Source organism: Chelonobacter oris (assembly GCF_000772535.1).
In the GTDB taxonomy this organism is placed as follows: Bacteria; Pseudomonadota; Gammaproteobacteria; order Enterobacterales; family Pasteurellaceae; genus Chelonobacter; species Chelonobacter oris.
This window is the reverse complement of the sequence record NZ_JSUM01000006.1, coordinates 57672-173014: the sequence shown is the minus strand read 5'-3', so window position 1 is coordinate 173014 and position 115343 is coordinate 57672. Positions and strand designations below refer to the sequence as shown.

Here is a 115343-nt window from a genome sequence, read left to right as displayed (position 1 = left end):
TTAAACGAATAACCTTCGTGTTGCCCGATATGCCGAACGGATTACGGCAAGCGTTTGTTTTCATCGACTTTTTTATCGTATTCGGCTTCAAATACAGTGCCGTCTTCTGTGTTTGCTTGAGATTGACGACGCCCAAAGCCGCTGACAAAGGCAAACGATTTTATTTTATTGGCGAGCACTTTTTCCAGAAAGCGAGCGGTAATCGGTAGTAAGAGGATAATCGCCAACAGATCACTCACTAATCCCGGAATCACGAACAGTATACCGGCAAGCAGCCAAAGTGCGGCTTGAAACAGGCTGTGTGTCGGCATTTCGCCTTTGGCAAGTTGCTGTTGAATCCGAATCATGGTGTACCAGCCGCGCAGACGTATCAATATGATGCCGATAAGTGAGGAGAGAATCAGCAGCAAAATCAGCGGGAAAACGCCGACGGCACTGCCGATCGTCACCAAGAGCGAGAGTTCCAGATAAACATAGATGCCGAAAACGGCAAATAGAATCAATAGCGGCACGGTCGTTACCTCGTCATTATTATCCAAACACAAAACTTAATCCTTATATTGGGGATTAAACCGCACTTTTCAAGGTGTGGGTGATCCTATTCGGATTAGAAAAAGTAATGTATGCAATCAATTTATATCCAATGATCAAAATTTTTAAAGGGCTAGAATGGTGGGTAACAGGTGCTGAATGCACAGAATAAAAAACCAAATCTCAAATACAAGAGGAGAAAAACAAATGACAGCAACCCGATTAGAAAAAGATTTACTAGGCGAAAGAGCGGTTCCGGCAGACGTTTATTGGGGCATTCACACCTTAAGAGCGGTGGAGAATTTTAAGATTTCCGGTGCAACGATTTCCGATATTCCTGAATTTGTGCGCGGCATGGTGATGGTGAAAAAAGCGGCGGCAATGGCAAACGGCGAATTAAAAGTGATCCCGAAAAAAATTGCACAAGCGATTATTGCGGCTTGCGATACGATTTTGCAAGAAGGAAAATGTTTGGATCAATTTCCGTCCGATGTATTTCAAGGCGGAGCGGGAACCTCGGTCAACATGAACACCAATGAAGTTGTGGCGAATCTGGCACTGGAGCTGATGGGACACCAAAAAGGCGAATATCAATATTTGGATCCGATGGATCATGTCAATGCAAGCCAGTCGACTAACGATTCCTATCCGAGCGGCTTCCGTATTGCGGTATATAACAGTTTGTTACAGCTGATCGAAAAATTGCGTTATCTACAACAAGGTTTTGAAGCCAAAGCGGCGGCATTTTCCGATATTCTGAAAATGGGACGTACGCAGCTGCAAGATGCGGTGCCGATGACGGTCGGTCAGGAATTTACCGCATTTTCGGTGTTGATGGAAGAAGAGATTTTGAATCTCAGCCGCGCTGCCGAATTGCTACTGGAAGTCAATCTGGGCGCAACGGCAATCGGCACCGGTGTGAACACACCGGCAGGTTATCCGGCATTGGCGACCCGCTATTTGGGCGAAGTCAGCGGATTGCGCTGTGTCTTGTCGAAAAACCTGATTGAGGCGACTTCCGATTGCGGTGCTTATGTGATGGTGCATGGCGCATTGAAACGCACGGCGGTAAAAATGTCGAAAGTATGTAACGATTTGCGTCTGCTGTCTTCCGGCCCGCGTGCCGGTTTGAATGAAATCAACTTGCCGGAATTGCAGGCCGGTTCATCGATTATGCCGGCAAAAGTCAACCCGGTGATCCCGGAGGTGGTGAACCAAGTCTGTTTCAAAGTTTTCGGCAATGATTTAACGATTACCTTCGCCGCCGAAGCAGGGCAGTTGCAGTTGAACGTGATGGAGCCGGTTATCGGGCAAGCCATGTTTGAAAGTATCGCTTTGTTGGGCAATGCGTGCGTTAATTTGCGTGACAAATGTATTGACGGCATCACGGTCAATAAAGCGGTTTGTGAAAGTTATGTCTTTAATTCAATTGGCATTATTACCTATTTGAATCCGTTCATCGGACACCATAACGGCGATGTGATCGGCAAAATTTGTGCCGCCACAGGGCGCAGTGTCAAAGAGGTGGTATTGGAAAAAGGTCTGCTGACCGAAGAACAACTGGACGATATTTTATCGCCTGAAAACCTGATGAATCCTATCTACAAAGCCAAAATATTTGAGGATTAACCATCAAATGGTTTGATATCAAAAGCCGTGCCGTGGAGGCGCGGCTTTTTTGTGACCGCACTTTTGTCAGCGCATTGGGGAAATTAATGGCATAATCGTCGTCACGATTTTTTATACAGGATTTATTATGCGCTTTTATCGTCAATTACAGCCGTTCAAAATCATCAGTTTTGATTTGGACGATACCTTATATGATAATCGCACGGTGATTGCCGAGGCGGAAAAGCAGTTTCTGGCTGAATTGCAGCGTTTGGCGAATTTACCGCACTTGACAGCCGAAACGTGGCATCGGGTAAAAAGTGCGGTCGCACAATCGGAGCCGTTGTTGAGTGAAGACGTGGTGCAGTGGCGTATTCACGCGCTTGCGGTATTGTTACGGCAGTATGCGGTTTCAGCGGCGAATATTCGCGCGATCAGCACGCACGTGATGCGCCATTTTACCCATTGGCGCCACCAAATCGACGTGCCGCCGCACAGTTTTGAAGTATTGAACCAATTGGCACAACGCTATCCGTTGGCGGCGATTACCAACGGGAATGTTGAGCCTGAAAAAATCGGTTTTAATCAATTCAGCTTATGTCTGCGCGGCGGCGAACACGGCAGGGCAAAACCGCACGTTGAGTTGTTTATTCAGGCGGCGGCGCATTTTCAAGTGCGGTCAGCGGAGATTTTACACATCGGCGACAATCTGCAAACCGATGTGCAGGGCGCCGTACAGGCAGGGTGTCAGGCGGTATGGCTGAATCTGAATGCCGATAAATTACGGTTTCAGCGAGAAAGCCGTAATTTACCTACGCTGGAATTAACCGAGCTAAATCAGTTACTGTTGTTGGCGTGACCGCACTTTGCGGTTACATAACAGCAAACCGGCGATAATCAACAAGCTGCTGATCAGGTGATACGGGCGGATCGGTTCACGTAATACGACAATGCTTAATATGGCGGCAAACAGCGGTACGGCATTGGTAAAACTGGCGCCTTTGGCGGAGCCGACGATGGTGATACCGTAATTCCAGAAGACATAGGATAAAATTGACGGAAAAACAACCAGATATAACATAATCCACCATTGGTAGCCATCGAGTTTCGCATAAACCGCACCTTCGCCTTGTATCACGGCATATAAATACAACGGCGTAAACAGAATCACGCCGATAGTAACTAACGAAGTGACAAACACGCTGTTTGTCAATTGCGGCGGCTTGAGGCGCACAATCGAGCAGTATACCGCCCAACTCAGCGCAGAGCCGATCGCCCACATATCCCCGTTGTTGATATTCAGATGCAAAATATTGCCAAATTCGCCTTGTACCAGCAGATACAGCACACCGATAAAGCTCAATATCGCACCGAACAGCATCGGCGGCCGCACGGCATCGTGAAACAGCAGGCGATTAATCAACAAGGTTGCCATCGGTACCGCCGCCAGATAAATACTGGCGTTCAGTGCCGTCGTTGTTTGCAGCCCCTGATATAAAAAGACGGGAAAGAAAATAATCCCCAGAATGCCAAGTGCGGTCAACAGCCGCCAATATTTGCGAATTAACGGCAATGCGGGTTTTAGCCGACGGTGAAACAGCAACAGCAATATGATTGCTGCCGGAAACCAACGGCTGAAATTCAGCATAATCGGCGAAATATCACTGCTGATGATTTTCCCGAACATAAAATTGCCGCCCCAAAACAGGGCGGCAAAAATCAGCCCCAGATAACCGTAAAGTGCGGTCGGCATCAACGTTGCCCTCGCTCGATCACAATACCGACGGCGGAGGCTTGAGCAACCGCACTTGGCTTGCTGAGTTTCAGGCGCAACCACGGAATGGCAAAACGTTGCTGCAACTGTTCTGCAACCTGATGGGCAACGGTTTCGATCAACAAAAACGGTTTGGCGGCGACATAATCAATAATAAATTGACTTACATCGGCATAATTCAGGCAATACCGCACATCGTCTTCGGCCGCTGCACGGCGACCGTCCCATGCCATTTCAATATCAAACACCAGTTTTTGCTTAATTTGCTGCTCCCAATCGTAAACCCCGATAGTGGCGAACACCGTTAATTTTTCAATAAAAATCGTATCGTACATCTTTTTATCCTTTATCGAACATTTAGCGCAGATTATGCCATTGATTTTCGGTACAATGAACGATATTCTCAAATTTTATTGCCAATCCCCGAGGTCGTCATGAGCCTGTTTGCCGTTTTTTATATGATCTTCGCTTATCTGATCGGATCAATTTCCAGTGCGATTCTGATTTCACGTCTGGCGGGATTGCCTGATCCGCGCACGGCCGGTTCCGGCAATCCGGGGGCGACCAACGTGCTGCGCAACGGCGGCAAATGGGCGGCACTGGCGGTATTGTTATTTGATATGCTGAAAGGCATGTTGCCGGTGTGGGCGGGCTATTATTTGAATTTAACCCAGTTCGAACTGGGAATGGTTGCCTTAGCCGCCTGTCTGGGGCATTGCTTTCCGCTGTATTTCGGTTTCAAAGGCGGCAAAGGCGTTGCCACCGCTTTCGGCGCAATCGCCCCGATTGCCTGGGGCGTGGCAGCCAGTATGTTCGGCACTTGGTTACTGGTATTTTTGGTTAGCGGTTACTCTTCACTCAGTGCCGTTCTGACCGCACTTTTAGTGCCGTTGTATGTCTATTTGTTCAAACCCGAATTCACCTTCCCCGTCGCATTGGTCTGCTGTCTTTTGATCTACCGCCACCATGAAAATATCCAACGCCTGTGGCGCGGGCAAGAAGATAAAATGTGGAGTAAGTTTAAGCGCAAATAGGCGTGTTAAACCGCACGTTTATCCGTTCAACAAATGATAAATCGGTAAACAGGCGGCGGCGGGCGAGATACTTTCGATGGTGTTGTCGGCGCAGTGCAGAATCGGTTTCGGTTTGTTTGACGGTTCTTGATAAATTGCGGATTGGGTTACATTTGTAATGATTTTTCGGGTCAACGCAGGCGGTAACAGTCCGGTGAGGACGATGGCTTCGGGGTCGAGCCAGTAAAGGGCGGACTGGATAACACTTTGTAATTGACGGTTGACACGATTGAGCCATTGTTCAATGAGCGGGTGATTGTCTGCAATAAGACGGTCTATTTGTTCGAGTGGCAAATCGGCGGTTTTGAGTGTTTTTTTCAAATCTTTCCATGTCGGACGCTGTTCGCCGCTTGGAAAAAATGCGCCGATTTCGCCGGCATTACCAAATCCGCCTTTGGTGAGTTTGCCTTCTGTGATAATGCCTGCGCCCAGACCGTAATCAATGCTGATGACTATCATATCTTTGATTTTATTCCAGTTGCCGGAATAAAATTCGCCTAAGGCGCTGACATTGGTATTATTTTCCACCCACGCCGGTAAACCGAGTTGTTGTTCGAAAATTTCCGATAAATTCGGCTTGTGCTGCAACACCGGCAGCCACGGCGCCGAGCGCGAACCGTCCGCCAGCAGATAGCCGGGCACAGCGTAACCGATGCCGAGAATTCGGGCTGTGGTCAGAAATTTCTTTTCCAGCAGGGCGGAAACCGCACTTTTGATTTGTTGCACGATTTGTTCGAAGTTATCGGCATTGGCGTATTTTTTGCGGCAGGTTGCCAGTTTTTTACCACTTAAATCGACAACGGAAACGTCAAAATCTTCTTCTGCGAACGATACGCCGACGGCACAACAACCGTTCGGATTCAGTTCCAGGCGATAAGACGGCAGACCGCGTTTGCCGACGATTTTATCGCCTTCTTTGATCAAGCCTAAAAACAATAATTCACGGCAATATTGAGTCACGGCGCCGGGCGTCAAGCCGGAAAGATGACTTAATTCCGCACGTGACGGCGAATGTTGGCGGATTAAATTCAGCAATAATTTTTGGCTGGGACGCAGATCAAAGCTGAAATAGTCGGTTTTAGGCATGGTAATCCAAATTATCGGGGTTAAAAAAGGGGATAACGCATTATCCCCTATTCCGCTTCGGGATTCTAGTGAGAAACTACTTCTTTGGTGAAGCCCAACACCTGAGCTTTTGCCCAGCCGTTAGCGAAACCGACAATGTCTTTTTTGCCGGATTCACTATCCAGCGGACGAACACCGAAATGGGCGTTCAGTTTTTGTTGGGTTTCCGGCGATGTCAGCCAATGGGCGAACAGCAATGAAGCGGCAGGGTGAGGGGAATTTTTCGCCACGACAACCGCATTGCCACCGCCCAGCATACCGAATTCAGGCACATAGAATTGCAGCCGTTTGGTGATCGCACCTTGCTGTTGCAGGCTGAACAGATGATCTTGCCAAGCGGCAACCAAATTCAGCTCCCCGTCATTGAGGCGGGTTAGGCTGTCGGCGTTGGACGAAGTGCGGGTCATATTGGCGGCGTTATCTCTGAACCATTGCCAGGCGGGTTGCCATTTCTTGACTTGTTCTTGGTCGACGGTCGGTTGTTGGTAATCATAGTCGCCGGCGGTATAAACAATGGCGCGCTGAATAAAGGCATTGCCGGTTCCGCCGCCGTTCGGATCGGAATAGCCGAATTTTTTCGGATTATTTTGGATATACGCCTCCAATTGTTGCCAGGTTTGCGGCAGTTCCTCCGGCTTTATCCGCATCGGGTCATAAGCCAATCCGGTTTGGTTGCCCCAGAAACCAACGGCATTTTCGCCGAGTTCAACGCCTTGCAAGTTGTGGTTGAGTTTATCAAAGTGCGGTAAGCCGCTTAAATTTTTTGCTGCGGCGAAGTTATTGACGATATTGACACGATCCGCACTGATGGCGATCACGTCCATTTTACCCGGTGCCAGATTCTTTTCGGCAAGCAGTTTGTTGACATTGCCGTCAAGCGTTCCCTCCGGAATCCGCACTTTAACGCCGTACTGGTTTTCAAAATTTTTTACGAAAGTACGCCAAGCAGGTTGCAGATACCAGACGCTGAACGTTACTTGCCCTTCTTGTTTAGCGAGGGCTTCGATTTCCGCCCAGGATTTGCCTTCAAGGGTGTCGGCGTGAGAAAAGGCGGATAAAGCCAAGGCCGAGACAGCCAAGCTCAGTCGGGACAGTGTTTTGAAATAACGCATATAGTGCTCCTTTTATCAAGAAAGTTGGGGTTATGCTTTGCCTGTAGATTGAGAAAGATAATTTCCTTTCAGTAATTTTTCGATAATCATCAATAAGATAATATTCGGAATTAAGAGAATCAGGGATACCACCGCCGCATTCGGACGGACAAACGAGTAACCCAGAAACGAATACAGAATGGTCGGTACGGTGATAAAATCCGGCGATCCAATGACGAACGAAATTGAAAATTCTTCGATACTTTTTACCAGACAGAAAATAATCGAGGCGAGAAAACTCGGTTTTAACATCGGTAAATACACATCTTTAAAGGTGGTGAAGCGAGAAGCGCCCAAATCACGACTGGCATCAATCAGATCTTGTGGAACCGAAGAAAAACCGGCGGAGAGAATGCGAATCGCATAGGGCAGAGTCATCACGGTATGCCCGATCACAATGCCGATAAACGGACTGCGAATGTCTAAATCGATCAATACCGCACTGAAAAACAGCGCAATGATCATACCGGGGATCACCAATGGAATTAAGGTCAGCATTTCGGCGATCTTCTTGCCGCGAAATTCCATGCGCCCGAAGGCATAAGCCGTCGGCAGTGCCAGCGCGATCGCCAGTGCGGAAACGGCCGGCGCAATGGTGTAGCTGTTGAGCATGGCTTCGGGAAGTGCGGTATTTTCCCAGACATCAAACCAACGGGCAAACGACAGCGACTGCGGGAACAGATCCGGGTAGCTCCACGGCTGTTCGGGATCGACCAGCGACCATAAACCTGCCATCAACAGCGGAATAACCAGCCAGACGACATTGACGAGAATAAAAAAGATGAAGGAAATTTTGGCAATCAGTCTGCCGTTTTGGGTTTTTACCGAACTCATTTGATATCTCCTCGTTTCGTGGCTAACGGGCGGATAACGACGGAGATCAAGACGGTGAAAAATGCCGAAGTCAGCATAATCATCATCGCAACGACCGCACTTTGATTCCATTCTTCAAATTGGTAAGCCGTCATTTGCATTAAACGCGCTAATGAGTAGGTGCTGCGCGGACCGGCAATGGTGTAGAAGGCGAAATCGCCGAGCGCACCGATAAAAATCAGAATAAACGCCACCTGTACCGCGCCGAGCGTCATCGGAAAGATCACATAGCGGAAGCGCTGCCATGCATTTGAACCGAGATTAGCGGCGGCATCGAGCAGATCGCTTTTTAAGCCGTTGACCGCCCCGCCGATCAAAATCAGCGCAAACGGAATATTTTTCCACATTTGCAAAATCACGACGCCCCAACCAAACTCATCATTTTGCAGGGTTTTCGGTTCCGACCAGATCCCGAGCCAAACCAGCGATTCGTTTAAAATTCCGTGATAAGAGATGACGTTGATAAACAGAAATGCCGCGACCAGACCGGGCACCAGCATCGGCGCACGCAAAATCGTGATGATGCCCACTTTGCCGGGTATCGGTTTGCGCAGCCACATGGCGATCGGGTAAGAAACGATAATCGAGAAAATCGCACCGAGCAGAGAGACTTTAATGGAATAAAACAGCGACTTTTGGAAGGTGGTGTCTGCCAGTACGATTTCCCAAAATTCGAGCGTAAAGTGCGGTTCGGTATTGTTGATGTTATGCAGCCCGAAACTTTGTGCGATGACGATATAAAACGTTGAGCCCATTAACAGTAAGATTGTGCCCAGTCCGCTGCCGAGCAGTAGCCAGGCGGTGAGGTCGTTTTTGATTTGTTTCATCAGACGGCCTCCAAAAAATGAATCGCCGTGCGCGGTAAGGTAAATGCCAAACGGCTTTTCCCCTGAATTTGTAAAAAATTTTTCACTTGTAACCGCACTTTTCGGCGGTGGTTTTCACGTTCTACTTGAGCTTGAATTTCGGTTAAATTGCCCATGAAGGCGGTTTGCAGAATCGCAACCTCAAAGCGGTTTTCTGCTGTTGGTTGTTGGCAAATTTCAGCATCTTCGGGGCGGAAACAGATATAGATATGTTCGGCTTGCGGCTGAATTTCCGATTCCACCACAAAATCGCCAAATACCGAACTGACCTGATACAGATTGTTGCCGCAAGACCGCACTTTGGCTTCGGTGATGTTGGCAACGCCGATAAAATCGGCAACAAATCGATTTTTCGGCCGGTAATAAATCTCTTCCGGTGTGCCGATTTGCTCGATATTGCCTTTGTTGAGCACGATAATTTTATCTGACATCGCCAGCGCTTCCGCTTGATCATGGGTTACATAAATACTTGTCAGGTTATATTGGTGGGAAAGTTGTTTAATTTCAAAACGTACGCTTTCACGCAATTTGGCATCGAGATTTGACAACGGTTCATCGAATAAAATCACATCCGGCCGCGTGACCATAGCTCTGGCGAGTGCAACCCGCTGTTGTTGTCCGCCCGAGAGCTGCCCCGGCAATTTCAAGCGGTGTAATTCCAAATCCATTTGCTTTAAGGCGACATCCAAACGTGCTTTTTGTTCAAGCGGCACAATTTTGCGCTGTTGCAAGCCGTAGCAAATGTTGTGTGCGACATTCAGGTGCGGAAAGAGTGCGTAAGACTGAAAACACATGGCGGTGTTGCGTTTTTCCGGCGGGACGTGATTGACGTTTTTGCCGTCTATTAAAATTTCACCGTTGTCGGGCGCATGAAAACCGGCAATCAGTTTCAACAGTGACGTTTTGCCGCAGCCGCTTGGCCCGAGCAGGGTGACAAACTCACCCTCTTCCGCAGTGAATGAAATATTGTTTGCCGCATAATAATCACCGAATTTTTTGGTGATGTTTTTGATCGCCAAAGTCGCCATAAACTCCTCCGTTAACGAAATAATAAGCCTTGAGGCTTTGCTTGCGGAGATAATACAGCACAACTATGACAGTTTCATTACAATTTAAAAAATAAATTCAAAATATTATTTGAAGTGTGAATTAGATCACTTTTATCTTATTTAATGCTGTTAAATTATTTTTATTTGTTTGATAATTAAATTCAATTTTTAATCAACTTTCACTGTGAGGAAAAAATGGGTTTTAATTTTGTTGTTGCCGGGCAAGGCATGGTTTTAGCAAACAGTCATCGTGGGTATAGCCACTGTTATCCTGAGAATACGATGCCTGCATTTGAGGCGGCGTTGGCGGCGGGCACGCATTCGATTGAGTTGGACATTCATATGACCAAAGACGAGAAATTGGTGGTGCATCATGATTTTACCATTGATAGGGTGTCGACCGGTACGGGTTATGTCGAGCAGATGACGTTGGCGGAATTGCGGCAGTATGATTACGGCATAAAATTTGATCCGAAATTTGCCGGTACGCCGATTCCCGAATTGCGCGAGGTTTTGTTGTGGGCGGTAGCGAATCATGTCGGCGTGGTGCTGGAAGTGAAGCAAAAGCTGAACCATCAACGTTGTGCCGAAGTATTGGCGGATACGCTGTTAGAAACCAACGCGGTTGATAACGTATTATTGTTGGCATTTGATCACGTGTTGATTAATCGGGTAAAAACGATTTTGCCGCAAGTCAAACTGCAAGTGGTGACACTGGCGCGTTATAACAAACAGCTGGAGGCAACGCTGGGTTCAAATGCAGCCAGTGCCTGTGTGGAGTATCATTATGTTCATCGTGACGATTTGTCGGCGTATAAAAAAGCCGGCTTATCGGTGCGTTTATATTTACATGAATCACCGCCGGGGCGTGAGATTACGCAAGTGTATAACGAAAAATACGGGATTGATGCAGAAAGCGAAATTATCGAGTGGTTGCGTGAGGGGCTAATCGATATGTTGAGCCATGATGATATTCCTTATCTGTGTAAATTGATTGAAAAAGCAGGTAAAAAACCGTATTAAGGGGGGTATCAAAGCGAAGTGCGGTGATGAACCGCACTTTTGTGAACATTATTTCCGTTCCAGTTTTTTAATGATCACGGCATAAGTCAGCAAGGAAATACCGTTGGAAATCAGTTCAATCGCCAATAATAAGCCGAGCAGGGTTGCGGCGGCATCGGGCAGGTTGGCAAAAATAACAATGGAAAGCAGTACCGACAGTAGCCCGGAAAACATCACAAAACCGAAAAACGGCGTGGTGCGTAATTTCCATGAGGCCAGCAATTTGGCGCCGCCGATAAACAGCAACAGCATTGAGATTAACGTGGTTAAAGAGAGCAATGCACCAAGCGGATTGGTGAGCATGACTAAACCGACCAACAAACCGATGACGCCGGACAGCATCACCCAAGAAAAACGTTGGGTTTTCCATGCGGAATAAATTTGAATTAAGCCGACGAGAATAAAAATCCATGAAATCAGTTGTTCTACCGCAATACTGGCGGCAAACGGATTTAAAATCGCAAAAAGCCCGAAAAGAATTGAAACGGTGCCGATAATCAGCCAAGTATGCCAGTTTTTCATATAAAATCCTGTGAATTAAATCGATGTTAAAGGGGGAAGTTCGGTCATATTCCAACGCGGCCTGACTTCAATAGCCAGGTCGGATGTTTGCCCGTGTTTCAGCCGCAAAAAGCCGGCATAAGCGATCATGGCGCCGTTATCGGTGCAGAATTGCGGTTGAGGGTAAAATACCTCGCCGCCCAGTTGTTGCATTAATTGCGCCAAACCGTGACGAAGTGCGGTATTGGCGCTGACACCGCCGGCGATGACCAACCGTTTCAAGCCGGTTTGTTTTAAGGCGCGGCGGCATTTGATTATCAGCGTATCCACCACCGCGTCTTGAAATGCAAAAGCAATATCGGCGCGGGTTTGCCCGTCATCGGGATTCGCAGCGATAGTATTGGCGGCAAAGGTTTTCAAGCCGGAAAAGCTGAAATCCAAGCCGGGGCGATCAGTCATCGGGCGCGGGAATGTAAAGTGCGGTTTGCCTTGCATTGCCAATTTTGCCAATGCGGCACCGCCCGGATAGTCCAGCCCGAGCAGTTTGGCGGTTTTGTCAAACGCTTCGCCGGCGGCATCGTCAATTGATTCACCGAGTAATTGATATTGCCCTACGTCGTCAACTTGTACCAATTGGGTGTGCCCGCCGGAAACCAGTAGGGCGATAAACGGAAATGCAGGCGGATTCTCTTCCAGCATCGGCGCCAGTAGATGGCCTTCCATATGGTGAACCCCCAAAGCAGGCACGTTCCAAGCATACGCCAACGAACGGGCAACGGTTGCGCCGACCAGTAATGCTCCGACCAGCCCCGGCCCTGAGGTATAGGCAACGCCGTCAATATCGGCGGCGCTCAGGCCGGCTTGTTGCAATGCGGCTTGAATTAACGGCGCAATTTTGCGGATATGATCACGCGACGCCAGTTCAGGCACTACGCCGCCGTAATCGGCGTGCAAGGCGATTTGCGAGTATAATTGATTGGCGATGAGGCCGTTTTGTTCGTCATAAACGGCAACGCCGGTTTCATCACATGAGGTTTCAATGCCCAAAATCCGCATTTTGTTTTCCTACTTAGTTTTATTATCGGAATGAAAGGCTATTCTACTATGCCGCGATTTCTATGCAACTCTGTTTTTCCATGCCGTCTGAGGAAAATACGCTCGGTTTTTTAGCAAAAAGCGCAAACTTTGCTTTGACTTTTACCCGCTTTTTGCATTAGAATTGCAAACCTTTATATAGCCCTGTCGCCATATGTGCGGCAATTTAGTTTAAAATAACAAAATTCCTTTGAGGTGAATGGCACATGCCTGTAATTAAAGTACGTGAAAACGAATCCTTCGACGTAGCATTGCGTCGTTTCAAACGTTCATGCGAAAAAGCCGGTATTCTGGCAGAAGTTCGTAGCCGTGAATTCTATGAAAAGCCAACCACAATCCGTAAACGTGAAAAGGCTTCCGCACAGAAACGCCACGCTAAAAAATTGGCTCGTGAGAACGCACGTCACACCCGTTTATACTGATTTTCAGCTGTTTGACCGCACTTTGTCGTTGTCTAATTTGACGGTCGGGTGCTAAAATTCGATAAAACCGTGATTCCCTTCCTAGGTTTCACGGTTTTATTATACAAAAAATCCTTCCGTGCCTAGAAGAGAGATTGCCATCGCACAGACGGCAGAATTCATAAACGGAGTCATCACACAGATGAAAGGACAAATCCCTAGAACTTTTATTGACGATCTTTTAGCGCGTACCGATATTGTCGAATTGATCAACGGACGGGTGAAGTTAAAAAAAGCCGGCCGTGATTATCAGGCCTGTTGCCCTTTTCATCATGAGAAAACCCCCTCTTTTACCGTCAGTCAAAACAAGCAGTTTTACCACTGTTTCGGTTGTGGTGCGCACGGTAACGCCATTGGTTTTTTAATGGAATATGACAAACTGGAGTTTGTTGAAGCCGTTGAAGAGTTGGCTGCGATGCACGGCTTGGAAGTGCCGCGCGAACAGGGGAAATTCGATCAGGACGGCGGTTCACGCCTGAGTTACCGGAGCAAACGGGATTTGCATCAGTTGCTGCAGGAGATCGCCGTTTTTTATCAACAGAACTTGCAACAGGATATTCCGGCGCAGGCGTATGTAGAAAAACGCGGTTTGTCGGCGGAAGTGGTACAACGTTATCAAATCGGTTTTGTACCGAATCGCATGGACAGTGTGCTGAAAAAATTCGGCAACAGTAGTGCGTTACAGCAGCAGTTGTTGGATACCGGCATGTTGTCTAAAAATGATCGCGGTAATATTTATGATCGTTTTCGTCACCGTTTAATGTTTCCGATTCGGGATCGTCGCGGGCGGGTGATTGCCTTCGGCGGACGTGTCTTGGGCGATGAAAAACCGAAATATCTTAATTCGCCCGAAACGGCGGTATACCATAAAGGCAATGAATTATACGGTTTGTATGAAGCGCTGCAAGATAATGCCGAGCCGGAATTTTTACTGGTTGTGGAAGGCTATATGGATGTGGTCGCCTTGGCACAATTCGGGGTGACAAATGTGGTGGCGGCATTGGGAACCGCCACCACACCGGAGCAGATTTATCAACTGTTCCGCAGTTGCGAACAGATTATTTGTTGCTATGACGGTGACCGCGCCGGGCGTGATGCGGCATGGCGGGCGTTAGAAAATGCGTTACCGCACTTGCACGACGGACGTCAGTTGAAATTCGTGTTTTTACCGGACGGGGAAGATCCGGATTCTTATATCCGCCAAGTCGGAAAAACGGGTTTTTTACAATTTGTCGCACAGGCGAAAACGCTGAATGAATTTTTATTCGAACATTTACTGACACAAGTGGATTTGAGCAGTAAAGAAGGCAAAGCGAAACTGGCCGCTTTGAGTGAGCCGTTAATTCAAAAAATTCCGGGCAAATTGCTGCGTACCTATTTGGTTGAAATGCTGGGCAGTAAATTGGGTATTATGAATCCGAATCAACTGCAACAGCTGTTGTCTTTGCCTGCGGTAAATGAAGAAAAATCCCATTTCAGCCAACCAAAGATTAAGCAAACGCCGATGCGGCTGTTGATCGCCCTGCTGCTGCAGCACCCGAAACTGGTCGAGAATATTCCGGATCTGGATTCGTTGCACGAACTGCAAGATCCGGGGTTTAAACTGTTTTACGAATTGGCGCAGCTATGTCGTGAACGATTGGGATTGACCACCGGGCAAATTTTGGAATATTGGCGCGGAAAAGAAAACAGTAAACACCTTGAAATTCTAGCGGTTTGGGATCATTTAATCAGTGACGAAAATGTCGAAAAAACATTTGCGGATAATTTAAGTTATCTCTACAACCAGTTAATTGAAAAACGTATGGAACTGCTAATTGCCAAAGATCGGAATCAAAGTCTGAGTCTCGACGAGAAAAAAGAATTGGCGCAATTGCTGATGGCAAGTAAATAAATCCATTGGGTAACGTCAGGCGGTTATGTTATAATAGCCAGCTGTAATTTGCCTTTTAACCTCAATAATCAATAAGTGCGGATATCTAATTTATGGAGCAAACCTCTAAATCTCAATTAAAATTGCTAATTGCTCAGGGAAAAGAACAAGGTTATTTGACTTTTGCCGAGGTGAACGATCACCTGCCTGAGGAATTGGTCGATGCCGAGCAGATTGAAGATATTATTCAGATGATCAACGATATGGGGATCCAGGTGCTGGAAAGTGCGCCGGACGCCGACGATTTGATGTTGACTGAAAATATCGCCGATGAAGATGCGGTGGAAGAAGCGACACAGGTTTTATCCAGTGTTGAAGCCGAATTGGGCCGCACAACCGATCCTGTTCGCATGTATATGCGCGAAATGGGAAGTGTCGAGCTGTTGACGCGCGAAGGTGAAATCGATATTGCCAAACGAATTGAGGAAGGCATTAACGAAGTACAAAGTGCGGTGGCGGAATATCCGGAAGCGATCACCTCATTGTTGGAACAATATGATCAAGTGGAAGCCGGTACGATTCGTTTAACCGATTTGATCACCGGATTTGTCGATTTGAACGACGTGGTTGCCGAAGAGACCACAGAACTGGACGAATTCGCTGAAGATGACAGCGGCGATGCCGAAGTTGCTGCGGATTTGGACGATGAAGAAGAGAGTGAGGATGAAGAATCCGGCGACACCGATGATTCCGACAACAGCATTGATCCGGAATTTGCCCGTCAAAAATTCACGGAATTGAAAGAGCATTACAGTGTGACGTTGGAAGTGATCAGAAAACATGGTCGCACCAGTAAAAAAGCCAAAGAACATATTGCCGTGTTGTCCGAAGTGTTTCAACAATTCCGTCTGGTGCCGAAACAATTCGATAATTTAGTACTGTTGATGCGCGGCATGTTAAAACGGATTCGTACCGAAGAAAGACAGCTGCGCCGTTTAGTCAACGATTACAGTAAAGTGCCGAGCAGCCACTTCCCGAAAGGCTTTATCGGAAATGAAACCAGTGATGTCTGGTTGGTGAAAGCCTTGAATGCCGGCAAGCCGTGGTCTGAAAAATTGCAGAACTACGAATCGGAAATCCGTATGATCATCAGCCGTTTTGAAGTGATTGAAAAAGACAGCAGTCTATCGGTTTCGCAGATTCGGGAAATCGGCGAACGGATTTCACAAGGTGAGCTGAAAGCCCGCAGAGCCAAAAAAGAGATGGTGGAAGCCAACTTGCGATTGGTGATCTCGATTGCTAAAAAATATACCAATCGGGGCTTGCAGTTCTTGGATCTTATTCAGGAAGGCAATATCGGCTTGATGAAGGCTGTAGACAAGTTTGAATATCGTCGCGGCTACAAATTTTCAACATATGCAACTTGGTGGATTCGCCAAGCGATCACCCGTTCAATCGCCGATCAGGCGAGAACGATTCGAATTCCGGTGCATATGATCGAAACGATCAATAAATTAAACCGTATTTCGCGCCAAATGTTGCAGGAAATGGGGCGTGATGCCACGCCGGAAGAGTTGGCGGAGCGCATGAACATGCCGGAAGACAAAATCCGCAAAGTGCTGAAAATTGCCAAAGAACCGATCTCTATGGAAACGCCGATTGGGGACGATGACGATTCGCATTTAGGTGATTTTATCGAAGACAGCACGTTGGAACTGCCGTTGGATTCAGCTACGGCGGAAAGCTTGAAAATGGCAACACAGGAAGTGTTGGACGGCTTGACCCCGCGCGAAGCAAAAGTATTGAGAATGCGCTTCGGGATTGATATGAATACTGATCATACCTTGGAAGAAGTCGGTAAACAGTTTGATGTGACCCGTGAGCGTATTCGTCAAATCGAAGCGAAAGCGCTACGCAAACTGCGCCACCCAAGCCGATCTGAAAATCTGAAGAGCTTCTTGGACGAGTAATCATCTATTCGGCAAGAGACAAAAAGTGCGGTGATTTTAAAAATATCACCGCACTTTTGTTGTTTTTGAGTTAAGTCTGTTTTTTCGCCAACCATTTTCCAGCTTATAGACTTAACTCTGCGATTCCTCTATAATCTCAGCTCTTTATGCAATTCGCATACCGCACTTTGCCCCCATAGCTCAGTCGGTCAGAGCAGTCGACTCATAATCGATTGGTCACAGGTTCAAGTCCTGTTGGGGGCACCAATTCTATTCTATAGCCCGAATGAAAAGCCTTTGCTGTTCCATTTTGTTTCTGATTTTTCGACAGTTTTGGTCTGTTTTTCGTTAGGCGTATTTTTCAATATTTCCGTTGTGCTGTGGCTGGTGGTGGTGCTGTGTGTTGTGCCTTGACTATAAACCGGTTGTTTGTATTGCGGCAGGTTTTTCAGGATTGTCGCTTGGCGAATCTGTTGTGGGGTATTGAGTGTAGGTTTGGCTTGATAATCACTGGCATCCAATACAATTCCGTCATGTGCTGCGGTTGATGGGGCTGTATTGCCGTGTCTCACTTGCTTGTGGTATTCCTCGACCGTTTTCATGTCGAACGTTTGTTGTTTGCCGTTTTGGTGGTGGGCAGGTTGTTGCACACAGGCGAGTAATGTCGCCGATAAGCTTAAAGCAAGGTAATTTTTCATTTTCATGGGTTATTTCCGTAAAAAAGAAACCGCACTTTTGAAGGCAAAGTGCGGTATGTGAATTAAAACAGGCAGCTAATCTACAGCGTTTTCATTTCATCTGCAATCATTTCCGCTTCAGGTCCTAAAATAACTTGTAAGGCGTTGTCGCCCAGTTTGACGTTACCTTTCGAACCCAAGGCTTTCAGTTGGTTTTCATTGATTTTACTACGGTCGACCAATACTAAACGTAAACGGGTGATACAGGCATCGATATTGCTGATATTGTCCTTCCCACCTAAGGCGGCAATAAATTGCTGCGCTTTTTCGCGTTTGCTGCCGGTTGTGACGGCGGCTGTTACCGGAGCTATGTCGTCTTCCGCAATATCTTCACGTCCCGGCGTTTTTAATCGGAACATTTTAATGCAGGCGGTAAAGATGACGTAGTAGATAACGGAGAAGATAAGGCCTTGGATAATCAGCATATACCAGTTTTGAGCCAGTGGGTTCTGCGATGATAACACCATGTCCACTAAACCGGCACTGAAGCCGAAGCCGGCAATCCATTGCATTGAAGCGGCGAAGAAGACGGAAATACCGGTCAGTAAAGCATGAATGACATACAACACCGGGGCGACGAACATGAAGGAGAATTCCAGCGGTTCGGTGATTCCGGTGAAGAATGATGCCAGTGCCGCGGCAATCATCAAAGAAGCGACTTTGGTTTTGTTTTCCGGTTTTGCCATATGATATATTGCCAATGCCGCACCCGGCAAGCCGAACATCATAATCGGGAAGAAGCCGGCTTGATACATACCGGTCACACCCAGTACCGCCCTGCCTTCAGCCAATGATTGTGCACCACCGAGGAAGTTCGGGATATCGTTAATGCCCGCCACGTCAAACCAGAATACTGAGTTTAATGCATGGTGCAAGCCGATTGGAATCAGCAGACGGTTGAAGAAACCGTAGATGCCGGCACCGACTGCCCCCATGTCTTTAATGGATTCGCCGAAGCTGACCAAACCGCCGAAAATAATCGGCCAGACATACAGCAAAATGAAAGAAAGGACGATTGCAGCCACCGAGACCAAGATCGGTACCAAGCGTTTACCGCTGAAAAATGCCAATGCTTTCGGTAATTCGACTTTGTAATAACGGTTGTATAGGGCGGCTGAAATCACCCCGATTAAGATCCCGATGAACTGGTTGTTGATTTTACCAAAGGCGGCAGGAACCTGTTCGATGGCAATGCCTTCCAACTGAGCGACCGCACCGGGGGAGAGCAGGGTGGTGACGACCATAAAGCCGACAAGGCCGGATAATGCGGCGGAGCCATGCTTATCTTCCGACATGCCGAATGCGACCCCGACCGCAAACAGCAGTGACATATTATCGATAATGGCGGCGCCCGATTTGATGAGTAGTGCGGCCAGCTGGCTGTCCGCTCCCCAGCCGTTGGGATCGAGCCAATAGCCGATCCCCATCAAAATGGCAGCGGCCGGTAGTGCCGCAACGGGAACCATCAAGGCTCTACCGATGCGTTGTAAATAGCCTAGGATAGACATAAGGTACCTCTCTAAAGGATGAAGTGATGAGTAATTTATTTTTTAACAAAAAATATCTTGTAAATAAGGCAGTTTCATATTGACTTGAAGCACTTAAGTTTGCAAGTTTTTTATCCTTGTTTTGTGATCGAAATCAATCTTGATTTTCGATGAAAAAAATGATTAAATCAATTCAGTTTTTACTGCCGACAAACGATTCATAGTTAAAGGAGATATCAAATGAGATTAATTCCGCTGAAAAGCGCCGAGCAAGTCAGCCGTTGGGCGGCTAATTATATTGTAAAGAAAATTAATGCCTTTCAACCGACGGCGGAAAAACCGTTTGTATTGGGATTGCCGACCGGCAGCACACCGCTGCAAACCTATAAAGAGTTGATTAAACTGTATCAGCAAGGCGAAATCAGCTTTAAAAACGTAGTGACGTTCAACATGGACGAATATGTCGGTCTGCCGCAAGATCACGAACAGAGTTATCATACGTTCATGTGGGAAAACTTCTTCAAGCATGTTGATGTGCAGCCGCAAAATGTGAATATTTTGAACGGCAACAGCACAGATCATGATCAAGAGTGCCGTCAATATGAAGAAAAAATCCGCTCTTACGGCAAAATTCATCTGTTTATGGGCGGTGTCGGCAGTGACGGGCATATCGCTTTTAACGAACCCGGTTCTTCGTTAAACTCAAGAACACGGATCAAAACCTTGACGGAAGATACGCTGATTGCCAACTCCCGCTTTTTCGACAATGATCTGACTAAAGTACCGAAATATGCTTTAACCATCGGGGTGGCGACATTATTGGACGCCGAAGAAGTGCTGATTTTGGCAACCGGCCATAATAAGGCTTTGGCAATGCAGGCGGGTGTGGAAGGCTGTGTCAATCATTTATGGACGATCAGCGCGTTGCAAATGCATACCAAAGCGATTTTGGTGTGCGACGAGCCGGCAACACAGGAATTAAAAGTCAAAACCGTTAAATATTTTACGAATTTAGAAGCGGCGGAAATCGCGGCTGTGGCGGAATAAGTAGAGGTAAAAATGCGTTATGCGTTGACTAACGGCGTGGTTTATAGCGCCGACAAAGTGCTTTATCAGCATGCGGTTGTCGTCAATGACGGTTTAATTGAAGCGGTGGTGGCACAATCGGATTTACCGCAAGAGATTGAGCGGGTTGATTTGAACGGAAAAAATCTGACCGCAGGTTTTATTGATCTGCAATTAAACGGTGCGGGCGGCGTGATGTTCAATCTGGACACCACTATCGAGACCTTGCATACCATGCAGCAGACCAATATGCGGTATGGCTGTACCAGCTATCTGCCGACATTTATTACAGCGCCTGATGAAGGTATGAAAAGTGCGGTTGCGGTCATGCGGGAGTATCTGCAAGACAGCAAGAATGCCAATCAAGCTCTGGGGCTGCATTTGGAAGGACCTTACCTCAGCCTTGAAAAAAAAGGTGTTCACCGTCCGCAATATATTCGTCAAATTTCGCCTGAAATGGTTGATTTTTTATGTGCCAACGGCGATGTCATCACCAAGCTGACGATTGCGGCGGAAAATGAAGCGGCAAACTATATTAAACAGTTTAGTGATAGCGGTATTCTAGTGTCGTTAGGCCACTCCAATGCGACTTATGAGGTTGCCAAGCAGCGTATTCGGGACGGAATCGGTTTTGCGACCCACTTGCACAATGCCATGTCGCCGATCAGCTCGGGGCGTGATATGGGCGTGGTCGGTGCGGTGTTGGATTCGGATATTTACACCGGCATTATTGTTGACGGCTTACATGTGACTTGGTCTAATATCCGCTTTGCTAAACAGATCAAAGGTAAGAAACTGGTTGTCGTTACCGATGCGACCGCCGCTGCCGGTTCGGATATCGAATGGTTTGATTTTGTCGGCACCAAAGTCATCGTCAAAGACGGCAAATGTTATGAGGAAAAAACCGGCAGTCTCGGCGGTTCTGCCATCACCATGATTGAATCGGTACAAAATTTGGTGGAGCAAGTCGGTATAGAACTGCCCGAAGCCTTGAGAATGTGTTCCCTTTATCCGGCTCGCGCTATCGGAGTCGACCGCACTTTGGGCTCGATTGCTGCCGGAAAAGTGGCAAATCTGACCGTATTCGACCATAACTTCAAGGTTACCGCCACCGCAGTAAACGGAGTTTTACAGCACTATGCCTAGTTGGCGTTGATGTTATCAAGATAATAAGCGTCTAAAGTGCGGTGCAGGGGATTGATACCGCACTTTTTTATTGGATTGGAAATGGAAAACGTCGCCATAAGAAGGAAACGACAATGAATAACCCAATACAGATAGTCAATGTCGATTTTGTCAAACAGGCGAACGGCGCATTGGTGTATCGTTTGATTGATCGGCACGGCCCTATTTCACGGATACAGGTATCGGAAATGAGCGGCCTGGCAGCGGCGAGCGTGACCAAAATCACACGCAATTTATTGCGCTTCGGGCTGGTTAAAGAAATGGAACCGCAGGAGTCTACCGGCGGCCGACGGGCGATTTCGATTGTGGCGGAACGGGAAAAGTTCGCCACTGTGTTGATACGTTTGGGGCGAACCAGTGTCACCGTAGCAACGATGAATTTGGCAACGGAAGTGCTGTTTAAACAAAAATATCAATTGCAAATCAAGCAATCGTTAGCACAGTTGGAACACTACCTGCTGGATTTGATTAAAGAGGCGGTGGCGAAGTATCTACAGTCGGGCGGGCAGATTATCGCATGTGGTATTACGGTTCCGGGCTTTGTCGATCAAAAAACCAATACCATTCATTTTATGCCGCAGCTCAATTTGAAAAAACCGTGGAAGTTGGCGGAACAGATTCAGCAAGCGATCAATCTGCCCGTGTTTGTCGGGCATGACGTGCGGGCGCTGGCGTTAGCGGAGTCGTATTTCGGCAAAACCAAAACCTGTAATGACTCCATTTTGTTACGTATTCACCGCGGTGTGGCGGCAGGCATTATTTTGAATAAAGAACTGTTTAGCGGCAGTAAGAACAATTTGGGTGAGATTGGGCATACACAGGTTGATCCGTTAGGCAGGCCTTGCAAGTGCGGTCATTTTGGTTGTTTGGAAACGTTGGTCAGTAATCCGGCGATTGAAGATACCGTCCGGCAACTGTTGGAGCAAGGGCATCACAGTGAATGGGTTTCATTGGAACGCTGTGATCTCGATAGCATTTGCCGTGCCGTTAATCAGGGTGATCCGCTGTTGGTCGAATTATTTCAAAAAATCGGCAGACATATCGGGCAGGTTTTGGCGGTGTGTATCAATGTGTTGAATCCGGAAAAAATTATCCTCTCCGGGCAAATTACACAGGCACAAAAAATACTGTTTCCTGCAATTGAAAAAGCGTTGCAGGCGATGGCATTGGCGGAATTTGTCAAGCATACCGCACTTGAAGCGTCGGAATTGGAACATGATGATATTATCGGTGCTTTTGCCCTGATTAAGCGAGCGTTATGGAACGGTGAATTGCTGGTTCAGCTGCTGGAAGAATAATTCGGCAGACAAGCCGAAAACGGCGTGGAATGAAAATCTTTGATTGTAAATTGCACGCCATGCGATTAAACTGGTCAATCTGTGTCCGAACAGATTAAAAAAGTGATTTTTTAAGAAAAAACGGTTGACGAGTTGGGCTGATATTAGCATAATGCACCTCGCAAAACCGATGAGGTGAACGCAGAAAATAATTGAATGGCTATGTAGCTCAGTTGGTTAGAGCACAACACTCATAATGTTGGGGTCACAGGTTCGAATCCCGTCATAGCCACCATATTTTTTCCTAGCGGGAATGGCGAAATTGGTAGACGCACCAGATTTAGGTTCTGGCGCCGCGAGGTGTGTGGGTTCAAGTCCCTCTTCCCGCACCATTCATCAGGTTTGCGATTGTCGGCAGGTGGGGTATCGCCAAGCGGTAAGGCACTGGGTTTTGATCTCAGCATTCCTAGGTTCGAATCCTAGTACCCCAGCCATCAACCGATATATCTTATCATTGAATTTCAAGATGTAAATTGGGGTATCGCCAAGCGGTAAGGCACTGGGTTTTGATCTCAGCATTCCTAGGTTCGAATCCTAGTACCCCAGCCATTAAATAGAAATTCATACAAAATTGCGGAAGTGGCGAAATTGGTAGACGCGCTAGGTTCAGGTCTTAGAGCCTTAACGGGTGTGGGGGTTCAAGTCCCCCCTTCCGCACCATCTCTTAAAAAACAGTCTACGACTGATTTGATTTGAAACAGATTATTTCTAATTTATTTCCTGCTATCTAGAACCTTTTTATTTATTATCACCAATAATGTATCTTTCATTTCTTAATTCATTTCTTAATTGTTCATTAGACCGATATACTGCTTGCTGTTTCCTCTAGTTGTGAGGATGCCGTTTTTTGATCATAGTTTGATCATTTTGGAACAGCTGGCAAAGATTAAATCCGCTTATAAACTGATCAGCAGTCCCGCATTTTTACGTTTTCTCGATGATAATCTGCATTATCCGGTCGCCAATGTGGTTTTTCCTCCAGCGGTAAATTGCCCGAGATGGTGGGAACGAAAGCGCAGCAACGGTTGTATGTGAATTGATGGAATTTTACGGCTCAAGCGAAATCGGTGCAGTGGCATACCGCACTTGCCTATGCGCTTCTTTTCTTCGCACCGTCAACGGTGTTGCAACAGATGGCGGTTTATGCCGTTTTCGGTCTGTTTGGGGCGTTGCTGACAATTTATCTGTTTTATCCTTATTTCATCGAAAAGATGCCGTATGCGACATTTGTAGCACAAACCGGCTTATATCGTTATTTACATTTCTGGCGTGAGAATTGCAAAATTATTCCGCTGATGTGCGGAGTAGTGCCGTTATTGTTGTATGCGGCAATTCAGATTCAGTTTAATGACGACGTGCGAACCTTTCAACGCCCGACTGAATCGCTCAAACAGATGGAGCGGCAGGTAACGGCTATTCTCGGACAGAGTAACCAATTACAATATTTCATTCTGCAAGCCGATAATCAAGAGAGCCTACTGCAACGCAGTGAACAATTGAAAAGCGCCTTGCAGCAAGCAAAACTCGATCATGCTTATCGCGTCCTGTTATCCGATTATGTTCCGAGCCGAGAAAGGAAGCAACGCAATGCAATATTGGTCTCCGGTGCAGTGCAAACCTTGACGCCGGCGTTAACAGGATTGGGTTTACAACAAGTCCAACCTTATCCCGAAACGATAACGACATTGACTCAATTTATGGATTCAGCATTAGGGGGCGATTTTCAATCGCTATATTTTCAGAAAACGCAAGGCAGTCGGACGATTTATTATCTACTGGTTCCGCTGCAAGACGGAGAGCAAGGGAAATTCTCACAGATCGCCTCTGAGACGGACGGGGTGAGTTATCATAATTTAACGCAACAGTGGAGCGTGTTATTTGGGCAGACACGCAATGCGGTTTTGTGGATGTTAAGCGCAAGTGCGGTTTTGGTCTGCCTTTGTCTGGCTTATGGATTTTCTATTCGTTTTGCCGGCATGTTCGTTTTTGTGATTGCATTTTCCATGCTTTGTTCGCTTGCGGTTTTAAGTTTGAGCGGGCAATATTTTAATGTATTTTCCGCTTTGGGCTTGGCGCTGGTTTTAGGAATGAGTGTGGATTACGCCATTTTCTTGGCGAAATCCCGTACCGCTTCAGCCGGTGCTTTTTTAGCGATTTTATTGTCAGCCGTCACCAGCCTGCTTTCATTCGGGTTGTTGATGTTCAGCCAAACGCAAGCGCTGGCCAGTTTCGCGATGACGGTATCGGTCGGAATCAGCATCGCATTTTTTTATGCCGCTGGTACTGAAAATCGAGACTGAATAATGTCTTTTAGACCGAGTTTTCTATACGTTTCACTATTTTTACGCCGACTTTGCGTTATCTCCGCCAAAATATCGCTTGATTAATACATAAAAAAAGTTCAAATTAAACAAAATGGTTTTTTTGTAGCATATACTTTTTATTTTCAATTAAGATGAGAAACGGACATGTGTGAAAAAGAATTTGAACTGAAACAAAAAGGTAAGCTGGCAAGGCTGACTAACCGCACTTTCAAGTTTGATCAACGGATTAAAGACGGTTGGTTTTCCGCCGTTTATTTTTTAAAAACCACTAAAATTGTGGCAAATCGTATCCCAAAACAAAGCGTGACCTTGCAGTTTTTTCAAAAAAACGAGGCGATTGTCTGCGGCATGGATGAAGCGATCGCCTTGTTGCATACGTTTGCCGCCAATCCGCAAGCATTGAAAATCTGGGCGCTTAATGACGGCGATAAAATTTCACCGTTTGAAACGGTGTTGATGATTGAAGGCCACTATGAAGATTTCGGCTATCTGGAAGGGATTATCGACGGAATTTTGGCACGCCGCACCTCGGTTGCGACCCATGTGTATAACGTGGTACAGGCGGCAGGGGAAAAGCAAGTGATTTTTATGGGCGATCGTGATGATCATTTCTCACAGCAGGCGGGCGATGGCTATGCCGCCTATATCGGCGGCATGAGCGCACAGGCGACTTATGCAATGAACGAGTGGTGGGGCACGGAAGGTGTCGGCACGATGCCGCATGCGCTGATCCAGCTGTTTAACGGCGATTTGATTAAAGCCTGCGAAGCCTATCTGGCGACATTTCCGGATGATAATTTGGTGGCGTTGGTGGATTATAACAATGATGTAATTGAAGATTCATTGAAGGTTGCACGCCATTTCGGTGACAAATTATATGGTGTCCGAGTCGATACTTCCGCCAATATGGTCGATCAATATTTTCTGAAAAATCAGCATGAATTCGGGCGTTATGATTTGCGCGGCACCAATCCTCGCCTGATTAAACTGTTGCGCCGACATTTGGATGCGGAGGGTTTTCAGCATGTCAGAATCATTGTCAGCGGTGGATTTGATTCGGCGAAAATCAAACTGTTTGAGCAATTGGGTACGCCGGTGGATTCCTATGGTGTCGGCTCGAATTTGCTGAAAGTGAATATTGGTTTCACCGGTGATTGTGTGAAATTAAACGGCGAAGAGCAAGCGAAACAGGGGCGCCGTTACTGTTTTAACCCGAGGTTGCAGCCGGTGCGCTACCAAGTGCCGAATGAAGGAGAATAGTATGAATTTACAGCAATATGCGGATTATCTGGTCGATTGGCTGGAAAAGCAGCGAGATTTTTATCGCGCCAAAGGGTATGTGATCGGGATTAGCGGCGGTATTGATTCGGCAGTGGCGGTCAGTTTGCTGATGAAAACCGGTGCGCCGGTGCAGGGGCTGATTTTGCCGTCCGAAACAACCGCTAAACAGGATATTATTGATGCTTATGCCGTTGCAGAAAGCGCAGGCTGCCCAGTGATGGAAGTACCGATTATTGATACTTACCGCACTTTTATGCAGAGTGCAAAACCGTTATTCCGTGATGATGCCGAAAGACAAAATGTGATTGCGGGAAATGTACAAGCACGCTTACGCATGATAACGTTGTACGCTTGCGCGCAAAATCAGCAGGCGATAGTGGTAGGTACGGATAATGCGGCGGAGTGGCATACCGGCTATTTCACTAAATTTGGCGACGGCGGTGTCGATGTGGTGCCGTTGGTGCAGTTACGTAAAGAGCAGGTTTTTGCGTTGGGGCGTTTATTGGGCGTGCCGCAAGCGATTTTGGAGAAAGCGCCGAGTGCCGGTTTATGGCAGGGGCAGACCGACGAAGATGAAATGGGTGTCAGTTATGCGGAAATTGATGCGTTTTTGCGTGGGGAACCCGTTTCGGAGCAGGCTCAAAAACAAATTGATTTTTGGCATAACCGTTCACATCACAAGCGTATGTTGGCGCCGGCGCCGGAAAAACTGTGTGAATAATTTGTGTAGACATAAAATCGAAGTGCGGTTTGACGGCATGTTAAACCGCACTTTGCTTGATGGGAGATCATAGGCTGGCTTTATATTGCATCGTTGCTTGCTCGTAATTTTCTACTACGCTCGTATCCGGTTTGCCGCTGATCAGTGAGCCTGCGATAATAGCAACGGAAGAGAGAATAAAGCCCGGAATCATTTCATAGATGCCGCTGTCCGGAACGACTTTGTTCCAGAAAATCACCACTAAAGCGCCGGTCAACATGCCTGCCATGGCGCCGTTTGAATTGGTGCGTTTCCAGAATAACGAGAATAGGACTAACGGACCGAAAGAGCTGCCGAAGCCCGCCCACGCGTGTTCAACCAGTTTTAATACCTGACTTTCCGGATTTCGGGCAATTGCAATCGCAATGACGGCAATCGCCAAGACCATGACACGGCCAATCCAGACTAACTCTTTATCACGGGCTTTCGGTCGGATAAAACCGCGGTAAAAGTCTTCGGTAATAGCGCTGGAGGAGATGAGTAACTGGCAGCTTAAGGTACTCATCACGGCAGCGAGGATCGCGGACAGCAAAATTCCGGCAATCCACGGGTTAAACAGGTGGCGTGCCAATTCGATAAAAATTTGTTCTCGGTTTGCACTGACCGCCGCGGCCAGTTCCGGATTCGCATAAAAATAGGCGATGCCGAAAAAGCCGACGCCGACGGCACCCAGCAGACAAAAAACCATCCACGACATGCCGATTCGGCGGGCGCTGGTTAATGAGCGGACATTATCCGCCGCCATAAAACGCGCCAGAATATGCGGTTGTCCGAAGTAGCCCAATCCCCATGCCGCCAAGCTTAATAAGCCGATAAGGGAGGTACCGCTCCAGATGTCGGTGAAATTTTTGTCCAGTCGGTTGCCGGCACTTTCCAATATCGTGCTGAATTCATTGATGCCGCCAAGGCTGAACAGCACCATAATCGGAGTAATAATCAGCGCAAGTACCATCAGGGTGGCCTGTACGGTATCGGTCCAGCTGACCGCCAGAAAACCGCCGATAAAGGTATAAATAATTGTGGCCAGCGCACCGTACCAAAGTGCGGTTTGGTATGGGGTGCCGAATAGGTTCTCAAACAGTCGTGCGCCCGCCACGACGCCGGATGCGCAATAAATGGTGAAGAAAAGCAGAATGATCGATGCGGCGACAATTTTCAGCATTTTATGTTCGGCGCCGAAGCGTGCCTGAAAATATTCCGGCAGTGTCAAGGCGTTATTGTGGGTTTCCGTGAAGACGCGCAGGCGGCCGGCGACAAAATACCAGTTTAAATAGGCACCGACGGTTAAACCGATGGCAATCCAGGCTTCAACCAAGCCGGCGGCATAAATCGCCCCCGGCAGCCCCATCAGCAGCCAGCCCGACATATCGGACGCACCGGCCGACATGCCGGTGACGAAACCGCCCAAACTGCGCCCGCCGAGAATATAGTCGGATAAATTGCGGGTATAGCGGTATGCCAGCAATCCGATAAGCAACATGCCGATAATATATACCGTAAAGGTAACAATGGTTGGATCGAATCCAAACATAAAGAGACTCCTGAAACGTGATAGCGTATGCGCTTGTTATTTTTCGAAAGGGGGGAGAGTATACCGTTTTCCGCAGAAAACCGCTAATTTCTCGCGCCGAAAATTGCCGTGCCGATACGAACTTGGGTCGAACCGCACTTGATCGCCGTCGCCATATCGCCGCTCATGCCTAACGACAGGGTGTCGATCTGCCGTTGCGGCAAAGCCTGTTGCAGTTGCTGAAACAGCTGTTGCATTTGCTCGAATGCGTGTTGCTGCACAAGTTCATTCGCACTCGCTTGCGGAATTGCCATTAAGCCTCTCAGTGTCAAATTCGGTAACTCGCCGATTTGTTGTGCCAACGGCAATAGCTCGTTTGGGCGGATGCCGGATTTGGATGGTTCATCGCTGATATTCACTTGAATCAATACGTTTAACGGCGCAAGTGCGGTTGGTCGCTGCCGGCTGAGGCGTTCGGCGATTTTCAGGCGATCCACGGTTTCAACCCAGTCAAAATGTTCCGCCACCAAGCGGCTTTTGTTTGATTGCAGCAGCCCGATAAAATGCCATTCTAAGCTAATGTTTCGTTGCTGAAAAAACTGGATTTTTTCAACTCCTTCTTGCACATAGTTTTCACCAAATGCCGTTTGTCCGGCTTCAATAGCTTCCTCAATTTCAGCAATGGATTTGGTTTTACTGACGGCTAATAGCTTAACTTGGTTTAACGTGCGGTCAGCCTGTTGACAACAAGCATCGATTTGTTGATGAATTTCAGCTAAATTTTGTTGGATAGACATGGAGAGTGATATTAACGGTTAAAAGTAAAGTGCGGTTATTTTAGCGTGGAATCGGCGGTGTGTCTAAAAAACCGCACTTTGATGTCTGATTTTCCATTCTGAATTAATGGATTTAGAAGCGGACACAGAGAGTGAAGAGGATTGGGAAGGTCGGAAGTATTGAACGGTAAACGAAGTCTAAGATTGAGCATGATCAAGAAATTGCATCATGGGTTGGGGATTCCGGTCAATCTGCTGTTGGATATTTAAAAAAATCAGCAGATTTGGCGTATTCGCCGAATTTTTCATTGACAATACTCGGGAAATTCTGTATTTCTATCACATCAAAAATTTTAAAAATTTAAATAAATCATGCAAAACAACACAATGACCACCACCATTATGATCATTACCATGCGTAAGTACGTGGCGGGTTAGTGTTGCATAACAAAATCAAAAAAACCCGCACCGACAAGTGCGGGTTTTTTAATATTTATCGCTTACACAACATTAATAATGAATCAGGAGAAGATTATGCGAGTGCTTAAATTTGGGGGAACGTCTTTGGCGAATCCGGAACGCTTTTTACAGGCTGCCGGATTGATTGAACAAGCGCATTTAAACGATCAAGCGGCAGGCGTGCTGTCGGCACCGGCGAAAATCACCAATTATCTGGTGGCGCTGGTGGAAAAAGCCGGCAGTGGTGAAGCTTTTGAACATGAATTTAATGAAGTCCTGCAAATTTTCTATCGCATCATCGACGGTTTATATCTCGCTAATCCTAAACTCGACAAAATCGCCCTTCTTCAAGTTATCGATAACGAATTCACCCAGTTAAAACACGTATTAGACGATATTCAACGTAATAAACGTTGTCCTGACAGCGTCAATGCCGGCATTTTATGTCGCGGTGAGAAACTCTCGATTGCCATGATGAAAGCTTGGTTTGAAGCCAAAGGCTATCAGGTTACCCAAATCGATCCGGTAGAAAAACTGGTTGCCAAAGGGACGTATCTGGAATCCTCAGTCAGTATCAGCAAATCCAAACCGCGAGTCGACGCCGCCTCGATTCCAAAGCAAAATATCGTGCTGATGGCGGGGTTCACCGCCGGCAACGAACAAGGGGAACTGGTGTTGTTGGGGCGCAACGGATCCGATTATTCGGCGGCGGTACTGGCGGCGTGCCTTGATGCCGATTACTGTGAAATTTGGACGGACGTTGACGGAGTGTATACCTGTGATCCTCGTTTGGTGCATGATGCTCGTTTGTTGGATAGCCTGTCTTATCAAGAAGCAATGGAACTTTCCTATTTCGGAGCGAAAGTGATTCATCCGCGCACCATCGGGCCATTGGTACGTTGTAGCATTCCGTGTGTGATTAAAAATACGGCCAATCCAGATGCACCGGGAACCTATATTAACAACGATGTCAAATCCGACAGCTTGCAGGTGAAAGGGATCACCAATTTGGATAATGTCAGCATGTTTAACCTGTCCGGCCCCGGCATGCAGGGCATGGTCGGTATGGCGGCACGGGTATTTTCCACGATGTCGAAATCCGGCATTTCGGTTATTCTGATTACGCAATCTTCTTCGGAATACAGCATCAGCTTCTGTGTCCCGACCAAATCGGCGATTGTGGCAAAAGAAGCGCTGGAACAAGAGTTTGCTTACGAGTTGGAACACAAACAGCTGGAGCCGTTGGAAGTCAGCGACAACCTTTCGATTGTGTCGGTGGTCGGTGATGGTATGAAGAAGGCGAAAGGTGTAGCGGCACGTTTCTTTACCGCACTTGCTAAAGCCAACATTAATATTGTGGCGATTGCGCAAGGTTCTTCCGAACGCTCTATTTCTACGGTTGTTCCGCAACATAAATCGGTACAGGCGGTGAAAGCGACCCACCGTGCACTGTTTACCCACCATCAAGTCGTTGATGTGTTTGTGGTCGGTACCGGCGGTGTCGGCGGCGAACTGGTGGATCAAATCCAGCGCCAAACCGACTATTTGGAAAAAAAGAATATCGCCATTCGCGTGTACGCACTGGCGAATACCAAACATTTATTGCTGAGCGAACAGCCGCTTAAACTGAATAACTGGCGCGAACAATTAGCACAAGCGAGCGAGGCATTTTCGGTCGAGCGTTTAGTGAACTTTGTCCAAGATAACAACATCGTCAATCCGGTGTTGGTGGATTGCACCTCGAATCAAGACATCGCCAATCAATATGTCAACTTTCTGAGTGCCGGTTTCCATGTGGTTACCCCGAATAAAAAAGCCAACACCTCTGATGTTGAATACTACCTGCGGTTAAGAGCGGTGGCGGCGCAAAATCAGCGTAAGTTTATGTATGATACCAATGTCGGCGCAGGGTTACCGGTGATTGACAACTTGCAGAAACTGTTGGCGGCAGGGGACGAAATTCTGCAATTCGACGGAATTTTATCCGGTTCGTTATCGTTTATTTTCGGCAAACTGGAAGAAGGCTTGAGCCTGTCGGAGGCCACCAAACTGGCAAAAGAGAAAGGGTTCACCGAGCCGGATCCAAGAGATGACCTGTCCGGCAGTGATGTGGCGCGTAAGTTGTTGATTATCGCCCGTGAAAACGGCTTAATGCTGGAATTAAGTGATGTCGAAGTGGAAGGCGTGCTGCCGAAAGGCTTTGCCGAAGGAAAAAATGTTGATGAATTTATGACACAATTGCCGGCGCTGGACGCAGAATTTGCCGATCGGGTTGCACAAGCCAAAGCCAACGGGCAAGTATTGCGTTATGTCGGTCGCTTGGACAACGGCAAATGCAAGGTCTCGATTGTGGCGGTTGACGGTGATAACCCGCTCTATAAAGTGAAAAACGGCGAAAATGCGTTGGCGTTTTATACCCGTTATTACAATCCGATTCCGTTATTGCTTCGTGGTTACGGCGCAGGTAATGATGTAACCGCTGCCGGAATTTTTGCCGATATTCTGCGTACTTTGCAAAACGGAGGCGGAAACTGATGGATCAGGATATGTTAAGAGTGTATGCGCCCGCATCCAGTGCCAATGTCAGTGTCGGTTTTGATACTTTAGGGGCGGCGGTTTCACCAATTGACGGTTCTCTATTAGGTGATGTGGTACAAATTGAAGCGATTGCAGACGGTTTTGAGCTGGAAAGTGCGGGTTACTTTGTGCGGAAATTACCGAAAGAGCCGCAAAAAAATATTGTGTATCAAGCCTATGTTTTATTTAGTGAACGTTTAAAGCTGCGTAATACTAAAGTGCGGTCATTGCGGCTGACATTAGAGAAAAATATGCCGATTGGATCCGGACTGGGATCCAGCGCCTGTTCGATTGTGGCCGCGTTAGTTGCTTTGAATAAATTCCACCAAGAACCGTTTTCTAAAATGGAACTCTTGGAAATGATGGGCGAGTTGGAAGGACGGATTTCCGGTTCGATTCACTATGACAATGTAGCGCCGTGCTTTTTGGGCGGTGTACAGTTAATGGTGCAATCACTGGGCAATATCAGCCAAACGCTGCCGTTTTTTGATCAATGGTATTGGGTGCTTGCCTATCCGGGGATTGAAGTCTCCACTGCGGAAGCGCGGGCGATTTTGCCGAAAAGTTATAGCCGCCAAGATGTGATTGATCACGGACGTTATCTGGGCAGTTTTGTACATGCCTGTCATACGCAGCAGGAAAGCCTGGCGGCATTGATGATGAAAGATGTGATTGCCGAGCCTTATCGGGAACAACTGTTGCCGAATTACGACAATGTCAAGCAGGGTTGTCGTGATTTGGGAGCATTAGCGACAGGCATTTCCGGCTCCGGCCCGACGATTTTTGCGATTGCGCCGGATTTGGCGACAGCTACTAAAGTCGCCACCTATCTGGAAAACAACTACTTACAAAATAATGAAGGCTTTGTTCATGTTTGTCAGGTTGATAATCAGGGTGCAAGGCTGTTAGACTGACCGCACTTTTCTATTTCACCGTACGTTTTATAGCAAGGATTTTTTTAATGAATTTATACAATATTAAGCATCCGGAAGAGCAAGTCGATTTTGCACAGGCAGTGCGTCAGGGATTGGGCAAAAATCAAGGGCTGTTTTTTCCTGAAGTGATTCCGCAACTGGATAATGTCGAAGTGTTGCTTGAACTTCCATTGGTGGAACGTAGCCAAAAAATACTGTCGGCACTAATTGGCGAAGAATTACCAAGTGCGGTATTGAATCGAATTATTAGTGATGCGTTCACGTTTCCGGCACCGTTGGTTAAGGTTGAAGATAATGTCTATGCGTTGGAGCTGTTTCACGGCCCGACCTTGGCGTTTAAAGATTTCGGCGGTCGCTTTATGGCACGTACGTTGGCGGCAATCCGAGGGGAAGGAAAAATCACGATTTTAACCGCAACCTCAGGCGATACCGGTGCGGCGGTCGCACACGCTTTCCACGGATTGGAGAATATCGAGGTTGTGATTTTGTACCCGAAAGGCAAAATCAGCCCGTTGCAGGAGAAATTATTCTGTACGTTGGGCGGGAATATCCGCACGGTGGCGATCAACGGTGATTTTGATGATTGCCAAGCCTTGGTAAAACAGGCATTTGACGATCAAGATTTGCGCCGGATAATCGGCTTAAACTCGGCAAATTCAATTAATATCAGTCGGTTATTGGCGCAAGTGTGTTACTATTTTGAAGCGGTTGCGCAATTGCCGAAGGAAAAGCGCGACCAAATTGTGGTTTCTGTGCCGAGCGGCAACTTCGGCAATTTAACCGCCGGTTTAATCGCCAAATGGCTGGGGCTGCCGATTAAACGTTTTATCGCCTCCACCAATGCCAATGATACCGTCCCACGCTATTTGAAGAGCGGTGAATGGCAGCCGAAGGCGACTGTGGCAACGTTATCCAATGCGATGGACGTCAGCCGCCCGAATAATTGGCCACGGGTGGAAGAAATTTTCAAACGTAACGGTTGGGCGTTGAGTGAGCTGCATTCAAGTGCGGTTTCAGACAGTGAAACCGAAACGACATTAAAGCAGATGAACGAAAAAGGGTATCTGTGCGAGCCGCATGGTGCGATCGCTTACAATGTGTTGAAAGCCGATTTGCAACCGAATGAAACCGGTATTTTCCTTTGTACTGCACATCCGGCAAAATTTAAGGAAAGTGTTGATCGGATCTTGAATCTTGATTTGCCATTACCGGAAGCGTTAGACAAACACAATAAACTGCCGTTGTTGTCGGATGAAATGGCGAATGATTTTGCCTTATTAAGGGCGTATTTGCTGAATAAATAAGCGTATTATTAAGAGATTCGACCGCACTTTGGGTTCAAAGTGCGGTTTTTTAGCATCTGAAACTAACCGCGGTTGCTGTTCTTCATAATCCGTTCTTTGGCGCGCTGCCATTCCCGGTCTTGAATGGCATCACGTTTGTCATGTTGTTTCTTGCCTTTTGCCAGTCCGATTTTGATTTTTGCCCATGCGTTTTTCCAATACAGCGACAAGGCGACAATGGTATATCCGTCACGGTTGGCTTTGCCGAACAGACTTTCAAGTTCACGCCGGCTTAACAGCAATTTTCTCGTGCGGGTTGGATCAGCGACAACATGGGTTGACGCCATATTTAACGGCGTAATCATTGCTCCGAATAGATAAGCTTCTCCGTCTTTAAAAATAACATAGCTGTCGCTAATATTAGCTTTGCCGGCTCGCATGGCTTTGACTTCCCAGCCTTGCAGCGAAAGCCCCGCTTCAATTTCGTCTTCGATAAAATAATCGTGTCTGGCTCTTTTGTTCAGGGCAATGGTATTTGAACCTGCTTTTGCTTTTTTCTTGGTCATAATAATGTATTTTTGCCGTCTTGTTTTTTGGATAGGGCGAAATTGTATCAATAAGCCGCCTGACTAGAAAGTAAAAGCAGAGAAATTCTGCCGCAACGCAAAATTTTTCGTTTCTTTTAAGAAGGATTTGTTATGCTATGCGATATTTCAAACGCAATAATCGGGATTGATTTTTATGCCTATTCAGCAAAGACTGGTGAATGCGCGCGGAGAGCGAATTGCCGTGGTGGCGGGCTTGCGCACGCCGTTTGTGCGACGTAATACCGGATTTAAAGAGTGTTATGCCACCGATTTGGGGATTATGGTGACCAATGAGTTGCTCAACCGCCTGCCGTTGGAGCGTAGCGTAGTCGAAAAGTTTATTTTCGGACAGGTGATTCAGCAGCCCGACGTGCCGAATTTGGCGCGTGAAATTGCCTTGACTTTATCGATGCCGCATGCGCAGGCCTATACATTGAGCAGTTCGTGTATCACCGGTTTGCAAGCGGTCGCCAATGTTTGTAACGGCATTATCAGCGGCTCGATATCCTGCGGCTTGGCAGGCGGTGCCGATTCGATTTCCAATGCGCCTTTCAGTCTGAAACCGAAACTGATCCGCACTTTGCGCGATATATGGCGCACCTCCAGTTACAGCCGTAAATGGAATCTGTTCAAACGCCTTTCACGGCAAGACATCAAACTGCAGCAAGTCAATTTGCGTGATGCAATGACCAACTTTTCATTGAGCGATATTTCAGAACAAATGGCGCAAAATTTCGGCTTAGATCGCGAGCAGTTGGATCAATACAGCGCCCGTTCCCATCAACGGGCGGAGCTGGCATGGCAACAGGGCTTGATGGCTGAGCAGGTGATGCTGTCACATCCCGCACCTTATCGGCATTATGTGATTCGGGACAATATGATCAGCGAGCAGATCAATGCGGAATATTATCAACGCCTTAAACCGCTGCACAGCGGTCGGCACAATGTCGTGACGGCGTGGAGTGTATCCGAACCGGCGGACGGTGCGGCGGCGGTGTTGTTGATGCGCGAAGAGTTGGTGGAACGCTATCAATTGAAACCGTTAGGTTATATTCGCAGTTTCGCCTTAACCGGCAATGATGTTTGGCACAATATGCTGTTAGGCGCAACCCATGCCGCCGCTAAAGCGCTGGCATGGGCAGACATGGAATTGAGTGATATTGACTTGATTGATATGCACGAATCGTCCGCAGCGCAGATTTTGGCAAATCTCCAATTATTTGAATCAAAACGGTTTGCGCAAAAGCATTTGCAGCGAGATACCGCACTTGGCTGTGTCGATATGGATAAATTTAATGTTTTGGGCGGATCACTGGCATACGGATCGCCGCGGGCGATTACCAGTTTACGCGTCCTGATTCAAACCTTGCACCAGTTACAGCGGCAGGGCGGGGCAACCGCACTGATTGCGTCCGGCGGTTTGGGCGGTCTGGGGGCGGCGATGGTGTTGGAAAGGGAGTAGTTGAGAAATGAAAATGCAGACAGAAAATCCGTCGGTTCCAACCTTTGACTACCGCGGCGAACAGCATACCGAGCTGTTCAAACTCAGTTTTTACCAACGGGATATTGCCGTCATTACGCTCAATGTGACGGCAAAAAAACAGAACTGGTTAAATCGGGAAACGCTTTACTATTTAAATGCACTGGTAACACAATTGGCCAATTGGCCTTTGCGCGGGTTGATCTTTATTTCCGGAAAAGAAAACAGTTTTGTACAGGGCTTCAGTTTGTTGGGGCTAGAGCAAAAAAGTCATGCCGAATTAACGGATTTCAGCCAATTAAGCCGTGATTTGATGGACAAGATCCAAACGCTACCGTTTTCAAGCGTGTGTGCGGTGCAGGGCAGTTGCTTCGGTTTGGGGCTGGAACTGGCATTGAGTTGTGATTACCGATTGGCGGCGGACGATATGGAGACCCGTTTTTCCATGCCGCAAGTGAAATCGGGGCTGTTGCCTTTTGCCGGCGGCTGCCATTTGTTGCCGCAGCAAATCGGGCTGAAACAGGGGCTGCTAATGATGCTTTCCGGTAATAAAATCAGCGCCCGTCATGCGTTGGCGAAAGGGCTGGTTGATGAAATCGTGCCGAAAGCGGTGTTATTTCAGGTTGCCTGCCGTTACCTTTGCGGCGAAGCACAATCGGCGGTGCAGAAAGCGAAAGGCGGCTACCATCGCCTGTTGGCAAAAGGGGAGAATATTCGTTGGTTGCGCCGTTATTTGATCGAACAGGCTGAACAGCAAATCTGGTTGAAATCCTTTGACCATTATCCGGCGACAAATGCGATTTTGAACTTGTTCAAACAACAGCAAGAAAGTCGGGCAAGTGCGGTCAGTACCCGTTTTGCCGACTTATTTGTCGATAAAACCTCAACGGCATTACGTCGGATGGAGCGCACCAACCGTGAAATGCGCCATCAATATCATGATTTGCAGCGCGACAGCAAAATCAGAAAGGTGGCGGTGCTGGGAAGCGGTTTTATGGGGGCGGGCATTGCCTATATCACTGCGGCACGGGCGGGGCTGCCGGTGCGGATTAAGGATATTAATCCCGACGGCGTGCAAAAAGCGTTGCGTCTGAGTTATCTGTTGCTGCAAAAAGAGGTGGATCAAGGGCATTTGCCTTATGGAAAATTATTGCAAAAGATTTATCTGATCAGCGGCGGCGAGCGTTTTATCGGCAAACAGGCGGCGGATATTGTGATTGAAGCGGTGTATGAAGATTTGGCGTTAAAGCAAAATTTGATCGAAGAAAGTGAAAATTATTACGATGAAAAAACGATTTTTGCCAGTAATACGCTGACCTTATCGATAGCGGCAATCGCCTCAAAAGCACAGCGTCCGCAAAATGTTATCGGTATACACTACTTCACGCCGGTCAGTCAGCGGCGTATGGTGGAAATCATTCCGCATGAAACCACTTCGCCGGACACCGTTGCCAAAGCGATCAGCCTGGTTATCGAGCAAGGGCAAGTGCCGTTGCTGGTGAAGGATTCGCCGGGTTTCTTTATTAACCGCATTATGATTCCTTACCTGCTGGAAGCGTTTTACTGCCTGCTTGACGGCGAAGCGGTCGGCACGATAGATCGGGCGTTGCAGGAATTCGGCTTTAAAAACGGGCCGTTGGCGATGATTGACGAAATGGGGTTGGATATTTTAGTGAAAGCCTTGCCGCAATTGGAGCGGACGTTCGGTGCACGTTTTTCACCACCGCCGAAAGTGGATTACCTGCTGCGTAATGAGCGCAAAGGGCGTAAAAATCGGCGGGGTTTTTACCTTTACCATTCCCGCAGCGGCGATCGTACCCAAGTGGATAAAAGTATTTATCAGGTGTTGGAGGTGGTTGCGGAAAATAACCTCGAACCGGAACAGATCGTCCGCCGCTGTATTTTGATGCTGCTGAATGAAGCCGCCTATTGTGCGCAGGAAGCGGTGATTACCAATCTGAATGAAGGTAATGTGGCTTCGGTGCTGGGTATGTTTTTTCCGGAATTCAGAGGCGGGATTTATGCCTATATCGATGAAATCGGCGCCGCAACCATTGTTGCCGAGTTGGAATTGATGGTTGAACTGCACGGCGAACGTTTCCGTCCGTGTGAATGGTTGCTGCTCAAAGCCGCACAGCAACAACAAACGGCGTAAACCGTACTTTGAAGGAGTCATGAGATGGTCAGCGCCCGGCGTTGGGATTGTTACGCCCGTTTTTATGACATTTTACTCCGTCCGGCGGCACAACAGCGCCGACAGGTGTTTGATCATCTGGCATTGAAGTCAGCGCGGCGGATTTATCTTGCCGGTTGCGGCAGCGGGCTGGATTTAGCTTATTTACCGCAGCAAAGTGCGGTATCGGCGGTGGATTTTTCAGCCGTGATGTTACGCAAATGCGCTGAGCGGGCGCAACACTTAAGCCGCCGAGGGCATTCGCTGGATTTAACGCTGCGGCAGGGCGCGGCGGAACATTCTTCATTGCCCGATTGTTGTGTCGATGTCGTCATTCTGCATCTGATTCTGGCGGTCATAGACAATCCGCAAGCGCTGTTGCAAGAAGCATGCAGAATCGTAAAACCGGACGGCATCATTTCCGTCTGGGACAAATTTGTGCCGCCGCAGCAAAAAGTCGGGAGAGTACGCCGGATGGCGGATTATCTTGCTCGAAAAGTGGGGACAACACTGGTTTTGGATATTGATGCCTTGCTACAACCGCATTCATTAGCGATAATGCAACGGCACAGTATGTTTCAAGGGCGTATGCGGCACGGGCAAATGCAGCATTTGGTATTGCAAAAGGAGAGGACGGAATCAAGATGAATTCGGTAGCGATTGTCGGTTTGGGGTGGCTTGGTTTTCCGCTGGCAAAGCATTTACAGCGTATCGGCTGGCAGGTGAAAGGCAGCAAGCGCACGCATGAAGGGGCGGAAAGTATGCGTTTGAACGGATTTGAAGCCTATTTTTTGCAACTGACGCCGGAAATTGACGCCGATCCCGATGACATACACGAATTATTGACGGTCGATTCGCTGATTATCAACATTCCGCCCAGCCGGTATTTTTTTGATACCCACAGTTATATCGAAGGCATTAAAAATCTGGTCAACGAAGCGCTGTTGCACGGCGTACAACATTTGTTGTTTATCAGCTCAACGTCCGTTTTTCCACAGCAACACGGCGAATATGACGAACAAAGTGCGGTCGAGCCGCAGTCGGAGGTCGGCAAGGCGTTGTATGCGATCGAAAACTGGCTGCTGCAACTTAACAATGTAGATTGTGATATTTTACGCCTTTCCGGTTTGATCGGCATCGATCGTCACCCCGTCAGCAGTCTGGCGGGCAGAAAGGCGGTGAAAGGCGGCAATCAGCCGGTCAATCTGGTGCATCAGACGGATTGTATTTTGGCGATTCAGTTATTGCTGGAAACCCGCGGCTATCAACGGCTTTACCATTTGAGTGCGCCGCAGCACCCGAATCGAGCCGACTATTACCGCACTATGGCGGAAAAACTGGGTTTGGTTCCACCGCACTTTGTACAGGACGAAGCGGATTTACGGCGGATTATACACGGCAACAAAATTGTCGCAGAGCTGGATTTTGAGTATCGTTATCCCGATCCGTACCAAATGTTGCCGCAGGCGGAACAGTACTTTCATCAAGAATAACCCGAATAACGCTAATTTGAATAATAACAAACGCGAAATAACCTTATGAAAATCAGTAATCGATACCGCACTTTGGATTTATCCGCCCCGAAAATAATGGGGATTTTGAATTTTACACCCGATTCATTTTCCGACAGCGGGCAGTTTTATCAATTAGACAGCGCCTTGTACCATGTTGAACGGATGTTGGCCGACGGTGCGGAGATTATCGATATCGGCGGTGAATCGACCCGCCCGATGGCGGCAGAGGTGTCGACGGAGGAAGAGTTACAGCGTGTTGTGCCGCTGGTCGAGGCGGTCAGAACCCGTTTTGACTGCTGGATTTCGGTCGACACCTCGAAAGCGCAAGTGATGCATGAAGCGGCAAACGCCGGCATGGATTTGATCAATGATATTCGCGCACTCACCGCAGAAAATGCGCTGCAAACGGCGGTTGAACTCGATTTGCCGGTGTGCATCATGCATATGCAGGGGCAGCCGCGCACCATGCAACAGCAGCCGCATTATGAAAACGTGGTGCAAGAGGTGTTGGATTATTTATTGCAGCGGGCGCAAAATTGCCTCGATGCCGGCATTAAAAAACCGCACTTGATACTTGATCCGGGCTTCGGCTTTGGTAAAAGCGTCGAACACAATTACCGATTATTGCAGCAGCTTAACCGTTTTTGTATTCAAGGTTATCCGGTGTTGGCGGGGCTCTCACGTAAAAGTATGATCGGGCAAGTGTTGGATAAACGTGTGGAACAGCGCATGGTCGGCAGTGTGGCGGCGACGTTACTGGCGGCAATCAACGGTGCGGCAATTTTAAGGGTACACGATGTGGCGGCGATGGCCGATGCCTTAAAAATTTGGCAAATGATGAAAAATGTCTAACGATTCAGTTTAAAAAAGAGGAAAAAATATGGCAGAACGTAAATATTTCGGCACTGACGGTGTGCGCGGCAAAGTGGGGACTTATCCGATTACGCCGGAATTTGCACTGAAATTGGGCTGGGCGGCCGGTAAAGTGCTGGCGACACAGGGTAGCCGCAAAGTCTTGATCGGTAAAGACACCCGCATTTCCGGTTATATGTTGGAATCGGCGCTGGAAGCCGGTTTGGCGGCAGCCGGCCTGTCCGCGGCGTTTATCGGCCCGATGCCGACACCGGCGGTGGCATATCTGACCCGTACTTTCCGTGCCGAAGCCGGCATTGTGATTTCCGCTTCACACAATCCGTATTGGGATAACGGCATTAAATTTTTCTCCGCTAAGGGCACTAAATTGCCTGATGATGTGGAAGAAGCGATCGAGGCGATGCTGGAGCAGCCGATGGATTGCGTCGAATCCGCCGAACTGGGGCGTGCCAGCCGTATTTCCGATGCGGCGGGGCGTTATATCGAATTCTGCAAAAGCACCTTTCCGGCACATTTGAGTTTGGAGAATTATAAAATTGTGGTGGACTGCGCTCACGGGGCGACTTATCACATTGCGCCGAACGTGTTGCGTGAATTGGGTGCGGACGTCATTGAAATCGGCACCAAGCCGAACGGATTGAATATCAATGAAAAGTGCGGTGCGACCGATATTCACGCACTTGCCGACATTGTGCGCCAGTCAAAAGCCGATGTCGGTTTGGCGTATGACGGCGACGGTGATCGTTTGATTATGGTGGATCATCTGGGCAATAAAGTGGACGGCGATCAAATTTTGTTCATCATTGCGCGGGAAGCACTGCGTGCCGGCAAGTTGTCCGGTGGCGTGGTCGGTACATTAATGAGCAATATGGCGCTGGAAGTGGCGCTGAAACAACTGTCGATTCCGTTTGTACGTGCCAATGTCGGCGACCGTTATGTGCTGGAGCAAATGGAAGCCAACAATTGGAAATTCGGCGGCGAAAACTCCGGTCATATTATCATTCTGGATAAAAACAGCACCGGCGACGGCATTGTGGCCTCCTTAGAAGTACTGGCGGCGATGGTACAGCAAAGAATGTCACTCAACGAACTGGCAAGTGCGGTCAAATTGTTTCCGCAAGTGTTGATTAATGTGCGTTTCAATGCCGACGAAAACGGCGGTGCCAATCCGTTGCAACACGATAGCGTAAAAGCGGTTGCGGCAGAGATTGAAAAAGAATTAGACGGAAACGGAAGAATTTTATTAAGAAAGTCGGGTACTGAGCCGTTAATCCGTGTTATGGTTGAATGCGCGGATGCCGAGTTGGCGCAATGCTCGGCAGAGCGAATCGCTGATGCGGTAAAAAATGTGTAAGTGTTTTGATTTTAAATTCTTTTTTAATTTTGTGGGGAACGTATGACATTCAGTAAATCATGGAAAACAGGATTATTCGCCGTATTGGCGATCGCGGCATTGAGCAGCGGTGCGGCAACGGCGAACCTGAAAGACGAGATGCGCACGATTGCAAGCAATGCAACGACGGCATTGAAAACCGACAGTGCACCGACCTTTGTTGCGGCGCTGCAAAACCTGAGCAATGCGGCGGAACAGGCAAAACAGTTCTTGCCTTACAGTTTGCATGATCAGGCAAAGGACAGTGCCGCCGTGCTGGATTATCAATCAGGCTTACAGCAATTGATTGATGTTTCGGCAGAAAGTATCACGCTGGCAGAACAGGGCGATTTGGCTCAGGCGAAGAAACATGCCGAGAAATTAATCGAATTACGTGATGCTTTTCATAAAAAATATAAATAATCTGCAATAAAGGCCGTTGCGAGAGCAGCGGCTTTTCTCGCTTCCCCCCTCTTTAAAACTACCGATTCGCCCCCATCTACAATTGACGATGCAATTCAATCGGCTAACCTAAAAAAATTTGCTAAAATAGCCGTCAACCATTCTACGAGGCGTAACTTATGCTTGATGATAAAAATTATCTTATTGATTTAACCGAACAAAATTTTAATGAAATTCTGCAACTGAGCCAGCAGCTGCCGATGGTTTTCAGTTTCTATATGCCGGGAGATGCCCGCTCGGAAGAGTTTACCGCACTTTTGCAACGCATTGCGGAGCAGCAAAACGGCGCTTTTGTGTTGGTGAAAGTCAATTGTGAACAGCAACAGGCGATTGCCCGCCAATTCCAGATTCAAACCGTACCGACGACCTATTTATTTAAGGACGGTGCGCCGTTGGATGCGTTTCCGGGGGTGTTGAGCGAAGCGGAGCTGAAAGTGCGGTTGAACGTGATTTTACCGAAAGAGGAAGAGATCAAATTCAATCAGGCGTTGGATTTGCTGCAAGCGGAAGATTATGCCGGCGCATTGCCGTTATTGAAAGAAGCATGGCATTTATCGGATCAGAAAAACAGCGAGATCGCTTTATTGTATGCCGAGACGTATATTGCGATGAAAAATACCGAAGCGGCAAGCGAAATTTTACAGCAGATTCCGATTCAGGATCGTGATAGTCGCTGGCAAGGTTTGCAGGCGCAGATCGATTTGTTGATTCAGGCGGCGGATACCCCGGAAATCCAGCAGTTACAGCAGGATTTCAGCCGCAATCCAAGTCCGGAAATTGCGCTCAAACTGGCACTGCAATTGCATCAGGCGGCACGCAATGAAGAAGCGTTAGCGTTGTTGTTCGGCTTCTTAAAACAGGATTTAGCCGTACTGAACGGCGATCTCAAGCAGCAATATCTGTCGATTTTGGCGGCGATCGGCAACAGTGATCCGATAACCAACAAATATCGTCGTTTACTTTATTCTTTGTTGTACTGACAACGAAAAAATTGCATATAGCCAAACCGCACTTTGGATTATAATACTGCGAAAACTTACTTTCAGGAGTCATGATGACAGTTAAACATTGCAAATTATTGATTTTAGGTTCAGGCCCCGCCGGTTATACCGCGGCGGTTTATGCGGCACGGGCGAACCTGAATCCGGTATTGGTCACCGGTATGCAGCAAGGCGGACAGCTGACCACCACCACCGAAATTGAAAATTGGCCGGGGGATTACGGCGATACCACCGGGCCGGAATTGATGCAGCGTATGTTGCAACATGCGGAAAAATTCAATACCGAGATCGTGTTCGATCACATCAATGAAGTTGATCTCAGCAGCCGACCGTTCAAATTGAGCGGCGATATGCAGCAGTTTAGCTGCGATGCGCTGATTATTGCAACCGGCGCTTCTGCTAAATATCTAGGTTTGGAAAGTGAAGACAGTTACAAAGGACGCGGAGTTTCCGCCTGTGCAACCTGTGACGGATTTTTTTATCGCAATAAACCGGTTGCCGTGATCGGTGGCGGTAATACGGCGGTAGAGGAAGCGTTATATCTGGCAAATGTCGCTTCCGAAGTGCATTTGGTGCACCGCCGTGATCAATTCCGCAGTGAAAAAATTTTGCTTGACCGACTGATGAAACGGGTGGAAGAAGGCAAGATTATTTTGCATACCAAACGGACATTGCAAGAAGTGTTGGGCGATGAAAGCGGTGTAACCGGCATTCGTTTGCAGGATACCGAGTCGGCGAACAGCGAAGAGGTGAAACTGGACGGTGTGTTCGTGGCGATCGGACATTCGCCGAATACCGCACTTTTTGAGGGGCAACTGGCATTGAAAAACGGTTACATTGTGGTGCAATCCGGACTGGAAGGCAATGCCACCGCCACATCGGTTGCAGGGGTTTTTGCTGCAGGCGATGTGATGGATCACAATTATCGTCAGGCGATCACTTCCGCCGGCACAGGCTGCATGGCGGCACTGGACGCCGAGCGCTTTCTGGATGCACAGCAAGTCTGAATCGGTAAGCCGATAACGTAAAATCATAGGGGCGGATATAAATCCGCCCTGCTTTTCATTCTTATAAACTGGAATCATACATGGATAAAGCCCGTCAAAAAACGGTTGCCGGCTGGTTGCGTCAACAACAGAACATTATCAAAGGTCCGCTTTACCTGAATGTATTGCTGGGCTGTCTGAGTGCGGTTTTGCTGATTGGGCAGACTTGGTTGCTGGCGGTGGTGTTAGACGGGCTGATTATGCAGGATCCCGTTGGTGAACAGTCCGTGTTTTTACCGCACTTTTTGGGCTTGTTTGTGATTTTCGCATTGCGGGCGCTGATCCTTTATTTACGGGAAAAAATCGGCTTTTACAGCGGTCAACGTCTACGTCGTGTGATTCGGGGGCAGATATTGGACAAACTGGCGGCAATCGGTCCGGTTGCGATGAAAATTCATCCGGCGGGAACTTGGGCGACCATTGTGTTGGAACAGGTGGAGAACCTGCACAATTTTTATGCCCGTTATCTCAGCCAACAGTTTTTATCTTTGTTAGTGCCGTTGATTATCCTGATTGCCGTTTTCCCGATAAATTGGGTAGCAGGCTTGATTCTGCTGCTGACTGCGCCGTTAATTCCGATTTTTATGGCATTGGTCGGTTTGAAAGCCGCGGAAACCAGCCAACGCAATATTACTGTACTGGGACGCTTGAGCGGGCAGTTTCTGGATCGCTTGCGCGGGTTGGAAACCCTGCGCCTGTTCGGCCGCACTGAACAGCAGCAAAACGTGATGGGCGAGGCGGCCGATGAATTTCGCCGCAGTACGATGGATGTGTTGAAAATCGCATTTTTGTCCTCTTCGGTACTGGAGTTTTTTACTTCGATTTCGATTGCTATTATGGCGGTTTATTTCGGTTTCAGCTATTTGGGGCAAATCAGTTTCGGTTATGACGGCATTGCCTTGCCGTTGTTTGTCGGGTTTTTCAGTTTGATTCTGGCGCCCGAATTTTACCAACCGCTGCGGGATTTGGGGACGTATTATCACGATCGTGCCGCAGCAGTGGCGGCTGCCGATGCCATTGAAGATTTTCTGGGGCAGACATTTTTACAGACACAAAGTGAAAGTGCAGTGCAACGGATTGAAAATGATGCAATCGGCTTACAAGCCCGTGATTTGGAAATTCTCAGCCCGCAAGGGCAGGCATTAAGCCAAAAACTCAATTTTACCCTTGAAGCGGGACAGAATATCACCTTAGTCGGGCAGAGCGGCGCAGGGAAAAGTTCGTTACTGAATGTGCTGCTCGGATTTTTGCCTTACCGCGGCAGTTTGCAGGTGAACGGGGTTGAAATTCGTGATCTGGATTTGACGCACTGGCGACAGAGAATCGCCTGGGTCGGACAGAATCCGCTTTTACTGCCGGCAACGATTCGTGAAAATCTGCTGTTAGGCAATCCGTATGCAAGCGAAGCGGAATTGCGGCAGGCGTTGCAGGCGGCTTGTGCCGAAGCGTTTGTCGGGGAATTGGGGTTAGATTATCACGTTCAGGAAGGCGCAGGCGGTATTTCCGGCGGGCAGGCGCAGCGGCTGGCGATTGCCCGAGCGCTGTTGCGTCCGGCGGGACTGTTGCTACTGGACGAGCCGACCGCAAGCCTTGACGCACAGTCGGAAAGTGCGGTGTTGGCAAGCTTGCAGGCCTTAACCAAACAGCGCAGTACATTGATGGTGACGCATCGAATCGAAGATTTGCAGCAGTCGGATCAGATTTGGGTAATGCGGCAGGGGCAGATTATCCAACAAGGCAGCTTTGAAACATTGCGCCGACAGCCCGGTTATTTTGCCGAATTGCTGGCGGAACGGCAGCACAGTATTAATTGACGGAGAGACGTAATGCGGACAATTTTGCCTTTTTTGGCCATGTTTAAATATAACGCTTTCCGACTACTGTTCGGCGTGGTTTTGATGATCTGCGGTCTGGCGGCGAGTGTCGGCTTGCTGACGTTGTCGGGCTGGTTTTTAGCGGCGGCATCATTGGCGGGCGCCAATATGTTGTTTAACTTTTTTTATCCGTCCGCCGGGGTGCGCGGGCTGGCTATCGGACGAACCGCATTTCGCTATTTTGAGCGGGTTGTCACCCATGACGCCACATTTCGGGTGATTGCACGTCTGCGCATGATGGTATTCGGCAAGTTGATTCCGCTTTCGCCGGCTGTTTTGGCGCGTTATCGCAACAGCGATTTGCTGAATCGGCTGGTGGCTGATGTAGATACTCTCGACAGTCTGTATTTGCGTTTGCTTGCACCGTTTATCAGTGCCGGCATGGTGATTTTGTTCCTGTTTTTAGGATTGAGTCTGATAGACCGCACATTAGCGACAATGTTGGCATTAACGTTGTTTGGGCTGATGATCTTGATCCCGTTGGTTTTCTATCACTTGGGTAAAAAATTCGGTGAACGCTTGACCTTACAGCGTGCCGATTATCGTGTGCGCTTTATCGATTGGATGCAGAATCAGGCGGAATTACTGCTGTTTGATGTGGCGCGGCCACAGCGTGATAAGCTCGAACAAAGTGAGCGGCAATGGCAGCAATTGCAAGCAAAAGAGGCGAATTTGAGCGGCTTGTCGGCAGCGCTGCTGTTATTGGGCAACGGCGTGATTCTGTTGGCGATGTTATGGTTTGCCGGCACGACGCACTTTGCCGATCAAAGTTATTTGCGTTTGGCAAATATTGCGTTATTCACTTTTGCCGCGCTGGCATCGTTTGAAATTCTGATGCCTTTAGGGGCGGCCTTTTTACGTTTGGGGCAGGTGATTAGCTCGGCGCAACGGGTGAGTGAAATTATCGAGCAGCCGCCATTGGTGACATTTCCCGAACAACCGCCGTCATTTGGTTTTATAGCTGAGCAACCGCTATTGGCATTCGACAATGTCAGCTTCCGCTATCCGACAACTTCGTCCGACAGCCTGCAAAGTGCGGTGTTACATCATTTTTGCTGGCAATTGGCGCCGGGTGAAAAAGTGGCGTTGTTGGGCAAAACCGGCAGCGGTAAATCGAGCCTGTTGCAGTTGATCTTGCGCAATTATGATCCGCAACAAGGCGAAGTGCGGTTGGGAGGCCATCATTTGAAGGCGTATTCGGAAGTGTTTTTGCGCAGTCAAATCGGCTTTCTCAGCCAACGGATTTATGTGTTCAGCGCTACATTACGAGATAATCTATTGTTGGCAAACGATAAAGCGACGGATCCGCAGCTCTGCGAGGTATTACGGCAAGTAGGGTTGAGCCATCTGCTACAGCAACAAGACGGATTGGCGTTATGGTTAGGCGACGGCGGACGACCGCTGTCCGGTGGTGAACAGCGCCGTTTGGGCATCGCACGTATCTTATTGAACGAAAGCCCGCTAATCCTGCTCGATGAGCCGACCGAAGGGCTGGATCGTGAAACCGAACGTGATATTCTGGATTTAATTTTACAGCATTGCCGCGATAAAACGTTAATTATGGTCACGCACCGTTTGACCGCACTTGAGCGCTTTGACCGGATTTGTGTGATGGATGCCGGCGAATTGCAGCAACAGGGCCACTATTCCGAATTGGTCAAGAATCCGCAAGGGCTGTTTTATCGCTTTCTTAATCGACTTGCCTGACAACGGGCTTACGGGGTATTTATGCTTTCCAATAAAACAGAGAATAAACAGGAAACACCGTCACAAGATGCACCGGCAGATGTCGTGGCACAAAGTGCCGAAATGCAGCGGTTATTGCACCGATTGAGACAGTTTGCCCAGTCTGATGCGCCGTTATTGATTCAGGGCGAAACCGGCAGTGGTAAAGACGTGCTGGTCAAATTATGTCATCAGTGGAGTAAACGGCACGGTGAAAAATTGATTGCAGTGAACTGTGCAGGCTTACCGCCGGAAGCCGCCGAGCAGGAAATGTTCGGTGACAGCACACACGGCAACCACAGTACCGGATTTTTCGAATATGCCCATTGCGGCACGGTATTATTGGATTCAATCAACGAATTATCGTTGGGGTTACAGGCGAAGTTATTGCGCTTTCTGAATGACGGCAGTTATCGCCGTGTCGGCGAAGAGCAGGAACATTATGCGGATGTCAGGGTTATCTGCACTTCACAAAAACCGCTGGCAGATTATGTGGAAAGCGGGGAATTGCGCGAAGATTTGTATCATCGTCTCAATGTGTTAAGTTTGAATGTCCCGCCGCTACGACAGCATAAGCAGGATATTCCCTATTTGGTGGATTTTTTCCTGCAAAAAATCAGTCGCCAGCTCGGCATTGCTCTGCCGCAATATCAGCGTGAGTATATCGATGTGTTAATGGAACATGATTGGCGCGGCAATGTGCGTGAGCTTTATAATCTGCTGTACCGCACTTGCGCTTCGCTCGGCGACAGCAAAACATTGCCGATACCGAATTTTCATACTAAGCCGAAAAACCAAGATGTGGAACTGTCGGAATATGAAGGCATGGACTGGGAACAGATTATCGCTGAATTTGAAACGGCACTGTTGCATAAATTTTATCAGGTTTATCCGAGTACCCGCAAATTAGCACAGCGTTTAGGCGTTTCGCACACTACGATTGCCAATAAATTAAAATTGTACGGCATCGGGAAATAACCCATTCGGCGAGAATTAACCGGCTTTCTCGCCATATTTTTGCGATAAATTTGCTGTCCCGCACTGAAATATTCATTTATCCACCGTTAAAGCCTATCACTGTTTGAGCGAAAAAACCGCACTTGGTAGAGGAGTCCCAAGTGCGGTTAAAGTGCCAGTGCCGCTTTTTACGACTTATATGCTTTGCATTATTTTTTCTTGGCGTACTTCAGGGAATCGATTGCAACGGCCAAGATAATGATGCTGCCTTTAATAATATATTGCCAGTATGGATTAACCCCGATATAGGTTAAGCCGTAGTTGATGACGGTGAAGATCAGTACCCCGGTGACTACGCCGATAACGGTGCCGACACCGCCGGCGAAAGAGACGCCGCCGACCACACAAGCGGCGATCGCATCAAGTTCGTACATAAAGCCGAGGTTGTTGGTAGCGCTGCCGATACGGCCGGCTTCCAACATGCCGCCGAAGGCGTAGAACATACCGGCAATCATATAGATCACGACCAGATTACGGGTAACGTTAACGCCTGATACACGTGCCGCTTCAGGGTTGCCGCCGATAGCGAAGATATTTTTACCGAAGCGGGTTTTGTTCCACATCACCCACACCAAGAAAGTGGCAATCGCTGCATAGATGGTAATGTAGGAGAGCCTGAACTTGCCGAATCGGAAATACCCTTGGGCGAATTCGGAGAAGGACGAGGTAAATCCGGCGATAGGTGAAGAGCCGACCGCATCGTAATACAGCGAGTTGATCCCGTATACGATGATCATTGTACCCAAGGTGGCGATAAACGGTGTGACGTTCAGTACGGCAATAATGAAGCCGTTCATTAAGCCGATCACCGCACCGATAGCGCAAACCACCAGAATTACCACCGGAATCGGAATTTCCGCCAGATCAGGGAAAACGCGGTTGACGTTATCCATCGCCTGTAACAAGGTGGCGGAGACAACCGCCGCTAGCCCGACCTGACGACCGGCGGATAAGTCAGTACCCTGTGTAACCAGCAAGCCGGCAACACCAAGTGCGATGATCAGTCTGACCGAGGATTGGGTCAGAATATTACTGAAGTTGATCAGGCTCAGAAAGCTGGCGTCCTGAATGATGATAATCGACAGTAAGATCAGCAAGACAAAATAAATTGCATTTTGTTTGAGGAAATCAAGAGATTTATTTTTTCCTAAATCAGCCATGGTTTTATCCCTTCTCTATTTTTATAAATATTTGGCGGCAAGTTGTAAAATTTCTTGCTGCGATGTCTCTTTGGTATTGACGATGCCGGCAAGCTTGCCGTTACTCATTACCATAATCCGGTCGGTGATGCCCAGTAATTCAGGCATTTCGGAAGAAATAATGATAATGCCTTTGTCTTTTTGCGCGAGCTCCATAATCAATTGGTAGATTTCATATTTCGCCCCGACATCAATCCCGCGGGTCGGTTCGTCCAACATCAGAATTTCCGGCTGGGTCAGTAACCAACGGCCGATAATCACTTTTTGTTGGTTTCCGCCTGACAGTGAGCCGATGTTGGTTCTGTGCGACGGCGTTTTCACGTTCATCGCATCAATCACCCATTGGGTATCACTTTTCATTTTGGTGTTGCTCAGCAGACCAAATTTGGACATATAAGATTTAATGTTGGAAATCAGGGAATTAAACTCAATGTTTAAATTAGCGTAAATCCCGGTGGAACGACGCTCTTCCGTGACCAGCGCAAAGCCGTTGTTGATCGCATCAAGTGCGGTTTTGTTACGCATCACCTTGTCATGCAGTTTGACGACACCGCTTTTTCGTTCCCGAATCCCGAAAATGGTTTCGACGATGTCGGTTCGTTTAGCGCCGACCAACCCGGCAATCCCCAAAATTTCACCTTTATGCAGATCAAAGCTGATGTCTTGAATAGAGGGTTGGTTAAGTGCGGTCAGGTTTTCAACGGTCAGAATCACTTCTTTCGGCTGGTTGATTTTCGGCGGGAAACGTTGGGTCAACTCCCGTCCGACCATCATCGCTACGATGCCGTCCATGGTGGCGCCTTTGACCGGAATGGTATTAATCCATTTTCCGTCGCGCAATACCGTGACTTCATCGCAAATTTTGAAGATTTCATCCATTTTGTGCGAGATATAAATAATGCCGCAGCCGCGTTCTTTCAGTTTCTCGATAATGGAAAACAGGTGGTTTACCTCTTTTTCCGAGAGCGAAGATGTCGGCTCGTCCATGATCACGATTTTGGCATTGTAGGAGAACGCTTTGGCAATCTCAATCATCTGCATTTGAGAGACAGAGAGTTTTCCTACCTTGTCTTTCGGATCGATATCAATATCCAGTTCTTTAAAAATGGCTTTGGTATCATTGTACATTTTTGTGTGATCGACCAAGCCTGCTTTGGTCGGGTAGCGCCCCAACCACAGATTGTCCATCACGCTGCTTTGTTTCACCAGATTCAATTCCTGGTGTACCATCGAAATTCCGTTTTCCAGTGCTTCTTTTGAGGTTTTAAAGTTAACCGGCTGTCCCAGAAAAAGAATTTCGCCTTCGTCTTTGGCATAAATACCAAAGAGACATTTCAATAATGTGGATTTTCCGGCTCCGTTTTCCCCCATCAGGGCGTGAACCGAATGTGATCGCACAGTCAAATTGGCATTGTCCAACGCTTTTACGCCGGGAAAGGTTTTGCTGACCCCTTTCATTTCCAACAGGACTTTGCTTTCTGTCTGCACGGATTGTTCTGCACTCATATCCAACCTCAAGCGAAAAGGGGAGAGAGAAACCCTCCCCAGGATGACAACATATTATTTTAAGAAGTTTTCCAGATTGTCTTTATCGACACCGACGTAAGGAATACGGACGACGCGGTTTTCCAGTTTCCAGTTGGTACCTTCGGCCGCATCTTTGCCGTTAGCCAGATTATCGGACAACTGCACCACAGCTTTGGCTTGATTGACACCGTCGTTCAACACGGTTCCGGCAATCGCCCCCGATTTCACTAACTGTAATACTTCAGCCAGCGCATCAACGCCGAAGATCGGCAGGTTTTTGCCGTGGGATTTGGTCGCTTCCAATGCACCCATTGCCATACCGTCGTTATTGGCGATGATGACTTCGATATTATTGGCTTGCGGGCCGGATAACCAGGCATCGGCTTTGTCTTTTGCCATGGCGGCATCCCACATGCCGGTATCAATGTAAAGCTGTTCGGTTTCAATACCTTGATTGTTCAATTCTTTGATAACGAATTCGGTACGGGCTTCGGCATCAGGGTGCCCCGGTTCGCCTTTCAGCAGCACATATTGGATTTTGCCGTCTTTGTTCAAATCCCAAGCCGGGTTGCCTTTCCACTGTTTGGCGATCAAATCACCTTGGATAACGCCGGATTCTTTCGGTTCGGTGCCGACATAGTAGGCTTTGTCATAGCTGCCGATAGCCGCTGCGCCCGGATCTTTATTGAAGAATACCACCGGAATATCTTCTTCCGATGCTTTTTTGATAATGGTCGGCGCAGCGGCAGGGTCAACCAAGTTGATTGCCAATGCTTTTACGCCTTTGGAGATCAATACGTCAACCTGATCGTTCTGGATGGATTGGGCATTTTGGGAATCGTTCATCAACAGCTCGACGTCTTTTAATGCTTTGGCTTCTTTTTCAATTTCCTGACGCATGGTGGACATAAAATTGTCGTCGTATTTGTAAATGGTTACACCGATACGGTTGGCGGCTTGCGCAGAAGTTGCGGCAATGCCCAGTCCGACAGCCAATGCAACGGAAGTCAATACGGTTTTTTTCATGGTAATTCTCTCCATCTTTGCTATATAAAGATAAGTGCCATCGGTTTTGCTGTAACCGATCCTCAGAGTATTATCTGCTTTGTGCGATAATGTCAGGGGCTAGGATACTCAAGGATGCTTCAAAAGTATGTGATCCTATTCACATTATGAAAACGATTACATGGTGTAATTGAAAAATATGCGGCTTGGATCACAGTTTTTATTCAAATTAAACGGACTTTACAGAGAAACGCTTCACGAGTGTTGGATTAAAGGTGACGTTATCCGGCGATTCAACCTCTTTATTGACTAGGCTTAGGGCTAATTCGGCAGCATAACTTGCCATTAAATCAATAGGATAACGAATAGTCGTTAATTTCGGCACCAAATAGCTGGCAATCGGCATATCGTCAAAACCGATAATCGAAAATTGGTGCGGTACTTTAATATTGTTTTCATTCAAAATAGAAAGCGCCCCGGCAGCCATGGAATCATTGTAACAAACGACCGCCGTCAGATTGGAATTGTAACTCAGCAGTTTGATCATAGCTTCTTCGCCGCCCTGATAATCCGGGGAAGCATTGGCAATAGCGTGGGAATAAATCGGTAATTGGTTGTCAGACAAGGCTTTTAAATAACCGCTCTTGCGTTCGGTTTCATCATTGATGTGATGGTTTGAGCCGATATAACCAATGTAACGGTGGCCGTGCTGAATCAGGGTTTGGGCTGCCAAATACGTCCCTTTTTCATTATCAAGCGCAATACAGCGGTGTTCGAAACCGGGAATTGTCCGATTGATAACCACCATGCCGGGATGACGGCTCAAGTAATCCTGCAACATTTCGTCACTGAGTGCCTTGGCATGTACGACTAATGAGTTACAGCGTTTTTTCAGCAATAAATCAATGGCTTGTTTTTCTTTTTCCAAATCATGATAACCGATACCGATCAGAATATTTCGATTATGCCGTGCGGCAACCTGATCAACGGCTTTGACCAGAATGGCAAAAAATGAATCGGTTACATCGGTAACGACCACGCCGATCGTATCATTGCTTTGTGAGGCGAGTGCCTGTGCATTGGCATTCGGGTAATAGCCGAGCTGCTGCACCGCACTTAGTACGGCTTCACGGGTTTTTTCACTGATCGAAGGGTGTGCGTTCAGTACGCGCGAGACCGTCGCTACCGATACATTGGCGGATTTTGCCACATCACGAATCGTCACCATAACTTTCTCTCTCAAACTGAATTTTATTGAAACCGTTTCCTATCATACGCTAATTTTTCATGTTTCAACGATAATCCTGCAAGTATTTGGGGATTTTGTGATCTGATTAACGGTTTGGTTAACAGATTATGCTATATTTAACGCCGATAATGTAACCGATTACATGCGTATTTTGGATTAAATAAAGGATAAATTGAGATGAGCAGGATAAATTTTGATGCGACCGAACATCCACATCGGCGCTATAATCCATTGAAAGATGAATGGATTTTGGTTTCGCCGCATCGTGCCAAGCGTCCGTGGAGCGGCCAACAAGAAAAGCCTTCGTTGCAACAACTGCCGCATTATGATGAAAATTGTTTCTTATGCCCGGGTAATAAACGGGTTTCAAGTGCGGTGAATCCCGATTATAAATATACCTATGTTTTCCCGAATGACTTTGCCGCCCTGATGCCCGATAGTCCTGATGCGCCGAAAAGTGATCATCCGCTGTTTCAGGTGATGGGCGTGCGCGGCTTGAGTCGGGTCGTCTGCTTTTCACCGGATCACAGCAAAACCCTGCCGGAAATGAGTGTGGCGGAACTTCGGCAAGTGGTGGAAACTTGGAATGAACAGCTTGAAGAATTGGGTAAAGACTACATTTGGGTACAAGCCTTTGAAAATAAAGGCGAAGTGATGGGCTGTTCGCAGCCGCACCCGCACGGGCAAATTTGGGCGAACAGTTTTTTACCGAATGAAATTGCAACAAAAGAACGCAATCTGCTCAACTATTACCGACAATACGGCAGCAACTTGCTGTTGGATTACGTCAATGCCGAATTGAAAGACGGCAGTCGCACCGTTGTTGAAACCGAATTTTGGCTGGCGGTGGTGCCGTATTGGGCGGCGTGGCCGTTCGAAACCCTGCTGTTGCCGAAAACGGCGGTGAAGCGAATGAATGATCTCTCCGCTGCACAGCGTGATGATTTGGCATTGGCGATTAAACGGCTGACCACCCGCTATGACAACTTGTTTGAATGCAGTTTTCCATATTCGATGGGGTGGCATTATGCGCCGTTTTTTAAAGACGGGCGCAATTTGGAACATTGGCAGCTACATGCGGTTTTTTACCCGCCGTTGCTGCGTTCCGCCACGATCCGCAAATTTATGGTCGGTTACGAAATGCTGGCGGAAGCACAGCGGGATCTGACGGCTGAGCAGGCTGCCGCCCGTTTGGCGCAGTTGAGCGATATTCATTATAAGGAAAATAACAAGGGGATTGAAACATGAATTCACAGCATTCTGGATTATCGCCGCAACAGGCGGCGCAAAAAGCATTTGTCGATCAGTTTGAATATCAACCGCAATTGTTGGTTTATGCACCGGGGCGAGTGAATATTATCGGCGAACATACCGACTATAACGATGGGTTTGTGATGCCTTGTGCGATCGACTACGGCACGGCAATCAGCGGTGCTAAACGGACGGACAGTCTTTTCAGGGTATATGCCGTCGATTTGCAGCAATGGGACGAATTTGATTTGAACAAACCGATTGAGCCGCATCCCGAATACAAATGGACCGGCTACGTACGCGGCGTGGTGAAATATATTCAGCAAAAATGCCCCGAGTTCAAGTGCGGTGCCGATTTAGCGATTAGCGGCAATGTGCCGTTATCTTCCGGCTTGAGTTCTTCGGCGGCGTTGGAAGTCGCAACCGGCAAATTTTGTCAGGTATTGGGTAATTTAGCGTTGACTAACGTTGAAATCGCCCTGATCGGGCAACAGGCGGAAAACCGTTTTGTCGGTTGTCAATGCGGCAATATGGATCAATTGATTTCGGCGTTAGGGCAAAAAGATCATTTACTGAAAATTGACTGCCGCACATTGGAAACCGAGCCTACGCCGGTGCCGCACGGGGTTGCCGTCATCATCGTCAATTCCAATGTGAAACATGATCTGGTGGACGGCGAATACAACAGCCGTCGTCAGCAATGCGAACAAGCTGCCGCTTTTTTCGGTGTGAAAGCATTGCGGGATGTGTCGATTGAACAATTTCAACAGCGTGAATCCGAGCTGACCGCACTTGATGCCGTGGTTGCCAAACGTGCCAGACACATCGTGACGGAAAATCAACGGGTACTGAATGCCGCCGTTGCTTTGAAAAAGGGCGATCTGCAACAGGTCGGCGTCTTAATGGGGCAATCGCACGTTTCCATGCGTGATGATTTTGAAATCACCGTACCGGAAGTGGATTATCTGGTGGCACTGGCTCAAGAGGTGATCGGCGACAGTGGCGGCGCCCGCATGACCGGCGGGGGATTCGGCGGTTGTATTGTTGCGCTTGCACCGGAGGAGAAAATTGAATCCGTACGTAAAAAGATTGCCGACCATTATGAAAAACATACCGGCTTGAAAGAAACATTCTATGTTTGTCATGCCTCTGCCGGAGTCAGTGTATTATGATCCGTATTTATAGTGAACAATCAGCCCCTGACGGCAACCCGTTTCAAGTGGTTGAATTGTCCAATGCGAATGGCATGTGCGTAAAACTGACCGACTGGGGAGCGACGTGGCTTACTTGCCGGTTGCCGGTTGCCGGTCGGCTGCGTGATGTGATTTTAGGCTGTGAAACGCTGGTGCAACACAGTGAACAAGGCGCCTATTTGGGGGCGACAATCGGGCGTTTTGCCAACCGAATCGCCAATGCGGCTTTCAATCTGAACGGAAAGCGCTACTTGCTGGATGCCAATCAACAACAGCAACATCAGTTGCACGGCGGCACGGACGCCTTTGACAAACGCCGGTGGCAAATTTCGGCGCAGGGCGATGATTATGTCGAATTCGGCCTACTGTCGGCAGACGGCGATCAGGGTTTTCCCGGCAATCTGCACGCCAAAGTGCGGTATCGACTGCGTCAAGATAACGCGCTGGCGATTGAATTTGAAGCCCGCTCCGATCGGGACACCCCGTTAAATCTCACCAACCATGCCTATTTTAATCTTGACGGTGAAAGTGCGGATCAAACGGTATTGCAGCATCGGTTGCGCATCGCCGCAGATCATTATTTGCCGGTTGATGCCGCCGGCATTCCGAATGCGCCGTTGCGAGAGGTTGAAAAGGGCGGTTTTGATTTTCGTCACGCAAAGGTTATCGCGCAGGATTTTTTGAGCGATTCGGATCAACAGGCCGTGTCGGGTTATGACCACGCATTTTTGTTGAATGCACCGGGCTTACATGCAAAAGCACAGGTTGAGTTACAGTCGTCAAACGGTGATCTGCGCTTGAAAATAGTGACCGATCAACCGGCGATTCAGGTTTACAGTGGGAATTTCCTCGCCGGTACGCCGAATCGCAGCGGCGGGGTTTACGCCAATCATGCCGGGGTTGCGCTGGAAACCCAAAGCTTGCCGGACACCCCGAATCATCCGGAATGGTTTCAATATGGCGGCATAAGCAAGGCGGGTGAGCTTTATCGAAAGACAACGGTATTTCTGTTTCAAGCGTCATAAAATCGTTCAAAAGTTGACAAGTTGTCCTTTTCGCCTAGAATAGCGGCGATTTGGTTTATTCAAGACAAAAGGATATTTTATGACAAAGAAAAAACAAGCCGCCGCAAAAATCGGCGAAAGTGCGGTTAACAATTTTGTGGCGAAGAATATGGCGAAATTTACCCGTCACCGGATTCATGAAAAAAGCTATAAAGCAACCAGAAAGCAACATAAACAAAACCTGAAAAGAGAAAGCCTCGATTCAGGTTTTGGCTTTTATGCGGCAATGCCATTACAGCTTAGTATAGGTATCTGCTAAACTGGCGCCGCCGGAACAATAATAGTGTAGCGCAATCGGATTGCTCGAGGAAATGCTGACTCTGTTCTTGTCAAACTTAAACACCAATACCGAACCGTCATCGTTCACTTCATAACGATAGTCGCTTTTTTTAACCGCTTCGCCGCTGAAACTGCAAGTCGGTTTTTTGATATCATCGCGTGATGTGATCTTGATTGCCAGTTTATCTTTCCCTTTGTCCGCCACGCTAACCATCACCCAATCATTGCCTTCGGCACGTTCGGCATAGCCTTCGCTGACATATTGCCCGCCAAGTGCGGTCGTAGCGGCAGCATTTTCGACGTGTTGGCAGGCGGCTAATCCCAAGGTGGCGGTGATAATGAGTGAAGCAACGGTGATTTTCTTTATTTTCAACATGATTGTTGCCCTTAATTAATGTAATAATTTCAGTAGATTAGGCTGTTGTACTTCGGATTAATTCACTTTTTTCCGATAAATTTTGAAAATTATCGCAGTCAATTTGCCTTTTTGCTACTATAGGTTTTTTGTTTGATTATCTTTTTCACTCTTAACCGGAACCCGTTATCTATGCAACAAACAACGCAACAAACAACGCAAAATCAGAGCGTATTACAACGCTTTTTCAAGCTGGAACAGCACGGTACTAATGTCAAAACCGAAGTGATCGCCGGCGCCACCACATTTTTAACCATGGTTTATATTGTGTTTATCAACCCGTCGATTCTCGGCGCGGCAGGCATGGATACGCAGAGCGTGTTTATCACCACCGCCCTGATCACCGCTTTCGGCAGTATTTTTATGGGGCTGTTTGCCAACCTGCCGGTTGCTTTGGCGCCGGCGATGGGATTAAACGCCTTTTTTGCCTATACGGTGGTGTCAAAACTGGGGTTGTCGTGGCAGGTCGGTATGGGGACGATTTTCTGGGGCGCTGTCGGCTTGTTTTTGCTGACCTTGTTTCAAGTGCGGTATTGGTTAATCGCCAGTATTCCGACCAGCCTGCGGGTGGGGATCACCGCCGGAATCGGGCTGTTCATTGCGTTAATGGGGTTTCAAAATTCGGGGATTGTGGTCGGGCATCCGCAAACCTTGCTGACATTGGGCAATCTTTATTCAACCCACGTATTACTGGGTATTCTGGGGTTTTTTATTATCGTCATTTTGGCGGCGCGCAATATTCATGCGGCGGTGCTGGTGTCGATCGCCGTTGTTACCGCCTTGGCGTTGGCATTGGGTGATGTCAAATTCAACGGAATATTTTCAGCGCCGCCAAGTATCAGCAATGTGGTCGGGCAGGTCGATTTGAGCGGGGCATTGGACGTTGGTTTGTTGGGAATTGTCTTTTCCTTCATGCTGGTCAATTTGTTCGATTCCTCCGGTACCTTGTTGGGCGTCACCGAAAAAGCGGGGTTAGCCGATGAGAAAGGGCGTTTTCCGAAAATGAAACAGGCATTGTTCGTCGACAGTATCAGTTCGGTCAGCGGGGCGTATATCGGCACGTCTTCGGTCACGGCGTATATTGAAAGCAGCTCCGGCGTGTCGGTCGGCGGCCGTACCGGTTTAACCGCCGTCGTCACCGGGATTTTGTTCCTGCTGGTGATTTTCCTGTCGCCGCTGGCGTCATTGGTGCCGTTATATGCAACCGCCGGCGCGTTGATTTATGTCGGGATTTTGATGTCCTCCAGTTTAATTAAAGTGCGGTGGGACGATCTCACTGAAGCGACACCGGCATTTATTACCGCTGCGATGATGCCGTTCACCTACTCGATTACCGAAGGTATTGCATTTGGTTTTATCAGTTATTGCGTGATGAAAGTATTTACCGGCAAAATCAGGGCTATCTCAATTCCGGTCTGGGTCGTATCGATCTTATTTTTAGTGAAAATCGTCTTTATCGACAAAGGAATTATGCACTGAGGTTGGGCTTTAAAGATTAACGATTGAAATCAGGAGCTTGCAATGGAGAAAATTTTACTGGTAGTCAACAGTCCGGCGTACGGCAGTGAAAATTGTTTTAATGCGCTACGCTTGGCGATCATGCTGTTGGAAGAGCACAAAACGGAAGTCGAGGTAAAACTGTTTTTGATGTCGGATGCGGTAGTTGCCGGCCTGCACGGGCAAACCCCGAATGAGGGCTATAATTTGCAACAGGCATTGGAAATTATCACTTCACTGGGGGCTAGCGTCAGATTATGCAAAACCTGTACCAATGCAAGAGGGCTGACATCGTTAAAACTGGCTGACGGCGTTGAAATCGGCACTTTAGCAGAATTGGCGGCATGGACGGTTGCCGCCGATAAAGTACTAACCTTTTAAGTCATCAATAATAAAGCGGGCGGATAATTTTCCGCCCCGATATTCATTCGCCTTAACTGCAATAATGATACGGACCGTATGCAAAAACTCAATCCGATAACCCACCCGCTGAATACGGTTTCCTTGATCGAAGCCTCTGCCGGAACGGGCAAAACCTATACCATGGTTGCCTTATACCTCAGGCTGCTGCTCAATGCCGGACAGAACGGCTTGAACCGCGCTTTGACGGTGGAGGAGATCTTGGTGATGACCTTCACCGAAGCCGCCACGCAGGAACTGAAAGATCGGATCCGACAACGAATCGTTGAAATAAAGGCGCTGTTTAGCGAGGCGATGAACCGACAATCGGCGCTGCCGCCAAGCGACGATCCGTTTGTGTCGGAACTGTACCAAGCGGTAAAAGCGGATTTGCCAAGTGCGGTTTTACGGCTGGATATGGCACAGCAAAATATGGACATGGCGGCGATTTTTACTATTCACGGTTTTTGTTATCGTATGCTAATGCGGTATGCATTCGATTCGGGCGTGCATTTCAATCTGGAAATGATGCCGCAACATGATGAACTGTTATTGCGTTTTTGCCGTGAATACTGGCGTGAAAATTATTATCCGCAAAATTTGCCGGTCAGCCGTTTTATCCGCCAGAACTTGAAATCGCCGCAGGCGGTGTTCGAGACGATCAAATTCGAATTAAGCGGCGAAATGCCGCAAGTGCGGTTGCCGCTTGCCTATCAGGGCGATTTAAATACGTTTTTACAACAACACCTGAGCGTTTATGCAGAGCAGATTTCGGTGCTGAAAGCCGCTTGGCGAGAAGCGTATGATGATATTCAAAGCCTGATAACGGCGGAAATGGCGCGCAAAAAAGATAAACGGCTGGACGGACGGCGTTATCAGCCGCGCTTTGTTTTGCCGGCGATGGAGTCGATTCAACGGTGGGCGCAGAGTGATGAGATTGTCCTGCATGACAAGTTGGCGTTTTATTTTTCGCAACAAAATCTGGATCAGAAAACCAAAGGTGACGCGAAAATCAGCCACCCGCTTTTTGCCCGAGTCGATCAACTGGCACAAACCGACCTCGAATTTTATCAAAAAATCCTTTACTGGCACTATATCAACGGCGTGCGGGCTAAGTTGGAAAGCTACAAAGCCGGACATAAGGAAGTGAGCTTCGACGATTTGCTCAGTCGTTTAAAAACCGCACTTTACGCGGAAAACGGACGAAGCCTTGCGCAGTTGATCCGCCGCCAGTTTTCGTTTGCGATGATTGATGAGTTTCAGGATACCGACATCGAGCAGTATCACATTTTCAAACGGCTGTATATCGATCAGCCGAACAGCGGCGACAGCGGCATGATTATGATCGGCGATCCGAAGCAGTCGATTTATGCCTTTCGTAATGCGGATATTTTCACCTATCTGGCGGCGGCGGAAAGTGCGGTACAACGTTTTACGCTGGATACCAACTGGCGATCCACGCCGGCATTGATTGGCGCGGTAAACAAATTGTTTGCCGGCGCACAAAATCCGTTTGTGTATTCGCAAATTCGTTTTCAACCGGTGAACGCCGGTAAAAAAGCAACATTGTTGCACCTCAACGGTGTTTTGCAGCCACCGCTCAATTTCATCATCAACGATGACGATAAGGCGGACATGGCCGCGGCGTGTGCGGTGTCGGTTCAGCAGTGGCTGAAGGCGATTGAACGACAGCAACTAACGTTTGATGACCCGACGGTTTCATTACAGGCGAAAGACTTGGCGGTGTTGGTGCGCAATAAAAAAGAGGCGGCGAGCATCAAGTCTGCTTTGGCGGTATTGGGTATTCAGAGCGTGTACCTCTCCGATCGCAGCTCGGTATTGGACAGCGAATGGGCGCAGGTGATCGTCTATTTATTGTACGCCTGTTTGAATCCGCAGCAGGAAAATGCAGTGATGACCGTGTTGGCGAGTCGATTGTTCCATTTCGATGCGGCAGAATTATTTCGCTTGCGGCAAGATGAAAAAGCATGGGAAAGCCGAATCAAGGATTTTACCCGATATCGCCGCATTTGGCAGACACAGGGCGTGTTGCCGATGATCCACTGTATTTTGCAGCAGCAGAAACTGGTGCCGAAATTGCTGGCGATGGCGGACGGTGAAAGGGCGGTTACCGATATTCTGCATTTGGCCGAATTTCTACAGCAAGGGGCAAGCCTCAATGAAAATGAATATGCGCTGTTGAGTTGGTTTGAGCAGACCGTTCGTTTGCATAATCCGGAAGCGGACGAAGTGCGGTTGCGGCTGGAAAGCGAGCGGAATTTGGTCAAAATCGTGACGGTGCATAAATCGAAAGGGTTGGAATACGGGGTGGTCTGGCTACCGTTTTTGGGGCGGGGGCAGCTTCAACCACGCAAAAGTTCGCGTTTGACCCGTTATCATGATGAAAAAAACCAACTGTATTATGATCTGACATCAGCCCATCAAGCGGATAGTTTGAAAGAAAATATGGCGGAAGCGTTGCGCTTGCTGTATGTGGCGCTGACCCGCGCCCGCTATCAGCTGAATATCGGTTTTCCGTCGCAGATCGGGCTGAAGTCGGACTGGAATCCGCTGGCGTATTTGTTATCGCCGCAGGAAATGGCGTTAGCGCCGAAAAGCAATGTTGAATTTGTAACCGCAACGATTCTGTCGCAACGGTTAGATCAATCGGAATACCGACTGACCGCACTTTCTGCATTACAGGCTGACGAGTGGCGGGCGGCGGAAGCGCGGCAACAAGTATTGCAGGCCGCCGTATTTGGCGGCAGGATCGAGCATAACTGGCGGGTCAGCAGTTTTACCGCGCTTGCCGCCATGCAACAACGTAACCAAAACCGTACTCGATTGGATCAGGCGGAATATGCCGGAAAAAGCAGTGCATATCTCGACAGCGCATACGATGATGACGGCGAACTGCCCGAATATGCGCTGTTGTCGGAGAATGCCGATGTCGCCATGCCGGATTTGAAACAGTGGCAAATGCAGGCGCAAAACCCGTTCACATTGCCGCAAGGGGCGAGAGTGGGCAATATTCTGCATGATTTTCTACGCTATGCCGATTTTGCCCGTCCGCCTGACGCGGAGACACTGTTATCACTTTGCCGACAATTGGATTTGGCGTCGGAAAGTTGGCAATCGCCGTTGCAACAGTGGTTACAACAGATTTACCGCACTCCGCTGGATTTACGGCAAAGCGTGCGCCTCGACAGGTTAACTGCGGCGGACTGCCTGAAAGAAATGGCATTTATGATCAGTGTCGATCGTCCGTTGAATATGCACACGTTAAACCGACTATTGCAGCAATACCATCCGCCGGCGGCGGAGCAAGCGCCGTTGCAGCTCGACAGCATCAAAGGTATGCTGCGCGGTTTTATCGATTTGGTATGCCGTATTGACGGCAAATATTACCTGATGGATTATAAATCCAATTTTTTGGGCGAGGGCTATCAAGCCTATTTACCGGCGATATTGCGCCGTGTGGTGGCGTATCACCGTTATGATTTACAGTATTTGATTTATACCGTGGCACTGCACCGTTATTTAAAACGGCGTGACCCCGATTACGATTATCAACGTGATTTTGGCGGTGTGTACTATCTGTTTTTGCGCGGCATGGACGGTGTCGGCAATGACAGCGGCGTTTATTTTAACAAGCCGCAATGGCAACTGATTGACGGATTGGATAAGGTATTGGCAGGACAATGATAACGATTCTACAGCAACTCGAACAAGCGGAGGTGATAAGCCGGTTGGATTTCCGCTTTGCCTGCCTGATTGCCCGGAAACAACAGCCGTATCGCTATCCGCAGCCGATTGCCGATTTGGCGGTGTTACTGGCGGCATTATCCAGTTACTACAGCCAAAACGGCAGTACCTGTCTCGATCCGAAACATTTTGAAAACGGCAATTTTTTTGATTTGGCAATGCAGCCGGAACAGCGACAACAGTTATGGCGTATTCAGCAAAAACTGGCGGACATTCGTCCGAATCAATGGCAGCAATTGCTGCAACGGCACATCGCGTTTACGCATAGCGGTGGGCCGCCGGCACCGTTAATTTGGGCGAACGGTCTGCTTTATCTGTTTCGCAACCGATATGACGAACAACAAATTGCGCAATGTTTGTTACAGCGCTTACAACAGCGCCCGCCGCAACTTGATACCCCAAAACTGGCATTATTTTTACAGCAGCTTTTTCCGAGTGAACCGCAAGGGCAGATCGATTGGCAGAAAATGGCGGTGGCAACCGCACTTCGGCATTCCTTCAGCCTGATCTCGGGCGGTCCCGGCACCGGTAAAACCCGAACCGTTTGCAGCCTGCTGTTGACATTGCAATGGCAGCAGCAACAGTTACGGCAAGCCCCACTGAAAATTGCACTGACGGCGCCGACCGGTAAAGCGGCGGCACGTTTGAGCGAGTCGATCGGCCATACGCTGGCGCAATTTCCAAGTGCGGTGTCGTTGCAATTGAAAGGACAAATTCCGCTACAGGCGACAACGCTGCACCGCCTGTTGGGAACGAACGCCCGAAACGAACAAGTGCGGTATCATCAAACCAATCCGCTACCGCTGGATTTATTGGTGGTGGACGAGGCTTCAATGGTGGATTTAAACCTGTTTGCCAAATTACTGAATTCGTTGTCGCCGCAGACTCGTTTGGTTTTGTTGGGGGACAAAGATCAATTGACTTCGGTGGAAGTCGGTGCGGTTATGGCGGAGCTGTGTAAATTTTTGCCGCAAGGTTACAGTCCCGAACATTGCGCCTATTTGCAGCAGGTAACGGGGCAGTCGTTATCGGCACGACCCACAGGCGAGCCGATTCGGGATTGTCTGTGTTTCCTACGGAAAAGCTACCGTTTCAGCGAAGATTCCGGCATTAAAGCGTTAGCCGACAGTGTCAACAGCGGCGACGCAAACGGCTGGTCCTGTTTTGAACGCTTTCAGGATTTAAGTTGTTATGAATATCCGCAGCCGCCGTTGGCGACGGAGGGCGTGTTCAGCAATGAGCCGACGATGAAAAACCGCACTTTAGCAGCGGTCAATCTGATTTTACAGCAGGCAAGTGTTTGGTACGGCGAGTATTTACGACTGGTGAACGAGCTGGATGAATTTGAACCGCAAAAAATTGATGCCGTTTTCAAGGCGTTTAATCAAGTGCGGTTGTTGACCGGACTGCGGCAGGGCGAGTTCGGAGTCGAACGGTTGAACCTTGCCGTCAGTGAACGCTTGCGCCGAAAAGGGCTGCTGCAATTCCGTTTTTGGCAGGATTGGTACCACGGCAAACCGATTATGGTGTTACAAAACGATCCGGCGGTAGCGTTGTATAACGGTGATGTCGGGTTATTGCTGACCGATAAACACGGCAATAGTCGGGTTTGGTTTGAGATCGGTGAAGGGCAATACCGTGATATTTCGCCAAGCCGTGTGCCGAGCCATGAAACGGCGTTTGTAATGACCGTGCATAAGTCGCAAGGTTCCGAATTCGCCCGTACCGCTTTGGTTCTGCCGCTGACTATGAATCCGATTTTAAGTCGGGAATTGATCTACACTGCGGTCACTCGCGCCAAAACGCATTTTTCACTGTTCGGCAGTCCGCGAATTTGGCAAAGTGCGGTAAAGCGCCCGATTCGTCGGAGCGGTGGATTATATCGTCAATTAAGCCGACACGAGGCCGATTAGCTTGCGGCAATAAGCCGGCACAACTTGGCTTGCGGGCCCGTAGTCGGTTTCTTTAAACGCCGTTCCGCTTTTACTCGGTTCAAGGTTCAGTTCAACGGTGACGGCATCGGCAAAATTGGCTTCTTCGACAAAACCGGCGGCAGGGTAAACATTGCCGCTGGTGCCGATGGAAAGGAAATAGTCGCATTGTTGCAGTGCGGTGTAGATCCGCTCCGTCTCGAACGGCATTTCCCCAAACCAGACAATATGCGGGCGTAAACCGCCGCCGCACGTTTTACAGTAATCGTTTGCGGTGATATCGCTATGCCACCGCACCACCGAACCACAATGCACACAGCGTACTTTCAGCAGTTCGCCATGCAGGTGAATCAAATTTTTGCTGCCGGCACGTTCGTGTAGATTATCGACATTTTGCGTGACCAACAGTACATTTTCGCCGAAAAACCGCTCCAGTTCCGCCAATGCATAATGGGCGGCATTCGGCTGAATCTCGGCTTGTTGCAATTGTCGACGGCGCTGATTATAAAACTGCCGTACCAATTCAGGATTGCGGCGGAAGCCTTCCGGTGTGGCGACGTCTTCGATTCGATGATTTTCCCATAACCCGTCGGCGGCACGGAAAGTGCGGATACCGGATTCGGCGGAAATGCCGGCGCCGGTCAATATCACGATGTTAGGTAACGTGCGCTTTGCCATGCTGATCTCCGTTTATCCTAGCGATCGTTCGCGTAAACGGCGTAACACCGCTTTCATGTCACTGTCCGCTTCGGCACTTAAGCGCAATGTTTCGCCGCTTTGCGGGTGTTGGAAACGAATGGCATAGGCGTGCAGAAACAGGCGGTTTAAGCCGACAGCCTGCATTTTTTGATCAAAATCCTGATCGCCGTATTTGCTGTCCATTGCGATCGGGTGTCCGGCATATTGGGTGTGTACCCGAATTTGATGGGTGCGTCCGGTCACCGGCATTGCCTTAATCAGGGTGGCCTCCTGTCCGTAACGTTCTTGCACGCTGAAACGGGTTTCCGATGCTTTGCCTTGTTCGTTCACCCGTACAATCCGCTCGCCGCTCGCCAGTTCGTTTTTATTCAGCGGCGCATTAATGACTTTACAATGGGATTGCCATTGGCCGCGCACCAGTGCCAGATATTCTTTCTGAATGGTTTTGTTGCGCAGTTGTTCGTGCAGGCTGCGCAGGGCGGAACGTTTTTTGGCGACCAATAAAATCCCTGACGTATCCCGATCCAGACGGTGAACCAATTCCAGAAAACGGGCTTCCGGCCGTAAACTGCGCAAGGCTTCGATAACGCCGAAACTTAAACCGCTGCCGCCGTGCACCGCCATGCCGGACGGTTTGTTCAGTACCAGCAGCACCTCATCTTCAAACAGAATCCGTTGTTCCAGCTGCGAAACTTGATGTAGTTTGCCGGAAATCGGCGCTTGTTCTTTGGCGGCGGTTTTCACCGGCGGAATCCGCACTATATCGTCGGTTTGCAGTTTATATTCCGCTTTCACCCGCCCTTTGTTTACCCGTACTTCGCCTTTGCGGATAATACGGTAAATCATACTTTTCGGCACGCCTTTCAGCTGTGCGAGCAGATAATTGTCAATTCGCTGCCCTGCCTGATCGGCGCTAATGGTTTGAAAGCGAACGCTATGGGTTATTTCGTCTTGTCGTTTCATCATGATGTTGTTTTTCGTGAAATTGATCGAGGATATTAACGCCGTATTATAGAGAAAAGCAGCGCAAATGGCAGAATAAAAGTGATTTTGCTGCAAATTTATTGAATCCCGCCTTGCCAACGGTAGGGATAAAATGGAATAATGATGCGTTTTCTTATGGTTAAAAATGGTATTTTCAGCGTTTTTAAAACAGGGATTCCAGTAAAAAGAATTTGCCGTTTGACGGCAATACCGCACTTGGGAACGCAACAGTCAGTGTAAGACGTTTATCGGTGCGGAATAACGACGGATAACTTTCGTCCGCTTGCAAAATTTAACGAATAACATTTTGTTTTTATCGGGGAAGAAGAGTGACCCGGTAATATCATCCATGCACCCCAGGCATAGACAGTCGTGAGATTGACTGTAGCTGACAGACATGAGGTCGATGATAAAGCCCAGTACGCAGGTTATCGGTTTAACAATAAGCAAAAATAATTGAGTATTTGAAACAATGAAAAGAATGTTAATCAATGCGACTCAGAAAGAGGAGTTGCGTGTTGCGCTGGTCGACGGACAGCGCCTGTTTGATCTGGATATTGAAAGTCCGGGACACGAGCAGAAAAAAGCCAATATTTACAAAGGTAAAATCACCCGTGTAGAACCCAGTCTGGAAGCCGCTTTCGTCGATTACGGCACCGACCGTCACGGTTTTCTCCCACTGAAAGAAATCGCCCGTGAATATTTCCCTGAAGGCTATACTTTCCAAGGTCGTCCGAATATCCGTGATGTGCTGAAGGAAGGGCAGGAAGTGATCGTGCAGGTCAGCAAAGAAGAGCGTGGCAACAAAGGCGCCGCCTTGACCACGTTCATCTCGCTGGCGGGCAGTTACTTGGTGATTATGCCGAACAACCCGCGTGCCGGCGGTATTTCGCGCCGAATCGAGGGCGATGAACGCCAAGAGCTGAAAGATGCGTTGAGTTCTCTGGACGTGCCGGACGGTGTCGGCCTCATCGTGCGTACCGCCGGTGTCGGCAAATCGCAAGAAGAGTTGCAATGGGATTTAAAAGTACTGCTGCACCATTGGGACGCCATTAAACAGGCTTCCGAATCTCGTGCGGCGCCGTTTTTGATTCACCAGGAAAGCGATGTTATTGTGCGTGCAATCCGGGATTATCTGCGCCGCGATATCGGCGAGATCCTGATTGACAGTGCCAAAGTGTATGAAAAAGCCAAGGCGCATATCAAACTGGTTCGCCCGGATTTTATCAACCGAATTAAACTGTATCAGGGCGAAGTGCCGCTGTTCAGCCATTACCAGATCGAATCGCAAATCGAATCCGCCTTTCAGCGTGAAGTACGGTTGCCGTCCGGCGGCTCGATTGTGATTGATGTGACCGAAGCGTTGACGGCAATCGACATCAACTCGGCACGTTCCACCCGTGGCGGCGATATTGAAGAAACCGCACTGAATACCAATTTAGAAGCCGCTGATGAAATTGCCCGTCAATTGCGCCTGCGTGATTTGGGCGGTTTAATTGTCATCGATTTTATCGATATGACCCCGATCCGCCATCAGCGTGAGGTGGAAAACCGTATGCGTGATGCGGTGCGTCAGGATCGTGCCCGTATCCAAATCAGCCGTATTTCCCGTTTCGGTTTGCTGGAAATGTCGCGCCAACGTTTGAGCCCGTCACTGGGCGAATCTTCGCATCACATCTGCCCGCGTTGCCAAGGCACCGGCAAAGTGCGTGACAATGAATCGTTGTCGTTGTCGATTCTGCGTTTGCTGGAAGAGGAAGCGCTGAAAGAAAACACCTCACGGGTGCATACTATCGTGCCGGTGGAAATCGCCTCTTACCTGTTGAATGAAAAACGTAAAGCGATTTACAGTATTGAGAAACGGCATGATGTCGAAATTGTGGTGGTGCCGAACGAACAAATGGAAACACCGCACTTTTCGGTATTCCGCCTGCGTGACGGCGAAGGCAATAATACGCTGAGTTACAACTTGGGCAAATATTATGCGCAAGAAGAAGAAAATGCGCCGAACGGCAATCATGAAGAAAACCTGTTGATCCGTCAACCGGACAGTGCGGTCGTTACCGTTGAGTCGGTGCTGGAGAAAGCGGCGGCAGGGGAATTGAATATACCGACGGCAGCGCCGACACCGACACCAACGGCTGTGCCGCAAGCGGAGACCGTAGCCGACGTTTCATTGTTCAGCCGTTTAATCGGAAAGTTGAAAGGGCTGTTTGCGGCGGAAAGTAGCGAGCCGCAAGAAGCGCAAGAAAAGCAGGAAAGCGGCAATTCGCGTCGTCGCAACAACGATCGCCGTAGCGGTCAAAACCGTAATCGCCGCCGTAATGAGCGCACCAGTGATCGCAGCAATAATGAACGTGCGGCGAAAGCGGAAAACGGCGTTAAGAAAAGCGCGGTGGTCGACACATCAAAAGCAGAGAACGGCGATACGGACAATAAGCAAAACCGTAGTGAACGTGAACGCAATAACGGCAAACAACAACGTGGCCGTAAACGCAATGAAACCGCACTTGAAGCGACTGAATTGCAGGATACGCCGTCAGCAAAAGCCTTTGACGACAATGAGCCTCAAGCTGTTGCCGTTCGCCGCGAGCGCCGTAATTTACGTAAAAAAGTTCGTTTGAATCAGGAAGAGGGCGGTGCGGAAAATATTGCCGTGTCGGAAGCCGAAGCAACGGTTCAACAGCCTGTCAGTGATGAAGCACCGCAAGCGCTGCCGTTGGTGGAAAGTCGGCAACAGATTGACGCGGACGTGAGCAGCGAACATCAGGTTGCGGAGAAAGACGATAACCGTCGCACTTCCCGCCGCCGCCGTTTACCGCGCCATCTGCGTACCGGCAATCAGCGCCGTCGCCGTCAGAATCAGGACGAAACGGGTGCGCCGATGCCGTTGTTTGCGGCAGTGGCTTCGCCGGAACTGGCAAGCGGAAAAGTTTGGGTGACAGCCGAATACGTTGCCAAAGCGGCGGAAAGTGAGGAGCAAAACACGCCTTTCGTGCCGGTGGAGCAATTATTGCAGCAGGAACAGCGGCAGGACGAAAGTGCGGAAGAGCGTTTGAGCACCCCGGCGGTAGCGGTGGTTATCGACAACGAGAAAAGCGTACAGCCGTTAGGCTTTATCACCCAGCAGGCGAACGAATCGGTCGAGAAGAAAATTCAGGCTTCTGTTGCCGATGCCGAACGGGATCAGGCTCAACAAACCGAGCAAAGTGCGGTTCAGCCGAGCGTAACGGAGTTTGCGGCGGTTGTTGAAACACCACAGCAAAATCTTAAAATCGAAGAGCTGGATGTGGCGGCAGTAGTGGCTGAAAAACCGCGTGTTGAAACGGTTGTCAGCGAGGCGCAGCAAGAGGAAACACGCCGTTTCGGTACGTATTCCTGCGCACTTCATACTCGAGTGCAAATGACACAAGCACCGTCTGCGGTTACGCAACCGGCATTTGAAATTGTGCAGTGGCAGGAGTCGCGTTACCACTTCCACGGTAAGGGCGCCGCCGGACACAGCAGTGCCAGCAGCCATGTGTTCTCTGAGCCGACACAGGCAAAAATACAAGTAAATTAGGCTGTATAGCCTATGGATTGAAACCTCTATCCGCTTGACGGCGATAGAGGTTTTTTCTTGCGCGCTTGAATGATCTTTTACGTTAGACAGTAAAAAAAGAGGGAATAATTTGCTATACTGCTCCCCTGAATTCGGGCAGGGATATTAGCATAACAGGTGGTCAAAGGTGGCGAACGGTAAGTCGATATTTTCGGAAAGAGAAGCGACAAAGGATAAAAAAATCGAGCCGGGCATGTCTGCTCCCCATTCTATCGAAGCGGAGCAGGCGGTCTTGGGCGGCGTGCTGTTGAGCAATGCCCATTGGGATCCGGTGACCGAACACGTGATTGCCGATGATTTCTATACTTACGCCCACCGATTGATTTTCAATGAAATGGAAAATCTGGCGCGCCATAATCAACCGATAGATATTATTACCCTAGATCAAGCGCTAAAAAGCAAAGGAATTCTGGATGATGTCGGCGGCTTTGCCTATCTTGCCGAATTGTCGAAAAATACGCCCAGTGCCGCCAATATTTTGGCGTATGCCGATATTGTGCGTGAAAAGGCGGTGTTGCGTGAGTTGATTTCAACGGCACATAAAATCGCCGATCGCGGTTATAACCCGAACGGTCAACAAATTAAGGAAATTTTGGACGAGGCGGAACGGAGTGTTTTCGAGATTGCCGAAAAACGCACCGGCAGTAACGAAGGGCCGAAAGATGTGTTGTCTATTCTGGAAACGACATTGGATAAAATCGAATTTCTGTCCAAATCCAAAAATAACAACGGCGTTACCGGCGTTTCGACCGGTTTCTCGTCACTCGATCGCAAAACCGCCGGTTTGCAGCCTTCCGATCTGATTATTGTGGCTGCCCGTCCGTCGATGGGGAAAACCACATTCGCCATGAATCTGTGTGAAAATGCGATGATGAGCGAAGGTAAACCGGTGTTGGTATTCAGCTTGGAGATGCCGGCGGATCAAATTATGATGCGTATTCTCGCCTCAATGTCACGGGTTGATCAAACTAAAATCCGCACCGGCAGAATTGAAGATGAAAACGATTGGGCACGGATTAACAGCACGGTGCAAATGTTCAGCGATAAGCCTAATCTGTTTATCGATGACTCTTCCGGCCTGACCCCGACCGAATTACGCGCCAGAGCACGGCGGGTTTATCGTGATCACGGCGGTTTAAGCATGATCATGGTGGACTACCTGCAATTGATGCGGGCGCCCGGTTTTGATAATAACCGCACTTTAGAAATTGCCGAAATTTCACGCTCACTGAAAGCGTTGGCAAAAGAGCTGGAAGTGCCGGTGGTCGCCTTGTCGCAGTTGAATCGGAGTTTGGAACAGCGTGCCGATAAACGGCCGGTCAATTCCGATTTGCGGGAATCCGGCTCAATTGAGCAGGACGCCGATTTGATCATGTTCATCTATCGTGATGAGGTGTATCATGAAAACAGCGAATTGAAAAATATTGCCGAAATCATTATCGGGAAACAGCGGAACGGCCCGATCGGCAAAGTGCGGCTGATGTTCCGCGGACAATTCTCTCGTTTTGATAATTACACCGGCCCGGAATATAATGAAGAAGATTAAGCAGGCATGAGCAGGAAAATCAGAACCGCCACCGCTACGGTTTCATTGGCGGCTTTGCGGCACAATCTACAACGGGTGAAGCAATTGGCGCCCGGCAGCAAAGTATTGGCGATAGTCAAAGCCAATGCTTATGGGCACGGCATGTCGGCGGTGGCGAAAGTCGTTGAAGAACTGGCTGACGGCTACGGCGTGGCTCGTGTGTCGGAAGCGTTGGCACTGCGTGCACAGGGCATTCATAAACCGATTTTACTGTTGGAAGGATTTTTCAACGGCGACGAACTGCCCATGTTGGCGGAAAAACGGATTGAAACCGTGATACACAGCGAGTACCAGCTGGAAGCGTTGGAAAGTGCGGTATCGGACGGTTCGATATTAGACGGAAAAATAAAAGTCTGGATTAAAATCGACAGCGGTATGCACCGTTTAGGGGTATCGTTACAACAGGTTGAACATATTCATCAACGCTTGCAAACCTGCCCGATCGTGCAGCAACCGATTCATTTCGTAAGCCATTTCAGCCGTGCCGAAGAGTTGGCGTGCGGTTATTCAGAGCGGCAACTGGCACAATTTTTGCAAGCCGCCGAGGGCAAAGGCGGCGAACGCAGTTTAGCGGCGTCAAGCGGCATTTTGTACTGGCCGGATTCACATTTTGATTGGGTGCGGCCGGGCATTATCCTGTACGGTATTTCACCGGATAACGACCATTTGGCAACAGAATACGGCTTGAAACCGGCGATGAGGTTAAGCTCGAGTTTGATTGCGGTACGTAATCACAGCGCAGGTGAAGCGGTCGGTTACGGCGGCAGCTGGGTCAGCCGAACAGATACCAAAATCGGTGTGGTTGCGTTAGGTTACGGCGACGGGTATCCGCGTGATCTGCCCGCAGGCACGCCGGTGTTGATTAACGGTCGGCGCGTGCCGATTGTCGGCAAAGTTTCCATGGATATGATTACCGTTGACTTAGGGGCGGAAAGTACGGCTCAAGTCGGCGACGACGTTATTTTTTGGGGCGAAGATTCAACGGGCAATCGATTACCGATTGAAGAAATCGCCAAACATATCGGCGTAATTAGTTATGAACTGGTAACCAAATTAACGCCACGGGTTATTACGGAATACAATTAACTTATCTAATGAGGTATAACATGCAAAATATCAATCCGACCGCTACCGCTGCGTGGCAGGCTTTGGAAGCGCACCAAAAACAGCAGCAAGCTGTCACGATTGCCCAACTGTTCGAACAGGACAACGCCCGCTTTCAGCACTACTCCCTGAATTTTAATCATGAAATTCTGGTGGATTTTTCTAAAAATCAGCTGAATCAAGAGACATTGGCTTTATTGCGGCAGCTGGCGAATGAATGCGCTTTGCCGCAAGCGATTGAGGCCATGTTCAGCGGGGAAAAAATCAACCGCACCGAAAACCGTGCCGTGCTGCATACCGCACTTCGCAACCGCAGCAATACGCCGGTGTCGGTTGACGGTCATGATGTGATGCCGGACGTGAATGCGGTGCTGGCAAAAATGAAAGATTTTTGCCGACGGGTGATTGGCGGCGAGTGGAAAGGCTACACCGGAAAAGCGATTACCGACGTGATCAATATCGGTATCGGCGGTTCGGATTTGGGCCCTTATATGGTGACCGAAGCATTGCGCCCGTATAAAAACCATCTGAATATGCACTTTGTTTCGAATGTCGACGGCACGCATATTGCCGAAACCCTGAAAAAAGTCGATCCGGAAACCACCTTGGTGTTGGTTGCCTCAAAAACGTTTACCACCCAAGAAACCATGACCAACGCCTTGTCGGCACGCGACTGGTTCTTGGCAAGCGCTAAAGATCAGCGGCATGTGGCCAAACATTTTGCCGCACTTTCCACCAACGGCAAAGCGGTAGCGGAATTCGGCATCGACACCGACAATATGTTTGAGTTCTGGGATTGGGTCGGCGGCCGCTACTCGTTGTGGTCTGCGATCGGTTTGTCGATTGCCTTGTCTGTCGGTTTTGACAATTTCGAACAGTTGCTGAGCGGCGCACATGAAATGGATAAACATTTCCGCCACACGCCGATTGAGCAAAATATTCCGGTTACACTGGCGTTAATCGGGATTTGGAACAGCAATTTTCTCGGCGCCGAATCGGAAGCTATTTTGCCGTATGATCAATATATGCACCGCTTTGCCGCCTATTTTCAACAAGGCAATATGGAATCCAACGGTAAATTTGTCGCCCGCGACGGCAGTAAAGTCAATTATCAAACCGGGCCGATTATTTGGGGTGAACCGGGCACGAACGGGCAGCACGCGTTTTATCAGCTGATTCATCAGGGAACGGAACGGATTCCGTGTGATTTCATCGCGCCGGCACAAACTCATAATCCGTTGTCGGATCATCATGCCAAACTGCTGTCGAATTTCTTTGCCCAAACCGAAGCGCTGGCTTTCGGCAAAAGCAAAACAGTGGTCGAGCAAGAGTTTCTGGCGGCGGGTAAATCGCTGGATGAAGTGGCGCATATCGTGCCGTATAAAGTGTTTGAAGGTAACCGCCCGACCAATTCCATTCTGTTACAGAAAATTACCCCGTTCAGTTTGGGCGCACTGATTGCGATTTATGAGCATAAAATCTTTGTTCAGGGCGTGATTTTCAATATCTTCAGCTTCGATCAGTGGGGCGTGGAGCTTGGCAAACAATTGGCAAATCGGATTTTGCCGGAGCTGGAAAACAACGAACAAATCAGTTCGCACGACAGTTCGACCAATGGGTTGATCAATCAGTTCAAAGCGTGGCGTTGACCGCACTTTGCATGTCAATTATTAAAAACGGCTGCTTTGGCAGCCGTTTTATTTTTTCCTTTCCGATATCGCCAAACCGAGCAGGGTAAACACAATCCCGATAGCGGCGAGCCAAGTCAGTTTTTCATTCAGAATCCAGACCGCACTTATCACCGTAATCACCGGTACCAGATAAATATACAGGCTGGTTTTGACCGCACCTAATATTTTGACCGCATAATTCCAGCTGACAAAGCAGATTGCAGAGGCGCACAAGCCTAAAAACAGGATATTCAGCAGGTTGTCGGGGCGCAGGATTTTGTCAAACGAAAGTTGAAAATCAGTCAAAAACACCGGCGGCGACATAAACAATAAGCCGTAGAAAAACGTACGTCGTGTCGTTTGCAACGTGCGGTAGCCGAATTCACTGATCTTTCGCATCAGAATCGAATAAATCGCCCAAACCAACGCCGCTAAAAAGGCGAGCAGATCCCCGAATGGATTTAATTGCAGTTCAGTGTTGTTTTGCAGGCTAATTAAAACCACCCCGATCATGGCCAGGGTGAAACCGGAATAAAAGCGAACGGAGGGTTTTTCACCGCCTAAAAATAACAGATTGAAAAGTGCGGTCAGCAGCGGGGCGACGGCGATAATAATGCCGACATTGATTGCCTGAGTGTAGAGCAGGGCGATATTTTCCAACAGAAAGTAGAGTGTGATACCGCTCAATCCGGCGGCGGCAAAATAGCCCTCCTGTCGCCAATCGGTAAACGGCAGGCGACGCGGATAAATCAGGTATAGCGCAATAAAACCGATAACAAAACGGATGACCAAAATTTCCAACGGGCGAAAATCTTGCAGCAATACTTTGGTTGCGACATACGTTGTTCCCCAAGTAACAATGGTGAGGAACACGATTAAATGTCCTTTTAGGGCTTGATTCGGCGCAACCGCACTTTGGTTTAACATGATTTGACTTTCCACATACTGAAAAACGCCAGCAGAATAAACAGCAGGCAGAAATAGAACACCGATGCATAATCCCAAATTTCGGCAATGGCGCCGGCAATCGGACCGGCAATCACCCAACTGCTTTTTGCCGCATTGGTGAAAAGCGTAGTGGCGGCGCCCAATTGTTGCGGCATCAAATCCTGAAAATAGAGCATACCGATAGTGGCGATAATGCCGATCAGTACTGCATTCAGCAGTTGCAGCGCAATCAGACCCCACGGATTTTCAATAAACAGCAAGCCGAGATAAAACAGCAGTCCGCAGGCAATGGCGAACAGCAGCAGGCTTTTTTTACTGACATAACGGGTGAGGTAGCCGGCGAGCAGCATAATCGGAATTTCCAGCCCGGCGGCAGTCCCCATCAGAATTCCCGCCAGTTTTTCTTCCAATTGTAAGGTTTTAATGACATATAGCGGCATATTGATCAAATAGATGCTGTTGCAACAGAAAATCAGCATAGTCGTTATAAATAAAAACAGGGTGGCACGACGGTTTTGACGTGGCGCTTGGGTTTTTGCCGTATTGCTGTAATTATTGCTTTTCCGCACTTTCGGTAAGAGGGTAAAGGCCAGAATGCCGCTGGCAAGAAAGGTGACTGCGCCGAGCGAAAACAAAAATTCAAACCCCATACCGACCGCCAGCGAAAATGCCAACGGCGGGCCGACAATCCATGCCAGTGAAATCTGGGTGCGCATAATGGTGGAGAACATGACCGCGTCCTTTTGGCTGCGTTCGCTGTATTCGCGGGCGAAGGCAAAAATTTGCGGGTTTGCGGCGGAACCCAGCCCATACAAGACAACGGCAAAGGTAATCAAAATGTAATAGCTGCGGCTGAAAGCAAAAATCAAGTAGCCGGCGGCGGCCATCAGACAACACAGCAAAATGATTTTACGTCGATCCGGATGCCGATCGGAATAGCTTGCCAGTAACTGCCCGATCACAATGCCGACCACTGCGTTAAACGAATAAAAGAAACCGACCGCAAGCGGACCGGCTTCGACTTCTTGCGATAAAAACAGGCTGAGAACCGGTAGCTGGAAAGCCGAGCCGATACCGGTCAGAAAAGCCATCAGTAAAAATGCAAAAGCAATAATATTGGGCGGTGTCGCCGTGGGTGAAGCGGAACGGGAAAGGCACATAACAGTGAATTCGTTGCAAAAAGGAATATTTTAGCATAACACCAAAACTTGATGTAATGAAAAATAGATGGAAGTAATCATGTTTAAATCGGTCATTGTCATATTTCTGTCATATTTCTTTTGTATAGTGATGGCGAAGCAAATTAAGCAATTTATTACTATATAAAGATTAGGAGACAAAAATGAAGTTACGTTACCTATTGCCATTTATGGTAGCTGCCCTGCCGTTGAGTGTAGTTGCGCAAAGCATCTATCCGATTGATCGTGCGACCATAATGGTAGACGGAAAATTCGATTTTAAAGTAGAATTCGATGAAATTGTTAAGCTGGAAGATGTCGGTATTCAGATCAACGGTAAAGATTTTAAAGACGTATTGGGTAATACCAATGTGGAATTTATTGAAAAAGAAGATGGCAAAGATGTATCCGCACTTTGGCTGCGCAACGTCAGCATTCAGGATGCCGGCGATTATAAAGTGGAAGTCAAAGCAAACGGCAAAGAAAGTGCGGTCGATTGGACGATATATCAAACACCGGATGTGGCCAAAGCGAAAAATGTGATTTTCTTTTTGGGCGACGGTTTGTCAGTAGCGCATCGTACCGGTGCGCGAATTTTATCGAAAGGGATAACTGAAGGGAAAGCCAATGCCAAACTGGCAATGGACAGCTTGCCTGTAACCGGTTTTATCGGTACATCAAGCACCGATGCGATTACAGCCGACAGTGCTAATACCATGAGTGCTTACATGACCGGTCATAAATCTGCGATTAATGCGTTGGGTGTATATGTCAGCCGTTCCGTTGATAACCTGAATCATCCGAAACAAGAAACGCTGGGTGAATTGATCAAACGTAAAACCAACAAAAGCGTTGGTGTGGTGACCGATTCTGAAATTCAAGATGCGACACCGGCAGCCGTTGTTTCCCATACTCGTCGCCGTGCAGATAAAGATAAAATCACCGGTATGTTCCACGATGTAAAACCGGATGTCATCATGGGTGGTGGTTCTGCCTATTTCTTGCCGCAAAGTGTACCGGGTTCAAAACGTAAAGACGATTTGAATTATGTGGAAATGTTCAAAAAAGACGGATACCAATTGGTGACCAACAATACTGAATTGACTTCGATTCCGAAAGACACTAAGCAATTGTTAGGTTTATTTCACACCGGCAACATGGATACCGTATTGGATCGTCGTTTCTTGACTGATAACGGTGTTACCAAAAAATTCCCGGATCAACCGGATCTGACAACCATGACCAAAACCGCACTTGACGTGTTATCGCAAAATGAAGACGGCTTTGTATTGGTAGTTGAGTCATCATTAATCGATAAAGCCTCACATCCATTGGATTGGGAACGTGCGATTATGGGTACCATCTTATTGGATAAATCAATCGCAATTGCGCAAGAATTTGCGGAGAAAAATCCGGATACCTTGATTATCGTAACCGGTGACCATACTCACGGTATTTCTTTAATCGGTACGGTTGATGATGACAAACCGGGTGATGCCAATGCCATGCGTGAAAAAGTGGGCGTGTATGCGGCGGCGGGTTATCCGAACTATGAAGATAAAGACGGTGACGGCTATCCGGATAAACTGGATGTCAGCAAACGTTTAGCGGTGTTCTTCAACAATTATCCGGATTACTATGAAACTTTCCGTCCGAAATTAGACGGTCAATTCGTACCGGCGTTGAAAAACGAGAAAGACGAGTATGTTGCCAACGAAGCGTATAAAGATATTCCGGGGGCGGTATTGCGTACCGGTATCTTGCCGAAAAGCGAATCAACCGGCGTACATGCCATTGATGATGTCGTGATTCAAGCACAAGGTCCCGGTTCGGAAGAGATTCGTGGTTACATGGAAAACTCTGATATTTATAAAGTGATTGTTGACAGCTTGGCTATCAATAGCGCTAAAAAATAATAGGCATTCGAGTGAACATGACCATTCAATTAATCAAAGCGGGGGAAACCCCGCTCTTTTCATTTAAATTTGGTTTGTTTCAAGGTATCAAACGCGGATTACTTTGCGTAGGATTGTTATTGATGAGCCTATCGACTTTTGCCTCTACCAATCTGACCTTTGATGAGCTATACGGCAAAATTTCAGTGCTTGGCATGGAGTTTTCCGAAAAAGTTAAAAGTTTGAAAGATCAGACTGTTGATATGGACGGCTTTATGGCACCGCCGCTCAAAGCCGATGCACAATTTTTTGTTTTGACCAAAGCGCCGATGGCACTGTGTCCGTTTTGTTCGTCTGATGCAGATTGGCCGGCAGATATTGTCGTGGTGTATTTGGATAAAAAGCAGCCTTTCGTCCAGAGTAATGCCATGATTAAAGTCACGGGAAAATTGGCGTATGGTTCTTGGACTGATCCGGAAACCGGATTTGTCAGTTTGCTAAGAATAACTAACGCAAAATTCAGTAAATTATAAAACACGCTTTTCTTTCTGAGTTTGACAGGAGATTGGATGTTAGAAATCAGTGATTTAACCGTCAATATTCCGGCATTGCCGGAACCGATTTTAGCCATTCCGCAATTAACGATTCCGAGTGCGCAACAGGTTGCTGTGATGGGGCCTTCCGGCTGCGGTAAGAGTACTTTTTTAAACATTATCAGCGGATTATTGAAACCCGGCAGTGGTACGGTGAAATGGAGACGGCAAGAACTGACCGCACTTTCCGCAACCGCAAGTGATACTTGGCGTTTTGAGCATATCGGCATGGTGATGCAGAATTTTTATTTGACTAACGGCTTGACCGCTTTGGAAAATGTGTTGCTGCCGTTTGCATTTCGTCATTGGCATGTCGCAGAAGATATAAAACAACGAGCGGAATACTTGCTGACTGAAATGAATATGGCTCGCTTACACAGTGATGTGGCTAAATTATCACGTGGGGAAATGCAACGAGTGGCGATTGCCAGAGCATTATTGGCAAAACCGCAGATGATCATTGCCGATGAACCGACGGCAAGTTTGGATGCGGAAAATAGTCGTAATATAGCGCGCTTATTATTGGAAATCAGCGAAAAAGAACAATGTACTTTGTTGGTTGCTACCCATGACCGATTTTTGTCGGATCAACTGCAACGTCAATTACGGTTACAAAATGGCGTTATCGTGGCGGATGAGCGGAAAGGAGTATAAGTATGTTAATGCTGAAATTGTTGTTGCTTGACTTTAAAAAAAGTAAATTCGGCAGTCTGATGATTATTTTGCTGATTGCACTTTCTACCGCACTTAGTATTACCGTCGGTTTGCAAGAGCGGGCATTGCGTGAAGGCAGTGCACAAGCGGCAGATCGTTTTGATCTGGTAGTCGGCGCGCCGGGTAGTGAAGTACAACTCGTGTTAAGTACGGTTTTTTTACAGCCGTCACCATTAAATTTGTTGGACACCACGGTTTTAAAAGAAATTGAATTGAATCCGTTAGTCGATTGGGCTGCACCGTTAGCATTCGGTGATTATTATCAACGTATGCCGATCGTCGGCACCAATACCGCACTTGTGCTCGATGGCGGTGAGCGTCAGCTTGCTGAAGGACGGGTATTTGAAAAAGATTATGAAGCAGTTGTCGGCGCAAAGAGCGGTTTGAATGTAGGCGATACATTTACACCGATGCACGGGCAATTAGGTGAAAGTAATCACCACTCGCACGATGAGATTGTGTATAACGTGGTGGGCGTGTTGCCTGAAGAAGGCAGTATTTGGGATAAAGCATTACTAGTGCCGATTACCAGTGTTTGGGCGGTACACCAAGAACATGATCACGAGCATGATGGTCCCCCCGGTTATGAAGATGAACACGATCATGAAATTGCCGAATTAGGCGTATCGGCGATTGTGATTAAACCTCAAAGTTTTGCCGGTGCGTATCAGTTGCGTAGCCAATATAAAACCGATCATACACAAGCGGTGTTTCCTGCTGAAGTGTTAGTGCGGGTTTATGGTGTGTTAGGTGACGGCAAAGAAGTCTTATTATGGGTTTCGGTTGTGACACGGATTTTAGTTGCCGTCGCATTACTGATGATTATCGTACTGTACCTACAAAATAGGCAAAAACAGGTTGCTGCATGGCGAATCTTTGGTGCGCCGCGTGCTAAAATTTTCTTGTTGATTTGGTTTGCGTTGATCGTGATGATTGCCTTGGCAATGTTGCTTGGCGTAGTGATCGGCTATGTTGCGGCACAATTGATTTCGCAACATCTTGGCTTGCAAAGCGGCTTCGTGTTGCCGGTTAGACTAGGTGAAGAAGAGTGCCGGTTTATTGTGTTTAATTTTATCTTTGCGATTTTGATTGCTTTATTGCCCTCGTTGCTACTATACCGCCGCTCGCCAATAAATGTTTTACGAAATACGCAAGAATGATATGATAACGCCCTGAATTGTTAGAGTAGAACGAATATTTGGGTAAGGAGAGTGTGTGTTGCAGCATCATATAGAACAACACAATGTCATTGACAACCAGCGTTTGGTCGTCACATTGGCTTCCACTCAAGCCGAAATCGAAGATGCGCAGCGTCTTCGTTATGAAATTTTCGCATTGGAGATGGGTGCGAAAATCAACAGTGTCAACGGCTTGGACATTGATAAATATGATGAACATTGTCAGCATTTGATTGTTAGAGACGAAGATTCGGGACGGGTTGTCGGCTGTTATCGTCTGTTGACTATCGAAGGCGCACGCAAAGCCGGCGGCTGGTACAGTGCCGGCGAATTTGATTTAAGCCGGATTGAACACATATTTGATCGCACCGTCGAGTTGGGCAGAGCCTGCGTACATAAAGATTACCGCAACGGCGGCGTGGTGATGTTGCTGTGGTCGGGCTTGATTAAATTCATGCAGTTGGAAAACCTGTCTTATATGATCGGTTGCGGCAGTATCAGCATGAGTGACGGCGGGCATATGGCCGCCAGTTTGTATCGTAAGCTGGAAAAAAAATATTTATCACCGTTGGAATATCGGGTGTTTCCGCATAATCCGGTGCAACTGGACAAGCTCAAACAAGACCTTGAGGTGTCGACGCCGGCACTGATTAAAGGCTATTTGCGTGCCGGGGCTTATATTTGCGGCGAGCCGGCATGGGATCCGGATTTCAACTCGGCGGACGTTTTGATTATGATGCCGATTACTCGCCTTGACGAACGTTACATGAAGCATTTATGTCGTTGATTACAATTAAAACTGATAAAATTCAATAAGGCGGCTTATGCATTCGGTGGTTGTTTTTTGGCGATTGACCTTAATCGCCTATTTTTTAATGAGCGGTGTTTTCCAAATGCTGCTATTGTTTCCGCGCTGTACGGCCGAACAAAAATTGGCACGTATTCAGCGTTGGTCACAACAAATTTTGCATGTTTTTAACATCAAAGTGAATGCGCATAATGTCCCGCCGTTGTCGCAAACCAAAAGTACGATGTTTATCTGCAACCATATTTCATGGTTGGATATTTTTGCTATTAATGCGGTGTTGCCGGGGCAATTTATTGCTAAAGAAGATGTGCGCAAATGGCCGATAATCGGCTATTTGGCGGCGCAGGCGGATACGGTGTTTGTGTCTCGCCAGCGCGGAAATGCCGGCACGCAGGGCAAGGTGGACGGCGTGGCGAGCGCACTGCGTAACGGCGCACAAATCACGCTGTTTCCGGAGGGCACCTCAACCAACGGCGAGCAGGTTCTGCCGTTTAAAAGCAGCTTTTTTCAAGCGGCGATCGATGGCGACGCAAAAGTTTGGCCGGTGTTGTGCTTTTACCCGGCGGAACACGGCGGCAGCAACGAAACGATGGCATATTACGGTGATGTCAGCCTGTGGCGGTCGTTAAAAGATCTGGCGGCACAGAAAAGTGCGGTGATTGAGCTGACGTTTTACCAAGCGATTGATACCGTCGGCAAAGAACGGCGTGATCTGGCGGATCAAACTTACATGATCCTCTCAAGCGAACTGGCAAAAGCGCTGGAACGCAGTCGTCAATAGCACCAAAGTGCGGTATCGCACCGCACTTGTGTTTAATATTGGTCGCGCAAATCAACAACATTTCCTTTTGTCGCCAGTGCCAAATCCGCTGGCGTTAACGCCAGATCCAGTCCGCGCTTGCCGCCGGAAACATAGATCAAATCCCATTCGACCGCACTTTGATCGATAAAGGTCGGCAGGGCTTTTTTCTGTCCGATCGGGCTGATGCCGCCGACCAGATAGCCGGAAGATTTCTGCGCCGCCTCAATTTCGGCCATTTCCGCTTTTTTCACGTTTAATGCTTTGGCGGCTTTTTTCAGGCTCAGTTTATGGGAAACGGGAATAATCATCACCGCCAGCTTTTTCTGATCGCCATTGATTGCAACCAATAATGTTTTAAAGGTCTGCCCGGCGGACAATCCCAACTTTTCTGCGGCTTCATGCCCGAAATCGCGGATAGTCGGATCGTGTTCATAGGCATGAACGCTGAAAGGAATATTGTGTTTGGTTAAATAGTGGATTGCAGGGGTCATACTCGCTCTCTTTTGATTCTTTTACAGACTTATCTAGTGAAATTCCGTAGAATGGCGCAGTGAATTTTACCCTGTTTATTAGGAGAACAAAATGCAAACAGCGTTAAATGTCGTGATCGCCGCCGAATTTGAATTGGCGGAAAAAATTGCCGAATTGCTGGAACAAGGGGCTTTGCCGATTGAGAAACTCTCGCTTGCCGAAATTTATCCGTTTGGTGAAGAGCAGGGGCTGCGTTTTCATAACCGTAGTGTTGAACAGCAAGCGATTGAAGAGATTGATTGGCACGATAAACAATATTTGTTTTTTGCCGGTGAAAGCAAACATGCGGCGTATGTCGCACAAGCCGCGGACAGCGGCTGTGTGGTGATTGATCTCAATGGCGTTTGTGCGGTGCTGCATGATGTGCCGTTGATCGTGCCGGGCTTTAATGATACGCAGTTGGCGGACTTGCGCAATCGCAATATCGTCTCGTTGGCGGATCCGCAAATCAGTCAGCTGATTTTGACCGCGGGTTCGGTGCTGCTGCAAGGTGAGATCAACCGTGTGTTGGTCAGCTCGATGTTGCCGGCATCTTATGTCAACGCAGAACAGGTGAAAAAACTGGCGGGGCAGACGGCACGCTTATTGAACGGCATTTCGCTGGACGACGGTGAAGCGCGCTTGGCATTTGATGTGGCGCCGTTTAATTTGCACGAGCCCGATCGTCTGTTGCAGCAATTCCAAAAGATTTTGCCGAACAGTGAAATTCAACTGATTATTCATCAGCTGCAAAGTGCGGTTTTTTACGGATTGGGACAGCAAGTGACCGCACTTTCCGATTATCAGAGTGACATTACGTCTTGGCTGGCGGCTTGGGCGGATAATCGCTTGCTGCAATTGCATTCGGAACAGGTGATCACTCCGGTCAGTCATGGCGAACGGTATCAGGAATGCGATCAGATCCATATCAGTGATGTGGTGGCGCTGGATAACGGTATCCGCTTTTGGACGGTGTGCGACGAACAGCGTTTCAGTCTGGCGTTGTTGGGCGTGAAGCTGGCGGAAACGGTTTATTTGCAGGGCTACTAAGTCCGGCAGACCGCACTTTGCGCCAAAAGTCCGGCAGACCGCACTTTTGGCGCAAAGTGCGGTTTATTTCAATTAAAATACTTGCTTAAAATAGCCGCCAATAAATCAAACACCACTTTCACCCGCACCGGCGTGACCGCTCTTTGCGGACGGTAGAGGTAGATCGGCCAGCGTATTTTGGGTATATCCGCCAATACTTCAACCAGTTTGCCGTTTTGTAAGTGCGGATCGCACAGCCAATCCAATTGATGAGAAAAGCCCCGTCCCGACAATGCCGCTTGCAGACTGTTATGGATATTGCTGCTGATAAATACCGGATTACGCGGCATAAACTGGGTTTCTTCGTTGATATACCATGACCAAAAACGTCCGGTGTTGGCGTCCAGTGCGGCGGTCAGCGGGAAATTTTTTTGCAGGTCATTAATAGTTTTCGGAATGCCGTATTGTTCAATCAAGTGCGGTGTGGCCACAATTTTTTCACTGACTTCGCCCAAACGGCGCGCAATTAAGCGGCTGTCGCTCAGGTTGCCTATGCGCAAGCCGATGTCAATTTGCGATTCGACGACATTTAAACGCACGCCATCGGTGCGCCAGTCCAGAATCAGGTCGGGATAGGGCGTTAATACGGCGAACAGTTCGTCCAAAATCGCACTTTCATGCGGCAGTTCGGGCACAGTGATTCGGACTAAGCCGCTCATTTCATCGATATGTTTGCGTTTTGACGGCGCAAATAATCGTTCGCTTTCTTCCAACAATTGCTGCGCCTGAGGCAGAAACCGGTCGCCGAAATCGGTCAGCCGGATTTGTCGGGTATTGCGTTGAAACAGCGCCTCGCCGAGATGGTCTTCCAGTTCGGCAATGATTCGGGTGACCACCGGCGGGGAAACCGCAAGACGGCTTGCCGCTTCACGAAACTGCATGGTTTCGGCGGTGGTGCAAAAGACTTTGAGTGCTTCCAATTTGTTCAACATAGTTTCTGTTTCCGAAATTATCAAATTCAAATTTATGAATATACAGGAAATCGTAATCTGATTATTATATTACAGATTACGATATTTACGCCATGATGGAGAACACATGTCTGCACAAGATATTTTTACACGGGAAAAAGCGGGTGAGCTGATTTCACTGACGGATCCGGAATATGGGAAAATCGCACGCCTGATCACGGAAGCCCAACAAACTATTGCTGAGATGAATACGGGTTATCATGATCCGGCGCAAGTGCGGTTACTGTTTTCCCGCTTGACCGGTGCGGTGGTGGACGAATCATTTTGGCTGATGCCGCCGTTTTATACCGATTTCGGGAAAAATATCCGAGTCGGTAAAAATGTGTTTATCAATCACGCCTGTGAATTTATGGATCGCGGCGGGATTACGCTGGGCGACAATGTCTTGATTGGGCCGAAGGTGAATCTGGTGACTATTAATCACCCGATTGATCCGCTGACACGCCGTGCAACCTATTGTGCGCCGATTGTATTGGAAAATAATGTTTGGTTGGGGGCGGCGGTTTCGGTGATGCCGGGGGTGACGATCGGCGAGAATTCGATTGTTGCGGCTAATGCGGTGGTCACTAAAGATGTTGCGCCGAACAGTATTGTCGGCGGAATACCCGCCAAACTGATTAAAATGATTGAGAGTAAATAGTTCAAAAGAGGAATGCTATATGACCATTACAGTACGCGGCTATGCCGCACAATCCGCAACCAGCCCGTTGGCACCGTTTGAATTCGAACGCCGTGAAGTGCGCGCCAACGATGTAGAAATTGATATTGAATATTGCGGCGTTTGCCATTCCGATATTCACCAAGCCCGTAACGATTGGGGCTGGAGCCATTATCCGATTGTGCCGGGGCATGAAATTGTCGGCCGTGTACGCCGTGTCGGGGCGCAGGTCAGCAAGTTTAACGTCGGGGATTTAGTCGGCGTGGGCTGTATGGTCGATTCTTGTCAGCATTGCCACCCGTGCGAACAAGATCTGGAGCAATACTGTGAAAACGGGAATGTGCAGACCTATAACGACACCGATCGTTTCGGTGATCAGATGCCGACTTACGGCGGCTACAGCGATACCATTGTCGTCACCGAAAAATTTGTCCTCAGCGTGCCGGAAAATCTGGAGACGCAAGCGGTAGCGCCGTTATTATGTGCCGGTATTACCACGTGGTCGCCGCTGCGGCATTGGCATGTGGGGAAAGGCAGTAAAGTTGCGGTGGTCGGTCTGGGCGGATTGGGGCATATGGCGATTAAACTGGCAAATGCACTGGGCGCGGAAGTGACCTTGTTCACCCGTTCCGGCGGCAAAGAGGCGGATGCTTATCAGCTGGGGGCACATCATGTGGTTTTCTCTACTTCGGAAGAGCAGATGCAGTCGGTTGCCAACCATTTTGATCTGATTATCGACACAGTGCCTTATACCCATGATTTGAAACCGTATATCGCCACCTTGGCGCTGGACGGAACGTTGGTTCTGGTTGGGCTTGTGGGCGAATTGGAATCTACGGTTAACACCGTCCCGTTGGTCACCGGTCGCCGCACCGTCGCCGGTTCGATGATCGGCGGCATTGCCGAAACTCAGGAAATGCTGGATTTCTGCGGTCGGCATAATATCGTTTCCGATGTGGAAATGATCACGATGCAAAATATCAATGACGCATACGAACGGATGCTGAAAAGCGATGTGAAATATCGCTTTGTGATCGACATGAAAAGCCTGAAAAACGGCTGATATTGATCTCAAGTGCGGTATAGCCCGTTTGTTATACCGCACTTTGTCTGTGTAGAGTCAACAGAAGGTTATTTAACACCGTCTGCTTTTAACTGTGCATATCCGCCCAGATTTTCAACATTACGATAGCCTAATTTTTCCAGTTCCGCCTTGGCGGCTTCGGCTCGGCGCCCACTACGGCAATAAACATAAATTTTTTGATCTTTATCGGTAGTCAATCGGCTGATTTGACGCTCGATTTGATCATGCGGAATATGCACCGCACTTTGCAAGTGGCCGGCATCGAATTCGTCTTTGCTGCGGACATCAATCATCAGCGGATTTTGCTGTTGCTGAATCTGTTGCGGTGTTGTCTCGGTCATTGAAACCGCACTTGTCGCCAATAACAGTGTCGCAGTGATGAGTTTCAGAATTTGCATGGATATCTCCCCTTTTTTCTGACCAGACTGTCGTCGGCTTAATGGAAAAGCAAAACGTGAGCGATGAAATAATCTCATTGCCGTGTTATTTTAGTTCGGCTTGTTGCAATATCACGTGTTGCAGAACGTTGACGCCGGCTTCGATATCCTGCCAGTCGGTGTGTTCCAACGGATTGTGGCTGATGCCTTGGTGTGAAGGAACAAAAATCATGGCGGTCGGGCAGAATGTTGCCATATGCATCGCATCGTGGCCTGCGCCGCTCGGCATGATTTCATAGGCATAACCAAGTGTGTCGGCAGCGTGTTTAACCGCATTAACCATGCCTGAATCCAGAATAATCGGCTGATCTTTGGCGATCAGTTGTAAATCGATTTGTAATCCCCGCTGTTTGGCGACATCGTCGATTTTTTGTTGTAAGGCGAGGAATACGCTTTCCCTCGCCTCGATATCGGTGCCGCGAATATCTACCAACAATTCGCAATAGCCGGGCACCACATTCATTACCCCCGGTTTTGCCTGCATTTGTCCGACCGTCGCCACGGTTTCATGCCCTGCCCGAATCGCCGCCCGTTCCAGCTCGAGCGCCAGTTCGGCACCGCCCAATAGCGCATCATGGCGATAGTTCATTGCCGTCGCACCGGAATGATCCGCTTGTCCGTGAATTTTAACAATACAGCGAATCGGTGCAGCGATGCCGGTGACGACACCGATGGTTTTGTTTTCGTTTTCAAGCCGAGGGCCTTGTTCGATATGCAGTTCGATAAAACATTTGAACGCTTGTGCGGCACGCTTTGCCTGATCGACTTTTTCAAAATCCAACCCGATTTGTGCCAGTGCTTCTGCCAGACTGACCCCGTTTTTGTCTTGTAAATGCGACAGCGCGGCTTGATTGGTGATTCCGCACATCACTTTGCTGCCAAGGGTGGCGTAGTTAAAACGGCTGGATTCTTCGCAAGTAAAGAGAATCAGCTCGAGCGGATAGCGGGTTTGCTGTCGTTGCTCGCAAAGTTGCAACAGAATTTCCAGTCCGGCAATCGATCCTAACGGGCCGTCGAATTTTCCGGCGTTGACAACGGTGTCGATATGTGAACCGAATGCGACTGCCGGCAGATCGTTTTCTATGCCGTCGCGGCGGATAATCGCATTTCCGATTTCATCGATCCTGACGTTGAGTCCCAGCGCCCGACAGAGATCAAGCAAATATTCGCGTGCCGTCAGATCTTCGGGGCTGAAAGCAAGGCGGGTAAGCTCGCTGTCACCGGATGAAATCGTTGCTAAATGATCAATCAACGTTTTGATGCGCTGCATATTGATAGCCATAATCATGTCTCCCTGCCGATGAAAGTTTACAAAAACTTTAAGAAAAGATTGATCCTCTTCACTATAAGATAAAAACAATTGGCGTAAAATCAGATTGGTTACACAACGTATAACTTGCAAGATAAGCCTTGTGAGAAAGTATGTCACAGAATCAGGATGATTACGACTGAAAAGGAGTATGCAGATGAGTGTTAAAAAAATGCTGTTAATGAGCGGTTCCAAATATCGCGATACGGCTTACCTGGTACATTGTACGCCGTGGATTGCCCGCTTCTTGACGGATTGTCGGGGTAAAACGTTGGCATTTGTGCCTTATGCCGGCGTGAGCCGAAGTTATGATCAGTATGAGCAGGCGGTGCAGCAGGCGTTTGAATCGTTGGAGATGAAGATTATTTCCGTGCATCAATCGCAAGATCCGACCGAGATCATCGAACGGGCCGATGCGGTTGCAATTGGCGGCGGCAATACGTTTTGCCTGTTAAATCAACTGTATCGACATAATCTGCTCGAGCCTATCCGTAATAAAGTCAAGTGCGGTACGCCGTTTTTCGGTTGGAGTGCCGGCGCGAATGTCGCCGGGGCATCGATTATGACCACCAACGATATGCCGATTGCTTATCCACCGTCATTCAAGGCACTGGATTTGTTTCCTGCCCAAATTAATCCGCACTTTATTTCCGGCAAAATGCAGGGACATAACGGGGAAAGCCGTGAAGAGCGGTTAAATGAATTTTTAACGGTCAACCCGAATGCGGTAGTTTATGCGTTGCCGGAAGGAACGGCATTGCAGATTCGCGGTAACACGGCAACGGTGATCGGCTACGACAATATTTTGCGGATTAGCGGGCAAATGGACGTGGAAGAGATTGCACTGAATTCCACCTTTAATTATGCATAAGGGAGGTTGCCAATGAGTGAATTAAAATTAATGATCGCATTGTTGGGCATTGTCGCCACAATTTATTTATTGATTAAAAAACATGAAACCCGAACGGTTCTGTTGGGCGTTGGTTTGGTTATGGCGGTGCTGACGCTGAATCCGATGGGGGCGTTGGAGGCTTTTGCCAAAAGTATGACCAGTGCGGGGCTGATTATGGCAATTTGTTCCAGCATGGGGTTTGCCTATGTGATGAAATATACCGAATGTGATATGCATTTGGTGCATTTATTGACTAAGCCGTTGGGCGGGCTAAAGTTTTTCTTGATTCCAATCGCCACTATTCTGACCTTTTTTATCAATATCGCTATTCCGTCCGCCGCAGGCTGTGCGGCGGCGGTAGGGGCTACCTTGATTCCGGTGCTGAAAGCGGCCGGTGTCCGTCCGGCAACCGCCGGGGCGGCGATTTTGGCAGGCACGTTCGGTTCAATGATGAGTCCGGGCTCGTCTCACTCGGCGATGATCAGCGAAATGTCGGGTTTGACCGTGACCCAAGTCAATTTGTCCCATGCGCCGTACACCATTGTTGCCGGGGCTATCGGGGCAATCGTCCTGACGATCTTGGCGGTGGCATTGGGGGATTATCATAAAAAATTCCGTGATGAATATCTGGCCGAGAATCAGGACTCGGAGCAGCATTTCAGCCGCGTCAATCTGCTTTATGCGCTTGCGCCGCTGATTCCCGTGGTATTGTTGGTGATCGGGGGAACCGAACTACAACAAATTTCTTGGCTGACATGGACAAAAATGACGGTGCCGGAAGCGATGTTAATCGGGGCGATTTATGCGATTATCGTTACCCGCATGTCACCGGTGAAAATCAGTAATGAATTCTTCAACGGCATGGGCAGTTCCTATGCCAATGTCTTGGGGATTATCATTGCGGCCAGTGTGTTTGTCGCCGGTTTGAAATCGACCGGTGCGATTGATTCTGCGATTGAGTTTTTGAAATCATCGAATGAATTTGTGCGTTGGGGAGCGACAATCGGCCCGTTCTTGATGGGCGTGATCACCGGTTCCGGCGATGCGGCGGCGATCGCATTTAATACGGCGGTGACGCCGCATGCCGTCGAGTTGGGGTACACCCATGTGAATCTGGGTATGGGCGCTGCGATTGCCGGCGCAATCGGCCGTACGGCTTCACCGATTGCCGGTGTGACCATTGTTTGTGCCGGTCTGGCAGGCGTTAATCCGGTCGATATGATTAAGCGTACCGCACCGGGCATGGTTTTGGCAGTGCTGTTTCTGGCACTCTTTATGTTATAGAAAAGGAGGACGGCATGGTTAATCTACAACAATTAATCGACTGGCGCAGGGAGTTCCACCAATTCCCTGAAACCGGCTGGTGCGAGTTTTTAACTACCACTAAACTGGCGGCCTATCTCACGGATATGGGCTTCGACGTGCGGTTGGGCAACGCGATTATCAATCAGGAATTTGTGCGCGGACGGCAGCAAGCCACGGTGGATGCCGGGTTGAAACGGGCGATTGAAGCCGGCGCCGATCAAAACTGGCTGGATAAAATGGACGGCTACACCGGTTTGGTGGCGATTTTTGATTCGGGTAAAACAGGCAAAACCGTTGCCTTAAGATTCGATATTGATTGTGTTAATGTGCAGGAAACCGATTCGACGGAACACATACCCAATCAGCTTGGTTTTCGTTCGCAAAATGACGGTTTTATGCATGCTTGCGGTCATGACGGACATATGGCGATTGGTTTGGGGGTTGCGCAATGGATTGCGGACAACAAAGCACGGCTCAACGGCAAAATCAAATTGGTGTTTCAGCCGGCGGAAGAAGGCGTGCGCGGTGCAGCGGCGATTGCCGCCGGCGGTATTGTTGATGATGCCGATTATTTTGCCGCTTCACACCTGAGTTTCTGTGCCGACTCCGGCACGATTATTGCCAATCCGCTGAAGTTTTTGTGTACCACGAAAATCGATATCCGTTATCACGGCAAACCGGCACACGCCGGTGCGTCACCGCACTTGGGACGTAATGCCTTGCTCGCCGCCGCTCATGCGGTGACTCAGCTGCACGCTATCTCCCGCCACGGCGAGGGAATGACCCGAATCAATGTCGGCGTACTGAAAGCCGGTGAAGGGCGTAATGTAATTCCGACCACCGCGGAAGTGCAGCTGGAGGTGCGCGGTGAAAATGCCGATATTAACCAATATATGGTGGATCAGGTGATGCAAATCGCCAAAGGCATCGCCCTAAGTTTTGATGTTGCCTATGAAACGGAAATCATGGGCGAAGCGGTGGATTTGGATAATGATGAAGAATTGGTCGAACTCATCACGGAACTGGCGGAAAAAGAAAGCGGCGTGGCACAAGTTAAACCGACTTACGCTTTTAACGGCAGCGAAGACGCCACAATTCTGGGGCGTCGTGTGCAGCAACACGGCGGCAAAGCGATCTATTTTATCGTTGGTGCCGACCGCACTGCCGGCCATCATCAGGCCGAATTTGACTTTGATGAAAAACAATTGTTGACCGGTGTGAATCTGTATACCGCACTTTTACAGCGTTTGAACGGTTAATTTATTCACGCCCCAGAAATGAGATACCGCACTTCCTTGTAAAAGTGCGGTATTTTTTATTCGGTTACAGATGTCTAGGCGTGAAAGCTACATTTAAACCTAGTGCCCCTACAATTTTATTCACAGTTTCAAACCGAGGTTTAGTTTCGCCGGAAAGCGTTCTATAAAGACTTTCCCGTGCAAGCCCGGTATCTTTAGACAGCTGGGTCATGCCTTTAGCGCGAGCAACGTTTTTTAATGCAAGAATAAACTCTTCTTCTGAGCCGTTTTCGAGCGCATCAGTGAGATAAATTGCGATGGTTTCTTCATCGGCTAGGTATTCTACCGGATCAAATTCTGTAAATTTCATTGTGTTCCACCTTTTTTGTATTCAGCCCAAAGCCGCTTGGCAAGATCGATGTCATGTTGTTGCGTTGTCTTATCGCCGCCTTCGGCGACTCGTGCAGATGTTGCACGAGGAAAGGTTGATCAGGCAACGAGAAATGCCGCCAAAGGAATGGAAGTCGCCGAAAAGCAAACCAAACAGATGCCACAGAAAAGCTAAAAGAGGCTCAGAAAAAACTAGGTGATGTCGTCGAAAATGACAGTCCAGATGATTTTTAATCACATATACCTCCGAAAAATAATAAAAAGGTATTAATACGCTGAGCAAATCAGGAAAGCAAATTATTGCGGGCAAAAAATACCGCACTTGCCAATCGTTTAATTTTCGGCAAAGTGCGGTAGCGTTTTTTAGATAAATTCGATTATTTCTTCTCGCCAATCGGTAAAATGGTTCTGCCGTAAGATTCATTGATCACTTCGGCTGCCGCCAGATAGAACGCGCAAAGTGCGGTGATCAGCCCCAGATAACCGCCGACATTGACGATGCCGTGATTGCCTGTGGCGTCACCGATTGCCAATGCATAAAATGTCAACGTCAGGAAGAAAAAGATCGCTTGCAGAGCGCGCGGTTTGGTCAGGGTGGCGACAAACATCATCAGTGTGAAGGTTCCCCATGCCGCCAAATACCAAGCGACGAATGTGGCCGGCGTTTCGCCTTTGAAAAAGGCAACGAACAAGCCCCATGACCACCAGAATGCGCCGTAACTGATGAATGCGGTGAAACCGAACGTGTTTCCTTTTTTGAATTCCATTATGCCGGCGATGGCTTGTGCGGTACCGCCGAATGCGAATGCCATTGCCACAACCAGACCGAGGGATTGCGTATCAAAAAAGCCGCCGTTGATTAAACATAACAGCCAGGTTGTCAGGGCAAATCCGCATAATCCCAAAGGACCCGGATTGGCGTAGCGGGTTGTGTTGTCAGACATAAACGTTCCTTAAATAATGTATAAAAATAAATCAATAAAAAGGGCGTTAGTATGAATGATTTTATGCCGGAAATAAATATGGCGACACGCTAAATTACAACTATTTTTATGATCGTGTCGAGAAACCGTTGATAAAAATGCCTAAAATCACAATCAATAAACCGATAAACGCCAAACCGCTCGGTATCGGATCGTTTAATAACAGCACGCCGCCGAGCAGAGTGAAGAGGATTTCGCCGGCCTGTGTGGCTTCGATGACCGCCAATTGCTTCATGTTGTGTTTCACTAATTCGGTGGCTTTAAAAAATAGAATGGTAGCAATCACGCCGGAAAACAGCGCAACTAAAAACGACTGACTGAGCTGGCCGACGGAAGGTAACCCGCTGTTGTTGAAGGCAATCAGCATAGTGATTGACCAAAACGGCATAGCGCAGATCACCATGCCGTAAACCCGTTGTTGGGTGCTGAGGGCATTGCCGACCAGCTGCATCATTTTACGGTTGCCGAGCGGATAAGCAAAGGCGGCAACAAGAATCAGCAGCAACGGATATAAACTGTCAACAAGGGATAACGTTCGTAGATTGTCGACTTGCAGCAACACAACGCCCAACACGATTAGGCATGAAAAAAACAGGTTTTTTAACGGAACGGCTTGTCCGAACAGCGGTGTCAGCAAAATGCCGGCGATAATGGTCAATTGCCATGAACTGGCGACCAGCCACGAGGCGGCATAATCGGACGATAACGTCAACGGCAGATAAAACAAGCCGAAACCAACACTCGACCACAACAGCCATTGCCTTGGCGCACGGCGGATTTCACGGTAAACCGCACTTCGGTTCACCCGCATTCCCAGCAGTAAATACAACATCGGCAGCATAAACACGAAGCGTAATGCCGCCGACCACCAAGCGTTGTCGCCCGACAACGACATACTGCGGTTCAGCACAAAAGTCGCCGCAAAAAACAGTGAAGAGAGCAGTCCGTAGAAAACGGCCTTGTTGATTAAGGATTTGTTCATAGCAATGTTATTGAAAATAAATCGGTTTTGAATAGTGTAACGCAGAATGCCGAAAATCGTTATATAAATATTGAGATAGAAACAAGGCGAGAAATTCCGTTAAAAAATCTCAACCTCTTTCGATTTAGTTGCGTGACTATTCTCATTTGACATTAATCAATATTAGGTAGCGTAAATCCGTTATTATCGGCTTGACTGATTTCTTTTTTGAATTTTATTTTTAGTGGGGAGGGGATTTATGGAGAAAATATCCAAAAATAATCCAAGTTTTTCAACCAGCCGACGGGACTTGCTGAAAGGAAGTGCGGCGTTGGGCGGAGTGGCATTGGCGGCAAGTGCGGTGCAACTGCCTGTTTCCGCCAATGTTGCACAAAGTGCGGTCGACAGCGACAAGCACAATGAAGAAAAACTGGTGTGGAGCGCTTGTACCGTCAATTGTCACAGCCGTTGTCCGCTACGGATGCACGTGCAGGACGGAGTGATTAAATATGTTGAAACCGATAACTTGGGCGATGATGTTTACGGCGATTTTCATCAAGTGCGGGCGTGCGCTCGCGGGCGTTCAATGCGCCGTCGGGTGTATAACCCCGATCGTTTGAAATATCCGATGAAACGGGTCGGCAAACGGGGCGAAGGCAAATTCAAACGCATTTCGTGGGACGAAGCGTTTAGTGAAATTGCCGATAATTTGAAACGGATTATTGCCGAACACGGTAATGAAAGCCTGTATTTGCCGTTTGCGACCGGCACACTGGGGGCAACGGTTGCCGCATCGTATCCGCCGCCGAGAAGCATTTCCAGCCGCTTTATGAATAGTATCGGCGGTTGTTTGGGACATCACGGCACTTATAGTTATTCGCAAATTTTTGAGTCCATTCCGTTTATGTACGGCAGCAATGCCGGCAACAGCCCGACCGATATTGAAAATTCCAAACTGGTGGTGTACTTCGGCAACAATCCGGCGGAAACCCGTATGAGCGGCGGCGGCGTGACCTATTTGGTACAGCAGGCGATGGAGCGCTCCAAGGCGCGTATGATCATGATTGATCCGCGTTATAACGACACTGCATCAGGGCGTGAAGGCGAATGGGTGCCGATTCGTCCCGGCACGGACGCAGCATTTGTCGAGGGCATGGCGTATGTGATGATTACTGAAAATCTGGTTGATCAGGATTTCCTCGACACCTATTGTGTCGGCTATGATGAAAAAACCTTGCCGGCGTCCGCCAAACCGAATGCGCACTACAAAGCGTATATTTTGGGTGAAGGTGACGATCAAACTACGAAAACGCCGGAATGGGCATCTAAAATCACCGCCGTTCCGAGTGCAACGATTGTGCGCTTAGCTCGTGAAATCGCCACGACCAAACCGGCTTATATCTGCCAAGGTTGGGGGCCGCAGCGCCATGCCAACGGCGAGCAGGCGGCGCGTGCGATTGCTATGTTGGCGTGTTTGACCGGCAATGTCGGCATCAACGGCGGCAACAGCGGTTCGCGTGAAGGCTTCTATACCATTCCGTTTGTGCGTTTGCCTGTCGGTGAAAATCCGATTAAGGCGAAAATTCCGATTTTCATGTGGACCGATGCCGTGGTTCGCGGCGAGGAAATGACCGCACTTAAAGACGGTTTAAAAGGGGCGGACAAGCTGAATAAGCCGATCAAATTTATTTTGAACTATGCCGGCAACTGTATCATCAACCAACATTCCGACATCAACCGCACGTTGGAGATTTTGGGAGATGAAAGCAAATGTGAGATGTTGGTGGTGATCGATAACCATATGACGTCTACCGCCAAATGTGCCGATATTTTGTTGCCGGATTGTACCACCTCCGAGCAGGCGGATTTCTGTATGGACGGTTCGGCAGGCAATATGGGCTATGTGATTTTCGCCGATCAGGCGATTGAACCGCAATTCGAATGTAAACCGGTGTACGAAATTTTAAGCGGTATAGCCGAGAAAATGGGGGCGAAAGAGGTGTTTACCGAAGGGCGCACGCAGGAAGCGTGGCTACGCCATCTGTATCGGCTGACCCAAGAGAAAAATCCGTTTTTCCGTGATATCAGCTTCGAGCAATTCCGTGAGCGCGGCATTATCAAGCAAAAAGATCCGAGCGGTCATATGGTGGCATTCAAAAAATTCCGCCAAGATCCCGAAGCCAATCCATTAACGACCCCGTCGGGTAAAATTGAAGTTTATTCCGAACGCTTGGCGAAAATTGCCGAGACTTGGGAATTGGCAGAGGGCGACATTATCAGCCCGTTGCCGATTTATGCCAGAGCGGTTGAGGGCTTCGATGATCCGTTGAGCGAGCAATATCCGCTGCAATTGGTCGGCTTCCATTTTAAATCACGGGTGCATTCGACTTATGCCAATGTCGATGTGTTGGATCAAGCATCGTTGCAATCATTATGGATTAATCCGCTGGACGCCGAAAAACGCGGCATCAAACACGGCGAGCAGGTGAAAATTTTCAACGGTCGCGGCGAAACCCGCATTATGGCGAATGTCACACCGCGTATTTTACCGGGCGTGGTGGCGATGGGCGAGGGGGCGTGGTATACGCCCGACGGACAGCGGGTGGATCAAAACGGCAGCTTTAACGTCTTGACCACCCAGCGTCCTTCGCCGCTATCGAAAGGCAATCCGCAGCATACCAATCTGGTTGAAGTCGCACGTGTGGGAGGTGAATCATGAGCGCGAAACAATATGGATTTTATATCGACTCACAGCGTTGCACCGGCTGTAAAACCTGTGAATTGGCGTGTAAGGATTACAAAGATTTAACGCCGGACGTTAGTTTTCGCCGAATTTATGAATATTGCGGCGGCGGTTGGAAGCAAGACGGGGAAGCCTGGACACAAGACGTATTTTCATATTATTTGTCGATTGCCTGTAACCATTGTGAAAACCCGGTGTGTGCCAGCGTTTGTCCGAGCGGGGCAATGCACAAACGCGAAGACGGCTTTGTGGTGGTGGATCAAGAAGTCTGTATCGGCTGTCAATATTGCAGTATGGCGTGTCCGTACGGTGCGCCGCAATATAATGCGGAGAAAGGCCGCATGACCAAATGCGACGGTTGTTTTGAGCGGGTTGAAGTCGGTAAAAAACCGATGTGCGTCGAATCTTGTCCGCTGCGAGCGCTGGATCTGCTGCCGATAGATGAGCTGAAAGCCAAATACGGCGATCTGAAAGATGTGGCGCCGTTGCCGCCGTCATCCTACACGCAGCCGAATATCGCTTTGCGTTTGAATCACAATGCGAAACCGACCGATGATCGCAGCGGTTTCCTTGCCAATCCTAAGGAGGTCTAAAATGGGAATGGGATTACATGAATGGCCGTTGGTATTTTTCACCGTGTTGGCACAAAGTGCGGTCGGTGCATTCTGGGCATTCAGCCTGTTATTGCTGACCGATAGGAACCGCCAAGTTGTAAGTAAAACCCATTATGTGATGGTCGTCTTGTGGATCTTGATGGCAATCGGTTTTGTGTTTTCGACCCTGCATTTAGGTTCGCCACAGCGTGCATTCAATGCGTTAAATCGCATCGGTGCTTCCGGTTTGAGTAATGAAATCGCCGCCGGTTCCGCTTTCTTTGCACTGGGGGCGGGCTATTGGGCATTGGCAACCGCCAACCTGCTGCCGAATGCTTGGCACAAATTGCCGTTGATCGGTGCAATTGTTCGTTTATTAGGCGGTATTGAACGCAAACTTCCGGCAGTCTGGAAAACATTCGGGGTGATCACGGTCAGTCTGATCGGTGCCGGTTTTATTTATGCAATGTCGATGCTCTATATGATTCCGACAGTGCCGACGTGGAATTCGGTTTATACACCGCTCGCTTTCAGCCTGACCGCACTTTTAGCCGGTTCGGCACTGGCATTGGCGCTGTTGAACAGTGTGAAAATCGGTGAACGGTTGAACGGATTGCTGTTGGCGATTGCATGGCTGACGTTTGTTATTGCCGCTGTTGCCGCCTATCAACAACACGGCTATCTTGCCGGTGTCGGTAGCGCCGTTCGTCAGGCGCTGGATTTGGTGCCGTCATTTGTCGTACTGATGTTGATTCGTTTTGCTTTCATCGGCATCGGGTTAGTGATACTTACTTTCGGTGTGAAAAAACATCATGTATTGCTGCCGTTTATCGGTGTCATTCTGATTATCGCAGGCGAATTGCTGGCACGTGTGGTTTTCTACGGTTTACATATGACGGTGGGCATGGCGGCGTTGGGGTATTAGCATTCTCGCGTTTAATCCGACCGCACTTTGTGATGTATCCAAAGTGCGGTTTTTTATTCTTTATCCTTCGATTTTCTGCACCCGATATTTACTCGGTGAAATGTCGTATTTCTGTTTGAATGCTTTGCTGAAATGGGCTTCGGATTGATAGCCGACTTCAAGGGCGACGGCAAGGATAGATTTATTACTGTTGCGCAGTAACAATTCGGCTTTTTGCATTCTCAAGCCGGTCAGAAATTTGCCCGGTAGCGTACCGGTTTTGTTTTTGAACAAGCGGATAAAATTGGCGCGCGACATGGCGCTCAGTTCCGCCAAATTTTCCATATTCCAGTGATATTCCGGCTGTTGCAGCATCGAGTTGACGGCGTGGTATAACCTTTTGTCCTGTAATGCGCCGAGTACGCCGGTGCTGACTTCGCTGTTTTGTTGGATATAATCGCGCGTCAGGTAGGTAAACAGTACATTGCACAGGGCATTGACCACCGAAGCCGTGCCGATTTCCAATAGGGCTTCCCGTTGCAGTAGTGCCAGTAATGACGTCACCGAGTCGTTGTTGCCGGATAAATACCAATGTTCGGGTAAAATCGCCGGCAAGGTGGAGTGACCCGCATAACGAAAGTAACCGCAAAACATCTCGAAATCGTGTGATGCCTGATTGTTGGTGCGTAATGTGAAAGGGCCGTGCTGCAATTGTTGAAGTGCGGTTGTGGAAGTGCCGTCTTCATCGACCGCACTTTTACGGTTGTGGCTTTGAATGCGGTGTTCCAACCCGTGCGGCAGGAAAAACACATCGCCGGGTTTCAGGTGGTAACTTTGCTGATTATTCAGCACCAACCGACACTCCCCTTTGGAGATAATATGGAAAATACCCAGCGGGCTGGGCTCTTGTTGATGCTTGATTTGCCAATCCCCCCGGAAACGGCAGAGAACGTTGATTTCGCCTTCGACTTGGGCGAGTTGTATCAGTCGATCCAAATAATCCATAACGCTTATGTCCTTGAACAGTAATAAAAACTGATGACCCTTTAAGATGAAAGGGATAAATATTGATACTATAAAGCAATATAATTTGTTAAATAATATCAATAATGGCCGCTATCGACCAGACTATTTACTCACATTTAAATTAGGAGAAAAAATGTTTTCAGACTGGAAAAATGACGTTGCTCATGTCAAAAAATCATTCGGCGAGTTAGGAAAAAAATACCCGAAAATGTTGCAAGCCTATGGCGCATTGAATGCGGCGGCAGCGGAAGGCAATGTATTGGATGCGAAAACCCGTGAATTAATCGCTTTGGCTGTGGCGGTTACCACCCGTTGTGAAAGCTGCATCGGGGTACATGCGGCGGAGGCGATTAAAGCCGGCGCAACGGAAGAAGAAGTTGCCGCTGCGTTGGCGACGGCCATTGCATTAAATGCCGGTGCGGCTTACACCTATTCCCTGCGCGCATTGGAAGCTTATAACGAGCAGCAATAAGCAAACCGAATTCCTCTGTGGTTTGCGGCAAAACCCTGTACTTACCCCGTGCAGGGTTTTTTTATTGTCAGGCGGCGCCGTGATAAAAGTAGTACCCGAGACCGACGGTAAAAACGGCATTTCCATAAATGGCGTGTTCGAGCGTGACTAACATCAGACTTCGGCTGCGTTGATAGACAACGGCAAAGATCAGACCGCCGATCAGCGTAAAGCAGACAGCCACAGGATTGCGGAAAACAAGGTGCATGTAAGCGAATGAAACCGCACTTAGCGCAATCAGCCAACCGTCATGGCGGAATAAGGGGCGGTAGCGGAAAAAGAAAAATTTGCGGAAAATCATCTCTTGGGTAAACGCCGAAAGTATCGGGTAGAGCAGCATCACCGCTAACCACAGAGTCGGGTTGCTGCGGACAAAAGCGAGGAAATTATCCGGCATTTGCCGCCAAGTAAAGAGCGTTAAGCACAGGCAGACCGCACTTGCCCGCCAACATAACGGCAGCAGCATGGCAGGCTTGATATCCCAACGGCAACAGCAGATTCGGTTAGTTTTTAAGATAATCAGTGTATAAACAAAAATCCCCCACAAAAGGGGAATCATACTGTTGTTGGGCAGAAGACGAAAAAAATAAAGTAGCGGCACCACGATAAAAATCGTACTGAATTCTATTATTAGCCAGAACCGTTTGTGTGGTGAAATTTGGGTTTCAAGCGTTTTCATCATGGGTTTTCCGTACCGTACTTTCATTTATGGCGTTTTAGCAGGCGGATTGCCGCCATTGTCGAGCAAAGTGCGGTCTTTCACCGCTGCCCTTGCCAACATGTGTGAGGCGATCGGTAAGGTGAGAATCAGGAACAGGCTGATAATCAGCAGACGAATTGTCCACGCCCAATCCCATGCGATAAGTATCGCACCGAGCGACACCAGCGTGATAGACAACGTACCGGCTTTGGTTGCGGCATGTTGTTTACTGAGCGTGTTCGGCAGAATGTGAATGCCCAGCGCGGAAATGGCCAGGCTGAAACCGCCGAGCAGCAGGAAAATCAATCCCGATATTTCAAGCATCATGTGTTTTTTCCTTCTCCGAGAGCGTCTGGGCGTCATTTTTACGCTGAATCACCGCCGACCAACCGACCGTGCCGATAAACCCGATCAGCGATAAGCCGATTGCGACATCAAGCAAAACAGTGTTATCTATCGTCAATGCCGCCACAATGCACAGAATCAGGGCGGCGGCCAATAAAATGTCTAGGGCTACGATTTTATCAGCGTCATCAGTGCTTTTTTGAATCCGATAAATCACGAACAGCACCGCAATCAGGGCGCAGATAGAAACGAAGGTCAGAGTAAATGCCAACATTTTTTCCTCGAATTTATGTATTGCCGAACAGAATGACAATATGCGGTATAAATTTTTGCCTGATTTCCTGTATCACCTCGTCGGTTTGATCGGAATCCAGTATATGCAGTAACATTTTTCGGCGTATGGTGTCGATATTGAGCAGTGTGGTGCCGGGCGTCAGGCTGATCAAACAGCCCAAAACGGCTAATCCGGTTTCGCTGCTGTTCGGTATCTCAAATGAAACATATCTGTCCCGCAACGATTGCTTTCGCTTTAGTTGCAATTTAATGATCAAGAACAGGGTAGCAAAACCCGATTTAACCATCAGCCAGAAAAATTGTACGACCAATTGTAGCGCGGCGCTTATTTTTTTGATTAACATTTATTCACCTCCTAATTGTCGTGCCGCTATGCGGCTGAGACCGTAAAGCCAATCGGGAATAAAACTGAGCAGTAAAATGATTGCGCACAGAATGGTAACGGCAATGACCGCCGGTTTGATGTTTTGTCGTATCACCGGCTGCCAGACAGTTTCCGTGTTGCAAACATGAGGGTGCGGCTTGCAAAATGCTTCGAACCAGATCTTCATCATAGAGTACAGTGTCAGAACGCTGCTCAGCAGTGCGATGGCTGTCCACAATGCTTCGCCTTGGTGAATCGTTTCTTTTAACAGCAGAACTTTCGCCCAAAAACCGGAAAACGGCGGAATACCGACCAATGACAGCGCCGGAATGGCGAATAACACCGCCAGCCACGGTTTGATATTGTATAGTCCGCCGATTTTGCGCAGATCGTAACTGCCGGCATAAAGGTAAATGATGCCGGCGATTAAAATCAGGCAGCCCTTTACGATGCTGTGATGGACGGTGTAATAAATGGCGGCGCTGTTGCCGTCAACACTGCCGAGCGCAATCGCCAGTAAGATATAACCGATTTGCGATATGCTGTGAAAGACTAAAATTCGGCGCATATCCCAATGGTAGGCGGCGCCCAGCACGCCGACCACCATGGTCAAGACGGCAATCCAAGCAAGTGCGGTTTGCAGAATTTCAATACTCGGCAAAAAGAGTTGCGACAGGGTGCGCAGCAGGGTATAAACCGCGACTTTGGTCAGTAGCGCCGAGAACAGCGCCATAACGGGAATCGGCAGTGTATGGTAAGAGGCCGGCATCCAGGTAAAAACCGGGAAAGCCGCGACTTTGATCAGTACGGCAACAATAAACAGGGTGATCAATATCAGTTTGGTATGAGGTGCAATGTTGATCAAGGCCGCCTGTACCGCACTGAAATTCAGGTTACCGGTGGCGCCGTAGAGCAGCGCTATCGATGTCAGCAGTAAAAGCGTGCCGAACAGATTCAGTACCATGTATTTAAAGGCGGCGTCCAGTTGCGAGATTTTTCTGCCGATTGCAAGTAAACCGATAGCGCAAATCAGAATGACTTCAAACCAAACATATAAATTGAAAAAGTCTTGGGTGATAAAGCTGCCGTTTACCCCGCCGATCAAACCGAACAGCAACGGCAAGGTCAGCGAGTTGAGCGGGCGGGTGCTGAGACTGCTCAACATAAACAGCAGACAGGCAAACATCATCACGGCGGAAATGCCCAGCATAATGTAACTCAGCATATCGATTTGAAAACCGATGCCGAAAGGAAGCGGCCAGTTACCGAAATGGGATTGTAAATTTTGGTGTCGGACGGCACTATAGAGCAGCGCATGATTGCATAGCATTAATATGCCGACAAATAAGCTGAGCCAATACTGATATTGTTGACGGTAGCGCAGCAGAACGCCGATTGCGGCGGCAAAGAGCGGTATCAGTACCGGAGAGATTACCATAAAATTGATTGACGTCAGCATCAGCACAAATCCTTGCGGTAGTCTTTCAAGTCATCGTGATCGTTATAAACAGCCGGTTTATAGCCGCCGTTATTCTGCGGTTCGGCTTCACGCCACTGATTGACGTCATCGCTACCCAAGCGGCGAATCAGTTTGATCATCAGCACCACTGAAAAGCAGGTCAGTGCAAAGCCGATGACAATGGCGGTAAGAATTAAAGCCTGCGGCAGCGGGTTGACCGGATTTTCAAGCAACAATTTCCCCTGCGGCACGACCGCCGGCACGTTGGACGAGATTCGTCCCGACAATAAAATAATAAAATTGACCGCATTGCCGAGCAGCATCAAGCCGATGACGATGCGTAAGGCATGGCGTGACAGCAGCAGATAAACGGCTGCAATCAGGGTTATCCATAAGGTCAACAGAATAATCAGTGTCATAAAATCCAATTCGCCTTTTTTATTCGGTAGTTTGCAATAACATCACGGCGTAGCCGCTGACCACGCCCCAAATACAGAGATAGACGCCCAAATCAAACAGCAGGACGGTAGAAATTTTGTAATCAAATACAAAGAGCGGTATGGTTGCCCAAAAATGGTATAAAAACGCGTTGCCGCTCAACAGGGCGGGCAAACCGGCGGCGGCCGCAAGGAGCAAACCGCTTGCCGCCAAGTTCAGCGGCGAGGAGAGCGGCAGTTTTTTCAGTGCCTGTCGGGTAGAAAAAGCAATTGCCCATAGCACCGAAGCCGATGCTGCCAATAAGCCGGCAATAAATCCGCCGCCCGGTTCGTTATGACCACGTAATAAAATCACCACGGAGGTCAGCAGCACAATCCAGTAAAGCGGACGGGCGGTTTTTCTCAATAGCAGGACACTATTTTGCATTTTTTTCGGCCTCTTTTTTTCTTTTCAGTAAGCCGGTTTGGCGTTTTAATTCACGTAATAACGGGCGGGCGGCCAGCAATGAGAATAACATCACTGCGACTTCACCGAAAGTATCCAGTGCGCGGAAATCCACTAGAATCACGTTGATGATATTGCGCCCATAGGCTTGCGGCACACTGTTTTCAAGATAGAAATCAGAAACGTGACTGTCGAATTCCAGCCCCAGCATGATTAAAATCGCAAGGACGATAATACTGGCCACCGCAATCGAAAGCAGGAGAGTGAGAGCCAGCCGTTTCGGGTGTTTGCGTCGATCTTGCGGGCGGTTGAAGTCTGCCGAGTTGTTACGGATTAAGATTATCAGAATTGAAGCCAAAATAATCACTAAAATCGTTTCGACCACAAATTGAGTCAGGGCGACATCCGGAGCGGCGACAAAGACAAACAACAGGGCGGAGCCGAAGCCGACCAGTCCGGAATTGAGCAATAGCATAAACGGTTTGTCCGACAACATCACAAAAAAAGCACCGATGCAGATCATCACTGCGGCAGTGATTAGCCCCGCACTCGGTAATGGATAAAACAGGGCGGAGAGATCCAAGTCGACAGACATGCCCTGTCGGATTCCCCATAACAGACTTAAGCCCAGACAAAGCAGGGTGAAGCTTAGGATCCATTGAATATAGCCCGAAAGCAAACCATGTTGGAAACGGTCGGTGACTTGTGATGTCAATGCCGGAATGCGATCCACAATGCGATGATAGGTGGCCGCACCGCCCCAATGGGGAAAGAATGTGAGTAAGCGGTCAAACGCATAATGTAAATTATCCCAGAAATGGAATACCAGTAATCCGAATCCGACGGTTGCCAGAATGGTTAAACCGGTGGTTTGCAAAGCTTGTAGATCAAAATAGAGATCAACTTCGCCAATCGGGTGAGCGGTAATGGCTTGTGCCGACATTCTAATCAACGGAATCGCCAGCTGTGGCGTCAAGCCGATAAATAATCCGACAGTAGCAACTAATGCCGGCGCAATTAACATTTTGAGTTTGACTTCTTGCACATGCGGCGTGATGTTGTTGCCCGGGTGCTGCCAGAAAACACGGATTGCCGCAACAGCGGCAACAGCGACGGCAATAATACTGAAAATCAGATTGCCGTAAGCGCTGAATGGCAGCGGTAGGGTGTCATCGGCTTCTTTGGCGATAGCCAGCGCTTCTTTGGCGATAAAGCCGAAAGAGGTCGGCATACCTGCCATTGAAAGTGCGGCTAAAATGGCAACGGTTGCCGTCCAAGGCATATAACGTTTCAAACCGCCCAAGTGATCGATAATGCGCGTGCCGGTAGCATAATCGATATTGCCGGCAACGAAAAAGAGCGGTGCTTTATACAGTGCATGGGCTAATATGAAGGTGACGACGGCAATCGAAGCGGAACTGCTGTCCAATCCAATCAGAACCGCCATCGTGCCTAGCGAAGCAACTGTCGACCATGCCAGAATTTTCTTTAAATCCCGTTCTCTAAGCGCCAGCAACATTCCCCAAGCGGCAGTAACCGAACCGACGGTTTGCAGAATTTGTTGCCACAGTGTCCAGTCGCTCAGAGCGTAGTCCAGACGGGCAAGCAAGAAAATGCCCAGTTTTACCATTGTGGCAGAATGCAGATAGGCAGAAACCGGTGTCGGCGCCGCCATGGCATTCGGCAGCCAGAATTGAAAGGGAAATTGTGCGCTTTTGGTAAAGGCACCGATTAAGATTAGCGTTAAAATCCACTTAAAGTGCGGTTCGGCGAGATAGTCGGGTAGAATAGTCACTAATTCGGAAATTTGTGCCGTACCGGTTAAATGCCATAACCACAGAAAGCCTGCCAGCAGACACAAACCGCCGCTGCCGGTAATCAACAGTGCCTGTTTGGCGGATTGACGGTTCTCTTCCGCCTGATAGTTAAACAAAACCAATAAAAACGAGGTGATGCTGGTCAATTCCCAAAATAGGAAAAACAGCAACAGATGATCGGAAATAACACAGCCGATCATGGCGACCATAAAGAGAGTCAGTAGGGCATATAATCGCCGCAATTGCGGATGATCGGAAAAATAACCGGCAGCATACAGATAAACGGCACAGCCGATTCCACAGATTAATGACAGCATCAGCAGTGAAAGGCCGTCGATATAGATCAGCAGATTAAGATCAATCAGGCTGAACCAAGGATATTGGTATTGATAAAACGGTTGGTTGCTTATCCATAAAAACATCACGGCGATTAATCCTAACAGCGGTAATAAGCTCCATAGAATTTTTTCGGTTTTTGTCGGTATCTTGCCCGATAATGTCGGATCAATCTGCGCCATGTCTGAACGATTGCCTTATAATCAAATGATATTAAAAAAGAATTACAATTGATAAAAGTAGCGGTTTTGAATGGTTTAGTCAACCTTGTGGGGAATGTGCAGAGATAAAAATAAAAAAGAACTGCCAATAATTAATGGGTTTAGTTATCGGCAGCTCAGTCATTTGATAGACATAGCTCTCAAATATCGATAGTGCTTTTCTTGTAAACCATGCCTTACACTAAGTTTGGTTTTTTATATCGGTTATAACACGTTGATTATTCAACAACCAGTTTTTTACCGTCATAACTCATGGATTGAACCGTTGCTGATTCTTTGCCGCCATCGAGTTCACCACCAATCAACAATACTTTGTTGCCATAGCTGACGGCAACACCGTAACCGATATTTTCAGGCAGGCTACCGATAATTTTCCAAGTGCCTTGCGCTTCGTTTAATGCATAAACATCGCTATGCAAGGTTTTTTTCAAACCACCGGTGCGATGCGCATCATTGATACCGTTCGCATAGTTCTCACGTGCGCCGGGGAAGTTTGCTCCGCCGGTAACAATGTAGTTACCGTTAGTATAGCCGCCCATAGCACCGGCAATACCTTCTTGCTGTTTGTAATCTTTAGGTGCCGGCAAGCTGCCAAGCTGTTTCCAAGTAATACCGTCTTTGCCAATGGTTCCGAGCTCAGTCGTATCGGTGCGCAGACCAGCTTTTATTTCACCGTTTACGACCAATAGTTTATCGCCGTTGATGGCGACTGCCGCACCGGCGCGACCGCCATATGGGAAGTAACCTTCATTGCGCCAAGTATTGGTGGCGGGCTCATAGCTGACAATTTCAGAAGAGAAAAAGAAATCTTGCGCGCGCAGGTTGAAATACGGGTCGAAGATATTTTTTTCTTTGTCTTTATCACCGCCGGCAGCTGCGATATCTTGGAACAGACCGTTCCAAATTTCCTGATTGATACCGCCAACGAAATAAACTTTATCTTTTGTTGCTGCGGCACTGGCCCCTACTGCAGCGCGTGGCGAGCGGGTTTGCAATTTTGTCCAGCTATTATCAGCCGGATTGTAGGCGTAAGCATCGTTGATGACTTGATTTTTGGCCGCATCGGTATCTTGGAAACCACCAAAGACATACAGTTTGCCGTCAATGCCCGCTGCAACCGGTTGGTTACGTTTTCCACCCGGGAATGCGGCGGTTTCTTGCCATTTGGCATCTTTCTCTTTCAAGTTGAGGGAATAGAATTTATCGCCGCCGGTGCCTAAGCCGACATAAACGGTATCGCCGATTAATGCACCTGCACCACTTTTAATCCCTACAGGCAGATCAGGATATTGAGCGGCTTGTGCGGCAAATCCGCTCATGGCAATCGCTGCGAATAATGCACTGTGTAAAGCTGTTTTTTTCATATTTACCTCTGCTAGAGTCAGGTTTAAGGATAAAGTTTACCGTTTTGAACGGCTGATTTAACTGGAACCAGGCTTGATTTATACTGGTTCCGAGATTTTTTCTTCTTAGCCTACGGCATCAGAAGGTTTGGAATAAAGGTAATGATTTCCGGGAAAATCGTAATCAGTACCAAGGTCAAGAAAATTGGCACTAAGAACGGTAGAACCCCTTTTGTTACCGTACTTACCGACATATTACCGACACGGGCGACCACAAAGAGCGCCATTCCCATTGGCGGTGTTAAAATACCAATCATCATGTTCAAGGTTGTCATAACGCCGAAGAACACCAAATCAATACCAAAGTGCATGGCAATCGGAATTAACATTGGTAATACCAAGAATTGTAATGCTAATGCATCGATGAACATTCCCAAGAATAGCAGGAGCAGGTTGATCATCAACAGTACCATGATTTGGGTATCGGCAACCGCCATAAAGAGTTCGGCAATCCGCATGGCGACTTGTTCACGTGCGATCATGTCACCGAAGAATGTGACTGTCATGACCATTAGGGCTGTAACCCCGGTAATTGCCATTGCTTCCACACAGCTTTTAAACAGCATAGGTATGGTCAGTTCTTTATAGACAAACATGCCGATGATGGTGGAATAGGCAGCGGCAATGACGGCGGCTTCTGTCGGAGTAAATAAACCCGAGAAGATACCGCCGATGATCAAAAGCGGTGTCAGCACTGCCCAAATGGCTTTTTTAAATGCCGTACAACGCTGCTGTAATGTTGCTTTCGGGCTTCTTGGATAACCGCGTTTTTTGGCAACGAAGTAGTTCATTGTCATTAAGGCGGCAGTCAATAAAACCCCCGGCACAAAACCGGCAATAAATAATTTGGCGATCGATTCGTTGGCAATAACACCGTAAATGATCATTGCAATACTTGGTGGAACCAAGGGGCCGATAATGCAAGATGCTGCGGTGATACCGCCACAAATGTCATCATCGTAACCGGCATCACGCATTGCCTTGATTTCAAGTTGCCCTAACCCACCCGCATCAGCGAGCGCAGAACCCGACATACCGGAGAAAATCAGGCTTGCGCCGATATTTACGTGCCCCATACCGCCGCGGTAATGGCCTAATAAGGCTTTTGCAAAATCAAAGATACGTTCGGTAATTCCTCCGGTATTCATCAAGATACCGGTCAAAATGAAAAACGGTACGGATAGCAGCGGGAAGCTGTTTAAACTATCGACTAATTTTGATGATGCCGAATTGACAATATTCCAGCGTGTCATGGCGAAATAAAGAATCGTGGCAATAAACAATGACCAGCCGACAGGCGTGCCTAAAAACATAATCACCAACCAGACAAGTAATGTGATATAAACCGCATTGTTGCCCAATTTAATATAGTTCGTAATTCTTAAGGCCTTGTATAAATCCGGGTTGGTGAATAAAACCGCCAATAACACGATTGTTACAACCAAAAAGAACATTGCAGGAAGATAACTCAGATTATTACGGTAGTTTTCTACTTGCGCCTGAAGAAAACGGAAAAAGACTAATACGGATACCAGCGGTAATGCGCCGTACAGCCATTTTTCGGAAATTCCCAAGGAAACCATTTCAAAATTAGCATCCAAGAATATATTCAATCCGAGATGAAAGAATAAAAAAATACAAGCAAAGATAATCAACTGCACAAATGAGTTTACCGCTTTTCTTAATGAAGGAGGCATAAAGTTTGTGACGAAGTCGATATAGACGTGTTGTTGACTGCGTGTAGCCATACTGATGCCGAGCATGGCGACATAAATAAACAATAATCTGGCTAATTCTTCACTCCAAATCAATGGGGAGTCAAAAATTTGGCGCGCAACAATCTGCGCAAGAAGAATCGCAAAGATAACTAGGAATAGTCCTCCGCCAACCCATTCTTCTAATTTATTGATGACTTTCATAAGACACTCCAAAAACATCAAATTGATTTATAACAATCTTACCTCCTAGCCGGTAGGAGGTAAGATTTAATCAAATTATTTGGTTAAGTTTGAGATTTGTTCGATTGCTTGTTTACCAAGATCACCGTTTTTTTGTAAGTACTCATTGTAGTACGGCTGCATAGCGGCTTTGAACGGTTCCAGATCCGGTGTAGTAATCGTCATGCCCTCCTCTTTAAAGAAGGTGGCTAATTCAGCTTCACCGTCAACGAATAGTTTAGTATGGAAATCAGCAGCAGAGATTGCCGCATCGGTGACGATTTTTTGCAAATCTGCCGGCAGCTCATTCCAAGTTTCATTACTGACTAAATACAGTTGGTCATTCAAGATATGATTTGTCATTGCCAAATATTTTTGCACTTCATAGAATTTTTGTGCTTGAACGGTCGGCAATGGGTTTTCTTGTCCGTCTACGGAATTAGTTTGCAGAGCTAAGTAGACTTCAGAGAATGCCATCGGTGTCGGAGATGCGCCGGCATATTTTGCAAAGGCTAAGTTAGTTGCTGCATTAGGAACACGCAGTTTTAAACCTTTCATATCGGCAATGGAATTAATGGCACGGTTTGAAGTCGTTTGACGGGTTCCGTTATAAGCGATCGATAGTAAAGAAAGACCTAATTCTTTATTGATTTTGGCAAATAAATCCTGACCGAATTGGGTTTCCAAGATCGCTGTTTTGTTTACATCAAAACTTGGAATCATATAAGGTAATGCAAATACTTCTGCTTCAGGATAGAAAACCTGAAAGCGGGCGGTCTCACCCAGTGTAAAATCCAACGCACCGTCTTTAAGCTGTTTCAGCATAGCACGATCATCACCTAACTGCGCACTTGGGAAAATCGCAATTTCGATTTTGCCATTAGACTTGTCTTTGACTTCTTTAGTGAAGAATTCTACCGCCTTATATTCATTAGAACTGGTACCGGCCTGCATGCCGAATTTTAAATCGTAATCAGCTGAAAATGCGGAGGCGGACATACCCAAGCATAATATTGCTAGTGCTAATTTTTTAAACTTCATTGTAATTCTCCTGTGTAGGTGGTGAAAAGATAAACTGCATTTTGATAGCAAAACTCTATTGAGCTCTATATTAAATGAAGTAATGTTTCATTACTGCGATATTGGTCACAAAATTAGAAAGAAGTCGCCGTGGATAACAGATTGATAAAAATACACGTCAATACCAGATACAAAAGGTATTGACATGCAGCTTCAGAATACGTTAAAAAAATGTATTTTTGCAATCAAAATCAAGAAAAAAGTGGAGTGAAGTGCAAGATAGACATGAATATTCCTTTGATTTCATAAAATAAAGGGAATGAGATAGATATATTTTAATTTTGAAAAGATTATAGAAGCAGTGCCTACTGATGATTTTCTTTAACTGTCTTAGAATAATCGGAAGTGCGGTTCCTGGAGTCAAAGAAAAAAGCTGTCTTAGGCGATTGGTAATGATGGCGATAGATTCGCTTTACTTGGGTTTGGGATAGTGTGGTAGCAATGGGAAGCCATAAAAATTCCGCCAACAATAAATTGCTCGACAAATAGCTTAAGGCCATTGTTCAATAAATACCTAAGCTGACATCATTTTGGAATTTCGTTTTAATAGATATCTGACCAAAACAAAAGATTGCAAGGTACATCTTTATTTTTTGTTAAAAAACCAACTATATAGTTGGCTTTTTGAAGTTTAAAATTTATTAGAGTAAAATATTTAATACAAACCCCTCAATTTTTTTATATTGATAATGTCCGACGAAATATTGTTGGAAACACTCTCCGCTAAAAGCAGCTTTAAGCAGTTCAGATTTTATTATACGTAATGTATGTATTGGTCTTGAAGTGTTATCTCAACAGTCATGATATTATCATTATAAATAAGAACCTTACATTTGATGTTATTGCCAAGATCCTCTAGCTTAATGTTTTCAGAATATATAAACATAGAGTATCCTACCTTGCCAGCCAACCGCCATCAACAGCGATTGTATAGCCGTTAATATAATCCGCGGCAGCAGATGCCAAAAATACGCAAGGACCGGCTATATCTGCTGGTGTGCCCCAGCGTTGAGCAGGAATACGCGCTAGGATTTCTTTACTACGCTCATCATCACTTCGTAAAGCTGCGGTATTATTCGTTGCCATATAACCTGGTGCGATAGCATTTACATTAATATTGTATTTAGCCCATTCATTTGCCATTGCACGAGTAATACCCATAACAGCGCTTTTAGATGCAGTATAGGATGGAACCCTGATTCCTCCTTGGAAAGAGAGCATAGAAGCAATATTGATGATTTTTCCGCCTTTTCCCTGTGAAATAAACTGTTTAGCAATAGCTTGGGAAAGAAAGAAGACGGTTTTTAAATTGATATTGATTACATCATCCCAATTTTGTTCAGTAAAATCAATGGCATTTTCTCGGCGGATGATCCCGGCATTATTAACCAGGATATCAATTTTACCAAATGCAGATGCGGCTTGTTTGACAATATCAGGAATAACTTCTTGTAGCATTAAATCTGCACTAATATTGATAAATTGCTGACCTTCAGCTTCAACTTTTTCTTTGGTTTCAGTTGGTTGTGATAGGTTCACACCAACTATATCACATCCGGCTTGTGCAAGTCCTAATGCCATCCCTTGCCCTAAACCGGTGTTACAACCAGTCACTAAGGCAACTTTTCCTACTAGGCTGAATGAATCTGTAAGCATAATAAATCTCCCTTGAAATACTTATCATTTTGTTTGTTGAAGAACAGTATTGAGTGTGCTTTAGAGCCACTATACAAAAAATAAAACATATGTTCAAGTAATTTTGAAAAGTTGTTTTATATTTTTTATGTTCGTAAGATTATAATATTGGTTGGATTTTGCATATCGGAGATTGTAATAAGTAATATATAGAGTTTTAATTAATATTTCAGTTTTATTTTAGTAAAAAATAGTTTCAGAAAAAGTGACCTTTTATAATCTTTCCTTTATAATAAAATAGTCAATTTAACTAATAAGATAAGGAGTTCATGTGGAAAAAGATACACAGCCTGAGTCTGTTTCTTCAGTGTTAAAAGTATTTGGAATCTTAGAAGCACTAGCGACACAAAAAGAAATTGGCATAACTGAGTTAGCACAACGTTTGATGATGTCAAAGAGTACGACATATCGTTTTTTACAAACGATGAAAGCCTTAGGTTTTGTTTTTCAGGAGGGTGAAAGCGATAAATACGGATTGACACTAAAATTGTTTGAGTTAGGTTCTAAGTCATTGGAATATTTAGATTTAATTGCATTGGCTGATAAAGAAATGCGCTATATTTCCGAACAAACTAATGAGGCTTTGCATTTGGGAATGTTAGATGGCACAGAGATCGTCTATTTGCATAAAATTGATTCTGGCTATAATCTGAGGATGCAATCAAGAATTGGGCGGCGCAACCCACTGTATAGTACTGCAATAGGAAAAATATTACTTTCTGAGTATAGTGCTGAAACAGTAAGAGATATATTAAAAAATGTTACGTTTATTTCACATACAGATAAAACATTGAAAAATATTAAGCAATTACAAGAAGAGCTAGATAGAGTGCGTGGGCAGC

At 47.9% G+C, this 115343-nt stretch carries 102 protein-coding genes, 6 tRNA genes and 1 pseudogene (1 of these 109 only partly in view); 63 read left to right on the top strand and 46 right to left on the bottom strand.

The window, feature by feature from the left end:
- Positions 1-41: 41 nt before the first annotated feature.
- Entirely contained in the window at positions 42-545 is a 504-nt protein-coding gene (locus tag OA57_RS05055) for an FxsA family protein (protein ID WP_235424634.1), read from the bottom strand.
- A gap of 193 nt (positions 546-738) precedes the next feature.
- On the opposite strand from OA57_RS05055, the gene aspA reads away from it, so the two are divergent.
- On the top strand, positions 739-2160 hold the full coding sequence (aspA, locus tag OA57_RS05050; RefSeq protein ID WP_034614263.1) for an aspartate ammonia-lyase: 1422 nt from the start codon (positions 739-741) through the stop codon (positions 2158-2160).
- A gap of 127 nt (positions 2161-2287) precedes the next feature.
- Positions 2288-2998: a 5-amino-6-(5-phospho-D-ribitylamino)uracil phosphatase YigB gene (yigB, locus tag OA57_RS05045; protein ID WP_034614259.1), complete on the top strand. Its 711-nt coding sequence runs from the start codon at positions 2288-2290 to the stop codon at positions 2996-2998.
- On the opposite strand, the gene OA57_RS05040 is transcribed toward yigB, so the two are convergent.
- Together OA57_RS05040 and folB are read right to left on the bottom strand one after the other, a co-directional pair.
- Entirely contained in the window at positions 2981-3892 is a 912-nt protein-coding gene (locus OA57_RS05040) for a DMT family transporter (RefSeq protein WP_034614256.1), read from the bottom strand. The genes yigB and OA57_RS05040 overlap by 18 nt on opposite strands.
- On the bottom strand, positions 3892-4248 hold the full coding sequence (gene folB / locus OA57_RS05035) for a dihydroneopterin aldolase (RefSeq protein WP_034614254.1): 357 nt from the start codon (positions 4246-4248) through the stop codon (positions 3892-3894). Before folB ends, OA57_RS05040 begins: the two co-directional genes overlap by 1 nt.
- A gap of 99 nt (positions 4249-4347) precedes the next feature.
- On the opposite strand from folB, the gene plsY reads away from it, so the two are divergent.
- Positions 4348-4947 carry a glycerol-3-phosphate 1-O-acyltransferase PlsY gene (plsY, locus tag OA57_RS05030; RefSeq protein ID WP_034614251.1) on the top strand — a complete coding sequence of 200 codons (600 nt, stop codon included), beginning with the start codon at positions 4348-4350 and terminating at the stop codon, positions 4945-4947.
- Between the two features lie 18 nt (positions 4948-4965).
- Here the strand turns inward: plsY and OA57_RS05025 are convergent, their stop codons facing one another.
- From OA57_RS05025 to OA57_RS05005, 5 genes are all read right to left on the bottom strand, one after another.
- Entirely contained in the window at positions 4966-6072 is a 1107-nt protein-coding gene (locus OA57_RS05025) for an ROK family protein (protein WP_034614248.1), read from the bottom strand.
- Positions 6073-6137: 65 nt separating this feature from the next.
- Positions 6138-7223, bottom strand: coding sequence for an extracellular solute-binding protein (locus tag OA57_RS05020; protein WP_034614246.1), 1086 nt, complete (start codon positions 7221-7223; stop codon positions 6138-6140).
- Positions 7224-7253: 30 nt separating this feature from the next.
- Positions 7254-8096, bottom strand: a complete 843-nt coding sequence (locus OA57_RS05015; protein WP_034614244.1) for an ABC transporter permease — start codon at positions 8094-8096, stop codon at positions 7254-7256.
- On the bottom strand, positions 8093-8962 hold the full coding sequence (locus tag OA57_RS05010; protein ID WP_034614242.1) for an ABC transporter permease: 870 nt from the start codon (positions 8960-8962) through the stop codon (positions 8093-8095). The genes OA57_RS05015 and OA57_RS05010 overlap by 4 nt, the downstream gene beginning before the upstream one ends.
- Positions 8962-10029: an ABC transporter ATP-binding protein gene (locus OA57_RS05005; RefSeq protein ID WP_034614239.1), complete on the bottom strand. Its 1068-nt coding sequence runs from the start codon at positions 10027-10029 to the stop codon at positions 8962-8964. The genes OA57_RS05010 and OA57_RS05005 overlap by 1 nt, the downstream gene beginning before the upstream one ends.
- A 216-nt stretch (positions 10030-10245) precedes the next feature.
- Between OA57_RS05005 and OA57_RS05000 the strand changes: the two genes are divergently transcribed.
- Positions 10246-11073 (top strand): glycerophosphodiester phosphodiesterase, encoded by an 828-nt coding sequence (locus OA57_RS05000; RefSeq protein WP_034614235.1) that lies wholly within the window; start codon positions 10246-10248, stop codon positions 11071-11073.
- 48 nt (positions 11074-11121) lie between these two features.
- Here OA57_RS05000 and OA57_RS04995 read toward each other — a convergent pair whose 3' ends face one another.
- On the bottom strand, positions 11122-11634 hold the full coding sequence (locus OA57_RS04995) for an HdeD family acid-resistance protein (protein WP_034614232.1): 513 nt from the start codon (positions 11632-11634) through the stop codon (positions 11122-11124).
- Positions 11635-11649: 15 nt separating this feature from the next.
- Positions 11650-12669: a tRNA (adenosine(37)-N6)-threonylcarbamoyltransferase complex transferase subunit TsaD gene (tsaD, locus tag OA57_RS04990; RefSeq protein WP_034614230.1), complete on the bottom strand. Its 1020-nt coding sequence runs from the start codon at positions 12667-12669 to the stop codon at positions 11650-11652.
- Between the two features lie 245 nt (positions 12670-12914).
- Here tsaD and rpsU point away from each other — a divergent pair, with 245 nt between their 5' ends.
- The 4 genes from rpsU to OA57_RS04970 all read left to right on the top strand — a co-directional run bounded on the left by rpsU (position 12915) and on the right by OA57_RS04970 (position 17258).
- Complete coding sequence (gene rpsU / locus OA57_RS04985) at positions 12915-13130, top strand: 30S ribosomal protein S21 (protein ID WP_034614227.1); 216 nt, start codon at positions 12915-12917, stop codon at positions 13128-13130.
- 181 nt (positions 13131-13311) lie between these two features.
- Positions 13312-15063 carry a DNA primase gene (gene dnaG / locus OA57_RS04980; RefSeq protein WP_034614226.1) on the top strand — a complete coding sequence of 584 codons (1752 nt, stop codon included), beginning with the start codon at positions 13312-13314 and terminating at the stop codon, positions 15061-15063.
- A gap of 92 nt (positions 15064-15155) precedes the next feature.
- The gene (gene rpoD, locus OA57_RS04975; protein WP_034614224.1) at positions 15156-17012 is read left to right on the top strand and encodes an RNA polymerase sigma factor RpoD; all 1857 of its coding nucleotides are present in this window, start codon (positions 15156-15158) and stop codon (positions 17010-17012) included.
- Positions 17013-17181: 169 nt separating this feature from the next.
- A tRNA-Ile gene (locus OA57_RS04970) sits at positions 17182-17258 on the top strand.
- Positions 17259-17266: 8 nt separating this feature from the next.
- On the opposite strand, the gene OA57_RS04965 is transcribed toward OA57_RS04970, so the two are convergent.
- Positions 17267-17695: a hypothetical protein gene (locus tag OA57_RS04965; protein WP_034614221.1), complete on the bottom strand. Its 429-nt coding sequence runs from the start codon at positions 17693-17695 to the stop codon at positions 17267-17269.
- Positions 17696-17769: 74 nt separating this feature from the next.
- A complete protein-coding gene (gene nagE / locus OA57_RS04960) occupies positions 17770-19236 on the bottom strand; it encodes an N-acetylglucosamine-specific PTS transporter subunit IIBC (RefSeq protein ID WP_034614218.1) in 1467 nt (488 codons plus the stop codon).
- Positions 19237-19455: 219 nt separating this feature from the next.
- On the opposite strand from nagE, the gene nagB reads away from it, so the two are divergent.
- The 11 genes from nagB (at position 19456) to nadE (ending at position 27128) form a co-directional block, all read left to right on the top strand.
- On the top strand, positions 19456-20262 hold the full coding sequence (gene nagB / locus OA57_RS04955) for a glucosamine-6-phosphate deaminase (RefSeq protein ID WP_034614215.1): 807 nt from the start codon (positions 19456-19458) through the stop codon (positions 20260-20262).
- A 12-nt stretch (positions 20263-20274) separates the two neighbouring features.
- Complete coding sequence (gene nagA / locus OA57_RS04950) at positions 20275-21426, top strand: N-acetylglucosamine-6-phosphate deacetylase (RefSeq protein WP_034614213.1); 1152 nt, start codon at positions 20275-20277, stop codon at positions 21424-21426.
- Between the two features lie 113 nt (positions 21427-21539).
- Positions 21540-22763: an ROK family protein gene (locus OA57_RS04945; RefSeq protein WP_034614210.1), complete on the top strand. Its 1224-nt coding sequence runs from the start codon at positions 21540-21542 to the stop codon at positions 22761-22763.
- Between the two features lie 197 nt (positions 22764-22960).
- Positions 22961-23037: transfer RNA gene (locus OA57_RS04940), tRNA-Met, on the top strand.
- Positions 23038-23049: 12 nt separating this feature from the next.
- Positions 23050-23134, top strand: a tRNA-Leu gene (locus OA57_RS04935).
- A gap of 27 nt (positions 23135-23161) precedes the next feature.
- Positions 23162-23236, top strand: a tRNA-Gln gene (locus OA57_RS04930).
- Between the two features lie 40 nt (positions 23237-23276).
- A tRNA-Gln gene (locus OA57_RS04925) sits at positions 23277-23351 on the top strand.
- Positions 23352-23375: 24 nt separating this feature from the next.
- Positions 23376-23462: transfer RNA gene (locus OA57_RS04920), tRNA-Leu, on the top strand.
- 407 nt (positions 23463-23869) lie between these two features.
- Complete coding sequence (locus OA57_RS04910; protein ID WP_034614205.1) at positions 23870-25102, top strand: MMPL family transporter; 1233 nt, start codon at positions 23870-23872, stop codon at positions 25100-25102.
- A gap of 168 nt (positions 25103-25270) precedes the next feature.
- Positions 25271-26386 carry a nicotinate phosphoribosyltransferase gene (locus OA57_RS04905; protein WP_034614201.1) on the top strand — a complete coding sequence of 372 codons (1116 nt, stop codon included), beginning with the start codon at positions 25271-25273 and terminating at the stop codon, positions 26384-26386.
- Between the two features lies 1 nt (position 26387).
- Positions 26388-27128 (top strand): NAD(+) synthase, encoded by a 741-nt coding sequence (nadE, locus tag OA57_RS04900; protein ID WP_152596718.1) that lies wholly within the window; start codon positions 26388-26390, stop codon positions 27126-27128.
- 67 nt (positions 27129-27195) lie between these two features.
- On the opposite strand, the gene putP is transcribed toward nadE, so the two are convergent.
- Entirely contained in the window at positions 27196-28698 is a 1503-nt protein-coding gene (gene putP / locus OA57_RS04895; RefSeq protein ID WP_034614195.1) for a sodium/proline symporter PutP, read from the bottom strand.
- An 83-nt stretch (positions 28699-28781) separates the two neighbouring features.
- Complete coding sequence (locus OA57_RS04890) at positions 28782-29474, bottom strand: YggS family pyridoxal phosphate-dependent enzyme (RefSeq protein ID WP_034614192.1); 693 nt, start codon at positions 29472-29474, stop codon at positions 28782-28784.
- Between the two features lie 513 nt (positions 29475-29987).
- On the opposite strand from OA57_RS04890, the gene thrA reads away from it, so the two are divergent.
- Genes thrA through thrC form a run of 3 tightly spaced genes read left to right on the top strand, consistent with a single transcriptional unit; the run spans position 29988 to position 34728 of the window.
- Positions 29988-32447 (top strand): bifunctional aspartate kinase/homoserine dehydrogenase I, encoded by a 2460-nt coding sequence (gene thrA / locus OA57_RS04885; RefSeq protein WP_034614188.1) that lies wholly within the window; start codon positions 29988-29990, stop codon positions 32445-32447.
- 11 nt (positions 32448-32458) lie between these two features.
- Complete coding sequence (thrB, locus tag OA57_RS04880; RefSeq protein WP_034614516.1) at positions 32459-33403, top strand: homoserine kinase; 945 nt, start codon at positions 32459-32461, stop codon at positions 33401-33403.
- 47 nt (positions 33404-33450) lie between these two features.
- Entirely contained in the window at positions 33451-34728 is a 1278-nt protein-coding gene (gene thrC / locus OA57_RS04875) for a threonine synthase (RefSeq protein WP_034614185.1), read from the top strand.
- Positions 34729-34790: 62 nt separating this feature from the next.
- On the opposite strand, the gene smpB is transcribed toward thrC, so the two are convergent.
- A complete protein-coding gene (smpB, locus tag OA57_RS04870; RefSeq protein WP_034614182.1) occupies positions 34791-35273 on the bottom strand; it encodes an SsrA-binding protein SmpB in 483 nt (160 codons plus the stop codon).
- 175 nt (positions 35274-35448) lie between these two features.
- Between smpB and OA57_RS04865 the strand changes: the two genes are divergently transcribed.
- From OA57_RS04865 to OA57_RS04810, 12 genes are all read left to right on the top strand, one after another.
- Positions 35449-36756 (top strand): acetyl-CoA C-acyltransferase, encoded by a 1308-nt coding sequence (locus OA57_RS04865; protein ID WP_034614178.1) that lies wholly within the window; start codon positions 35449-35451, stop codon positions 36754-36756.
- A 7-nt stretch (positions 36757-36763) separates the two neighbouring features.
- Positions 36764-38929, top strand: a complete 2166-nt coding sequence (locus OA57_RS04860) for a 3-hydroxyacyl-CoA dehydrogenase NAD-binding domain-containing protein (RefSeq protein WP_235424633.1) — start codon at positions 36764-36766, stop codon at positions 38927-38929.
- Between the two features lie 24 nt (positions 38930-38953).
- A complete protein-coding gene (locus OA57_RS04855) occupies positions 38954-39595 on the top strand; it encodes a class I SAM-dependent methyltransferase (RefSeq protein WP_052122380.1) in 642 nt (213 codons plus the stop codon).
- The gene (locus OA57_RS04850; protein WP_034614174.1) at positions 39592-40440 is read left to right on the top strand and encodes an SDR family oxidoreductase; all 849 of its coding nucleotides are present in this window, start codon (positions 39592-39594) and stop codon (positions 40438-40440) included. Before OA57_RS04855 ends, OA57_RS04850 begins: the two co-directional genes overlap by 4 nt.
- Before the next feature lie 45 nt (positions 40441-40485).
- The gene (gene folP / locus OA57_RS04845; protein ID WP_034614168.1) at positions 40486-41313 is read left to right on the top strand and encodes a dihydropteroate synthase; all 828 of its coding nucleotides are present in this window, start codon (positions 40486-40488) and stop codon (positions 41311-41313) included.
- A gap of 28 nt (positions 41314-41341) precedes the next feature.
- A complete protein-coding gene (gene glmM, locus OA57_RS04840; protein ID WP_034614164.1) occupies positions 41342-42688 on the top strand; it encodes a phosphoglucosamine mutase in 1347 nt (448 codons plus the stop codon).
- A 42-nt stretch (positions 42689-42730) separates the two neighbouring features.
- Positions 42731-43129, top strand: coding sequence for a cytochrome b562 (locus OA57_RS04835; protein ID WP_034614160.1), 399 nt, complete (start codon positions 42731-42733; stop codon positions 43127-43129).
- 158 nt (positions 43130-43287) lie between these two features.
- The gene (locus OA57_RS04830) at positions 43288-44148 is read left to right on the top strand and encodes a co-chaperone YbbN (RefSeq protein WP_034614158.1); all 861 of its coding nucleotides are present in this window, start codon (positions 43288-43290) and stop codon (positions 44146-44148) included.
- A 71-nt stretch (positions 44149-44219) separates the two neighbouring features.
- A complete protein-coding gene (gene trxB, locus OA57_RS04825; RefSeq protein WP_034614153.1) occupies positions 44220-45176 on the top strand; it encodes a thioredoxin-disulfide reductase in 957 nt (318 codons plus the stop codon).
- Between the two features lie 80 nt (positions 45177-45256).
- Positions 45257-47029, top strand: coding sequence for a heme ABC transporter permease/ATP-binding protein CydD (gene cydD, locus OA57_RS04820; RefSeq protein WP_034614150.1), 1773 nt, complete (start codon positions 45257-45259; stop codon positions 47027-47029).
- Between the two features lie 12 nt (positions 47030-47041).
- Positions 47042-48796: a heme ABC transporter ATP-binding protein/permease CydC gene (cydC, locus tag OA57_RS04815; protein WP_034614148.1), complete on the top strand. Its 1755-nt coding sequence runs from the start codon at positions 47042-47044 to the stop codon at positions 48794-48796.
- A 21-nt stretch (positions 48797-48817) separates the two neighbouring features.
- A complete protein-coding gene (locus tag OA57_RS04810; protein ID WP_052122379.1) occupies positions 48818-49792 on the top strand; it encodes a sigma 54-interacting transcriptional regulator in 975 nt (324 codons plus the stop codon).
- 188 nt (positions 49793-49980) lie between these two features.
- Here the strand turns inward: OA57_RS04810 and mglC are convergent, their stop codons facing one another.
- The 4 genes from mglC to OA57_RS04790 all read right to left on the bottom strand — a co-directional run bounded on the left by mglC (position 49981) and on the right by OA57_RS04790 (position 54790).
- Positions 49981-50991, bottom strand: coding sequence for a galactose/methyl galactoside ABC transporter permease MglC (mglC, locus tag OA57_RS04805; protein ID WP_034614146.1), 1011 nt, complete (start codon positions 50989-50991; stop codon positions 49981-49983).
- A gap of 21 nt (positions 50992-51012) precedes the next feature.
- Positions 51013-52536 (bottom strand): galactose/methyl galactoside ABC transporter ATP-binding protein MglA, encoded by a 1524-nt coding sequence (gene mglA / locus OA57_RS04800; RefSeq protein WP_034614142.1) that lies wholly within the window; start codon positions 52534-52536, stop codon positions 51013-51015.
- Positions 52537-52590: 54 nt separating this feature from the next.
- Positions 52591-53583 (bottom strand): galactose/glucose ABC transporter substrate-binding protein MglB, encoded by a 993-nt coding sequence (mglB, locus tag OA57_RS04795; protein WP_034614139.1) that lies wholly within the window; start codon positions 53581-53583, stop codon positions 52591-52593.
- Positions 53584-53791: 208 nt separating this feature from the next.
- Complete coding sequence (locus OA57_RS04790) at positions 53792-54790, bottom strand: substrate-binding domain-containing protein (RefSeq protein ID WP_034614134.1); 999 nt, start codon at positions 54788-54790, stop codon at positions 53792-53794.
- Between the two features lie 198 nt (positions 54791-54988).
- Here OA57_RS04790 and OA57_RS04785 point away from each other — a divergent pair, with 198 nt between their 5' ends.
- From OA57_RS04785 to OA57_RS04770, 4 genes are all read left to right on the top strand, one after another.
- A complete protein-coding gene (locus tag OA57_RS04785) occupies positions 54989-56059 on the top strand; it encodes a UDP-glucose--hexose-1-phosphate uridylyltransferase (RefSeq protein ID WP_034614132.1) in 1071 nt (356 codons plus the stop codon).
- A complete protein-coding gene (gene galK, locus OA57_RS04780; protein WP_034614130.1) occupies positions 56056-57234 on the top strand; it encodes a galactokinase in 1179 nt (392 codons plus the stop codon). The genes OA57_RS04785 and galK overlap by 4 nt, the downstream gene beginning before the upstream one ends.
- The gene (gene galM / locus OA57_RS04775; protein ID WP_034614129.1) at positions 57231-58280 is read left to right on the top strand and encodes a galactose-1-epimerase; all 1050 of its coding nucleotides are present in this window, start codon (positions 57231-57233) and stop codon (positions 58278-58280) included. The genes galK and galM overlap by 4 nt, the downstream gene beginning before the upstream one ends.
- Before the next feature lie 79 nt (positions 58281-58359).
- Complete coding sequence (locus OA57_RS04770) at positions 58360-58578, top strand: hypothetical protein (RefSeq protein WP_034614125.1); 219 nt, start codon at positions 58360-58362, stop codon at positions 58576-58578.
- Here OA57_RS04770 and OA57_RS04765 read toward each other — a convergent pair.
- Complete coding sequence (locus OA57_RS04765; RefSeq protein WP_052122378.1) at positions 58552-58974, bottom strand: hypothetical protein; 423 nt, start codon at positions 58972-58974, stop codon at positions 58552-58554. The genes OA57_RS04770 and OA57_RS04765 overlap by 27 nt on opposite strands.
- A 171-nt stretch (positions 58975-59145) precedes the next feature.
- On the opposite strand from OA57_RS04765, the gene OA57_RS04760 reads away from it, so the two are divergent.
- The 4 genes from OA57_RS04760 to recD all read left to right on the top strand — a co-directional run bounded on the left by OA57_RS04760 (position 59146) and on the right by recD (position 66587).
- Complete coding sequence (locus OA57_RS04760; protein ID WP_034614122.1) at positions 59146-60492, top strand: NCS2 family permease; 1347 nt, start codon at positions 59146-59148, stop codon at positions 60490-60492.
- Positions 60493-60534: 42 nt separating this feature from the next.
- Complete coding sequence (locus OA57_RS04755; RefSeq protein ID WP_034614119.1) at positions 60535-60891, top strand: DsrE/DsrF/TusD sulfur relay family protein; 357 nt, start codon at positions 60535-60537, stop codon at positions 60889-60891.
- Positions 60892-60969: 78 nt separating this feature from the next.
- A complete protein-coding gene (gene recB, locus OA57_RS04750) occupies positions 60970-64614 on the top strand; it encodes an exodeoxyribonuclease V subunit beta (protein ID WP_034614117.1) in 3645 nt (1214 codons plus the stop codon).
- Entirely contained in the window at positions 64611-66587 is a 1977-nt protein-coding gene (recD, locus tag OA57_RS04745; protein ID WP_034614116.1) for an exodeoxyribonuclease V subunit alpha, read from the top strand. Before recB ends, recD begins: the two co-directional genes overlap by 4 nt.
- Here recD and cobB read toward each other — a convergent pair.
- The 3 genes from cobB to OA57_RS12895 all read right to left on the bottom strand — a co-directional run bounded on the left by cobB (position 66564) and on the right by OA57_RS12895 (position 68577).
- Entirely contained in the window at positions 66564-67283 is a 720-nt protein-coding gene (gene cobB, locus OA57_RS04740) for a Sir2 family NAD+-dependent deacetylase (RefSeq protein ID WP_034614114.1), read from the bottom strand. The genes recD and cobB overlap by 24 nt on opposite strands.
- A gap of 12 nt (positions 67284-67295) precedes the next feature.
- Positions 67296-68270 carry a 23S rRNA pseudouridine(955/2504/2580) synthase RluC gene (rluC, locus tag OA57_RS04735; protein ID WP_034614111.1) on the bottom strand — a complete coding sequence of 325 codons (975 nt, stop codon included), beginning with the start codon at positions 68268-68270 and terminating at the stop codon, positions 67296-67298.
- 181 nt (positions 68271-68451) lie between these two features.
- Positions 68452-68577 carry a hypothetical protein gene (locus OA57_RS12895; RefSeq protein WP_268746699.1) on the bottom strand — a complete coding sequence of 42 codons (126 nt, stop codon included), beginning with the start codon at positions 68575-68577 and terminating at the stop codon, positions 68452-68454.
- A 183-nt stretch (positions 68578-68760) separates the two neighbouring features.
- On the opposite strand from OA57_RS12895, the gene rne reads away from it, so the two are divergent.
- The 4 genes from rne (at position 68761) to pgi (ending at position 76227) form a co-directional block, all read left to right on the top strand.
- Positions 68761-71850: a ribonuclease E gene (rne, locus tag OA57_RS04730; protein WP_034614109.1), complete on the top strand. Its 3090-nt coding sequence runs from the start codon at positions 68761-68763 to the stop codon at positions 71848-71850.
- 184 nt (positions 71851-72034) lie between these two features.
- Positions 72035-73435, top strand: a complete 1401-nt coding sequence (locus OA57_RS04725) for a replicative DNA helicase (protein ID WP_268746704.1) — start codon at positions 72035-72037, stop codon at positions 73433-73435.
- A 6-nt stretch (positions 73436-73441) separates the two neighbouring features.
- Complete coding sequence (gene alr, locus OA57_RS04720; protein WP_034614093.1) at positions 73442-74560, top strand: alanine racemase; 1119 nt, start codon at positions 73442-73444, stop codon at positions 74558-74560.
- Between the two features lie 20 nt (positions 74561-74580).
- A complete protein-coding gene (gene pgi, locus OA57_RS04715) occupies positions 74581-76227 on the top strand; it encodes a glucose-6-phosphate isomerase (RefSeq protein WP_034614089.1) in 1647 nt (548 codons plus the stop codon).
- A gap of 48 nt (positions 76228-76275) precedes the next feature.
- Here the strand turns inward: pgi and OA57_RS04710 are convergent, their stop codons facing one another.
- Together OA57_RS04710 and OA57_RS04705 are read right to left on the bottom strand one after the other, a co-directional pair.
- The gene (locus OA57_RS04710) at positions 76276-77175 is read right to left on the bottom strand and encodes a DMT family transporter (RefSeq protein WP_034614084.1); all 900 of its coding nucleotides are present in this window, start codon (positions 77173-77175) and stop codon (positions 76276-76278) included.
- Positions 77169-78356 (bottom strand): MFS transporter, encoded by a 1188-nt coding sequence (locus OA57_RS04705; RefSeq protein ID WP_052122377.1) that lies wholly within the window; start codon positions 78354-78356, stop codon positions 77169-77171. The genes OA57_RS04710 and OA57_RS04705 overlap by 7 nt, the downstream gene beginning before the upstream one ends.
- A gap of 182 nt (positions 78357-78538) precedes the next feature.
- Here OA57_RS04705 and OA57_RS04700 point away from each other — a divergent pair, with 182 nt between their 5' ends.
- From OA57_RS04700 to OA57_RS04675, 6 genes are read left to right on the top strand one after another with little or no spacing between them, the layout of a single operon-like run.
- Complete coding sequence (locus OA57_RS04700; RefSeq protein WP_034614081.1) at positions 78539-80290, top strand: alkaline phosphatase; 1752 nt, start codon at positions 78539-78541, stop codon at positions 80288-80290.
- A 17-nt stretch (positions 80291-80307) separates the two neighbouring features.
- Complete coding sequence (locus tag OA57_RS04695) at positions 80308-80802, top strand: hypothetical protein (protein ID WP_235424631.1); 495 nt, start codon at positions 80308-80310, stop codon at positions 80800-80802.
- Between the two features lie 36 nt (positions 80803-80838).
- Positions 80839-81516 carry an ABC transporter ATP-binding protein gene (locus OA57_RS04690; RefSeq protein WP_034614078.1) on the top strand — a complete coding sequence of 226 codons (678 nt, stop codon included), beginning with the start codon at positions 80839-80841 and terminating at the stop codon, positions 81514-81516.
- 2 nt (positions 81517-81518) lie between these two features.
- Entirely contained in the window at positions 81519-82736 is a 1218-nt protein-coding gene (locus OA57_RS04685; RefSeq protein WP_052122376.1) for an FtsX-like permease family protein, read from the top strand.
- A gap of 55 nt (positions 82737-82791) precedes the next feature.
- Positions 82792-83541 carry a GNAT family N-acetyltransferase gene (locus OA57_RS04680; RefSeq protein WP_052122375.1) on the top strand — a complete coding sequence of 250 codons (750 nt, stop codon included), beginning with the start codon at positions 82792-82794 and terminating at the stop codon, positions 83539-83541.
- A gap of 37 nt (positions 83542-83578) precedes the next feature.
- The gene (locus OA57_RS04675) at positions 83579-84343 is read left to right on the top strand and encodes a lysophospholipid acyltransferase family protein (protein ID WP_034614076.1); all 765 of its coding nucleotides are present in this window, start codon (positions 83579-83581) and stop codon (positions 84341-84343) included.
- A 32-nt stretch (positions 84344-84375) separates the two neighbouring features.
- Here the strand turns inward: OA57_RS04675 and ybaK are convergent, their stop codons facing one another.
- Entirely contained in the window at positions 84376-84855 is a 480-nt protein-coding gene (ybaK, locus tag OA57_RS04670) for a Cys-tRNA(Pro) deacylase (RefSeq protein ID WP_034614072.1), read from the bottom strand.
- A gap of 91 nt (positions 84856-84946) precedes the next feature.
- Between ybaK and OA57_RS04665 the strand changes: the two genes are divergently transcribed.
- Positions 84947-85924: an aspartate-semialdehyde dehydrogenase gene (locus OA57_RS04665; protein WP_034614069.1), complete on the top strand. Its 978-nt coding sequence runs from the start codon at positions 84947-84949 to the stop codon at positions 85922-85924.
- Positions 85925-85992: 68 nt separating this feature from the next.
- Here the strand turns inward: OA57_RS04665 and OA57_RS04660 are convergent, their stop codons facing one another.
- Positions 85993-86895, bottom strand: coding sequence for a LysR family transcriptional regulator (locus tag OA57_RS04660; protein ID WP_034614066.1), 903 nt, complete (start codon positions 86893-86895; stop codon positions 85993-85995).
- Positions 86896-87403: 508 nt separating this feature from the next.
- Here OA57_RS04660 and OA57_RS12960 point away from each other — a divergent pair.
- Both OA57_RS12960 and OA57_RS04650 read left to right on the top strand, forming a co-directional pair.
- Positions 87404-87553 (top strand): annotated as a pseudogene (locus OA57_RS12960) (DapH/DapD/GlmU-related protein); the annotation flags it as partial.
- Between the two features lie 40 nt (positions 87554-87593).
- Positions 87594-88655, top strand: coding sequence for an NAD(P)-dependent alcohol dehydrogenase (locus tag OA57_RS04650; RefSeq protein ID WP_034614060.1), 1062 nt, complete (start codon positions 87594-87596; stop codon positions 88653-88655).
- Between the two features lie 68 nt (positions 88656-88723).
- On the opposite strand, the gene OA57_RS04645 is transcribed toward OA57_RS04650, so the two are convergent.
- Both OA57_RS04645 and OA57_RS04640 read right to left on the bottom strand, forming a co-directional pair.
- Positions 88724-89074 (bottom strand): rhodanese-like domain-containing protein, encoded by a 351-nt coding sequence (locus OA57_RS04645; RefSeq protein ID WP_034614058.1) that lies wholly within the window; start codon positions 89072-89074, stop codon positions 88724-88726.
- 85 nt (positions 89075-89159) lie between these two features.
- Complete coding sequence (locus OA57_RS04640) at positions 89160-90395, bottom strand: Zn-dependent hydrolase (RefSeq protein ID WP_034614056.1); 1236 nt, start codon at positions 90393-90395, stop codon at positions 89160-89162.
- 184 nt (positions 90396-90579) lie between these two features.
- On the opposite strand from OA57_RS04640, the gene pepE reads away from it, so the two are divergent.
- Genes pepE through OA57_RS04625 form a run of 3 tightly spaced genes read left to right on the top strand, consistent with a single transcriptional unit; the run spans position 90580 to position 93878 of the window.
- The gene (gene pepE / locus OA57_RS04635; RefSeq protein ID WP_034614054.1) at positions 90580-91293 is read left to right on the top strand and encodes a dipeptidase PepE; all 714 of its coding nucleotides are present in this window, start codon (positions 90580-90582) and stop codon (positions 91291-91293) included.
- A 12-nt stretch (positions 91294-91305) separates the two neighbouring features.
- Positions 91306-92598, top strand: a complete 1293-nt coding sequence (dcuC, locus tag OA57_RS04630) for a C4-dicarboxylate transporter DcuC (protein WP_034614052.1) — start codon at positions 91306-91308, stop codon at positions 92596-92598.
- Positions 92599-92612: 14 nt separating this feature from the next.
- Positions 92613-93878 (top strand): M20 family metallo-hydrolase, encoded by a 1266-nt coding sequence (locus OA57_RS04625; protein ID WP_034614050.1) that lies wholly within the window; start codon positions 92613-92615, stop codon positions 93876-93878.
- A 64-nt stretch (positions 93879-93942) separates the two neighbouring features.
- Here the strand turns inward: OA57_RS04625 and OA57_RS04620 are convergent, their stop codons facing one another.
- The 3 genes from OA57_RS04620 to OA57_RS04610 all read right to left on the bottom strand — a co-directional run bounded on the left by OA57_RS04620 (position 93943) and on the right by OA57_RS04610 (position 96212).
- On the bottom strand, positions 93943-94227 hold the full coding sequence (locus OA57_RS04620) for an addiction module antidote protein (RefSeq protein ID WP_034614047.1): 285 nt from the start codon (positions 94225-94227) through the stop codon (positions 93943-93945).
- A 397-nt stretch (positions 94228-94624) separates the two neighbouring features.
- Positions 94625-95191, bottom strand: a complete 567-nt coding sequence (locus tag OA57_RS04615; protein ID WP_034614045.1) for an acetate uptake transporter — start codon at positions 95189-95191, stop codon at positions 94625-94627.
- 106 nt (positions 95192-95297) lie between these two features.
- Positions 95298-96212 carry a DMT family transporter gene (locus OA57_RS04610; RefSeq protein WP_052122374.1) on the bottom strand — a complete coding sequence of 305 codons (915 nt, stop codon included), beginning with the start codon at positions 96210-96212 and terminating at the stop codon, positions 95298-95300.
- 238 nt (positions 96213-96450) lie between these two features.
- On the opposite strand from OA57_RS04610, the gene OA57_RS04605 reads away from it, so the two are divergent.
- The 3 genes from OA57_RS04605 to OA57_RS04595 are packed head-to-tail and all read left to right on the top strand — an operon-like array spanning position 96451 to position 100452.
- A complete protein-coding gene (locus tag OA57_RS04605) occupies positions 96451-98910 on the top strand; it encodes a DMSO/selenate family reductase complex A subunit (RefSeq protein ID WP_052122373.1) in 2460 nt (819 codons plus the stop codon).
- Positions 98907-99527: a DMSO/selenate family reductase complex B subunit gene (locus OA57_RS04600; protein WP_034614043.1), complete on the top strand. Its 621-nt coding sequence runs from the start codon at positions 98907-98909 to the stop codon at positions 99525-99527. Before OA57_RS04605 ends, OA57_RS04600 begins: the two co-directional genes overlap by 4 nt.
- 1 nt (position 99528) lies before the next feature.
- Complete coding sequence (locus OA57_RS04595) at positions 99529-100452, top strand: DmsC/YnfH family molybdoenzyme membrane anchor subunit (RefSeq protein ID WP_034614041.1); 924 nt, start codon at positions 99529-99531, stop codon at positions 100450-100452.
- Between the two features lie 60 nt (positions 100453-100512).
- Here OA57_RS04595 and OA57_RS04590 read toward each other — a convergent pair whose 3' ends face one another.
- Positions 100513-101436 carry a cupin domain-containing protein gene (locus tag OA57_RS04590; RefSeq protein WP_034614039.1) on the bottom strand — a complete coding sequence of 308 codons (924 nt, stop codon included), beginning with the start codon at positions 101434-101436 and terminating at the stop codon, positions 100513-100515.
- 154 nt (positions 101437-101590) lie between these two features.
- Between OA57_RS04590 and OA57_RS04585 the strand changes: the two genes are divergently transcribed.
- Positions 101591-101929: a carboxymuconolactone decarboxylase family protein gene (locus tag OA57_RS04585; protein WP_034614037.1), complete on the top strand. Its 339-nt coding sequence runs from the start codon at positions 101591-101593 to the stop codon at positions 101927-101929.
- A gap of 67 nt (positions 101930-101996) precedes the next feature.
- Here the strand turns inward: OA57_RS04585 and OA57_RS04580 are convergent, their stop codons facing one another.
- The 13 genes from OA57_RS04580 to kduD all read right to left on the bottom strand — a co-directional run bounded on the left by OA57_RS04580 (position 101997) and on the right by kduD (position 114462).
- A complete protein-coding gene (locus OA57_RS04580) occupies positions 101997-102650 on the bottom strand; it encodes a CPBP family intramembrane glutamic endopeptidase (protein ID WP_052122372.1) in 654 nt (217 codons plus the stop codon).
- 24 nt (positions 102651-102674) lie between these two features.
- Complete coding sequence (gene mnhG / locus OA57_RS04575) at positions 102675-102995, bottom strand: monovalent cation/H(+) antiporter subunit G (RefSeq protein ID WP_052122371.1); 321 nt, start codon at positions 102993-102995, stop codon at positions 102675-102677.
- On the bottom strand, positions 102985-103287 hold the full coding sequence (locus OA57_RS04570) for a monovalent cation/H+ antiporter complex subunit F (RefSeq protein ID WP_034614035.1): 303 nt from the start codon (positions 103285-103287) through the stop codon (positions 102985-102987). The genes mnhG and OA57_RS04570 overlap by 11 nt, the downstream gene beginning before the upstream one ends.
- A gap of 13 nt (positions 103288-103300) precedes the next feature.
- Positions 103301-103651, bottom strand: a complete 351-nt coding sequence (locus OA57_RS04565) for a Na+/H+ antiporter subunit E (protein WP_034614034.1) — start codon at positions 103649-103651, stop codon at positions 103301-103303.
- The gene (locus OA57_RS04560; protein ID WP_052122370.1) at positions 103652-105130 is read right to left on the bottom strand and encodes a complex I subunit 5 family protein; all 1479 of its coding nucleotides are present in this window, start codon (positions 105128-105130) and stop codon (positions 103652-103654) included.
- The gene (locus OA57_RS04555; RefSeq protein ID WP_084589868.1) at positions 105130-105549 is read right to left on the bottom strand and encodes a sodium:proton antiporter; all 420 of its coding nucleotides are present in this window, start codon (positions 105547-105549) and stop codon (positions 105130-105132) included. Before OA57_RS04555 ends, OA57_RS04560 begins: the two co-directional genes overlap by 1 nt.
- 19 nt (positions 105550-105568) lie before the next feature.
- Positions 105569-105994, bottom strand: coding sequence for an MnhB domain-containing protein (locus OA57_RS04550; RefSeq protein ID WP_034614033.1), 426 nt, complete (start codon positions 105992-105994; stop codon positions 105569-105571).
- The gene (gene mbhE / locus OA57_RS04545) at positions 105984-108347 is read right to left on the bottom strand and encodes a hydrogen gas-evolving membrane-bound hydrogenase subunit E (RefSeq protein WP_052122369.1); all 2364 of its coding nucleotides are present in this window, start codon (positions 108345-108347) and stop codon (positions 105984-105986) included. The genes OA57_RS04550 and mbhE overlap by 11 nt, the downstream gene beginning before the upstream one ends.
- 257 nt (positions 108348-108604) lie before the next feature.
- Positions 108605-109750 carry an N-acetylneuraminate epimerase gene (locus tag OA57_RS04540; RefSeq protein ID WP_034614032.1) on the bottom strand — a complete coding sequence of 382 codons (1146 nt, stop codon included), beginning with the start codon at positions 109748-109750 and terminating at the stop codon, positions 108605-108607.
- Positions 109751-109860: 110 nt separating this feature from the next.
- On the bottom strand, positions 109861-111708 hold the full coding sequence (locus OA57_RS04535; protein ID WP_034614031.1) for a TRAP transporter large permease subunit: 1848 nt from the start codon (positions 111706-111708) through the stop codon (positions 109861-109863).
- Positions 111709-111783: 75 nt separating this feature from the next.
- Positions 111784-112767 (bottom strand): sialic acid TRAP transporter substrate-binding protein SiaP, encoded by a 984-nt coding sequence (locus OA57_RS04530; RefSeq protein ID WP_034614029.1) that lies wholly within the window; start codon positions 112765-112767, stop codon positions 111784-111786.
- Between the two features lie 680 nt (positions 112768-113447).
- Complete coding sequence (locus tag OA57_RS12955) at positions 113448-113579, bottom strand: hypothetical protein (RefSeq protein ID WP_152596719.1); 132 nt, start codon at positions 113577-113579, stop codon at positions 113448-113450.
- Between the two features lie 121 nt (positions 113580-113700).
- On the bottom strand, positions 113701-114462 hold the full coding sequence (gene kduD / locus OA57_RS04525; protein ID WP_034614027.1) for a 2-dehydro-3-deoxy-D-gluconate 5-dehydrogenase KduD: 762 nt from the start codon (positions 114460-114462) through the stop codon (positions 113701-113703).
- A 310-nt stretch (positions 114463-114772) separates the two neighbouring features.
- Here kduD and kdgR point away from each other — a divergent pair, with 310 nt between their 5' ends.
- Positions 114773-115343, top strand: partial view of a DNA-binding transcriptional regulator KdgR gene (gene kdgR / locus OA57_RS04520; protein ID WP_034614025.1) — the 5' portion only. The gene runs 215 nt beyond the window's last position; only the first 571 of its 786 coding nucleotides appear in the window; its start codon is at positions 114773-114775; its stop codon lies off the right edge, out of view.

Coding starts and splice junctions, on each gene's coding strand:
- aspA (WP_034614263.1), top strand. CDS start 739: ATGACAGCAACCCGATTAGAAAAAGATTTACTAGGCGAAAGAGCGGTT.
- yigB (WP_034614259.1), top strand. CDS start 2,288: ATGCGCTTTTATCGTCAATTACAGCCGTTCAAAATCATCAGTTTTGAT.
- OA57_RS05040 (WP_034614256.1), bottom strand. CDS start 3,892: ATGCCGACCGCACTTTACGGTTATCTGGGGCTGATTTTTGCCGCCCTG.
- folB (WP_034614254.1), bottom strand. CDS start 4,248: ATGTACGATACGATTTTTATTGAAAAATTAACGGTGTTCGCCACTATC.
- plsY (WP_034614251.1), top strand. CDS start 4,348: ATGAGCCTGTTTGCCGTTTTTTATATGATCTTCGCTTATCTGATCGGA.
- OA57_RS05025 (WP_034614248.1), bottom strand. CDS start 6,072: ATGCCTAAAACCGACTATTTCAGCTTTGATCTGCGTCCCAGCCAAAAA.
- OA57_RS05020 (WP_034614246.1), bottom strand. CDS start 7,223: ATGCGTTATTTCAAAACACTGTCCCGACTGAGCTTGGCTGTCTCGGCC.
- OA57_RS05015 (WP_034614244.1), bottom strand. CDS start 8,096: ATGAGTTCGGTAAAAACCCAAAACGGCAGACTGATTGCCAAAATTTCC.
- OA57_RS05010 (WP_034614242.1), bottom strand. CDS start 8,962: ATGAAACAAATCAAAAACGACCTCACCGCCTGGCTACTGCTCGGCAGC.
- OA57_RS05005 (WP_034614239.1), bottom strand. CDS start 10,029: ATGGCGACTTTGGCGATCAAAAACATCACCAAAAAATTCGGTGATTAT.
- OA57_RS05000 (WP_034614235.1), top strand. CDS start 10,246: ATGGGTTTTAATTTTGTTGTTGCCGGGCAAGGCATGGTTTTAGCAAAC.
- OA57_RS04995 (WP_034614232.1), bottom strand. CDS start 11,634: ATGAAAAACTGGCATACTTGGCTGATTATCGGCACCGTTTCAATTCTT.
- tsaD (WP_034614230.1), bottom strand. CDS start 12,669: ATGCGGATTTTGGGCATTGAAACCTCATGTGATGAAACCGGCGTTGCC.
- rpsU (WP_034614227.1), top strand. CDS start 12,915: ATGCCTGTAATTAAAGTACGTGAAAACGAATCCTTCGACGTAGCATTG.
- dnaG (WP_034614226.1), top strand. CDS start 13,312: ATGAAAGGACAAATCCCTAGAACTTTTATTGACGATCTTTTAGCGCGT.
- rpoD (WP_034614224.1), top strand. CDS start 15,156: ATGGAGCAAACCTCTAAATCTCAATTAAAATTGCTAATTGCTCAGGGA.
- OA57_RS04965 (WP_034614221.1), bottom strand. CDS start 17,695: ATGAAAATGAAAAATTACCTTGCTTTAAGCTTATCGGCGACATTACTC.
- nagE (WP_034614218.1), bottom strand. CDS start 19,236: ATGTCTATCCTAGGCTATTTACAACGCATCGGTAGAGCCTTGATGGTT.
- nagB (WP_034614215.1), top strand. CDS start 19,456: ATGAGATTAATTCCGCTGAAAAGCGCCGAGCAAGTCAGCCGTTGGGCG.
- nagA (WP_034614213.1), top strand. CDS start 20,275: ATGCGTTATGCGTTGACTAACGGCGTGGTTTATAGCGCCGACAAAGTG.
- OA57_RS04945 (WP_034614210.1), top strand. CDS start 21,540: ATGAATAACCCAATACAGATAGTCAATGTCGATTTTGTCAAACAGGCG.
- OA57_RS04905 (WP_034614201.1), top strand. CDS start 25,271: ATGTGTGAAAAAGAATTTGAACTGAAACAAAAAGGTAAGCTGGCAAGG.
- nadE (WP_152596718.1), top strand. CDS start 26,388: ATGAATTTACAGCAATATGCGGATTATCTGGTCGATTGGCTGGAAAAG.
- putP (WP_034614195.1), bottom strand. CDS start 28,698: ATGTTTGGATTCGATCCAACCATTGTTACCTTTACGGTATATATTATC.
- OA57_RS04890 (WP_034614192.1), bottom strand. CDS start 29,474: ATGTCTATCCAACAAAATTTAGCTGAAATTCATCAACAAATCGATGCT.
- thrA (WP_034614188.1), top strand. CDS start 29,988: ATGCGAGTGCTTAAATTTGGGGGAACGTCTTTGGCGAATCCGGAACGC.
- thrB (WP_034614516.1), top strand. CDS start 32,459: ATGTTAAGAGTGTATGCGCCCGCATCCAGTGCCAATGTCAGTGTCGGT.
- thrC (WP_034614185.1), top strand. CDS start 33,451: ATGAATTTATACAATATTAAGCATCCGGAAGAGCAAGTCGATTTTGCA.
- smpB (WP_034614182.1), bottom strand. CDS start 35,273: ATGACCAAGAAAAAAGCAAAAGCAGGTTCAAATACCATTGCCCTGAAC.
- OA57_RS04865 (WP_034614178.1), top strand. CDS start 35,449: ATGCCTATTCAGCAAAGACTGGTGAATGCGCGCGGAGAGCGAATTGCC.
- OA57_RS04860 (WP_235424633.1), top strand. CDS start 36,764: ATGAAAATGCAGACAGAAAATCCGTCGGTTCCAACCTTTGACTACCGC.
- OA57_RS04855 (WP_052122380.1), top strand. CDS start 38,954: ATGGTCAGCGCCCGGCGTTGGGATTGTTACGCCCGTTTTTATGACATT.
- OA57_RS04850 (WP_034614174.1), top strand. CDS start 39,592: ATGAATTCGGTAGCGATTGTCGGTTTGGGGTGGCTTGGTTTTCCGCTG.
- folP (WP_034614168.1), top strand. CDS start 40,486: ATGAAAATCAGTAATCGATACCGCACTTTGGATTTATCCGCCCCGAAA.
- glmM (WP_034614164.1), top strand. CDS start 41,342: ATGGCAGAACGTAAATATTTCGGCACTGACGGTGTGCGCGGCAAAGTG.
- OA57_RS04835 (WP_034614160.1), top strand. CDS start 42,731: ATGACATTCAGTAAATCATGGAAAACAGGATTATTCGCCGTATTGGCG.
- OA57_RS04830 (WP_034614158.1), top strand. CDS start 43,288: ATGCTTGATGATAAAAATTATCTTATTGATTTAACCGAACAAAATTTT.
- trxB (WP_034614153.1), top strand. CDS start 44,220: ATGATGACAGTTAAACATTGCAAATTATTGATTTTAGGTTCAGGCCCC.
- cydD (WP_034614150.1), top strand. CDS start 45,257: ATGGATAAAGCCCGTCAAAAAACGGTTGCCGGCTGGTTGCGTCAACAA.
- cydC (WP_034614148.1), top strand. CDS start 47,042: ATGCGGACAATTTTGCCTTTTTTGGCCATGTTTAAATATAACGCTTTC.
- OA57_RS04810 (WP_052122379.1), top strand. CDS start 48,818: ATGCTTTCCAATAAAACAGAGAATAAACAGGAAACACCGTCACAAGAT.
- mglC (WP_034614146.1), bottom strand. CDS start 50,991: ATGGCTGATTTAGGAAAAAATAAATCTCTTGATTTCCTCAAACAAAAT.
- mglA (WP_034614142.1), bottom strand. CDS start 52,536: ATGAGTGCAGAACAATCCGTGCAGACAGAAAGCAAAGTCCTGTTGGAA.
- mglB (WP_034614139.1), bottom strand. CDS start 53,583: ATGAAAAAAACCGTATTGACTTCCGTTGCATTGGCTGTCGGACTGGGC.
- OA57_RS04790 (WP_034614134.1), bottom strand. CDS start 54,790: ATGGTGACGATTCGTGATGTGGCAAAATCCGCCAATGTATCGGTAGCG.
- OA57_RS04785 (WP_034614132.1), top strand. CDS start 54,989: ATGAGCAGGATAAATTTTGATGCGACCGAACATCCACATCGGCGCTAT.
- galK (WP_034614130.1), top strand. CDS start 56,056: ATGAATTCACAGCATTCTGGATTATCGCCGCAACAGGCGGCGCAAAAA.
- galM (WP_034614129.1), top strand. CDS start 57,231: ATGATCCGTATTTATAGTGAACAATCAGCCCCTGACGGCAACCCGTTT.
- OA57_RS04770 (WP_034614125.1), top strand. CDS start 58,360: ATGACAAAGAAAAAACAAGCCGCCGCAAAAATCGGCGAAAGTGCGGTT.
- OA57_RS04765 (WP_052122378.1), bottom strand. CDS start 58,974: ATGTTGAAAATAAAGAAAATCACCGTTGCTTCACTCATTATCACCGCC.
- OA57_RS04760 (WP_034614122.1), top strand. CDS start 59,146: ATGCAACAAACAACGCAACAAACAACGCAAAATCAGAGCGTATTACAA.
- OA57_RS04755 (WP_034614119.1), top strand. CDS start 60,535: ATGGAGAAAATTTTACTGGTAGTCAACAGTCCGGCGTACGGCAGTGAA.
- recB (WP_034614117.1), top strand. CDS start 60,970: ATGCAAAAACTCAATCCGATAACCCACCCGCTGAATACGGTTTCCTTG.
- recD (WP_034614116.1), top strand. CDS start 64,611: ATGATAACGATTCTACAGCAACTCGAACAAGCGGAGGTGATAAGCCGG.
- cobB (WP_034614114.1), bottom strand. CDS start 67,283: ATGGCAAAGCGCACGTTACCTAACATCGTGATATTGACCGGCGCCGGC.
- rluC (WP_034614111.1), bottom strand. CDS start 68,270: ATGATGAAACGACAAGACGAAATAACCCATAGCGTTCGCTTTCAAACC.
- rne (WP_034614109.1), top strand. CDS start 68,761: ATGAAAAGAATGTTAATCAATGCGACTCAGAAAGAGGAGTTGCGTGTT.
- alr (WP_034614093.1), top strand. CDS start 73,442: ATGAGCAGGAAAATCAGAACCGCCACCGCTACGGTTTCATTGGCGGCT.
- pgi (WP_034614089.1), top strand. CDS start 74,581: ATGCAAAATATCAATCCGACCGCTACCGCTGCGTGGCAGGCTTTGGAA.
- OA57_RS04710 (WP_034614084.1), bottom strand. CDS start 77,175: ATGTTAAACCAAAGTGCGGTTGCGCCGAATCAAGCCCTAAAAGGACAT.
- OA57_RS04705 (WP_052122377.1), bottom strand. CDS start 78,356: ATGTGCCTTTCCCGTTCCGCTTCACCCACGGCGACACCGCCCAATATT.
- OA57_RS04700 (WP_034614081.1), top strand. CDS start 78,539: ATGAAGTTACGTTACCTATTGCCATTTATGGTAGCTGCCCTGCCGTTG.
- OA57_RS04695 (WP_235424631.1), top strand. CDS start 80,308: ATGACCATTCAATTAATCAAAGCGGGGGAAACCCCGCTCTTTTCATTT.
- OA57_RS04690 (WP_034614078.1), top strand. CDS start 80,839: ATGTTAGAAATCAGTGATTTAACCGTCAATATTCCGGCATTGCCGGAA.
- OA57_RS04685 (WP_052122376.1), top strand. CDS start 81,519: ATGTTAATGCTGAAATTGTTGTTGCTTGACTTTAAAAAAAGTAAATTC.
- OA57_RS04675 (WP_034614076.1), top strand. CDS start 83,579: ATGCATTCGGTGGTTGTTTTTTGGCGATTGACCTTAATCGCCTATTTT.
- ybaK (WP_034614072.1), bottom strand. CDS start 84,855: ATGACCCCTGCAATCCACTATTTAACCAAACACAATATTCCTTTCAGC.
- OA57_RS04665 (WP_034614069.1), top strand. CDS start 84,947: ATGCAAACAGCGTTAAATGTCGTGATCGCCGCCGAATTTGAATTGGCG.
- OA57_RS04660 (WP_034614066.1), bottom strand. CDS start 86,895: ATGTTGAACAAATTGGAAGCACTCAAAGTCTTTTGCACCACCGCCGAA.
- OA57_RS04650 (WP_034614060.1), top strand. CDS start 87,594: ATGACCATTACAGTACGCGGCTATGCCGCACAATCCGCAACCAGCCCG.
- OA57_RS04645 (WP_034614058.1), bottom strand. CDS start 89,074: ATGCAAATTCTGAAACTCATCACTGCGACACTGTTATTGGCGACAAGT.
- OA57_RS04640 (WP_034614056.1), bottom strand. CDS start 90,395: ATGGCTATCAATATGCAGCGCATCAAAACGTTGATTGATCATTTAGCA.
- pepE (WP_034614054.1), top strand. CDS start 90,580: ATGAGTGTTAAAAAAATGCTGTTAATGAGCGGTTCCAAATATCGCGAT.
- dcuC (WP_034614052.1), top strand. CDS start 91,306: ATGAGTGAATTAAAATTAATGATCGCATTGTTGGGCATTGTCGCCACA.
- OA57_RS04625 (WP_034614050.1), top strand. CDS start 92,613: ATGGTTAATCTACAACAATTAATCGACTGGCGCAGGGAGTTCCACCAA.
- OA57_RS04620 (WP_034614047.1), bottom strand. CDS start 94,227: ATGAAATTTACAGAATTTGATCCGGTAGAATACCTAGCCGATGAAGAA.
- OA57_RS04615 (WP_034614045.1), bottom strand. CDS start 95,191: ATGTCTGACAACACAACCCGCTACGCCAATCCGGGTCCTTTGGGATTA.
- OA57_RS04610 (WP_052122374.1), bottom strand. CDS start 96,212: ATGAACAAATCCTTAATCAACAAGGCCGTTTTCTACGGACTGCTCTCT.
- OA57_RS04605 (WP_052122373.1), top strand. CDS start 96,451: ATGGAGAAAATATCCAAAAATAATCCAAGTTTTTCAACCAGCCGACGG.
- OA57_RS04600 (WP_034614043.1), top strand. CDS start 98,907: ATGAGCGCGAAACAATATGGATTTTATATCGACTCACAGCGTTGCACC.
- OA57_RS04595 (WP_034614041.1), top strand. CDS start 99,529: ATGGGAATGGGATTACATGAATGGCCGTTGGTATTTTTCACCGTGTTG.
- OA57_RS04590 (WP_034614039.1), bottom strand. CDS start 101,436: ATGGATTATTTGGATCGACTGATACAACTCGCCCAAGTCGAAGGCGAA.
- OA57_RS04585 (WP_034614037.1), top strand. CDS start 101,591: ATGTTTTCAGACTGGAAAAATGACGTTGCTCATGTCAAAAAATCATTC.
- OA57_RS04580 (WP_052122372.1), bottom strand. CDS start 102,650: ATGATGAAAACGCTTGAAACCCAAATTTCACCACACAAACGGTTCTGG.
- mnhG (WP_052122371.1), bottom strand. CDS start 102,995: ATGATGCTTGAAATATCGGGATTGATTTTCCTGCTGCTCGGCGGTTTC.
- OA57_RS04570 (WP_034614035.1), bottom strand. CDS start 103,287: ATGTTGGCATTTACTCTGACCTTCGTTTCTATCTGCGCCCTGATTGCG.
- OA57_RS04565 (WP_034614034.1), bottom strand. CDS start 103,651: ATGTTAATCAAAAAAATAAGCGCCGCGCTACAATTGGTCGTACAATTT.
- OA57_RS04560 (WP_052122370.1), bottom strand. CDS start 105,130: ATGCTGACGTCAATCAATTTTATGGTAATCTCTCCGGTACTGATACCG.
- OA57_RS04555 (WP_084589868.1), bottom strand. CDS start 105,549: ATGACACTGATTATTCTGTTGACCTTATGGATAACCCTGATTGCAGCC.
- OA57_RS04550 (WP_034614033.1), bottom strand. CDS start 105,994: ATGCAAAATAGTGTCCTGCTATTGAGAAAAACCGCCCGTCCGCTTTAC.
- mbhE (WP_052122369.1), bottom strand. CDS start 108,347: ATGGCGCAGATTGATCCGACATTATCGGGCAAGATACCGACAAAAACC.
- OA57_RS04540 (WP_034614032.1), bottom strand. CDS start 109,750: ATGAAAAAAACAGCTTTACACAGTGCATTATTCGCAGCGATTGCCATG.
- OA57_RS04535 (WP_034614031.1), bottom strand. CDS start 111,708: ATGAAAGTCATCAATAAATTAGAAGAATGGGTTGGCGGAGGACTATTC.
- OA57_RS04530 (WP_034614029.1), bottom strand. CDS start 112,767: ATGAAGTTTAAAAAATTAGCACTAGCAATATTATGCTTGGGTATGTCC.
- kduD (WP_034614027.1), bottom strand. CDS start 114,462: ATGCTTACAGATTCATTCAGCCTAGTAGGAAAAGTTGCCTTAGTGACT.